The sequence below is a fragment of the Ancylobacter mangrovi genome (assembly GCF_024752355.1).
Lineage (GTDB): Bacteria > Pseudomonadota > Alphaproteobacteria > Rhizobiales > Xanthobacteraceae > Ancylobacter > Ancylobacter mangrovi.
In genome coordinates this window covers 57,343-168,776 of the sequence record NZ_JANTHZ010000012.1, presented here as the reverse complement: position 1 = coordinate 168,776, position 111,434 = coordinate 57,343, and the positions used below count along the sequence as shown (strand labels likewise).

General features: G+C 69.9%; 109 protein-coding genes (2 of these 109 only partly in view). 60 read left to right on the top strand and 49 right to left on the bottom strand.

Features of this window, described 5'->3' with window-relative positions; all coding sequences use genetic code 11:
- The 4 genes from NVS89_RS20435 to NVS89_RS20420 form a co-directional block, all read left to right on the top strand.
- Positions 1-720, top strand: partial view of an ABC transporter substrate-binding protein gene (locus tag NVS89_RS20435; RefSeq protein ID WP_258734610.1) — the 3' portion only. It extends 357 nt beyond the left edge of the window; only the last 720 of its 1,077 coding nucleotides appear in the window; its start codon lies beyond the left edge, outside the window; it ends in the stop codon at positions 718-720.
- A gap of 118 nt (positions 721-838) precedes the next feature.
- Positions 839-1,960, top strand: coding sequence for an ABC transporter ATP-binding protein (locus tag NVS89_RS20430; RefSeq protein WP_258734609.1), 1,122 nt, complete (start codon positions 839-841; stop codon positions 1,958-1,960).
- A 4-nt stretch (positions 1,961-1,964) separates the two neighbouring features.
- Positions 1,965-2,858 carry an ABC transporter permease gene (locus tag NVS89_RS20425; protein ID WP_258734608.1) on the top strand — a complete coding sequence of 298 codons (894 nt, stop codon included), beginning with the start codon at positions 1,965-1,967 and terminating at the stop codon, positions 2,856-2,858.
- A complete protein-coding gene (locus NVS89_RS20420) occupies positions 2,855-3,652 on the top strand; it encodes an ABC transporter permease (protein WP_258734607.1) in 798 nt (265 codons plus the stop codon). Before NVS89_RS20425 ends, NVS89_RS20420 begins: the two co-directional genes overlap by 4 nt.
- Positions 3,653-3,802: 150 nt before the next feature.
- On the opposite strand, the gene NVS89_RS20415 is transcribed toward NVS89_RS20420, so the two are convergent.
- The 9 genes from NVS89_RS20415 to NVS89_RS20375 all read right to left on the bottom strand — a co-directional run bounded on the left by NVS89_RS20415 (position 3,803) and on the right by NVS89_RS20375 (position 14,790).
- Positions 3,803-5,182 (bottom strand): LLM class flavin-dependent oxidoreductase, encoded by a 1,380-nt coding sequence (locus tag NVS89_RS20415; protein ID WP_258734606.1) that lies wholly within the window; start codon positions 5,180-5,182, stop codon positions 3,803-3,805.
- Between the two features lie 50 nt (positions 5,183-5,232).
- Entirely contained in the window at positions 5,233-6,579 is a 1,347-nt protein-coding gene (locus NVS89_RS20410; RefSeq protein WP_258734605.1) for an LLM class flavin-dependent oxidoreductase, read from the bottom strand.
- Positions 6,580-6,854: 275 nt separating this feature from the next.
- Positions 6,855-8,372 carry a glucosylglycerol-phosphate synthase gene (gene ggpS / locus NVS89_RS20405; protein WP_258734604.1) on the bottom strand — a complete coding sequence of 506 codons (1,518 nt, stop codon included), beginning with the start codon at positions 8,370-8,372 and terminating at the stop codon, positions 6,855-6,857.
- Complete coding sequence (locus NVS89_RS20400) at positions 8,369-9,118, bottom strand: HAD family hydrolase (RefSeq protein WP_258734603.1); 750 nt, start codon at positions 9,116-9,118, stop codon at positions 8,369-8,371. The genes ggpS and NVS89_RS20400 overlap by 4 nt, the downstream gene beginning before the upstream one ends.
- On the bottom strand, positions 9,118-10,224 hold the full coding sequence (locus NVS89_RS20395) for an NAD(P)H-dependent glycerol-3-phosphate dehydrogenase (RefSeq protein WP_258734602.1): 1,107 nt from the start codon (positions 10,222-10,224) through the stop codon (positions 9,118-9,120). The genes NVS89_RS20400 and NVS89_RS20395 overlap by 1 nt, the downstream gene beginning before the upstream one ends.
- Positions 10,225-10,625: 401 nt before the next feature.
- Positions 10,626-11,702 (bottom strand): ABC transporter ATP-binding protein, encoded by a 1,077-nt coding sequence (locus NVS89_RS20390; RefSeq protein ID WP_258734601.1) that lies wholly within the window; start codon positions 11,700-11,702, stop codon positions 10,626-10,628.
- A 25-nt stretch (positions 11,703-11,727) separates the two neighbouring features.
- Positions 11,728-12,552, bottom strand: coding sequence for a carbohydrate ABC transporter permease (locus NVS89_RS20385; protein WP_258734600.1), 825 nt, complete (start codon positions 12,550-12,552; stop codon positions 11,728-11,730).
- An 8-nt stretch (positions 12,553-12,560) separates the two neighbouring features.
- Positions 12,561-13,499, bottom strand: a complete 939-nt coding sequence (locus NVS89_RS20380; protein WP_258734599.1) for a carbohydrate ABC transporter permease — start codon at positions 13,497-13,499, stop codon at positions 12,561-12,563.
- A gap of 16 nt (positions 13,500-13,515) precedes the next feature.
- Positions 13,516-14,790: an ABC transporter substrate-binding protein gene (locus NVS89_RS20375; RefSeq protein ID WP_258734598.1), complete on the bottom strand. Its 1,275-nt coding sequence runs from the start codon at positions 14,788-14,790 to the stop codon at positions 13,516-13,518.
- Between the two features lie 535 nt (positions 14,791-15,325).
- On the opposite strand from NVS89_RS20375, the gene NVS89_RS20370 reads away from it, so the two are divergent.
- On the top strand, positions 15,326-16,585 hold the full coding sequence (locus NVS89_RS20370) for a Zn-dependent hydrolase (RefSeq protein WP_258734597.1): 1,260 nt from the start codon (positions 15,326-15,328) through the stop codon (positions 16,583-16,585).
- 24 nt (positions 16,586-16,609) lie between these two features.
- On the top strand, positions 16,610-18,067 hold the full coding sequence (gene hydA / locus NVS89_RS20365) for a dihydropyrimidinase (RefSeq protein ID WP_258734596.1): 1,458 nt from the start codon (positions 16,610-16,612) through the stop codon (positions 18,065-18,067).
- A 12-nt stretch (positions 18,068-18,079) separates the two neighbouring features.
- Here hydA and NVS89_RS20360 read toward each other — a convergent pair whose 3' ends face one another.
- From NVS89_RS20360 to NVS89_RS20320, 9 genes are all read right to left on the bottom strand, one after another.
- Complete coding sequence (locus tag NVS89_RS20360) at positions 18,080-18,937, bottom strand: AprI/Inh family metalloprotease inhibitor (RefSeq protein ID WP_258734595.1); 858 nt, start codon at positions 18,935-18,937, stop codon at positions 18,080-18,082.
- 10 nt (positions 18,938-18,947) lie between these two features.
- A complete protein-coding gene (locus tag NVS89_RS20355) occupies positions 18,948-19,940 on the bottom strand; it encodes a 2-hydroxyacid dehydrogenase (protein WP_258734594.1) in 993 nt (330 codons plus the stop codon).
- Between the two features lie 28 nt (positions 19,941-19,968).
- The gene (locus NVS89_RS20350) at positions 19,969-20,457 is read right to left on the bottom strand and encodes a MarR family winged helix-turn-helix transcriptional regulator (RefSeq protein ID WP_258734641.1); all 489 of its coding nucleotides are present in this window, start codon (positions 20,455-20,457) and stop codon (positions 19,969-19,971) included.
- A gap of 120 nt (positions 20,458-20,577) precedes the next feature.
- Positions 20,578-21,165 (bottom strand): NAD(P)H-dependent oxidoreductase, encoded by a 588-nt coding sequence (locus tag NVS89_RS20345; RefSeq protein WP_258734593.1) that lies wholly within the window; start codon positions 21,163-21,165, stop codon positions 20,578-20,580.
- Positions 21,165-22,571, bottom strand: coding sequence for an FAD-binding oxidoreductase (locus NVS89_RS20340; protein WP_258734592.1), 1,407 nt, complete (start codon positions 22,569-22,571; stop codon positions 21,165-21,167). The genes NVS89_RS20345 and NVS89_RS20340 overlap by 1 nt, the downstream gene beginning before the upstream one ends.
- On the bottom strand, positions 22,561-23,913 hold the full coding sequence (locus NVS89_RS20335; RefSeq protein ID WP_258734591.1) for a cytosine deaminase: 1,353 nt from the start codon (positions 23,911-23,913) through the stop codon (positions 22,561-22,563). Before NVS89_RS20335 ends, NVS89_RS20340 begins: the two co-directional genes overlap by 11 nt.
- Before the next feature lie 5 nt (positions 23,914-23,918).
- A complete protein-coding gene (locus tag NVS89_RS20330; protein WP_258734590.1) occupies positions 23,919-24,698 on the bottom strand; it encodes an ABC transporter permease in 780 nt (259 codons plus the stop codon).
- 13 nt (positions 24,699-24,711) lie between these two features.
- Positions 24,712-25,470, bottom strand: a complete 759-nt coding sequence (locus NVS89_RS20325) for an ABC transporter ATP-binding protein (protein WP_258734589.1) — start codon at positions 25,468-25,470, stop codon at positions 24,712-24,714.
- 64 nt (positions 25,471-25,534) lie between these two features.
- Positions 25,535-26,563, bottom strand: a complete 1,029-nt coding sequence (locus NVS89_RS20320; RefSeq protein WP_258734588.1) for an ABC transporter substrate-binding protein — start codon at positions 26,561-26,563, stop codon at positions 25,535-25,537.
- A gap of 141 nt (positions 26,564-26,704) precedes the next feature.
- Between NVS89_RS20320 and NVS89_RS20315 the strand changes: the two genes are divergently transcribed.
- From NVS89_RS20315 to NVS89_RS20305, 3 genes are all read left to right on the top strand, one after another.
- Complete coding sequence (locus NVS89_RS20315; RefSeq protein ID WP_258734587.1) at positions 26,705-27,094, top strand: RidA family protein; 390 nt, start codon at positions 26,705-26,707, stop codon at positions 27,092-27,094.
- Positions 27,095-27,163: 69 nt separating this feature from the next.
- Positions 27,164-27,982: a creatininase family protein gene (locus tag NVS89_RS20310; protein ID WP_258734586.1), complete on the top strand. Its 819-nt coding sequence runs from the start codon at positions 27,164-27,166 to the stop codon at positions 27,980-27,982.
- Positions 27,982-29,064 (top strand): Ldh family oxidoreductase, encoded by a 1,083-nt coding sequence (locus NVS89_RS20305; RefSeq protein ID WP_258734585.1) that lies wholly within the window; start codon positions 27,982-27,984, stop codon positions 29,062-29,064. Before NVS89_RS20310 ends, NVS89_RS20305 begins: the two co-directional genes overlap by 1 nt.
- Positions 29,065-29,085: 21 nt before the next feature.
- Here the strand turns inward: NVS89_RS20305 and NVS89_RS20300 are convergent, their stop codons facing one another.
- Together NVS89_RS20300 and ppa are read right to left on the bottom strand one after the other, a co-directional pair.
- The gene (locus NVS89_RS20300) at positions 29,086-29,805 is read right to left on the bottom strand and encodes a phosphoribosyltransferase (RefSeq protein ID WP_258734584.1); all 720 of its coding nucleotides are present in this window, start codon (positions 29,803-29,805) and stop codon (positions 29,086-29,088) included.
- A gap of 173 nt (positions 29,806-29,978) precedes the next feature.
- Positions 29,979-30,506, bottom strand: a complete 528-nt coding sequence (gene ppa / locus NVS89_RS20295) for an inorganic diphosphatase (protein WP_258734583.1) — start codon at positions 30,504-30,506, stop codon at positions 29,979-29,981.
- Positions 30,507-30,748: 242 nt separating this feature from the next.
- On the opposite strand from ppa, the gene NVS89_RS20290 reads away from it, so the two are divergent.
- From NVS89_RS20290 to NVS89_RS20255, 8 genes are all read left to right on the top strand, one after another.
- Entirely contained in the window at positions 30,749-31,051 is a 303-nt protein-coding gene (locus tag NVS89_RS20290; RefSeq protein WP_258734582.1) for a hypothetical protein, read from the top strand.
- Entirely contained in the window at positions 31,051-31,794 is a 744-nt protein-coding gene (gene aztA, locus NVS89_RS20285) for a zinc ABC transporter ATP-binding protein AztA (protein ID WP_258734581.1), read from the top strand. The genes NVS89_RS20290 and aztA overlap by 1 nt, the downstream gene beginning before the upstream one ends.
- 2 nt (positions 31,795-31,796) lie before the next feature.
- Entirely contained in the window at positions 31,797-32,666 is an 870-nt protein-coding gene (locus tag NVS89_RS20280; RefSeq protein ID WP_258734640.1) for a metal ABC transporter permease, read from the top strand.
- A gap of 10 nt (positions 32,667-32,676) precedes the next feature.
- Positions 32,677-33,660: a metal ABC transporter substrate-binding protein gene (locus tag NVS89_RS20275; protein ID WP_258734580.1), complete on the top strand. Its 984-nt coding sequence runs from the start codon at positions 32,677-32,679 to the stop codon at positions 33,658-33,660.
- 137 nt (positions 33,661-33,797) lie between these two features.
- Positions 33,798-34,772 (top strand): CobW family GTP-binding protein, encoded by a 975-nt coding sequence (locus tag NVS89_RS20270; RefSeq protein WP_258734579.1) that lies wholly within the window; start codon positions 33,798-33,800, stop codon positions 34,770-34,772.
- 9 nt (positions 34,773-34,781) lie between these two features.
- A complete protein-coding gene (locus NVS89_RS20265) occupies positions 34,782-35,546 on the top strand; it encodes an SDR family oxidoreductase (protein ID WP_258734578.1) in 765 nt (254 codons plus the stop codon).
- Positions 35,547-35,648: 102 nt separating this feature from the next.
- Positions 35,649-36,644, top strand: a complete 996-nt coding sequence (locus tag NVS89_RS20260) for a WD40 repeat domain-containing protein (protein WP_258734577.1) — start codon at positions 35,649-35,651, stop codon at positions 36,642-36,644.
- 80 nt (positions 36,645-36,724) lie between these two features.
- Positions 36,725-37,465, top strand: a complete 741-nt coding sequence (locus NVS89_RS20255) for an acetoacetate decarboxylase (RefSeq protein ID WP_258734576.1) — start codon at positions 36,725-36,727, stop codon at positions 37,463-37,465.
- 28 nt (positions 37,466-37,493) lie between these two features.
- On the opposite strand, the gene NVS89_RS20250 is transcribed toward NVS89_RS20255, so the two are convergent.
- From NVS89_RS20250 to NVS89_RS20240, 3 genes are all read right to left on the bottom strand, one after another.
- A complete protein-coding gene (locus NVS89_RS20250; RefSeq protein ID WP_258734575.1) occupies positions 37,494-38,447 on the bottom strand; it encodes a nickel/cobalt transporter in 954 nt (317 codons plus the stop codon).
- Complete coding sequence (locus NVS89_RS20245) at positions 38,444-39,097, bottom strand: DUF1007 family protein (protein WP_258734574.1); 654 nt, start codon at positions 39,095-39,097, stop codon at positions 38,444-38,446. Before NVS89_RS20245 ends, NVS89_RS20250 begins: the two co-directional genes overlap by 4 nt.
- Positions 39,098-39,263: 166 nt before the next feature.
- Positions 39,264-40,301, bottom strand: coding sequence for an aspartate-semialdehyde dehydrogenase (locus tag NVS89_RS20240; protein WP_258734573.1), 1,038 nt, complete (start codon positions 40,299-40,301; stop codon positions 39,264-39,266).
- A gap of 160 nt (positions 40,302-40,461) precedes the next feature.
- On the opposite strand from NVS89_RS20240, the gene NVS89_RS20235 reads away from it, so the two are divergent.
- Complete coding sequence (locus NVS89_RS20235) at positions 40,462-40,812, top strand: hypothetical protein (RefSeq protein ID WP_258734572.1); 351 nt, start codon at positions 40,462-40,464, stop codon at positions 40,810-40,812.
- A gap of 3 nt (positions 40,813-40,815) precedes the next feature.
- On the opposite strand, the gene ispG is transcribed toward NVS89_RS20235, so the two are convergent.
- Together ispG and NVS89_RS20225 are read right to left on the bottom strand one after the other, a co-directional pair.
- Positions 40,816-42,138: a flavodoxin-dependent (E)-4-hydroxy-3-methylbut-2-enyl-diphosphate synthase gene (gene ispG / locus NVS89_RS20230; RefSeq protein WP_258734571.1), complete on the bottom strand. Its 1,323-nt coding sequence runs from the start codon at positions 42,136-42,138 to the stop codon at positions 40,816-40,818.
- Between the two features lie 67 nt (positions 42,139-42,205).
- Positions 42,206-42,751, bottom strand: a complete 546-nt coding sequence (locus tag NVS89_RS20225) for a transcriptional repressor (protein ID WP_258734570.1) — start codon at positions 42,749-42,751, stop codon at positions 42,206-42,208.
- 192 nt (positions 42,752-42,943) lie between these two features.
- Here NVS89_RS20225 and NVS89_RS20220 point away from each other — a divergent pair, with 192 nt between their 5' ends.
- From NVS89_RS20220 to NVS89_RS20210, 3 genes are all read left to right on the top strand, one after another.
- Entirely contained in the window at positions 42,944-43,723 is a 780-nt protein-coding gene (locus NVS89_RS20220; RefSeq protein ID WP_258734569.1) for a 3-hydroxybutyrate dehydrogenase, read from the top strand.
- A gap of 164 nt (positions 43,724-43,887) precedes the next feature.
- Positions 43,888-45,588, top strand: a complete 1,701-nt coding sequence (locus NVS89_RS22960) for a patatin-like phospholipase family protein (protein WP_309486574.1) — start codon at positions 43,888-43,890, stop codon at positions 45,586-45,588.
- Positions 45,589-46,193: 605 nt separating this feature from the next.
- Entirely contained in the window at positions 46,194-46,967 is a 774-nt protein-coding gene (locus NVS89_RS20210) for an RluA family pseudouridine synthase (protein ID WP_258734568.1), read from the top strand.
- On the opposite strand, the gene NVS89_RS20205 is transcribed toward NVS89_RS20210, so the two are convergent.
- Entirely contained in the window at positions 46,933-47,913 is a 981-nt protein-coding gene (locus NVS89_RS20205) for a glucokinase (RefSeq protein WP_258734567.1), read from the bottom strand. The two genes, NVS89_RS20210 and NVS89_RS20205, sit on opposite strands and share 35 nt — an antisense overlap.
- A gap of 219 nt (positions 47,914-48,132) precedes the next feature.
- Between NVS89_RS20205 and rsmB the strand changes: the two genes are divergently transcribed.
- The 3 genes from rsmB (at position 48,133) to purH (ending at position 53,065) form a co-directional block, all read left to right on the top strand.
- Entirely contained in the window at positions 48,133-49,506 is a 1,374-nt protein-coding gene (rsmB, locus tag NVS89_RS20200) for a 16S rRNA (cytosine(967)-C(5))-methyltransferase RsmB (RefSeq protein ID WP_374114608.1), read from the top strand.
- Positions 49,507-49,618: 112 nt separating this feature from the next.
- Complete coding sequence (locus tag NVS89_RS20195) at positions 49,619-51,337, top strand: heparinase II/III family protein (protein ID WP_258734565.1); 1,719 nt, start codon at positions 49,619-49,621, stop codon at positions 51,335-51,337.
- 138 nt (positions 51,338-51,475) lie between these two features.
- The gene (gene purH / locus NVS89_RS20190; RefSeq protein WP_258734564.1) at positions 51,476-53,065 is read left to right on the top strand and encodes a bifunctional phosphoribosylaminoimidazolecarboxamide formyltransferase/IMP cyclohydrolase; all 1,590 of its coding nucleotides are present in this window, start codon (positions 51,476-51,478) and stop codon (positions 53,063-53,065) included.
- A gap of 67 nt (positions 53,066-53,132) precedes the next feature.
- On the opposite strand, the gene NVS89_RS20185 is transcribed toward purH, so the two are convergent.
- Entirely contained in the window at positions 53,133-53,831 is a 699-nt protein-coding gene (locus NVS89_RS20185) for an OmpW/AlkL family protein (RefSeq protein ID WP_374114609.1), read from the bottom strand.
- A 307-nt stretch (positions 53,832-54,138) separates the two neighbouring features.
- Between NVS89_RS20185 and NVS89_RS20180 the strand changes: the two genes are divergently transcribed.
- Complete coding sequence (locus NVS89_RS20180) at positions 54,139-58,995, top strand: NAD-glutamate dehydrogenase (RefSeq protein ID WP_258734563.1); 4,857 nt, start codon at positions 54,139-54,141, stop codon at positions 58,993-58,995.
- A 270-nt stretch (positions 58,996-59,265) separates the two neighbouring features.
- Here the strand turns inward: NVS89_RS20180 and acs are convergent, their stop codons facing one another.
- The 5 genes from acs to tsaD form a co-directional block, all read right to left on the bottom strand.
- Entirely contained in the window at positions 59,266-61,224 is a 1,959-nt protein-coding gene (gene acs, locus NVS89_RS20175) for an acetate--CoA ligase (RefSeq protein WP_258734562.1), read from the bottom strand.
- Positions 61,225-61,361: 137 nt separating this feature from the next.
- Positions 61,362-62,030 (bottom strand): class I SAM-dependent methyltransferase, encoded by a 669-nt coding sequence (locus NVS89_RS20170; RefSeq protein ID WP_258734561.1) that lies wholly within the window; start codon positions 62,028-62,030, stop codon positions 61,362-61,364.
- Positions 62,027-62,458: an EVE domain-containing protein gene (locus NVS89_RS20165; RefSeq protein WP_258734560.1), complete on the bottom strand. Its 432-nt coding sequence runs from the start codon at positions 62,456-62,458 to the stop codon at positions 62,027-62,029. Before NVS89_RS20165 ends, NVS89_RS20170 begins: the two co-directional genes overlap by 4 nt.
- 2 nt (positions 62,459-62,460) lie before the next feature.
- Positions 62,461-63,450 carry an NAD(P)H-dependent glycerol-3-phosphate dehydrogenase gene (locus NVS89_RS20160; RefSeq protein WP_258734559.1) on the bottom strand — a complete coding sequence of 330 codons (990 nt, stop codon included), beginning with the start codon at positions 63,448-63,450 and terminating at the stop codon, positions 62,461-62,463.
- Positions 63,450-64,511, bottom strand: a complete 1,062-nt coding sequence (tsaD, locus tag NVS89_RS20155) for a tRNA (adenosine(37)-N6)-threonylcarbamoyltransferase complex transferase subunit TsaD (RefSeq protein WP_258734558.1) — start codon at positions 64,509-64,511, stop codon at positions 63,450-63,452. Before tsaD ends, NVS89_RS20160 begins: the two co-directional genes overlap by 1 nt.
- 61 nt (positions 64,512-64,572) lie before the next feature.
- On the opposite strand from tsaD, the gene hemC reads away from it, so the two are divergent.
- The 4 genes from hemC to NVS89_RS20135 all read left to right on the top strand — a co-directional run bounded on the left by hemC (position 64,573) and on the right by NVS89_RS20135 (position 69,382).
- Positions 64,573-65,535 (top strand): hydroxymethylbilane synthase, encoded by a 963-nt coding sequence (gene hemC, locus NVS89_RS20150; RefSeq protein WP_258734557.1) that lies wholly within the window; start codon positions 64,573-64,575, stop codon positions 65,533-65,535.
- Between the two features lie 5 nt (positions 65,536-65,540).
- A complete protein-coding gene (locus tag NVS89_RS20145) occupies positions 65,541-66,257 on the top strand; it encodes a uroporphyrinogen-III synthase (RefSeq protein ID WP_258734556.1) in 717 nt (238 codons plus the stop codon).
- A 93-nt stretch (positions 66,258-66,350) separates the two neighbouring features.
- On the top strand, positions 66,351-67,769 hold the full coding sequence (locus NVS89_RS20140) for a hypothetical protein (protein WP_258734555.1): 1,419 nt from the start codon (positions 66,351-66,353) through the stop codon (positions 67,767-67,769).
- The gene (locus NVS89_RS20135; protein ID WP_258734554.1) at positions 67,766-69,382 is read left to right on the top strand and encodes a heme biosynthesis protein HemY; all 1,617 of its coding nucleotides are present in this window, start codon (positions 67,766-67,768) and stop codon (positions 69,380-69,382) included. Before NVS89_RS20140 ends, NVS89_RS20135 begins: the two co-directional genes overlap by 4 nt.
- Positions 69,383-69,873: 491 nt before the next feature.
- Here NVS89_RS20135 and cobT read toward each other — a convergent pair whose 3' ends face one another.
- The 3 genes from cobT to NVS89_RS20120 form a co-directional block, all read right to left on the bottom strand.
- Positions 69,874-71,862: a cobaltochelatase subunit CobT gene (gene cobT, locus NVS89_RS20130; RefSeq protein WP_258734553.1), complete on the bottom strand. Its 1,989-nt coding sequence runs from the start codon at positions 71,860-71,862 to the stop codon at positions 69,874-69,876.
- 169 nt (positions 71,863-72,031) lie between these two features.
- Positions 72,032-73,015 (bottom strand): cobaltochelatase subunit CobS, encoded by a 984-nt coding sequence (gene cobS / locus NVS89_RS20125; protein WP_258734552.1) that lies wholly within the window; start codon positions 73,013-73,015, stop codon positions 72,032-72,034.
- A 52-nt stretch (positions 73,016-73,067) separates the two neighbouring features.
- On the bottom strand, positions 73,068-73,688 hold the full coding sequence (locus NVS89_RS20120; protein ID WP_258734551.1) for a J domain-containing protein: 621 nt from the start codon (positions 73,686-73,688) through the stop codon (positions 73,068-73,070).
- A 110-nt stretch (positions 73,689-73,798) separates the two neighbouring features.
- Between NVS89_RS20120 and NVS89_RS20115 the strand changes: the two genes are divergently transcribed.
- Positions 73,799-74,095, top strand: coding sequence for a BolA family protein (locus NVS89_RS20115; protein WP_258734550.1), 297 nt, complete (start codon positions 73,799-73,801; stop codon positions 74,093-74,095).
- 110 nt (positions 74,096-74,205) lie between these two features.
- Here the strand turns inward: NVS89_RS20115 and NVS89_RS20110 are convergent, their stop codons facing one another.
- From NVS89_RS20110 to NVS89_RS20100, 3 genes are all read right to left on the bottom strand, one after another.
- Positions 74,206-75,480: an HlyC/CorC family transporter gene (locus tag NVS89_RS20110; RefSeq protein WP_258734549.1), complete on the bottom strand. Its 1,275-nt coding sequence runs from the start codon at positions 75,478-75,480 to the stop codon at positions 74,206-74,208.
- Positions 75,481-75,604: 124 nt separating this feature from the next.
- The gene (gene aroB / locus NVS89_RS20105; protein ID WP_258734548.1) at positions 75,605-76,741 is read right to left on the bottom strand and encodes a 3-dehydroquinate synthase; all 1,137 of its coding nucleotides are present in this window, start codon (positions 76,739-76,741) and stop codon (positions 75,605-75,607) included.
- A complete protein-coding gene (locus tag NVS89_RS20100) occupies positions 76,738-77,328 on the bottom strand; it encodes a shikimate kinase (protein WP_258734547.1) in 591 nt (196 codons plus the stop codon). Before NVS89_RS20100 ends, aroB begins: the two co-directional genes overlap by 4 nt.
- 140 nt (positions 77,329-77,468) lie before the next feature.
- Between NVS89_RS20100 and NVS89_RS20095 the strand changes: the two genes are divergently transcribed.
- From NVS89_RS20095 to NVS89_RS20080, 4 genes are all read left to right on the top strand, one after another.
- On the top strand, positions 77,469-77,612 hold the full coding sequence (locus tag NVS89_RS20095) for a hypothetical protein (protein WP_258734546.1): 144 nt from the start codon (positions 77,469-77,471) through the stop codon (positions 77,610-77,612).
- A 30-nt stretch (positions 77,613-77,642) separates the two neighbouring features.
- On the top strand, positions 77,643-78,641 hold the full coding sequence (locus NVS89_RS20090; protein ID WP_258734545.1) for a site-specific tyrosine recombinase XerD: 999 nt from the start codon (positions 77,643-77,645) through the stop codon (positions 78,639-78,641).
- Positions 78,642-78,757: 116 nt separating this feature from the next.
- The gene (locus NVS89_RS20085) at positions 78,758-79,711 is read left to right on the top strand and encodes an acetyl-CoA carboxylase carboxyltransferase subunit alpha (protein ID WP_258734544.1); all 954 of its coding nucleotides are present in this window, start codon (positions 78,758-78,760) and stop codon (positions 79,709-79,711) included.
- A gap of 106 nt (positions 79,712-79,817) precedes the next feature.
- A complete protein-coding gene (locus NVS89_RS20080) occupies positions 79,818-81,719 on the top strand; it encodes a L,D-transpeptidase family protein (protein WP_258734543.1) in 1,902 nt (633 codons plus the stop codon).
- Between the two features lie 128 nt (positions 81,720-81,847).
- Here NVS89_RS20080 and NVS89_RS20075 read toward each other — a convergent pair whose 3' ends face one another.
- Together NVS89_RS20075 and secA are read right to left on the bottom strand one after the other, a co-directional pair.
- On the bottom strand, positions 81,848-82,249 hold the full coding sequence (locus tag NVS89_RS20075) for a nuclear transport factor 2 family protein (protein WP_258734542.1): 402 nt from the start codon (positions 82,247-82,249) through the stop codon (positions 81,848-81,850).
- Between the two features lie 34 nt (positions 82,250-82,283).
- The gene (secA, locus tag NVS89_RS20070) at positions 82,284-85,076 is read right to left on the bottom strand and encodes a preprotein translocase subunit SecA (RefSeq protein WP_258734541.1); all 2,793 of its coding nucleotides are present in this window, start codon (positions 85,074-85,076) and stop codon (positions 82,284-82,286) included.
- Positions 85,077-85,535: 459 nt separating this feature from the next.
- Between secA and NVS89_RS20065 the strand changes: the two genes are divergently transcribed.
- The 3 genes from NVS89_RS20065 (at position 85,536) to mutT (ending at position 88,419) form a co-directional block, all read left to right on the top strand.
- Positions 85,536-86,573, top strand: a complete 1,038-nt coding sequence (locus NVS89_RS20065) for a peptidylprolyl isomerase (RefSeq protein ID WP_258734540.1) — start codon at positions 85,536-85,538, stop codon at positions 86,571-86,573.
- A 186-nt stretch (positions 86,574-86,759) separates the two neighbouring features.
- A complete protein-coding gene (gene argJ / locus NVS89_RS20060; RefSeq protein WP_258734539.1) occupies positions 86,760-87,998 on the top strand; it encodes a bifunctional glutamate N-acetyltransferase/amino-acid acetyltransferase ArgJ in 1,239 nt (412 codons plus the stop codon).
- Between the two features lie 10 nt (positions 87,999-88,008).
- The gene (gene mutT / locus NVS89_RS20055; RefSeq protein WP_258734637.1) at positions 88,009-88,419 is read left to right on the top strand and encodes an 8-oxo-dGTP diphosphatase MutT; all 411 of its coding nucleotides are present in this window, start codon (positions 88,009-88,011) and stop codon (positions 88,417-88,419) included.
- A gap of 6 nt (positions 88,420-88,425) precedes the next feature.
- On the opposite strand, the gene NVS89_RS20050 is transcribed toward mutT, so the two are convergent.
- On the bottom strand, positions 88,426-89,307 hold the full coding sequence (locus NVS89_RS20050; protein WP_258734538.1) for a methyltransferase domain-containing protein: 882 nt from the start codon (positions 89,305-89,307) through the stop codon (positions 88,426-88,428).
- 209 nt (positions 89,308-89,516) lie between these two features.
- Between NVS89_RS20050 and NVS89_RS20045 the strand changes: the two genes are divergently transcribed.
- The 4 genes from NVS89_RS20045 to NVS89_RS20030 are packed head-to-tail and all read left to right on the top strand — an operon-like array spanning position 89,517 to position 91,997.
- The gene (locus NVS89_RS20045) at positions 89,517-90,287 is read left to right on the top strand and encodes a ComF family protein (RefSeq protein WP_258734636.1); all 771 of its coding nucleotides are present in this window, start codon (positions 89,517-89,519) and stop codon (positions 90,285-90,287) included.
- A gap of 40 nt (positions 90,288-90,327) precedes the next feature.
- Positions 90,328-90,585: a glutaredoxin 3 gene (grxC, locus tag NVS89_RS20040; protein ID WP_258734537.1), complete on the top strand. Its 258-nt coding sequence runs from the start codon at positions 90,328-90,330 to the stop codon at positions 90,583-90,585.
- Between the two features lie 27 nt (positions 90,586-90,612).
- The gene (locus NVS89_RS20035) at positions 90,613-91,524 is read left to right on the top strand and encodes a carbon-nitrogen hydrolase family protein (RefSeq protein WP_258734536.1); all 912 of its coding nucleotides are present in this window, start codon (positions 90,613-90,615) and stop codon (positions 91,522-91,524) included.
- Positions 91,521-91,997 (top strand): DUF1178 family protein, encoded by a 477-nt coding sequence (locus NVS89_RS20030; RefSeq protein ID WP_258734535.1) that lies wholly within the window; start codon positions 91,521-91,523, stop codon positions 91,995-91,997. Before NVS89_RS20035 ends, NVS89_RS20030 begins: the two co-directional genes overlap by 4 nt.
- A 6-nt stretch (positions 91,998-92,003) precedes the next feature.
- Here NVS89_RS20030 and NVS89_RS20025 read toward each other — a convergent pair whose 3' ends face one another.
- Genes NVS89_RS20025 through NVS89_RS20015 form a run of 3 tightly spaced genes read right to left on the bottom strand, consistent with a single transcriptional unit; the run spans position 92,004 to position 93,540 of the window.
- Positions 92,004-92,630, bottom strand: a complete 627-nt coding sequence (locus NVS89_RS20025) for a DsbE family thiol:disulfide interchange protein (protein WP_374114607.1) — start codon at positions 92,628-92,630, stop codon at positions 92,004-92,006.
- Positions 92,627-92,797, bottom strand: a complete 171-nt coding sequence (gene ccmD, locus NVS89_RS20020) for a heme exporter protein CcmD (protein WP_258734534.1) — start codon at positions 92,795-92,797, stop codon at positions 92,627-92,629. The genes NVS89_RS20025 and ccmD overlap by 4 nt, the downstream gene beginning before the upstream one ends.
- Before the next feature lie 8 nt (positions 92,798-92,805).
- Positions 92,806-93,540 carry a heme ABC transporter permease gene (locus NVS89_RS20015; RefSeq protein ID WP_258734533.1) on the bottom strand — a complete coding sequence of 245 codons (735 nt, stop codon included), beginning with the start codon at positions 93,538-93,540 and terminating at the stop codon, positions 92,806-92,808.
- 160 nt (positions 93,541-93,700) lie between these two features.
- On the opposite strand from NVS89_RS20015, the gene NVS89_RS20010 reads away from it, so the two are divergent.
- Positions 93,701-94,084: a DUF930 domain-containing protein gene (locus NVS89_RS20010; RefSeq protein WP_258734532.1), complete on the top strand. Its 384-nt coding sequence runs from the start codon at positions 93,701-93,703 to the stop codon at positions 94,082-94,084.
- 12 nt (positions 94,085-94,096) lie between these two features.
- Here the strand turns inward: NVS89_RS20010 and NVS89_RS20005 are convergent, their stop codons facing one another.
- Both NVS89_RS20005 and NVS89_RS20000 read right to left on the bottom strand, forming a co-directional pair.
- The gene (locus tag NVS89_RS20005; RefSeq protein WP_258734531.1) at positions 94,097-95,614 is read right to left on the bottom strand and encodes a pyruvate kinase; all 1,518 of its coding nucleotides are present in this window, start codon (positions 95,612-95,614) and stop codon (positions 94,097-94,099) included.
- A gap of 101 nt (positions 95,615-95,715) precedes the next feature.
- Positions 95,716-95,931: a hypothetical protein gene (locus NVS89_RS20000; protein ID WP_258734530.1), complete on the bottom strand. Its 216-nt coding sequence runs from the start codon at positions 95,929-95,931 to the stop codon at positions 95,716-95,718.
- Between the two features lie 334 nt (positions 95,932-96,265).
- On the opposite strand from NVS89_RS20000, the gene ffh reads away from it, so the two are divergent.
- The 5 genes from ffh to rplS all read left to right on the top strand — a co-directional run bounded on the left by ffh (position 96,266) and on the right by rplS (position 100,236).
- The gene (gene ffh, locus NVS89_RS19995) at positions 96,266-97,807 is read left to right on the top strand and encodes a signal recognition particle protein (RefSeq protein WP_258734529.1); all 1,542 of its coding nucleotides are present in this window, start codon (positions 96,266-96,268) and stop codon (positions 97,805-97,807) included.
- A gap of 136 nt (positions 97,808-97,943) precedes the next feature.
- The gene (gene rpsP, locus NVS89_RS19990) at positions 97,944-98,309 is read left to right on the top strand and encodes a 30S ribosomal protein S16 (RefSeq protein WP_258734528.1); all 366 of its coding nucleotides are present in this window, start codon (positions 97,944-97,946) and stop codon (positions 98,307-98,309) included.
- Positions 98,310-98,459: 150 nt separating this feature from the next.
- On the top strand, positions 98,460-99,002 hold the full coding sequence (gene rimM, locus NVS89_RS19985) for a ribosome maturation factor RimM (protein WP_258734527.1): 543 nt from the start codon (positions 98,460-98,462) through the stop codon (positions 99,000-99,002).
- 11 nt (positions 99,003-99,013) lie between these two features.
- On the top strand, positions 99,014-99,733 hold the full coding sequence (trmD, locus tag NVS89_RS19980; RefSeq protein WP_258734526.1) for a tRNA (guanosine(37)-N1)-methyltransferase TrmD: 720 nt from the start codon (positions 99,014-99,016) through the stop codon (positions 99,731-99,733).
- A gap of 95 nt (positions 99,734-99,828) precedes the next feature.
- The gene (gene rplS, locus NVS89_RS19975; protein WP_258734525.1) at positions 99,829-100,236 is read left to right on the top strand and encodes a 50S ribosomal protein L19; all 408 of its coding nucleotides are present in this window, start codon (positions 99,829-99,831) and stop codon (positions 100,234-100,236) included.
- Between the two features lie 138 nt (positions 100,237-100,374).
- Here rplS and NVS89_RS19970 read toward each other — a convergent pair whose 3' ends face one another.
- Positions 100,375-100,623: a hypothetical protein gene (locus tag NVS89_RS19970; protein ID WP_258734524.1), complete on the bottom strand. Its 249-nt coding sequence runs from the start codon at positions 100,621-100,623 to the stop codon at positions 100,375-100,377.
- A gap of 253 nt (positions 100,624-100,876) precedes the next feature.
- Between NVS89_RS19970 and NVS89_RS19965 the strand changes: the two genes are divergently transcribed.
- From NVS89_RS19965 to leuB, 9 genes are all read left to right on the top strand, one after another.
- Positions 100,877-101,068 (top strand): hypothetical protein, encoded by a 192-nt coding sequence (locus NVS89_RS19965; protein WP_258734523.1) that lies wholly within the window; start codon positions 100,877-100,879, stop codon positions 101,066-101,068.
- 80 nt (positions 101,069-101,148) lie between these two features.
- Positions 101,149-102,570 carry a 3-isopropylmalate dehydratase large subunit gene (leuC, locus tag NVS89_RS19960; RefSeq protein ID WP_258734522.1) on the top strand — a complete coding sequence of 474 codons (1,422 nt, stop codon included), beginning with the start codon at positions 101,149-101,151 and terminating at the stop codon, positions 102,568-102,570.
- Positions 102,571-102,592: 22 nt separating this feature from the next.
- Positions 102,593-102,727, top strand: coding sequence for a hypothetical protein (locus tag NVS89_RS19955; protein WP_258734521.1), 135 nt, complete (start codon positions 102,593-102,595; stop codon positions 102,725-102,727).
- Between the two features lie 5 nt (positions 102,728-102,732).
- Positions 102,733-103,164: a metallopeptidase family protein gene (locus tag NVS89_RS19950; RefSeq protein ID WP_374114606.1), complete on the top strand. Its 432-nt coding sequence runs from the start codon at positions 102,733-102,735 to the stop codon at positions 103,162-103,164.
- 68 nt (positions 103,165-103,232) lie between these two features.
- Positions 103,233-103,793: a cytochrome b gene (locus NVS89_RS19945; protein ID WP_258734520.1), complete on the top strand. Its 561-nt coding sequence runs from the start codon at positions 103,233-103,235 to the stop codon at positions 103,791-103,793.
- 96 nt (positions 103,794-103,889) lie between these two features.
- On the top strand, positions 103,890-104,495 hold the full coding sequence (gene leuD, locus NVS89_RS19940) for a 3-isopropylmalate dehydratase small subunit (protein WP_258734519.1): 606 nt from the start codon (positions 103,890-103,892) through the stop codon (positions 104,493-104,495).
- 124 nt (positions 104,496-104,619) lie between these two features.
- Complete coding sequence (locus NVS89_RS19935; protein WP_258734518.1) at positions 104,620-105,003, top strand: RidA family protein; 384 nt, start codon at positions 104,620-104,622, stop codon at positions 105,001-105,003.
- Between the two features lie 76 nt (positions 105,004-105,079).
- Positions 105,080-105,418: a ribbon-helix-helix domain-containing protein gene (locus NVS89_RS19930; protein WP_258734517.1), complete on the top strand. Its 339-nt coding sequence runs from the start codon at positions 105,080-105,082 to the stop codon at positions 105,416-105,418.
- Between the two features lie 198 nt (positions 105,419-105,616).
- A complete protein-coding gene (gene leuB / locus NVS89_RS19925) occupies positions 105,617-106,726 on the top strand; it encodes a 3-isopropylmalate dehydrogenase (protein WP_258734516.1) in 1,110 nt (369 codons plus the stop codon).
- A 108-nt stretch (positions 106,727-106,834) separates the two neighbouring features.
- Here the strand turns inward: leuB and NVS89_RS19920 are convergent, their stop codons facing one another.
- A complete protein-coding gene (locus NVS89_RS19920; protein ID WP_258734515.1) occupies positions 106,835-107,107 on the bottom strand; it encodes a hypothetical protein in 273 nt (90 codons plus the stop codon).
- A gap of 106 nt (positions 107,108-107,213) precedes the next feature.
- Entirely contained in the window at positions 107,214-108,146 is a 933-nt protein-coding gene (locus tag NVS89_RS19915; RefSeq protein ID WP_258734514.1) for a polyprenyl synthetase family protein, read from the bottom strand.
- A 251-nt stretch (positions 108,147-108,397) separates the two neighbouring features.
- On the opposite strand from NVS89_RS19915, the gene NVS89_RS19910 reads away from it, so the two are divergent.
- The 4 genes from NVS89_RS19910 to NVS89_RS19895 form a co-directional block, all read left to right on the top strand.
- The gene (locus NVS89_RS19910; RefSeq protein WP_258734513.1) at positions 108,398-109,078 is read left to right on the top strand and encodes a transglycosylase domain-containing protein; all 681 of its coding nucleotides are present in this window, start codon (positions 108,398-108,400) and stop codon (positions 109,076-109,078) included.
- Between the two features lie 155 nt (positions 109,079-109,233).
- Positions 109,234-109,419 carry a 50S ribosomal protein L32 gene (gene rpmF, locus NVS89_RS19905; protein ID WP_018387408.1) on the top strand — a complete coding sequence of 62 codons (186 nt, stop codon included), beginning with the start codon at positions 109,234-109,236 and terminating at the stop codon, positions 109,417-109,419.
- 306 nt (positions 109,420-109,725) lie between these two features.
- On the top strand, positions 109,726-111,021 hold the full coding sequence (locus tag NVS89_RS19900; RefSeq protein ID WP_258734512.1) for an alpha/beta hydrolase: 1,296 nt from the start codon (positions 109,726-109,728) through the stop codon (positions 111,019-111,021).
- Positions 111,022-111,258: 237 nt separating this feature from the next.
- Positions 111,259-111,434 carry the beginning of a GGDEF and EAL domain-containing protein gene (locus NVS89_RS19895; protein WP_258734511.1) on the top strand. Its footprint extends 1,558 nt past the window's final position, so only the first 176 of its 1,734 coding nucleotides appear in the window; it begins with the start codon at positions 111,259-111,261; its stop codon lies beyond the right edge, outside the window.

The window sequence follows — 111,434 nt, the reverse complement described above, 5'->3', positions numbered from 1 at the left end:
AACAACCTGTCGCCCGAGCAGCTCGAATACCCGAACGCCATCGGCGCCTGCTCCGTCGCCACGGTGATGATCTACAGCAAGAAGCGCTGGCCGGGGGACGATCACCCGAAGACCTGGGCCGACTTCTGGGACCAGAAGAAGTATCCGGGCGGGCGCTCGCTGCAGCGTACGCCGGTCAAGACGCTCGAATTCGCGCTGCTCGCCGACGGCGTGCCGAAGGACAAGCTCTACCCGCTGGATCTCGACCGCGCTTTCAAGAAGCTCGAGGAGATCAAGCCGCACATCGTCACCTGGTTCTCGACCGGTTCCGAGCCGCAGCAGCTCATCGCCAGCGGCGAGCTCGAGTTCACCGCCATCTGGTCGACCCGCGCGAACGACTCGATCCTCAACCAGAACCAGCCCTTCGAGATCATCTGGGACGGCGGCGCGAGCGAGGGCAATGCCGAGTGCTGGTTCGTCTGCCGCGGCTGCCCGAACCCGACCGGCGCGATGAAGTTCCTCAACTTCGCCGCCAGCGCCGAGCCGCAGGCAGCCTTCGCCCGCATCATCTTCGCCGCTCCGGTGAACCAGAAGGCCTACAAGCTTCTGGACAAGAAGTTCGCGGAGACGATGCCGTCCTATCCCGCCAACGAGGAGAAGATGTTCCAGATCGACTTCAAGTACTGGGTGGACAACTACGAAGCCGTCACCCAGCGCTTCGAGACCTGGATCCAATCCTGATCCCCTCGTCCGACACATCCCGGGGCCCGGCCGCGCGAGCGGCTGGGCCTTCTGTGCCGATAGCCTGCCGACACGACCAGAGCCGGGCCCTCGCGCCCGCCACCGCCTAGGATAGCCGATGCATAATGTTGACCCGGCCGACCTGAAGACCGCCGCGGGCGCCGGGGTGCGCCTCGTGGGCGTCAGCAAGGCGTTCCGCGGAACGCTGGCCATTGACGACATCTCGCTGAACATCGAGCCGGGTTCGTTCGTCTCGCTGCTCGGGCCCAGCGGCTCGGGCAAGACCACGACGCTGAACATGATCGCGGGCTTCGTCACGCCCGACGCCGGCCAGCTCCTGTTCGACGACAAGCCGATCACCGACATCCCGCCGCACAAGCGCAACATCGGCATGGTGTTCCAGTCCTATGCGCTGTTCCCGCATATGACGGTGTTCGACAACGTCGCCTATCCGCTGCGCATGCGCACCAAGCTGCGCAAGGACGAGCTGGGCGAGCGGGTGCGCGAGGCGCTGCAGCTCGTGCGCCTTTCCGGCTTCGAGGACCGCTATCCGCGCCAGCTCTCCGGCGGCCAGCAGCAGCGCGTCTCCATGGCGCGCGCGCTGGTCGGGCGCCCGCGCCTGCTGCTGATGGACGAGCCGCTGGGCGCGCTCGACAAGAAGCTGCGCGACGAATTGCAGGTCGAGATCAAGGAGATCCACCGCAAGCTCGGCTCCACCTTCATCTATGTGACGCACGACCAAACCGAGGCGCTGACCATGTCGGACGCCGTGGTGGTGATGCGCAACGCGCAGGTCGCCCAGTTCGGCTCCCCGCGCGAGGTCTATGAGGAGCCGGAGAACACCTTCGTCGCCTCCTTCCTCGGCAATGCCAACCTGCTGCCGGCCAAGGTGGTGGCGGCGGACGGGCAGGGGCAGACGGTGCGCCTGTCCAACGGCGCGGCGCTCACCCTGCCGAGCGGCGGCCGGCGGACCTTCATCGCCGGCAGCGACGTCATGCTGCTGCTGCGGCCGGAGGACCTCGCGCTCGCCGCGCCGGGCACGGCCGATTCCGCGACGCTCAACGGCACGCTGCACGAGATGCTGTTCTTCGGCGACAGCTACAAGCTGATCGTCGACATCGGCAGCGACACCCTGATGCTGTGGGCCTCGCCGCGCGAGATCGCCGACCTGTCGGTCGGGGCGCCAGTGCGGGTGGCCTGGGATGCGGGCCGCGCCGGCCTGCTGCCGGCAGGGGAGTAGGCGCATGGCCGGCTCCCAGGATTCCGGACCGAGCCCGACGTCGCCGGCGCCCGTGCTGCCGCTGTTCCAGCGCAGCTGGTTCGCGCCGACCGTGCTGCTGGCGCCGACGCTGCTCTGGCTGATCTTCTTCTACATCGCGCCGATCGCCCTCATGGTCTGGCGCGGTCTGATGGACACGGGCCTTCAGGGCTACATCAAGATCTTCAGCTCCGACATCTACCTGAAGGTGTTCTGGAACACGCTGCAGATCAGCATCATCACCACGATAGGCTGCCTGGTGCTCGGCTATCCGATCGCCTTCGCCCTGACGGTGGTGGGCCGGCGCCTGCAGGCGCTGATCCTGGTGCTGGTCACGCTGCCCTACTGGCTCGACTATGTGGTGCGCAGCTATTCATGGATCGTGCTGCTCGGCCGGCGCGGGCTGATCAACAACATCCTCGTCGGGCTTGGCATCGTCGACCAGCCGCTGCCGCTGCTGTTCAACCTGTTCAGCGTCTGCGTCGGCATGATCCAGGTGCTGCTGCCGATCATGATCCTCGCTCTGTTCGGCGCCATGTCGCGCATCGACCGGCGGCTGATGCTGGCGGCGGAGATCCACGGGGCGAGCCGCTGGCGCGCCTTCCGCACCGTGTTCTTCCCGCTGAGCCTTGCCGGCGTTTATTCGGCCTGCCTGCTGATCTTCATCTCCGCGCTCGGCTTCTTCATCGTGCCGGCGCTGATCGGCAGCCCGCGCCAGACCATGATCACGCAGTCGATCCTGGTGCTCGCCGAGACGCTGCTGAACTGGACCGACGCGGCGGCACTGTCGATCGTGCTGCTGGTGGCGACGATGGTGCTGACCATCATCTACGACCGCTTCTTCAACATCGACCGCCTGTGGGGAGGGGACCAGCGATGAACGCGCGCATCGACGTATGGGTGCTCGGCGCGAGCGTCGTCGCCGTGCTGCTCTACCTGCTGTTCCCGATCGTGGTGGTGATCGGCGCCTCGTTCAATCCGACGACGGCGCTGCAGTTTCCGCCGAGCGGCTTCTCGCTGAAATGGTATCAGGAGATCGCCGGCAACCCGGACTGGATCAACGCCTTCATCGTCACGCTCGAGGTGGGCGCCATCACCACGCTGCTGTCGCTGCTGTTCGGCGTGCCGGCCGGCTTCGCGCTGTCGCGCTACCGGGTGAAGGGCAAGACGCTGGTCACCGCGCTGCTGCTCTCGGCGCTGGTGGCGCCGCACATCGTGCGGGCGGTCTCTACCTATCTGTTCTACGTGCCGCTGGGGCTGAACAACACCATCCTCGGTCTTGCCATCGCCCATTCCATCGGCGGCATCCCGTTCGTGGTGATCAATCTCGGCGCGAGCCTGCGCTCCTTCGACCCGACGCTGGAGCGTGCCGCCGTGATCCATGGCGCGCATCCGGTGCGGGCGGTGCTGACCATCACCTTCCCGGTGGTGGCGCCGGGCATCATCGTCGGCGCGCTGTTCGCCTTCATGCAGTCGGCGCAGGAACTGCTCATCAGCATCTTCGTGCTGGGCACGCTGCAGATGCCGATCGCGGTCAAGCTGTGGGAAGGCGTGCGGGTGGCGGTCGATCCGACGCTGGCGGCAGCCTCCTCGCTGCTGGTGCTCGCCGCGCTCGGCTTCTTCCTGCTGGCCGCGCTGGCGCGGCGGGGCGCGGCCCCGGCGCCCAACGCCTGACGTCGCGCCCCCTTGCCCGTGGCCGAAGGGCCGCGGGCCGCACGGGGCGCGCTTGCCGAAAAAGGCATTCCCAGACGAAAAGACCCGGCAGTCGGTTCGCGACTGCCGGGTCTTTCATGTGCGGGGTAGCGCTGCGGCGGGCGGCGCTTGTCAGGCGGGAACGGCGTCCTTGGCGGGCACCGCGTAGCGGCTCGCCGGGCGCGTCAGGCCGAGATTCTCGCGCACCGTCTTGCCGGTATATTCGGTGCGGAACACGCCGCGTTCCTGCAGCTCCGGGATCACCAGGTCGACGAACTCCTCGAGATGGGTCGGGAACACCGAGGGGTGCACCAGGAAGCCGTCGACCGCCTGCTCGCGGAACCAGTAGGTCATCTCGTCGGCGATCTCGGAGGGCGAGCCGAGAATGGTGCGCTGGCCGCGCGCGCCGGCATAGATCTCGTACATCTCGCGGATGGTGCGCTCCTTGCTCAGGAACGCCTTGAAGCGCGGGTTGTTGGTCGCCATGAGCTGGTCGACCGTCGCCTCGGGCAGGCGGTCCTCCGGCCCGTAGGGGCTGAGGTCGAGGTTGCCGAGCGCGTTCGAGAGCAGCTCCTTGCCCACGTCCGGGTGGATCAGCGAGCGCAGATAGTCGAACTTCTCCTCCGCCTCCCTGCGGGTACGGCCGATCACCGGGTTGAGGCCCGGCACCACCTTCAGGTCCTCCGGCCGGCGGCCGAAGCGCGCGGCGCGGGCCTTCAGGTCCTGGTAGAGCGCCTGGCCCTGGGCAAGGTTGTGCAGCGGGGTGAAGACGATCTCGGCGACGCGCCCGGCCAGCTCCTTGCCGGTCTCGGAGGCGCTCGCCAGCGCGAAGACCGGATAGCCCTGCGGCGGGCGCGACGTGTTCAGCGGGCCGCGTACCGAGAAGTGCTCGCCCTTGTGGCGCAGGAAGTGCAGCTTCTCGGGGTCGAAATAGCGCTGGCTGGCGCGGTCGCGGACCAGCGCATCGTCGTCCCAGCTGTCGAGCAGGCCGGTCACCACGTCGACGAATTCGGCCGCGCGCTCGTAGCGCTCCTCGTGGCCGTAATGCTCCTCGCGCCCGAAATTATAGGCCTCGCTGAGATTGGCCGAGGTGACGATGTTCCAGATGCAGCGCCCCCCGCTCATATGGTCGAGCGAGGCGATGCGGCGGGCGACGTTGTAGGGCTCGTTGTAGCTGGTGGTGATGGTGGCGGCGAGGCCGATATGGCTGGTGCGCGCCGCGATGCCCGCCAGCAGCGTCAGCGGGTCGAAGAACACCATGTATTGCGGCCAGCGGCTCAGCGCCTCGAGATTGCCGTCGCGGGTGGCGACAGCGTCGGCCAGGAACATGAAGTCGAGCTTGCCGCGCTCGGCAATCTGGGCGACCTCGACATAGTGCTCGAAATTGGTCCCGGCATCGATCTGCGCCTGCGGGTGCAGCCAGGAAGCGACATGGTTCCCGGTGGGATGCACCATGACGCCGAGGGCCATGTGGCGGGGGGCGGACGGTTCCGCGTGCGTGGATTCGCTCAAGGTCGGTACTCCGGTCATCCGCCCGTGCGGCGGCAGAAACGACGCGTCGATCAGGCGTCCACCAGCTCGGCGACGTGCCGGTTGGCGGGTCTCTTCAGGCCAAGGAGATCGCGCAGCGTGCGGCCCTCATATTCCGTGCGGAACAGGCCGCGCCGCTGCAGCTCGGGGATCACCCCGTCGATGAATTCGTCGAGGCAGCCGGGCAGGGTGAGCGGGGAGAGCATGAAGCCGTCGCAGGCCTGCGCGCTCACCCATTCCTCCATCATGTCGGCGATCTGCAGCGGCGTGCCGCAGAGCACGGCGCGGCTGCGGTTGTAGCGGCGGCAGATCTCGCGAAGCGTCAGCCCCTCGCGGACCATGGCGATGATCTCGTCGGCATAGGCCTTGTGCATCCGGGCGTTGGTGGGGATGCGATCCTCCGGCACCGGCGCGTCGAGCGGCAAATCCGTCAGGTCGGCCTCGAGGTCCTCGCCGATCCACACCCGGGCGAGGTCGGGGTGGACATAGTCGTGCCAGCTCGCGAGCTTGGCGCGGGCCTCCTCCTCGGTCGCGCCGAGCACGATCGAGATGCCGGAGACGATCTTCAGCGAATCGCGGTCGCGGCCGAAGCGGGCGAGCCGGCCCTTGAGGTCGGCGTAGAAGTCCTGCGCGGCCTTCATGCTGGCGCTGGGGCCGAACACCACCTCGGCGGTCTCGGCGGCGAGCGCCTTGCCGGTCTCGGACGCGCCGGCCTGGATGATGACCGGATGGCCCTGCGGGGTGCGGGAGATGTTCAGCCCGCCATCGACCTTGAAATAGGTGCCGTGATGATGCGTCGGGTGGAACTTCTCGGGCAGGTAGGACAGGCCGGCCTCGTGGTCGTAGACGAAGGCGTCGTCCTCCCAGGTGTCCCACAGGCTCAGCACCACCTCGACGAACTCGCGGGCGCGGGCGTAGCGCTCCTCGTGGGGAGGCAGCTTGTCGAGGCCGAAATTGCGGGCCGAATCGTTGCTGGCGCTGGTGACGACGTTCCAGGCGGCCCGGCCGCCGGAGATGTGGTCGAGCGAGCCGTACTGGCGGGCGACGTTGTAGGGCTCGAAGAAGCTGGTCGAGGTGGTCGCGCCAAGGCCGATATGGCTCGTCACGCCGGCGACGGCGGAGAGCAGGGTCAACGGCTCGAGAATGTTGGTGTAGGTCGGCGCCCGGCTCCACACCTCCATCCGGTCCACACGCACGCTGGGGCGGTCGGCGATGAAGAAGAAGTCGAGCTTGCCGCGCTCGGCGGTCTGCGCGAGGCGGTGGTAGTAGTCGATATTGACCGACGCGCCGTCGAGGGCCCCGGGCAACAGCCAGGCCGCGGAATGCGAGCCGTTGGGCAGTGCGAGAAGGCCAAGGACCATGTTGCGCTTGTCGGCCATTACCGGCTCCCTTTTCGGCCGGCAAGGCGCGCCTTTGCCGGCGATTTTTCGATCCGTAAACAATACCCGCCGGAGGGCGGCGTAAATTAGGATTAACTGGCCTTCTGGTTAGGCTCGCCCGCGCGAAGTGCCTGATAGCAAAGGGTCGCGCGCGCCTGTGTCGCGTCCGTGGCAGGCCTCGGGAGGCGCTTCCGGGGAGGCCGGCCGGCGGCAGAAATGGCGAAGGGCCGGTTGCCCGGCCCCTCGTGTCGCGTGGTTCGGTGAGCGGGCCTGCCTCAGGCGGCGACGCCCTTCATGCCGTAGCGCGGGTCCGCCGGGATGCCCCGGAAGCGCTCCACCGTGTGCTGCGCCCAGTGCACCGAATCGTACAGACGCACCTTCTCCAGCATGGCGGCGAGCCGGTCGGTCTGTTCCTCGGCCGGCATGTCGATCGCCTGGTCGATGGCCGCGTCCATGTTCCGGTTGGAATAGGGGTTGGCCATGATCGCGGTCGGCAGCTCGATCGCCGCGCCGGTGAACTCGGACAGCACCAGCGCGCCCGACTTCAGGTCGCCGCGCGCGGCGATGTATTCCTTGGCGACGAGGTTCAGCCCGTCGCGCAGCGGCGTGATCCAGCAGATGTCGGCGCAGCGGTAATAGGCGACGAGTTCGTCGAACGGGATCGCCTGGGTGAACAGCACCAGCGGCTGCCAGGCGAGGGTCGAGTACTTGCCGTTGATGCGCCCGGCGATCTGCTCGATCTCGCGCTGCACGTTGCGATAGACGGTCATGCCCGAATTGGCGGCCACCGAGGTGACGAGAAGCTGGACCTTCTCCATCAGCTCGGGCCGGCGGCCGAGCAGGCGCTCGAAGGCGAGCAGCATGTCGCGCGTGCCCTTGGTGTAGTCCGAGCGGCCGACCGAGATGATGAACTTGCGGTCGTTGAGCGTTTCCTTGATCGCCTTCTCGCGCTCATGCGTCTTCTCGCTGGCGCACAGCTCGTCGATGAAGCCGACATTGGTGCCCACCGGGAAGGCGTCGACCGCGATCTCGCGCCCCTCATAGCCGATGCGGGTGGCGACCTTGGGCACGGAGAGCGCCATGCCGTGCGGCGACAGGCCGTCCTCGACGTCGATCTCCTCGAGGATCTCGACCTTCTTCAGGCTGCGCGCGGTGGAGACGAAGTTCATCGCGTAGCGCGGGATGTGGAAGCCGACCAGATCGCAATGGAGCAGGCTTTCGATGATCTCGGCGCGCCAGGGCAGGATGTTGAACATGCTCGGCTCGGGGAACGGCGTGTGGTGGAAGAAGGCCACCTTCACGTCCGGCCGGAACTGCTTCACATAGAGCGGCACGAGCCACAGATTGTAGTCGTGCACCCAGATCACGGCGCCTTCCGCCGCCTCCTGCACCGCCGCTTCCGCGAACAGCCAGTTCACCTCGCGGAAGGTCTCCCAGTCCACCGGATCGTAATTGTACTTCTCCGGGAAGGAATGAAGGATCGGCCAGAGCGCCTCCTTCGAGGTGACGTGGTAGAAGCTGCGGACCTGATGGGCGGTCAGCGGCAGGCGCGAGACGTTGTATTCGCCATACGAATCCTTCATCCGCACGACGCGCTCGAAGGTCTTCTTGTCCTTCGGGTCGACCTGCTTCCACGCGACCCAGGCCGCCTGCTCCACCTCCCCGAAGAAGCTCTTGAGGGTCGGGACGATGCCGTTCGGGCTGGAATTCTCCCGATAGACGGTCTTGCCGTCCTCGACGACCTCTTCATAGGGCTGGCGGTGATAGACGATGACTAGGTTTGACTTCTTCACAGTGCACCCTCGGTCATGAACCCGTGACGCTCGATGGCGTCGGCGATCCCCGCCGCTCCCGGCCGCGGGCTCAGATAGACGTTGGGCATGCCGGAGACCTGCGCGACCAGCGCCGGCTCCGAATTGCCCACCGCGACGCCCGCATAGGGCGTCCGGAAAAGGGAGAGATCGTTGAGCGTGTCGCCGGCCACCAGCACCCGCTCGCGCGGAACGGCGAAATGCTCCATCAGGCGGATCAGGGTCGGGCCCTTGGAGACGCCGCGCGGCAGCACGTCGAAATAGATGTCCGCCGAGGTGATGCAGTCGAAGCCGGCCGCCTCCACCTTCTCGCGCGCGCTCGGGCGCAGCGTCGCCGGCTCGTAATAGTAGCTCATGCGGTAGCGGAACGGGGTCGGCTGGAGCGTGAGCCCCGGCTCGTCCCGCAGCAAGTCGCGCACGCGCTCGCTGGCGTTGCCCCAGGCCTGCGCGATGGGCAGCTCCAGCTCAGGCACCGGCTCGATGCCCTCGCCGCCGGCGATGGTGGTGCCGACGTCGCCGATGACGAAGTCCGGCCGCGGCACACCCTGGTCGGCGAGCGCGCGCACGAAGGGCAGGTCGCGCCCGGTCACGAAGACCAGCGAGACCTCGTCGCGCCGGGCCTCGATCCAGTCGTAGAGCGCGGCGCGCTGGGCATCGTCGCCGCCGAGGAAGGTGCCGTCGAGATCGGTCGCCAGGACGAGCCGCTTGTTGCCATTGGCCAGTCCCATCAGCGACGATCCTCCATGCTGGGTAGGGTTGTGTCGGAAGGGCCGGGGAGCATCAGCTCGATGCTGCGCGGCTCGGCCTTGAAGGGACGGCCCAGCAGCGCGGCCATCGCCTCGTGGATCGGCGTGCCGTCGATCACCACGGCGCGCACCGCCTCGCAGATCGGCATGTCGACGCCGAGACGGCGGGCGAGGTTGGTCACCGAGACCGCGTTCTCCACGCCCTCGACCACCACCGGGCGTCCGTCGAAGATGTCGGCGGCCGAGCGGCCCATGGCGAGGCCCATGCCGTAGCGCATGTTGCGCGACTGCTCGCTGGAGCAGGTGAGCGTCAGGTCGCCGATGCCGGACAGGCCCGTCACCGTGTCGCGCCGCCCGCCCAGCGCCTCGGAGAGCCGCTTGATCTCGTCGAGGCCGCGGGTGATGACCGCCGCGCGGGTGTTGGCGCCGAAGGACAGGCCGCTCGCCATGCCGCTGGCGAGCGCCAGCACGTTCTTCACCGCGCCGCCGACTTCGACCCCGGTGACGTCGTCGGCGACGTAGGGCCTGAAGGTCTGGGTGCCGAGCGCGACCGCCATGCGCGCCGCCAGCGAGGTCTCGCCCTCGGTCGGCACGTCGTCGGAGGCGATGGTCACCGCGGTCGGCTGGCCCGCCGCCACCTCGGAGGCGAAGGTCGGGCCGGACAGCACGGCGACCGGATGGTCGGGAAGCTCCTCGGCGAGGACGGCCTGCAGCAGCAGCCCGGTGTCCTGCTCGATGCCCTTGGCGCAGATGACGATCGGCATGCGCGGCGCGAGATGACGCTTCAGCGCCTGGCAGGCCTCGCGCACATGCTGCGAGGGCACGACCAGCAGCACGGCGTCGGCGTCCGTCACGGCCTCGCCGAGATCGGCCGTCGCCTCGATGCCGTCCGGCAGCTCGATGCCCGGAAGGAAGACGGGATTGGTGCGCGACGTGCGGATCGCGTCCACCACCTCGGCTTCGCGTGCCCAGAGGGTCACCTTTCGACCGGCGCGGACGGCGGTCACGGCAAGCGCGGTGCCCCAGGCGCCGCCACCCATGACCGCGATCCGATCAATCGCGGGAACGACCTCCTGCTTTTGCTTCATATCGAGTCGATCTCTCCTATCGTTGCGGGGCGCGAGCCGAACCATGCGCGCCGATCTCTCGCACGGCCGGACTGGCCATGCCGACGGACCGCCATTTACTGAAGAGCGACTAAAACTGACGCAGCGACATCCCACTCGATATCTGCGTCAGACCCCCTCGATCGCAAGTAATTCCGATGTATGGATAGTAACTTGCGTCTCATTAGGATCCGATAAGAAGTCGATCTCCCGCTTGCGCGTCAAACGCGACGAAATCCGTTCCAAAACCATGCGCCGTAGAGACGCAAAGGACGGCTCGAAAAGGCAAGTTGCCTTCAAGTAGATGATCCTACCTACCGCAAATAGCCTGAAAAGTCCAGTCCGTGACCAAATTGCGGCGGGCAACTCCACACGAAGTGGGTTTATTGCGGCCGTATATCAAGGGCCTGGCCGTCCGCGCCGAACAGGTGGAAGGCGTCCACGGGGGCCGCGACCCGCAGCGTCTCACCGCGCCGCGCGGGCACGGTGCGCGCCAGCTTGACCACGAGCGGCACCTCGTGGCCGATCTCCACGTGGACGAGCTGGGACTCGCCCAGCCGCTCCACCAGCGTCACCCGCCCCTCATAGAGCGCGGGCTCGCCTTCCTCCGCGATGTGGAGGTCCTCGGGCCGCACGCCGAGGCCGAGCCCCTCGGCCTTCGCCGGCGCGCGCAGGGGCAGGGCGGCGCCGCCCTTCGGCCGCAGCCCGCCTTCGGCCGTGACCTCCGCCGGCAGGATGTTCATGGCCGGCGTGCCGATGAACTCGGCGACGAAGCGGGTCGCGGGCTTGAGATAGAGCTCCATCGGCGCGCCGACCTGCTCGACCCGCCCGGCGCGCAGAACCACGATGCGGTCGGCCAGCGTCATCGCCTCGATCTGGTCGTGGGTGACGTAGACCATCGTCGTGTCGGGCATGCGCTCGTGCAGCCGCGCGATCTCGACCCGGGTCTGGCCGCGCAGCGCGGCGTCGAGGTTCGAGAGCGGCTCGTCGAACAGGAACACGCGCGGATTGCGCACGATGGCGCGGCCGATGGCGACGCGCTGGCGCTGGCCGCCGGAGAGCTCGCGCGGCTTGCGGTTCAGCAGCGGCTCAAGCTCCAGCAGGCGCGCGGCCTCCTCCACCCGCTCGCGGATGGTGCCGCTGTCGCTCTTCGCCAGCTTCAGCCCGAACGCCATGTTGTCGAACACGCTCATATGCGGGTAGAGCGCGTAGGACTGGAACACCATGGCGATGCCGCGCTCCTTCGGCGGCAGGTCGTTCACCTTTTCGCCGTCGAACAGCAATTCGCCCGAGCTGATCTCCTCCAGCCCCGCGATCAGGCGCAGCAGGGTCGACTTCCCGCACCCGGACGGGCCGACGAAGACCACGAACTCGCCCTTGGCGATGTCGAGGTCGATGCCGTGGATGATTTCCGCCCGCCCGAACGACTTGCAGAGGTTCCTGAGCGTCAGCTGCGCCATGGGAGGTCCTGTCCTTTCCCGGTGTTCATCCCTTCACGCCGCCGGCGGTGAGACCGGCCACGATGCGGCGCTGGAAGATGAGAACGAGGATGATGAGCGGCATGGTCACGATCACCGAGGCGGCCATGATGGCCCCCCACGGTGTCTCCTGCGCCGAGGTTCCCGAGAGCAGGGCGATGGCGACGGGCGCAGTGCGGGTGCTGTTGGAGGAGACGAAGGTCAGCGCGAACAGGAACTCGTTCCACGCCTGGATGAAGGCCAGCAGGCCGGTGGTGACCAGCGCCGGCCACATCAGCGGCAGGAACACCCGGCTGACGATGTGCCACGGCCCGGCGCCGTCGACGATCGCCGCCTCCTCGATCTCCACCGGCAGGTCGCGCATGAAGGTGGTGAGCACCCAGACCGTGAAGGGCAGGGTGAAGATGAGATAGCTCATGATCAGGCTGCCGAGCGAATTGTAGAGCCCGAGCGCGCGCACGATCTCGAACAGCCCCGCCAGCACCGCGATCTGCGGGAACATCGAGACCGACAGCACGGTGAGCAGCAGCAGCTTGCGGCCGCGGAACTGGATGCGCGCCAGCGCGAAGGCGGCGGTGAGGCCGAGGAACAGCGAGATCGCCACCGTCGCCGCCGCGACGATCACCGAATTGAGCACGTTGCGCGGGAAGAAGCCCTGGCTCAGCACCTGCGCGTAATTGGCGAGGTCGATGTTCTGCGGCAGGTAGCTCGGGGTGAAGATCGCCGTCCCCGTCTCGAACGAGGTCAGCACCGCGTAGTAGAACGGGAACAGCGAGAACAGCAGGATCAGCGCCACCAGCAGGTAGAAGGCGAACGTCTTGAGGATCTTCATGGCCCGCCTCAGCCGAGATTCAGCCGCGCCGCCCGGATGTAGCCGAGCGTGATGAACGCGATCACCAGGAACAGCAGCGTCGAGGCCGCAGAGCCGTAGGCGAACTGGTCGAACTGGAACAGGTTCTCCTGCACGAAGACCGACATGGTCCGCGTCTCCGCATTGTTCGGGGTGAGGACGTAGATGATGTCGAAGACGCGCAGCGCGTCGAGCGCGCGGAAGATGACCGCGACCATGATCGCGGGCGCGGCGAGCGGCAGCGTCACCCGCCAGAAGGTGACGAGGGGGTTCACCCCGTCGATCTTCGCCGCCTCGTAGATGTCCTCGGGGATCATCTGCAGCCCGGCGAGGATCAGCAGCGCCATGAAGGGGGTCGACTTCCAGATGTCGACCAGCATCACCGCGACCATCGCCGTGTCCGCGGAGGCGATCCAGGCGACGGGGCTCGAGATCAGCCCGAGCTTCAGCCCGATGTCGTTGATGATGCCGAACTGGTCGTTGAGCATCCACGCCCACATCTTGGCCGAGACCACGGTCGGGATCGCCCAGGGGATGAGCACGGCGGCGCGCACCAGCCCGCGCAGCGGGAAGCGCACGTTCAGCACCATCGCGACCACGAGGCCGAGCGCGGTCTCGACCGAGACGGTGATGAAGGTGAACACCAGCGTGTTCCACACCGCCCGCCACCATTCGCCGTCGACCAGCAGGCCGACCCACTCCCCGTCACCCTCGCCATAGGAGAGCCATTCGAGGTAGTTGGAAAAGCCGATCCAGCGCGCCCCGGCGAGGTCGCCCAGCGAGGCGTCGGTGAAGCCGAACCACAGCGTGCGCAGCAGCGGCCAGCCGGCGACCAGCACCAGCACCAGCAGCATCGGGGCGAGGAAGAGCGCGGCGGCTCGTCGCCGTCGCGCGCTGATGGTCAGGGTGCGGCCTGTGCTCTGCTTCATGCCTCCGGGACCGGCTTCACTTCCAGCCGGAACCCTTCAGGCGCTTCAGCCGCGCCTCCAGCCGGGCGAGGTTGCGCTTGGCGCTGCCCTTGCCGGCGAGCGTGGCGTGGACGGCGTCCCAGAACTCCTTGGAGACCTCGTTGTAGTCGGCCTTGGTCGCGGCCGAGGGGCGCGGGGTCGAATTGTTGAAGATGTCCTTCCACAGGCCGATGCTGGGCTGGGCCTTCAGGATCTCCTGGTCCTCGTAGAGCGCGGGGCGGGTCGGCAGGTTGTTGTTCTCGATGGCGCGCATCTTCTGCGCCTCGGCGCTGGTGAGGAACAGCACCAGTTCCACCGCTTCCTTCGGGTGCTTGGAGTATTTCGACACGGCGAGGTTCCAGCCGCCGAGCGTCGCGGCCGAGCCGGCCCCGCCGGAGGGGAGCGCGGCGACGCCGAACTTGCCCTTCACCGCGCTGTCGTCGCTGTTCGAGAGAGCATAGGCATAGGGCCAGTTGCGCATGAAGGCGGCATTGCCGGTCTGCCAGACGCCGCGCGCCTCCTCCTCCTTGTAGCCCAGCACGCCTTCGGGCGAGATGGTGCCGATCCAGGAGGCGGCCTGCTCGAGCGCGGCGGCAGCCTTGGGGTTGTTGACCGAGATCGTGCCGTCGGCCTCGACGATGTGGCCGGCGCCGTGCGAGACCAGCCATTCGAGCCCGTTGCAGGTCAGCCCTTCATAGGCGGCGGCCTGGAACACGTAGCCCTGGAAATTGCCCGCGCCGGCCTTGCGCTCGCCGTCCTGGATGGTCTTCGCCGCCTTGGCGAGGTCGTCCCAGGTCTTGGGCACGTCGAGCTTGTACTTTTCCAGCAGGTCCTTGCGGTAGAACAGCGCCGGCGCGTCCGTGTAATAGGGCAGCGCCACCAGCTTGCCGTTCACGGTCTGCGACTGGATGATCGAGGGGAAGTGCTCCTTCGCGGCGGCGGCGGCCTTCTCGTATTTCGACAGGTCGAGCAGGTGGGCGGCGATCTGCGGCGCCCAGATGATGTCGGTGCGGTAGACGTCGATGTCCGAATTGCCGGCCGAGAGCCAGAGCCGGTACTGGGCGAACTGGTCGGTCGAGGAGGACGGCATCTCGACGATCGTGACCTTGTTGCCGGTCATCTTCTCGAAGCGGTCGAGATTCTCGCGCAGCACCTGGATGTCGCGGCCCACGGCACCGGAGACGATCTGCAGGTCGGCGGCCGAAGCGGCGGAGGCGAGTGTTGCCAGAGTGGCGCCTGCCGCGAGGCAGGTGAGTGCGCGCGAAATCTTCATGGGCTCCTCCGCAAAATGCTTGTGGCCGGCTGGTCTTCCACCGGGCTTGTGCGCTCCGTAGTACGCGTGATGGCGGCGATTGGGATTCGAGCGACCATAGAGCGGCCGTTCACATTGAGTCAAAATCCGGGCGCCGGCGGCGGTTCCCGCGTCAATGCCAGAACAACCATTCGGTGTGTTCAGTATCACATGGCCTTGCCGGGCCATCGGGATTGTTAGGCGGCTCGACAGATCGATCGAACATCGTTCGAATAGCCTTCGCCGCGCCTTCCGGCGGGCACGGGTCCGGGCCGAATTTCGTTCCTGATCTCAGGCGTTTCGCGGAACAACTCGCCGCGTCACGAGGTCTCCTGTGCCGGCACATCGGCGTGCCATGGGCCGGAGGGTGGGGGGAGCGGTGGACAGGGGCGGGGTCGGCGCCGCTATCATCGGGGCGCGCGACCCCGTCGGCCGCGTGTCCGGCTCTGGCCCGCGGCTTGCCTGCCGCCTATGCGGCCCCTCTTCGCCGGGCCGGCAGCCGGAGCAGTGAACGCGCATGACCGCCCCCACCGACAATATGCGTGCCGACGGCGCGCGGCTCTGGAACAGCCTGATGGAGATGGCGAAGATCGGCCCGGGCCTGCGCGGCGGCAACAACCGGCAGGCGCTGACCGACGCCGATGCCGAAGGGCGGCGCCTGTTCGCGCGCTGGTGCGCCGAGGCCGGACTGGCGGTCAGCGTCGACGCCATGGGCACCATGTTCGCCCGCCGCGAGGGCACCGATGCCGAGGCCGCGCCGGTGCTGATCGGCTCGCATCTCGACACCCAGCCGACCGGCGGGAAGTTCGACGGCGTGCTGGGCGTGCTCGGCGCGCTGGAGGTGGTGCGCACGCTGAACGATCTCGGCATCCGCACCCGCCATCCGGTGGAGGTGGTGAACTGGACCAATGAGGAGGGCACCCGCTTCGCCCCTGCCATGGTCGCCTCAGCCGTCTATGCCGGGGTGATGAGCCTTCAGGACGCCTATGCCGCGACCGACGCCGCCGGCCTGACGCTCGGCGCCGAGCTGGAGCGGATCGGCTTTCGCGGCGAGCGCCCGGCCGAGCTCGCCGCTGGCGGGCCGGTGCCGCATGCCTATTTCGAGCTGCATATCGAGCAGGGACCGATCCTTGAGGCGGAGGGGCTCGACATCGGCGTCGTCACCCATGGCCAGGGCACGCGCTGGCTTCAGGTGACGCTCACCGGACGCGAGGCGCATACCGGCTCGACGCCGATGCCGCGCCGGCTCAATGCCGGGCTCGGCATGGCCCGCGTCACCGAGCTAGTGGACGCGGTGGCGTGGAAGCACGCCCCGCTCGCCGTCGGCGCGGTCGGCCATGTCGAGGTCTATCCCAATTCGCGCAACATCATCGCCGGGCGGGCGGTGTTCACCATCGACATCCGCCATCCCGAGCTCGCGACCCTCGACGCGATGGACCGGGAGATCCGCGCCGGGGCGGCCGAGATCGCGGCCCGGATGGGGCTCGGCATCGCCATCGAGGAGGTGAACGCCTTCGATCCGGTCACCTTCGACCCGGTGCTGGTCGGCCATGTGCGCGCCGCGGCGGAGCGGCTCGGCTATCGCCACCGCGACATCGTCTCCGGCGCCGGCCACGATGCCTGCTGGGTCAACAAGGTGGCGCCCGCCGCCATGATCTTCTGCCCCTGCGTGGAAGGGCTGAGCCACAATGAGGACGAGACCATCACCCCGGAATGGGCGAAGGCGGGCGCCGACGTGCTGCTGCATGCGGTGCTCGCCACCGCCGAAGCGGTCTGAGGACAGAGCGGAGGAGACGTGCCGATGTCGATCGTCATCAAGGGCGGCACCGTGATCGCCGCCGACCGCTCCTACGAGGCGGACGTGCTGATCGAGGGCGAGACGATCGCCGCCATCGGCGCCGGCCTGTCGGCCGACACGGTGCTCGACGCCTCCGGCACCTATGTGATGCCCGGCGGCATCGACCCACACACCCATCTCGAAATGCCCTTCATGGGCACCACGGCGGCCGAGACCTGGGAAAGCGGCACCTTCGCCGCGCTCTCGGGCGGCACCACGCTGGTGGTCGACTTCGTCATCCCGGACGACGAGAACCTGACCGCCGCGCTCGACGCCTGGGAGGCGCGCGCCAGCCGGCAGGCCAGCGCCGACTATTCGTTCCACATGTGCATCACCGGCTGGTCGGAGCCGATCTTCGAGGCGATGGAGGCGGTGGTCGCGCGCGGCGTGAACAGCTTCAAGCACTTCATGGCCTACAAGGGCGCGCTGATGGTCGACGACGACCAGATGTTCGCCTCGTTCCAGCGCTGCGCCGCGCTCGGCGCGCTGCCGCTGGTGCATGCCGAGAACGGCGACATCGTCGCCGCGCTCCAGCAGAAGTTCCTCGCCGAGGGCACGCGCGGACCCGAGGCGCACGCCTTCTCGCGCCCGCCCGAGGTGGAGGGCGAGGCGGCCAACCGCGCGATCATGATCGCGGACGCGGCCGGCGTGCCAGTCTACATCGTGCACGTGTCCTGCGAGCAGGCGCATGAGGCGATCCGCCGGGCGCGGCAGAAGGGCATGCGGGTCTATGGCGAGCCGCTGATCCAGCACCTCACCCTCGACGAGGGCGTCTACGCCAACACCGACTGGGACTATGCCGCCCAGCGCGTGATGTCGCCGCCCTTCCGCGACAGGGTGCATCAGGACAGCTTGTGGGCGGGGCTCGCGGCCGGCTCGCTCCAGGTCGTCGCCACCGACCATTGCGCGTTCAGCACCGCGCAGAAGCGCATGGGCCTCGACGACTTCACCCGCATCCCGAACGGCACCGGCGGGCTGGAGGACCGGCTGCCGATGCTGTGGACGCGGGGCGTGGAGACCGGGAGGCTGACGCCGAACGAGTTCGTCGCCGTGACCTCGACCAACATCGCCCGCATCCTCAACCTCTATCCGAGGAAGGGGGCGCTGATCCCCGGCGCCGATGCCGACATCGTGGTGCTCGACCCGAAGGCGGGCAAGACCATCGCCGCCGCGCGGCAGAAATCCATCATCGACTACAACGTGTTTGAGGGTTTCGAGGTGCGCGGCCTGCCGCGCTACACGCTCTCGCGCGGCGAGGTGGTCTGGTCGGAGGGGCGCAACGATGCGCCCCGCCCGGGGCGCGGCCGTTTCATCCCGCGCCCGGCCTTCAACCCGGTGAACCGGGCGCTTTCGACCTGGAAGGCGCTGGTCGCTCCGCGCGCGGTGGCACGCGATCCCTCGCGCATGCCGATCGGGGTGTAGCGCGGGCCCCTCTCAGGGGACGCGGGTGAGGAAGAGCGGGCGGTTGTTCGCCGGCACCTTGATCCAGTCGTCGTCCTCGTTGGGGCTGAAATGCAGGCGCGCCCCGGTCGCGTTCTCGAGGATGAGCTCGCCCTGCTCCAGCCGCCAGCGGTCGGGCGTGCTGGCCCGGCCGAACAGCAGGCCGCAATTCGGGTCGGGATCGAGGCGGTAGCCGCTCGGGCGCATCGGCGCGTCGGAAAAGCGGATGCGGCAGGCCGGCCGGCCCGGCGCGCGCCCGAGGTCCCATTGGCCGAACAGGTCGGAGGGCTGGAGCCGCGCGGCGTCGGCGATGCGCGGATTGACCAGGAAATAGACGCCGTCGCCCTCGCGCAGCGCCTCCCAGGTGCCGTCTATGCCCTCGGTGAACTCGGCCACGAGGCTGCCGTCGCCGCGCAGGAGCTGGATGGCGTTGCCCGAGGCGGGCGTCCAGGCGGCGATGTCGGGCGAGAACAGGATGGTGGCGGCGCAGGCCTGCCTGTTGAAGCTGAGGTCGAACAGCGGCCCGCCATCGGCCGTCTGCCCGCCGCGCCGCCGCGCCGAGAGCGACATGGCGCAGACCTGATCGCCATCGGCATTGGTGAGCTGGTAGTCGGCGGCCAGCGTGGCGGCGGCCTGCGCCGGGGAGGGGTCGGTGGACGCGGAACCGGCCTGCGAAAGGTCGGTCTGCGAGGGCTCGCTCACGTCGGCGTCCTGCGCGCGCAGCGCCCTGCCGCCGGGAAGGGCGAGCATAGCCGGCGCGAGCAGGAGCGCGCACAGGAACGCGGCGAGACGCCACGAGGGCGGGACGCCGCCCGTTCCGCACCGCCCGGGACGCCGCGCCGGAGCGCTCATGCGGGCCTCCTCAGACCCTCGCCGGCACCGGGGTTTCCGGTACCGGCGTCAGGGGCGGGCGGCCTTCGAACCAGGCGGCGAGATTGTCAACCACGAGCTGGCCCATGGCGTTGCGGGTGACGTGGGTCGCGGAGGCGACGTGCGGCAGCAGGACGACATTGTCCATCGCGATCAGCGCCTCGGGCACGTTCGGCTCGTCGGCGAACACGTCGAGGCCGGCGCTGGCGATGGTGCCCTCTGCGAGCGCCTTGATCAGCGCCGGCTCGTCGACCACCGAGCCGCGTGCCACGTTGATCAGCGTGCCGGCGGGGCCGAGCGCGGCGAGCACCTCGGCATTGATCATGTTGTTCGTCTCCGGCCCGCCCGGCACGATGACGATGAGCGCGTCGGCGTCCCGCGCCATCTCGACCAGCGAGGGATAGTGGCGGTAGGGCACGTCGGCGACCGGCCGCCGGCTGTGATAGACGATCGGCCGGCCGAAACCCTCCAGCCGGCGGGCGATGGCGCGCCCGATCCGGCCCATGCCGACGATGCCGATGGTGCGGTCGCGCAGCGTCGGGGTCAGCGGAAATCCGCCTTTGGGCCACAGCCCGGCGCGCAGGTGCCGCTCGGCTTGCGGCAGCCGGCGGATGGTGGCGAGCAGCAGCGCCACCGACAGGTCCGCCACCTCGTCGTCGAGCACGCCCGGCGTGTTGGTGACGACAATGCCGCGCCCGGCCGCCGCGTCCGTGTCCACCGCGTCGTAGCCGACGCCGAAATTGGCCACGATCTCGACCTTGGGCAGGCGCGCGAGCAGGTCGCCGGTCACGCGGCGCTTGCCGCCGGCGGTCGAGCCGACCCCCGTCGCGACGGCGCGGATGCGCGGGCCGGCCTGCGCCAGCACCGCCTCGGGATCGGCGCCGTCGAGCCGGTGGACCGTGAAACGCTCGGTGAGCTGGGCCTCGATCATGGGCATCATCGGGCCCGTCTGCAGCAGCTCGGGCCGGGAATCGGTAGCGGACATTGGTACTCCTGTACGTCTCGGTAGGGTCTCAGGCCGTCTCGTCCGCATCGACGGGATCGTCGTCCGGCTCGACGCTGATCGCGCCGAGCTGGCCCGAAAGGTTCTTCTCGATGCGGCGCAACAGCTTGCGCAGCCGCTTGCGGTCCTTGCCGTCGAGCCCCGAGACCATGGTGTCCTCGAGCGAGGTCCATATGTCGTCGATGGACTGGGCGCGGGCACGGCCTTCGTCGGTGAGGTAGACCCGCACCAGCCGGGCGTCGCCTTCGGCCGCCCGGCGAGCCAGAAGACCCTGGGCGGAGAGCCGGCCCACGGTCTTGGAGGCGGTGGGCGGGCGCACCTGCAACGCCGAGGCGAGCTCCGTCATGGTTCGCCCGTCCGATTCGGCGAGCAGCTTGAGCACCGTTTCCTGGCCGGGGAAGAGCCCGAACTCGTGGAGCTTGCGGGCTGCAAGAGCGCGCTGCAGGCGCGCTGCGTGATGGAGCCGATGTCCGATATTCTTTTCGAAGCCGTCCTTCATGGTGGCCCCCATTCGATTCGCCGCGACAGCAACTTCGTGTTGCAACAAGAACCGCGCGCCGTAACAGAAAGATGGCGGCAAACCTCTTCGCCGTCAAAATACCTCTCGCGGTGGTAGGATCTATAGCCGGGCGAAGCGCGCCTCGACACGCGAAAGAAAGGCCGAACACTTGGCTTCGGTGGTAGAGTCCATGCTGTGCAGCGCCAGCCAGAGCTTTCGCGCCCGCGGATGGATGATGCCGCCGACCCCGTCGAGCAGGATTCGCCGCCCCGGCTGGCCGACCCATAGCCACCAGAACCAGGGCGAGCCGAGCGTGCTCACGGCGGCGATGAGCCGGATATTGGTGAGCCGGCGTTCGAGCGGGCGGAAGGGCCTGGGCAGGCCGAAAGTCTCGTAGGGCACCAGCACACGGTCCAGCCAGCCCTTCAGCATGGCCGGCGGCCCGTACCACCAGGTGGGAGCGACGAACACCAGCGCCTCGGCCGCCTTCAGCCGTTCGAGGTGTTCCGATACCGTCTGCGCGTTGAGGCCGGGCTGGTGGTAGTCGAGCCGCTCCTGGCGCGTGAGGGCGGGCTGGAAGTCCTCGCCATAGAGGTCGATCAGGTCGGCCTCGTGCCCGCCCGCCTTCAGCCCGCGCAGCACCGCGTCGCGCAGCGCGGCGCTGAAGCTCTCCCCGACCGGGTGGCAGTAGACGACCAGCGCGCGCATCAGGCTACGCCTCCGAGGCCTCGAAAGAGGTAGGTGCGCCCGGCGCCGAAATCGAAATCGGGATGCTCGAAGGCGATCATTTTGCCCGGATTGAGTAGGCCGGCCGGGTCGGCCTCGCGCTTGAACGCGAGCTGGGCCGCGTCGGTCTGCTTCATGCCGCCCTCCTCAAGCGTGTAGCGGTGGGGATTGAACACCGGAATGCCGGTCGCCTCGTGGCGGGCGACGATCTCCTCCAGCCGCTCCTCGGTGGTGAAGCGCACCAGCGGCAGGCCGAAGCAGGTCACCTTCCCGTCGAAGCGCACGAATTCGAGATGGGCGGGCACCTCCTCGCCGAGCTCGGCATGGATGCGCGCCACGAGGTCGAGCTGGTCGGGGAACGGGTAGAGCGTCTGCAGATAGGTGATCGAGGGGTCGACCCGGAGCGCGCGCAGCGTGGTGTGGTTCCACGACAGCTCGTAGAGCGGGGGCAGGCCCTTGCGCGCGTCGGGATCGAGCTGGTCCGAGCGGAACAGCATGCGCCCCCGCCAGCGCGCCGTGAAATCGGCGAAGGCGGCGCCGGCGACCGGGGCGAGCATGGCCAGCACCACGTGCAGGCCGTCCGGCAAATAGGGGCGGTGGCGCAGGAAATAGTCCTGCGGCAGCGGCGCGGCGATCACCGAGACCAGCTTCTTGAGGATGGCGTCCTGTTCGCCGAGCGCGTTGGCATAGGCGGCGGCGGTGGCGAAGTCCTCGAAGCCGACGATCGCCTCGATCCAGTCGCAGGCCGGCGCCAGCGGCATCTCGACCTCGAGGATGACGCCGTTGGTGCCGTAAGCGTGCGAGACCTTCTGCAGTGCCTCGCCCTCGAGCTCGAGGATGCGCGGGCGCGCCTCCATGGTGGCGAGGCGAAGGCGCAGGATGTTGCCGAGGTCGCGCAGCCCGCCCCAGGTGATGGAGCCGACCCCGCCCGAGCCGCCGGCGACGAAGCCGCCGATCGAGGCGGTGCGGTAGGTGGAGGGATGAAGGCGCAGCTCCTGCCCGGAGGCGCGGCAGGCGGCGTCGATATCGGCCATGATGGCGCCGGCCTGCGCCCGCACCCGGCCGGGCGCGATCTCCAGCACCTCGTTAAGGCCGGAGAGGTCCAGCACCAGTCCGCCGGCGAGAGGCATGGCCTGCCCATAATTGCCGGTGCCGGCGCCGCGCGGGGTGACGGGGATGGCGAGCGCGAAGCAGGCTTCGAGGATGCGCAGCACCTCGTCCTCGCTGGCGGGGAAGGCGACGATCTCGCCGGTGACGTCGTCGAGCTGGCGCTTCAGCGTCGGCGAGTACCAGTAGAAGTCGCGGCTCTTCTGGCGCACCAGAGCGGGATTGTCCTCCAGCCGGATGCCGGCGAGCCGGGCCTTGAGCGCGGGGATGTCATGGGCCATGGCGCGGGGCCTTCCGGGTCTGCATCGCGTCGTCGAGTTCAGCGTAGTCGGGCACGGCCGCGTCGAGGAGGCGGCCCTTCCGCAGCACGCCGCGCGCCCCCTGCGGCCGGGCGAGCCATTCGTTGAGGCTGCGGGCGCGGAAGAGGACGAGGTCGGCCGCCGCGCCGGGCGCGAGACGGCCGGCCTCCAGCCCCATCCACTGCGCCGGGGCGCGCGAGACCACGGCCGGCCAGTCGGCGGCGGGATGGTCGAGATGGGCGATGCGGGTCGCCTCGCGATAGACCTCGGCAAGGTCCAGGTCGCCATAGGCATAGAAGGGGTCGCGGGTGTTGTCGCTCGCCACCATCACCGGAATGCCGCGCGCCTTCATCTCGTGGAGCAGGGTGACGCCCCGCCAGCGCGGGGTGCGGCCGGGCGCGCGGTCCTGAAGGTAGAGGTTGCACATGGGCAGCGATACCACACCAATGCCGGCCTGCGCGACGAGGTCCAGCGTGCGGTCGATCTCCTCCGCCGCCTTCACCGAGAGCGCGCAGCAATGGCCGGCGAGGATCGGCCCCTCGAAGCGCCGCTCGCGGGCGAGGGTGGCGATCTCGAACAGGCCGCGCCCGTTGCGGTCGCGCTCATCGACATGGAGGTCGAGGGCGAGGCCCCAGCGCTCCGCCGCCGCGAACAGCCGCTCGAGGCCGGGGACGAGGTTGGGCGTCGCATAGGTATAGCTGCCGAGCAGCCCGCCATGGGCGCGGATGAGCTCGATCAGGGTCGCGAACAGCGCGTCGTCCATCACGCTGTCGATCGGGATCAGGCCGACCGCCTGAAGCTCGATCCGCCCGCGCCAGGCCTCGCGCATCGCGGCGAAGACGCGCCAGGCGGTGGCGGCGCGCGGGCCCTCCGAATCGAGATGGGTGCGGATCGCCACGGTGCCGTGGGCGTGGGCGCAGCGCAGCGCGAAGTCGAAGCGGCGGGCGATGTCCTCCTCCGACCAGTTGGCGGCGCGGTCGGCGGCGACCGCCGCCATGGCGCCGTCGAAGCTGCCGTCCGGGTTCGGCGCGCGCTGCCAGATGAAGCCCTTGTCGAGATGGGTGTGGATGTCGACGAAGCCGGGCAGAACGAGGCGCCCGGCGAGGTCGAGGCGGGCCGGGCCGGGCTGTGCGGCCTCGCCGGCGGGCGTCAGCGCCGCCACCCGCCCGTCGGCGACCGCGACGTCGACCGCGGCCAGCCCCTCGCGGCCCGCGCTCCAGGCGCCGTCCGGCAGTAGGCAGGCCGGTACGTGCGCACCGGCGAGGGTGAAGGCGGCGGGGAGATCGGCGAGGTCGGCAGCAACGTTGGCAGGTTGACGGTCCATGGCATTCAGCCGTTCGCCAGCGCGCTCTCGTGCCAGCGCCGCAGCGCCAGCCACGAGATGAGGCTCAGCACGGCATAGATCAGGATGCCGGCCAGCGAGATGAGCAGCAGCGCGGCGAACATGCGCGGAATGTTCAGCCGGTAGGCGGATTCGACGATGCGGAAGGCGAGGCCCGAGCCCTGTCCGGCCGAGCCGGCGGCGATCTCGCCGACCACGGCACCGATCAGCGCCAGCCCGCCGGCGATGCGCAGCCCGCCGAGGAAATAGGGTAGGGCGGTCGGCAGGCGGAGCTGTACCAGCGTCTGCCAGCGGCTGGCGCCGGCGAGCCGGAACAGGTCTCGCAGGTTCGGGTCGACCGAGTTGAGGCCGAGCGTGGTGTTGGCCAGCACCGGGAAGAAGGCGACGATCCAGGCGCAGACCAGCACCGCGGTATCGGTGCTCAGATAGATCAGCATCAGCGGCGCGATGGCGATCACCGGCGTCACCTGCAGGATGACGGCGATCGGGAACAGCGAGAACTCGACGATCCGCGCGCTGGCGAAGATCAGCGCCAGCGCCACCCCGCCCGCCACCGCGAAGGTCAGCGCCAGCGCCGTGGTGCGCAGCGTCACCAGCATCGACTGCAGCAGCACCGCGTGGTCGGCGATGAGCGTCTCCACCACCTGGGCCGGGCTCGGCAGGATGTAGGGCGGCAGGTCGTTGAGATCGACGATCGCCTCCCAGCCGATGACGAGGGCGGCCATGACAGCCACCGGAAGCAGCCAGCGGAGCGGGGAGGTCTCCATGGCGCGCCCCGTCCTACTGCGCGTCCATCGCGCGGGCGAGCGCGAGCGAGGTCTCCCGGCACAGGCCGACATATTCCGGCGAGGTGCGGTACGCCTCGTCGCGCGGCTGGTCGGGATCGATCGACAGCTCCGCCGAGACGCGGCCGGGGCGGGCGCGGAACACCAGGATGCGGGTCGACAGGAACACGGATTCGAACACCGAATGGGTGACGAAGACGATGGTGCAGCCGAGCCGGCGCCAGACCTCGAGCAGGTCGTTGTTCAACTTGAAGCGGGTGATCTCGTCGAGCGCGGCGAAGGGTTCGTCCATCAGCAGCAGGCGCGGCCGCGTGACCAGCGCGCGGGCGATGGAGACGCGCATCTTCATGCCGCCTGAGAGCTCGCGCGGATAGGCGTCGCGGAAGGAGGACAGTCCGACCATCTCCAGCGCCTCGGCGATCGCCGGCTCGGCCTGCCGGCGCCCGACGCCGGCGAGCTTGAGCGGCAGGTGGACGTTGCCGAACACGCTCGCCCAGGGCATCAGCGTCGGCTCCTGGAACACGAAGCCGATGGAGCGGCGCGCGGCCTGCTCGCCGTTCCATTCGATGGTGCCGGCGCTCGGCTCGGACAGGCCGGCGATGAGGCGCAGCGCCGTCGACTTGCCGCAGCCCGAAGGGCCGAGCAGCGAGAGGAACTCGCCCTGCCGCACCTGCATGTCGAGCCCTTCAAGCGCCGTCACCGTGTTGGCGAAGCGCTTGCCGACGCCGTCGAGCGAGACGAGGGGGGCGGACATGCGGGCGGCGGGCTCTCGGGTGGCGGGCTTTTGGATGGCGGCGTTCATGCGAAACGGCATCGGCCTATTTGGCGAGGTCCTTGCCGACGCCCTTGTTCACGAATTGCAGCGTGTAGGACTTCTTATAGTCGATGCCGCCGTCGACCACCTTGGCGGCGACCATCTTGTCGAAGAAGCTCTTCATCTTCGCGTCGGTCATCGCGCCGATGCCCATCGTCCTGGTGTCCCCGGAATCGACGATGCCGTACTCCTTCATCTTGGCGATGGAGAAGGCGATCATCTCGTCGGTCATTTCCGGATTGTCTTTCTTTATCAGCTCGTTGGCCTTGGTGTTGTCGCCGTAGAGATAGTTGTACCAGCCAATGATCGAGGCATCGACGAAGCGCTGGACGAGGTCCGGGTTCTCCTTCACCAGCTCGGTGCGGGTCTCGATCGTGGTCGAATAGGTGTCGAAGCCCTCGTCGGCCAGCAGGAACAGCTTCGGCTTGAAGCCGCCCTGCTTCTCGACCGCCAGCGGCTCGGAGGTGATGTAGCCCTGCATGGCGCTGTTCTCGTCGGCGAGGAACGGCGCGGCATTGAAGGTGTAGGGCTTCACCTGGCTCTCGCTGAAGCCGTAATCGGCGACCAGCCACTGGTAGTAGCTCGCCAGCCCTTCCTTGGAGATGAACAGGGTCCGCGTCTTCAGGTCCTCGAACGTCTTCACGTCCGGGTGCGCGATCAGCACCTGCGGGTCCTTCTGGAACATGGCCGCGACTACCTCGGTCGGGATCTCCTCGGCCACCGAGGAGAAGGCCTGCAGCATGTTGGCGCCCATGTAGAAGTCGATCTTGCCGACCGGCAGCAGCAGCCGGTTATTGGCCTGCGGCCCGCCCGGCACGATGGTCACGTCGAGCCCGTACTTCGCATAGGTGCCGTCCACTACCGCCTGGTAGAAGCCGCCATGCTCGGCCTGCGCCACCCAGTTGGTGCCGAAGGTCACCTTGTCGGCTGCCCGTGCGGCCGGCGCGGCGAGGGTGAGGAAGACGGCGAAGGCGGCGGCGAGGGGGGCGGCGAAGGGGGCGAGATCACGCAGGCGCGGAAGACGCAGGCGCATCGATGTCTCCATCCGGTGCGAAGGGGCGGCGGGCGGGGTGCAGATGGCGCCATGATAGGCGAGCTTAAGACGGATGCACATATGCCTGTACCGTCCTCTCCCGCAGTTGCGAACCGCGCCGGGTGCTCCTAGCGTGGGGCCATGCTTCGCCATCTCGTTCCCGACGCCGTCCGCCGGCCGTTCGCGCGCTACAGCCACGCGGTCGAAATTCCCGCCGGGGCGCGCCTCCTGCTGGTCTCGGGCCAGCTCGGCATCTCGCCCGAGGACGCCATCCCCGAAAGCGCGGAGGCGCAGGCGACGTTGTGTTTCGCCGCCATCGCCGCCTGCCTCGCCGAGGCGGGCATGGGGCCGGCCGATATCGTGCGTCTCAACGCCTATGTGACCGACCGCGCGCACATGGCCGGCTACATGGCCGCGCGCGACGCCTTCATCGCCGATCCGCCGCCCGCCTCCACCCTGATGATCGTCTCCGGTTTCACCCGGCCGGAGTTCAAGGTCGAGGTCGAGGCGCTGGCGGCGAAGGCGGATTGAGCCTAGAACGCGCCCATCCACCGCCTGTATCGCCGCCGCCCGTATTGCTCGACTTGCCGGATCAGTGCCATGCCGCCCAAACGCTTCTGGACCGAACTCGCCTGGACCGATTTCGCCGAGGGCGACACGGCCGACTGGATCGCCGTGCTGCCGGTGGCCGCGGTCGAGCAGCACGGCCCGCACCTGCCGGTCGGCGTCGATACGATGATCGGCGAGGGCTATATCGAGGAGGTGATGAAGCTTCTCCCGGACGACCTGCCGGCGGTGTTCCTGCCGCTGCAGGCGATCGGCAAGTCCAACGAGCATATCCATTTCCCCGGCACGCTCACGCTGTCGGCGGAGACGGTCATCCGCGCCTGGAGCGAGATCGGCGAGAGCGTGCACCGCGCCGGGGTGCGCAAGCTCGTCATCGCCAATTCGCATGGCGGCAACGTGCCGATGCTCGACGTGGTGGCGCGCGACCTGCGCGCCCGGCTCGGCATGCTGGCGGTGACGGTCTCCTGGCACCGCTTCGGCTATCCCGAAGGGCTGTTCTCGCCGCAGGAGCGCCAGCACGGCATCCATGCCGGCGGCATCGAGACCTCGCTGATGATGGCGTTCCGCCCGGACATGATCCGCATGGACCAGGTGCGCGACTTCCCGCCCGCGACGCTCGCCATGGAGCAGGAATTCGCCTTCCTGCGCGCGGGCACGCCGGCCGGCTTTGGCTGGATGGCGCAGGACATACAGCCCGCCGGCGCCATGGGCGACGCCACCGAGGCCAGCGTCGAAAAGGGCGAGACCTGCGCCTTCTACGGCGCGCGCGCCTTCGTCGAGCTGCTGGCGGACGTGCACCGCTTCGATCTCGCGCGGTTGCCGGCCGGACCGCTCGGCGGGGCCGCGCTCTGATGGACGCCAGGACTTCAGCCGACAAGACCTCCGCTGATAAGGCCTCCGCCGACAAGGCCGCCGCCTCGCCGCTCGCTCCCCGCCGGGTAACGCTCGACGAGGCCCGCCTCTATGCCGCCCGGGTGCTGGAGCGCTTCGGCACGCTGCCGGCCAATGCCGCGCTCACCGCCCGCGCCCTCGTCGCCGCCGAGGCGGACGGGCTGGCGACGCACGGGCTGAGCCGGCTGCCGAGCTACTCCGCGATGGTGGCGAGCGGCAAGATCGACGGCCACGCGGTGCCGGTGGCGCGGCGCGTGGCGCCGGCGGTGCTCGCCGTCGATGCCGGCAACGGGTTCGCTTACCCGGCCATCGAAACCGGGCTGCCCCAGCTCGAGGCGATCACGCGCGAGGCCGGAATCGGCCTGATGATCCTGCGCCGGTCCAGCCATTTCGGCGTCGCCGGCCAGCCGGTTGAGCGGCTGGCGGAGCAGGGGTTGGTCGGGCTCGCCTTCGCCACCGCCCCGGCCTCGATCGCCCCCTGGGGCGGGCGGAGGGCCATGTTCGGCACCAACCCGATCGCCTTCGCCACGCCGCTGAAGGGGCGCGCGCCCGCGGTGGTCGACCTCTCGGTGGCGAAGGTGGCGCGCGGCAATCTCATGGCGGCGGCCCAGCGCGGCGAGCCGATCCCGGAAGGCTGGGCGCTCGACGCCGAGGGCCGGCCGACCACCGACGCGAAGGCGGGGCTCGGCGGCACGATGGTGCCGATGGGCGAGGCCAAGGGCACGGCGCTCGCCTTCATCATCGAGGTGATGGCGGCGGCGCTGACCGCCTCCACCCTCTCGATCGACGCGCCGAGCTTCTTCGACGGCGAGGGCCCGCCGGCGGCGCTCGGCCAGCTCGTCATCGCCATCGACCCGTCGCGGGGGGCGGGCGACGCCTATCTCGACCATCTCGAGCGGCTGGCCCGCACCATCGAGGCCGAGCCCGGCGCGCGGCTGCCGGGCACCCGGCGCCTCGCCAACCGCGACCGCGCGGCCGGGGAGGGCGTGGTGATCGGCGGCGCGCTGCAGCGCGCTCTGGCCGGGATGGGCTTCACCGGCTGAGCGGACGCACGCTTTCCGCGCTCATTCCGGCAGGGTCGACCAGTCCGGGTACCAACCGCCCTCGCCCTTGCGGAACAGCGGGCAGGAGATCGGCGCGCGCACGAGGGCGGGCCAGGACGGGTCGATGGCGCCGAGCGCCTTCTGCCAGACGTTCGTCTCCCGGATCGCGGTGACGACGCCGACCACATCGGCGCCGATGCGCCGCATCAGTTCCAGCTCGGCGGAGACGGTGCCGCCGGTGGAGATCACGTCCTCGACCAGCAGCACGCGCTTGCCCTCCATCCGCTCCAGCAGGCGCGGGTCGATGAACACCGTCTTCGGCTTGAGCGGGCTGGTGATGGAGATGACGGGGATGGACAGCTCGTCCTCGAACCAGAACTTGCGCGAATAGCTCAGCGGCACGTAGTGCGGGTGGCCGAGCTTCTTCGCCACCGAGGCGGCGAGCACCATGCCCAGCGTCGGCATGCCGACCACGATTTCCGGCGCGAGGTCACGCACGGCGTCGGCCATGGCGCTGCTCAGTCGGTCCTCGAGCTCGAACGAGTTCTCGGTGATGCACAGATAGGCAATCGCCGTGTCGAAATCGGGCGGCAGGGCGAGGAAGGGCAGGTCCGCCCAGTCGCCGTCCGGCAGCTTCACGGGGTAGCTGTCGCCATAGGGCGGCGGGCCGACGTCCTTGAGCTCGGAGGCGGGGATGATGCGGTCGCGATAGGAGCCGCGGTTCTGGAAATTGAGGGGCATGGGAACTCCGGCGCGGGATATGAGCCGGAGCCGGAGCGAGCAATCAGGATGCCAAGGCGTATCCGCCCGATGCCCATCCGGCGCGGCGCCCATGAACGAGGGAGGGCCGGCTCCGCGTGGAACCGGCCCTCCGGGTTGTCGTCAGCTCGTCGGTGCCCGGTGCGGCGCCGTGCTCACTTCTTCGCGGCTGCGAGGCCGCGCTTGATGATCTCGTGGGCGCCGGCGGCGTCGCGCCAGTCGGCGACGGAGACCGTCTTGCCCTTCTCCAGATCCTTGTAGTGGGTGAAGAAGTGGGCGATCTGCTCGATGATGAGCGGCGGCAGGTCGGAGTAGTTCTTGACCTTGGCGTGGTAGGGGTAGACCGAGTCCGCGGGCACGGCGAGGATCTTCTCGTCGCCGCCCTTCTCGTCGGTCATCATCAGCACGCCGACCGGACGGGCGGGGATGACGGAGCCGGCGAGCAGCGGGATCGGCGAGATCACGACCACGTCGAGCGGGTCGCCGTCGTCTCCCAGCGTCTGCGGGATGAAGCCGTAATTGCCCGGGTAGAACATCGGCGTGTGCAGGAAGCGGTCGACGAAGAGCGCGCCCGATTCCTTGTCGATCTCGTACTTCACCGGCGCCCCGCCGGCGGGAATCTCGATGATGACGTGAATCTCCTCAGGCGGATTCGGTCCGGCCGAGATGCGGGAAATATCCATGAACGGGCTCCAGTCGGAAGCGCCGGCAGCGCCGGCAGGGCAACGCGCCTTCTCTTAAGTCGGCGCGGCCGCGCCGTCGAGACGCGCCGTGCGGTCAATTTAGCCTATCTCCGCCGGCCGGCATGGTCGTTGACGTGGCTCAGGCGCGGCGAGGGATGTGGGGACCAGGCGATACATTGCATCATTTTCTCTAGGCAAAGCGAATTGATATGTTATATCACTTCCGCTCCCGGAGAGACCCGATGCCCATCGCCAGCGTGCCGCCCCCGTCCCACGACCCCCATCGCACCCCGCCGCAGAGCCATGCCCCGGCGAGTTCGCATGAGGGTGCCCACACCCACACCCCTTCCGGCGCGCACGGGCATGCGCACGCCCATGGGCATCCGCACGGTCATTCCCATGGGCCCGGGCGGCGCCATCCGCCGGCGCGGCCCTCGGCCTCGCTGCTGCGGCTCTCGGTGTGGCAGCGGCTCGCTATGGCGGTGCCGCTGGCGGCGCTGTTGTGGGCGGCGGCGCTGTGGGTTATCGGCGGGGTGGGGGCGTGATGGCACCCGTGCTCGCCTTCCGCGACCTGACGCTCGGCTATGAGCGCCACCCGGCCGTGCACCATCTCGAGGGTGAGGTGCCGGAACGCTCCCTGCTCGCCGTGTGCGGGCCGAACGGCGCCGGCAAGTCGACCCTGCTGAAGGGCATTGCCGGCGTCCTCGCGCCGCTGTCGGGAAGGATCGAGGGCGCCGTGCCGGCGCAGGAGACCGCCTATCTGCCGCAGGCGGCCGAGGTCGACCGTTCCTTTCCCATCGACGTCTACGACCTCGTCGCCATGGGCCTGTGGCGGCGCACCGGGCTGTTCGGCGGCATCGGCCGCGCCGACCGGGCACGGATCGAGGCGGCCATCGCCGCGGTCGGGCTCGAAGGTTTCGAGGACCGGCCCATCGCCACCCTGTCCGGCGGCCAGATGCAGCGCACGCTGTTCGCCCGCCTGCTGCTGCAGGATGCGCGGCTGATCCTGCTCGACGAACCGTTCAACGCGCTCGACGCCGGCACCATCGCCGACCTGACCGCGCTGGTGGAGCGCTGGAACGGCGAGGGGCGCACCGTGGTCGCCGTGCTGCACGATCTCGAGCTGGTGCGCGCGCATTTTCCCCAGACCCTGCTGCTGGCGCGCTCGACGGTGGCCTGGGGCGCGACGCTGGACGTGCTGACCACCTCCAATCTCGCCGTCGCCCGCCGCATGTGCGAGGCCTGGGACGAGAACGCGCCGGCGTGCGCACCCGGAGAGGCCGCGTGATGATGCTGTACGACTACATCGTCGGCCCGTTCGCCGAGTTCGACTTCATGCGCCGCGCGCTGGTCGGCGTGCTGGCGCTCGGCGTCGGCGCGGGGCCCATCGGCGTGCTGATGATGCTGCGCCGCATGAGCCTTGCCGGCGACGCCATGGCGCACGCCATCCTGCCCGGGGCGGCGGTCGGCTTCCTTGCCGCCGGGCTGAACCTCTGGGCGATGACCATCGGCGGCATGGTGGCCGGCTTCACGGTGGCGATCGGCGCCGGCGCCGTCGCCCGCGCCACGCAGATGAAGGAGGACGCGGCGCTGGCCGCCTTCTACCTGGTGTCGCTGGCGCTCGGCGTGCTGCTGGTGTCGCTGCGCGGCTCGAATGTCGACCTGCTGCACGTGCTGTTCGGCACCGTGCTGGCGCTCGACGACCCGACGCTGCTGCTGATCGTCTCGATCGCCAGCATCACCCTGCTGGTGCTGGCGGTGCTGTGGCGCCCGCTGGTGATGGAGAGCGTCGATCCGGGCTTCCTGCGCTCGGTCAGCCGGGCGGGGGCGCCCTCGCACCTCGCCTTCCTGGCTCTGGTGGTGCTCAACCTCGTCGGCGGCTTCCACGCGCTCGGCACGCTGCTGGCGGTGGGCATGATGATGCTGCCGGCCATCGCCGCGCGGTTCTGGAGCCGTGAGCTGACCACGCTGGTCTGGCTGTCGGTGCTGATCGCCTGCGGCTCCGGCGCGCTGGGGCTGCTGGTTTCCTACCATTCGGGCGTGCCCTCGGGGCCCGCCATCATCCTCGTCGCCGGCGGCGCCTATGTGCTGTCGGTCCTGTTCGGGCCGGTCGGCGGACTGCTGCCGCGCCTCGTTCCCCGTCGTCACCTCGAAGCCTGAGGAGATTCGCATGCTGATCAACTGGCGGCCCACCCGTCGTTCCTGGCTCGCCGTGTTCGCCACGGCCGCGCTCGCCGCGCCGGCCCTGTTCACGCCCGCTTCGGCGCAGGACGCGGCGCCGGCCGAGAAGATGCCGGTCGTCGCCACCTTCTCCATCCTCGGCGACCTGGTGAAGCAGGTCGGCGGCGACCGCGTCGCGGTGAGCGTGCTCGTCGGGCCGAACGGCGACGCGCATGTGTTCCAGCCTGCGCCCGCCGACGCCAAGAAGGTGGCGGACGCCAAGGTCGTGTTCGTCAACGGGCTCGGCTTCGAGGGCTGGATGGACCGGCTGCTGAAATCCTCCGGCACCAAGGCGAAGATCGTCGTCGCGTCCGAGGGCGTGACCCCGCGCGAGATGGCGGAGGAAGAGGAGGGTGATGCGCACGAGGCTGATGCCGCGCACGAGCACGAGGGCCACGAGCATGGCGGGCTCGACCCGCACGCCTGGCAGTCGGTCGCCAACGCCAAGCTCTACGTCGCCAATATCCGCGACGGGCTGATCGCCGCCGACCCGGCCGGGCAGGCGGCCTATGCCTCCAACGCCGCCGCCTACACCGCCAAGCTCGACGCGCTGGAGAACGAGGTGAAGGCCGCCATCGCCGCGATCCCGCCGGAGCGCCGGCGCATCATCACCTCGCACGATGCGTTCGGCTATTTCGGCGCCGCCTACGGCATGGAGTTCATCGCGCCACAGGGCGTGTCCACCGACGCCGAGGCCTCGGCGCAGGACGTGGCCAGCATCATCCGCCAGATCAAGGCGGAGAAGATCCCGGCCGTGTTCATGGAGAACATCTCCGACCCGCGCCTCATCCAGCGCATCGCCGCCGAGACCGGCGCCAAGATCGGCGGCGAGGTCTACTCCGACGCCCTGTCCGATGACAAAGGCCCGGCGAGCACCTACATCGACATGATCGAGAACAACATCCACCAGTTCTCGTCGGCACTGTCGAGCTGACCCGCGCTGAGCTGGCATTCCGCAGACGCGTCAAGCGTCGCGGGGGTGCCGGCCGGCGGGAATGAAGAATAGCGGTCCCGGATGTCGCAGGACGACGTCCGGGACAATGCGTCTGACGAGACCATTGGAGTGGCACCATGCCCGAGACCCAGTCCGACAAGATCCCCGTCACCGTCCTCACCGGCTATCTCGGTGCCGGCAAGACCACGCTGCTCAACCGCATCCTCTCCGAGCCGCACGGCAAGAAGTACGCCGTCGTCGTCAACGAGTTCGGCGAGATCGGCATCGACAACGACCTGGTGGTCGGCGCCGATGAGGAAGTGTTCGAGATGAACAACGGGTGCATCTGCTGCACCGTGCGCGGCGACCTGATCCGCATCATCGACGGCCTTTTGCGCCGCAAGGGCGATTTCGACGGCATCATCGTCGAGACCACCGGCCTCGCCGACCCGGCCCCGGTCGCGCAGACCTTCTTCGTCGACGAGATCGTCGGCGCCAAGACCTCGCTCGACGCGGTGGTGACGGTGGCCGACGCCAAATGGCTGAAGGAGCGGCTGAAGGACGCCCCCGAGGCGAAGAACCAGATCGCCTTCGCCGACGTGATCCTGCTCAACAAGACCGACCTCGTCACCGACACCGAGCTCAAGGACGTGGAGATGCGCATCCGCGCCATCAACCCGTTCGCGCGCATCCACCGCACGCAGCGCTCGGACATCGCCATCGACAAGGTGCTGGGGCAGGGCGCGTTCGACCTCGACCGCATCACCGCGATCGATCCCGACTTCCTGGAAGGCGGCCACCGCCACTTCCACGACGAGGACATGAAGTCGGTCTCCTTCGCCTCCGACAAGCCGCTCGACCCGGACAAGTTCTTCCCGTGGATCCAGGAGCTGACCCAGCGCGAGGGGCCGAACATCCTGCGCTCCAAGGGCATCCTCGCCTTCAAGGACGACCCGGACCGCTTCGTGTTCCAGGGCGTGCACATGATCCTCGACGGCGACCACCAGCGCCCCTGGCGCGCGGACGAGGCGAAGACGAGCCGCATCGTCTTCATCGGTCGCCATCTCGACGAGAAGGCGCTGGAGGAAGGCTTCCTCTCCTGCACGGCGTGAGGCGGCGGCGTGAGCGAATTCGCTGACAAGGTCGTCATCGTCACCGGAGCGGCGCGCGGCCTCGGCCGCGTGACCGCGCTCGCCTTCGCCGGCGAGGGCGCGCGGGTCGTGATCTCCGACATCGACCGCGCCGGCGGCGAGGAGACGCTCGAGATGGTGCGTCAGGCGGGCGCGCAGGGCCTGTTCCTGCCGACCGACGTGCGGGTCGAGAGCGAGGTCGAGGAGATGGTCGCGAAGACCGTCGAGAGCTATGGCCGGCTCGACTGCGCGGTGAACAATGCCGGCGTGGTCCGCTTCGCGCCGATCGACGAGGAGACCGGCGAGAGCTTCGACCTTCACGTCGACACCAATCTGCGCGGCGTGTTCCACTGCATGAAGCACGAGATCCGCCAGATGAAGAAGAATGGCGGCGGGGCGATCGTCAACCAGTCCTCCGTCACCGGCAGCCTGACCGGCAACCCGACCGAGAGCCTCTACGCCGCCTCCAAGGGCGGGGTGGACGGGCTCACCAAGTCGGTGGCGCTGGAAGTCGCCAAGCACGGCATCAGCGTCAACGCCATCGCCGCCTGCGGCATCGACGCGCCCGGCGACGTGTTCCACCAGTGGATGGAGCGCGAGGGCATCAGCGCCGAGGAAGCGGGAAAGATGTTCCCGATCGGCCGTCTCGGGCAGGCGGACGAGCTGACCGCGGCGGTGCTGTTCCTGTGCTCGGAGAAGGCACGCTTCATCCTCGGCCACCTGCTGGTCATCGACGGCGGCTGGATCGCCCGCTGAGCGGCGGGCGGACGCGACGGCCGACCAGCGCATGAGAGCGGGGCGTGACGGCGGCGCCCGCATCGGCTAACTCTGCACCTGCCCGCGACCGACAGAAATGCCATGGCTGCCCTTTCCTCCACGCCTTCCTCCATCACCTCGAAGCTCACCCCGATCGATCTCGGCGATCCCGTGGTCGGCGTGCGCTTCCTCGGTTCCGTCGCCGCCTTCGCGCTCGGCGGCGGGAAGATCGTGCTCGCGGGCGAAGAGGAACGGCGCCTCGACGCCCACGGCGGCGCCATTCTGAGCGTCGACGGCGACCGGCGCCGCCTCGTCACCGGCGGCGATGATGGCCGCGTGGTGGAGACGGCGGGCGACGGGTCGAGCCGGGTGCTGTTCGAGCAGAAGGGCCGGTGGATCGACCAGGTGGCCGCCGGGCCGGACGGCTCGGTCGCCTTCTCCGCCGGCCGCACTGCCTATTTCCGGCCCGCCAAGGGCGATCCGAAGACGCTCGACCTGCCCTCGACGGTCGGCGGGCTCGCCTTCGCGCCGAAGGGCACGCGGCTCGCCATCGCCCATTATGGCGGGGCGACGCTGTGGTTCCCGAACGCGCAGGCCAAGCCCGAGTCGCTCGAATGGAAGGGCTCGCATCGCGGCATCCTCTGGCACCCGGACGGGCGCTTCATCGTCACCACCATGCAGGAGGCGGCGCTGCACGGCTGGCGGCTGCCGGACGGGGCGCATATGCGCATGTCGGGCTATCCCTCGCGGGTGAAGTCGATGGCCTTCACCGCCGGCGGGCGCTTCCTCGCCACCTCCGGCTCCAGCGAGGCGGTGCTCTGGCCGTTCGGCTCGAAGGAAGGGCCGATGGGCAAGCAGCCGACCATGCTGGCGCCGCGCGACGTGCGCGTCTCCTGCGTCGGGGCGCATCCCAAGGACGAGGTGATCGCCTGCGGCTATGACGACGGCATGGTGCTGCTGGTGCGCATCTCGGACGGGGCGGAGATCCTCGCCCGCTCGCCGTCGGGCGGGGCGGTCAGCGCGCTCGCCTGGCGCGCGGATGGCGGCGCGCTCGCCATCGGCACCGAGGACGGCGCGGGCGGGCTGATCGTGCTGTGACGGTGCGATGACGCGGTTCGCACTGTCGCGGCCGCGTGCGGTGCATTAGGCTCGCAATCCGTTCCAGCTGAGGGCCCGTCATGAAGATTGAAGACGTCCGTCGCACTGCCTATTCCATGCCGCTGACCAGCCCTTCCTATCCGAAGGGTCCGTACCGTTTCTTCAACCGCGAATATTTCATCATCACCTACCGCACCGACCCGGCGGCGCTGGAGAAGGTGGTTCCCGAGCCGCTGAAGGTGACGGACCCGATCGTCAAATACGAGTTCATCCGCATGCCGGATTCCACCGGCTTCGGCGACTACACCGAGACCGGGCAGGTGATCCCGGTCGAGTTCGAGGGCCGCAAGGGCGGCTTCGTCCACTCCATGTATCTCGACGACGAGGCGCCGATCGCCGGCGGGCGCGAGATCTGGGGCTTTCCCAAGAAGCTGGCCAAGCCGAGCATCGCGGTGGAGAGCGACACGTTGGTCGCCAAGCTGAACTATGGCAGCGTGCTCTGCGCCTGCGGCACCATGGGCTACAAGTACCAGGCGGTCGACAAGGACGCGACGCTGAAGTCGATGCTGGCGCCGAACTGGATGATCAAGATCATTCCCGACGTGGATGGTGGCCCGCGCATCTGCGAGCTGGTCGAGTACTATCTCGAGGACGTCATCATCAAGGAGGCGTGGACCGGGCCGGCGGCGCTCGGGCTGTTCCCGCACGCCATCTGCGACGTCGCCAAGCTGCCGGTGCTGGAGGTGCTCTCCGCCACCCACATCAAGTCCGACCTCACGCTCGGCCTCGGCAAGGTGATCCACGACTATATGAAGGACTGAGGCCTTCGCGCCGGCGCCTCCACCGGCCTCAGCCGAGCGACAGGCGCTCGGTGAGCATGAAGCCGAACATCAGGGCGAGGCCGAAGGCGATCAGCGCGAGCGCGGCGAGGAATTCGACGCCCCGCAGCACGACGGACCCGGCCGAGCCCGGCCGGGTCGCCGCCAGCCGCACCGCGGTGCGCTTGGCGAACACCGCGAGCGCGGCGACGGCGCTCACCGTCATCGCCGTGCCCACGCCCATCAGCAGGGTCGAGGCGGCCCCGACCCAGAAGATGCCCTGCGTCAGGGCGAAGATCAGCACCAGGATCGCGCCCGAGCAGGGCCGCAGCCCGACCGAGAGCACCGCGCCCCACCATTCGCGCCAGCCGCTCCCCTTGGGCAGCGCGTCCGGACCAGGCAGGTGGCCGTGATCGTCGCAGCTCTCGTCGCCATTGTGGACATGGTCCGGCAGGCCGCGCCAGGCGGCGATGAGCGCGCGGCCCTTCGCATAGGCGAGGCGCAGGCCGATCAGCACCACCAGCGCGTAGGCGGCGAGTTCCACGACATAGACCGCCCGGCTCATCGTCACGGCGGTGGCGCCGAGCACGATCGCGAACAGGGCGGCGACCAGGATGGCGGTCATCGACTGGGCGAAGGCGCTGGCGAAGGCGAGGCCGACGCCGCGCTTCAGCGTCGCCTCGTTGGCGAGCAGGTAGGAGGAGATCACCGCCTTGCCGTGCCCCGGGCCGGCGGCGTGGAAGATGCCGTAGGCGAATGAAATGCCCCCGAGCACGGCGAGCGCGCTGCCGTCCTGCTTGGAGGCGCGCACCGCCGAGGTCAGCAGGCGGTAGAACTCGGCCTGCTTGGCGAGGATGAAGGCGGCGATGCCGGCGGGCTCCGGCGGGGCCGGGGCGCCGACGCCGAAGGGCGATTGCGCGAAGGCGGGATGGAGCGCGAGCGCCGCCCCGAGCACGGCCAGAAGGGCAAGCGCGAGCCGCTTCACGGACAGGTCACCGTGGCCCGGTTGGAGAATTGCGAGCCGAAATTGCTGGCCGAGGTGAGCGTGTTGAAGAAGCTCTCGGACAGCGTCATGGTCGAGCTCGAGGTCGCGGCCGGATCGGGCCGGTGCAGGTCGACCGTGCAGCCGGGCGGCCCGCCCGCCAGCTTGACCGGATTGTCATCGGCGAGCTGGAAGGCGACGAAATAGGTCGGGTCGTAGACGTCGATCGCGGTGCTGCCCTTCGCCGGCACGGGCTTGGCCAGCGGCAGGGTGAAGTGCAGCGTCAGCGACGTGCCGTCATAGGTGAGGCTGTAGTCCTTCGGCGGGGCGAACGGGAACTTCTGCTTCCCGCGCTGGGCATAGGTGAAATAGTCGTAGTCCTTGAGGGAATCGATGTTGACCTGGGCGAGCTCCTTCAGCGTCTTCTCGGTCGGCTTGCCGTCCGGCCCGGTCTCCAGCCCCTGCAGCGCGAAGCTCGAGAAGCCCTCGTCGAAGGTCCAGTCGTGGCGCACGTCGACCAGCGAGCCGTCGGGCGCATAATTGAACTGGGATCTCACGACCACCCAGACATGGGGATGGGCGAGGGCCGGGGCGGAGAGCGAGGCCAGCCCGCCCGCGACGATCGCCGCGATGGTGAGAAGACGCGTCAGCACGATTCCATCCGAAGTTGAGGTGCGGCGCACCTTGTACATCGACTTCGGCGGAACGGTGACGCGGTAATGTCAGAACGACAACGGCCGCCCCGGAGGGCGGCCGTTGCATTTCCCGTAATATCGGGCCGCCCGGAAGCGGCCGTCGCGGTCTCGCGGTCGCGGCCGTTCAGGCCGCCTTCTGCGACTTCGGCTGAAGGAGCTTGCGGTTGACCAGAACCTCGGCGATCTGCACCGCGTTCAGCGCCGCGCCCTTGCGCAGATTGTCCGACACGCACCAGAAGGAGAGGCCGTTCTCCACCGTCGCATCCTCGCGGATGCGCGAGATGTAGGTCGCGTCCTCGCCGGCCGCCTCGTAGGGCGTGATGTAGCCGCCGGGCTCGTGCTTGTCGACGACCAGCACCCCGGGGGCGTTGCGCAGCGCCTCCGTGGCCTCCTCGACCGTGATCGGCTTCTCGAACTCGATGTTCACCGCCTCGGCATGGGAGATGAACACCGGGACCCGCACCGCGGTGCAGGTGAGCTTGATCTTCGGGTCGAGGATCTTCTTGGTCTCGGCCATCACCTTCCATTCTTCCTTGGTGTAGCCGTCCTCCATGAAGACGTCGATGTGCGGAATCACGTTGAAGGCGATGCGCTTGGTGAACTTCTTCGGCTCGATCGGGTCGGAGACGAACACGGCGCGGGTCTGCGAGAACAATTCGTCCATCGCGTCCTTGCCGGCGCCGGAGACCGACTGGTAGGTCGCGACCACGACACGCTTGATCGTCGCCAGATCGTGCAGCGGCTTCAGCGCCACGACGAGCTGGGCGGTCGAGCAGTTCGGGTTGGCGATGATGTTCTTGCGGGTGAAGCCCTTCACCGCGTCGGCGTTCACTTCCGGCACGATCAGCGGCACGTCGGAATCGTAGCGCCAGGCTGAGGAGTTATCGATCACCACGCAGCCCTGGGCGCCGATCTTGGGCGACCACTGCTTCGACACGTCGCCGCCCGCCGACATCAGGCAGATGTCGGTGTCGGAGAAGTCGTAGTGCTCGAGGGCTTTGACTTTCAGGGTCTTGTCGCCGAAGGAGACTTCCGTCCCGACCGAACGACGGGAGGCGAGCGCGACCACCTCGTCGGCGGGAAAACCCCGCTCCGAGAGGATGTCGAGCATTTCACGGCCCACATTGCCTGTGGCGCCGACGACGGCGACCTTGTAGCCCATCATATTTCTCCTGAAAGTCCTGCCATTCACAGGCTCGGACGAGCGCGGGCTTTTACGCCTATAGGCGGGGAAGGGCAATGGACGAGTCTTGGATTGGTGAGGCTTGATGTTGATTGTGAGGCGGACTTAGAATCGACGCCTGAAACCACAGGGCGCATTCATGAAGTCGAAAACTGTGCCGAAGGACTCAACCGTTGAAACGATGCTTGCAATCGGAAAGATGAAAAATCCGGCCGGTTGGTTGCAGAGAATCCATCATCGAATGGTTTTGTCTGAAAGGCAGCCGTGCTTTGTCCGCATCGGCGTAGATGGTGATGGGTCCAGACCTTCATTCAAGATTGTTTATGACGAAAATGGTATTGAAATTAGTCAGATAAATAAAGCCTACGACTATTATGGAAACGCATCATTTAGGTATGATAAGAGCGTCAATGGTTCAGGTTGGAGTCTAGTGCGATCTGATATTTCAGAGGTGGAGATACTTCTGGAAAAAATCTCCAGTAAAATCTGATCATCACTCCGCCGCGTCGACGCTGCCCGCTTCCGTCCGTCCCACGCCGAACCGCCGCGCCACATACTCCTCGACGATCTTTTTGAAGTCGTCGCGCAGGCTCGGCCCGCGCAGCGTCATCGCCTTCTTGCCGTCGAGATAGACCGGGGCGGTGGGGAACTCGCCGGTACCGGGCAGCGAGATGCCGATGTCGGCATGCTTGGATTCGCCCGGCCCGTTGACGATGCAGCCCATCACCGCGACGTTCAGCGTCTCGACGCCGGGATAGTGCTTCTTCCATTCCGGCATCGAGGTGCGGATGAAGTCCTGCACCTCGAAGGCGAGCTCCTGGAAGGTGGTGGAGGTGGTGCGCCCGCAGCCGGGGCAGGCGGCGACCAGCGGCACGAAGGTGCGCAGGCCCATGGTCTGCAGCATCTCCTGCGCCACCGTCACCTCGCGGGTGCGGTCGCCGCCCGGCTCGGGGGTGAGCGAGACGCGGATCGTGTCGCCGATGCCCTGCTGGAGCAGCACGCCCATGGCGGTGGAGGAGGCGACGATGCCCTTCGAGCCCATGCCGGCCTCGGTAAGGCCGAGATGCAGCGCGTAGTCGGCGCGGCGCGCGAGCTCGGAATAGACGGTGATGAGGTCCTGCACCGCCGACACCTTGGCGGAGAGGATGATCTTCTCGCGCTTGAGGCCGATCTCCTCGGCGAGCGCGGCCGAGAGCAGGGCCGAGCGCACCAGCGCCTCGCGGGTGACGGCGCGCGCGTCCGCCGGGCGCGGAAGCTTCGCGTTCTGGTCCATCAGCGCGGTGAGCAGGTCGTTGTCGAGCGAGCCCCAGTTGGCGCCGATGCGCACCGGCTTGTCGTATTTGATGGCGAGCTCGATGATGGTGGCGAAGTGACGGTCGCGCTTGTCGCCGAAGCCGACATTGCCCGGGTTGATGCGGTACTTGTCGAGCGCGGCCGCGCAGTCGGGATACTTCGTCAGCAGCAGGTGGCCGTTATAGTGGAAGTCGCCGACGATCGGGGTGGAGAGCCCCATCGCCAGCAGGCGTTCCTTGATCTCCGGCACCGCCTGCGCGGCTTCGTCCCGGTCGACCGTGATGCGCACGATCTCCGAGCCGGCGCGCGCGAGCTGGGCGATCTGCAACGCCGTGCCCGCCGCGTCCGCGGTGTCGGTGTTGGTCATGGACTGCACCACGACCGGCGCGCCGCCGCCAACAGCGACCTCGCCGACCATCACCGGAACGGTCGACCGCCGAGGGGCCGGGCCGGCGGCCTCGAGCTCGGGAGCGACGATGGGTTCGAGAGCGGTCGGTTCGGCGGTGTCGCGGAGCAGGGTCATCGGGGGACGTTCCAGTGGCGCGGCGCGAAGGCAGCGCCTGTTCGGGTAGACGCGGCGTCCGCCGCCGTCAACGATCCTCTCCAGCCTGAACCGCCTGCGTGGCATCGGCGTGACGGCCGGCCTCGGCGCAGCGCGCGCACAGGCCGGGGATCTCGACCACCGAGGCGCGGCGGGTGAAGCCGGCCGCCCGGCTCGCCCAGGCGAGGTCGCGGCCGACGGCGTGGGAGGCGATCTCGGTCGTCAGCCCGCACTCGTCGCAGATTAGGAACACCACCACCTCGTCGGCGGCATGCTCGCGCCCGCAGGCGATGAAGGCGTTGCGGCTCTCCACCCGGTGGGCGAGGCCCTCGCCGACCAAGAAGTCGAGCGCGCGGTAGACCGACATCGGCGGCGGCTTCTCGCCGGTGGCGCCGAGCCGCTCCACGAGGTCGTAGGCGCCGAGCGGGACATGGCTGTCGGCGAGCACTTCCAGCACGCGCCGGCGCAGCGGGGTGAGCCGCGCCCCGCGCTCCTCGCAGCACATCTCCGCCCGCGACAGCGCGTCGGCGACGCAGGTGCTGTGGTCGTGATCGGCGTGGAGCGGTTTGCGCCCGGTTTCGAGGTGCGACGTCATGCGGTGATCGTACTCCAGCGCTAGCAAACCGAAAACCATGCCGGCAGGATCGCGGGAAGGTTGGAAGCCGCTGTGCGATAAGGGTGTTTGCAGTGCGGTATGCCGTGCTAGCGTAGATCATATGGGAATTCGGACGGCAGGATGCGAGCCGCTAGGCCTCGACCCGTCGCCCTCCAGCTCAGGAGCTCTTGAATGCTTAAGGGGAAGAACGCCGTCGTCACCGGCTCAACCAGCGGCATCGGCCTCGCCTATGCGCGCGCGCTTGCGGCCGAGGGCGTGAACGTGACGCTGAACGGCTTCGGCGATCCGGCGGCGATCGAGAAGGAGCGCTCGGGCATCGAAAGCGAGTTCGGCGTCAAGGCGATCTATTCGGGCGCGGACCTCACCAAGGGCTCGGAATGCGCCGGCCTCGTGAAGTTCGCCGAGGGCGAGCTGGGCTCGGTCGACATCCTCATCAACAATGCCGGCGTGCAGCATGTCGAGCCGATCGAGGACTTCCCGGACGACAAGTGGGACCTCATCATCGCGCTGAACCTGTCGGCCGCCTTCCACGCCATCAAGGCGGCGGTGCCGGGCATGAAGGCGCGCAAATGGGGGCGCATCATCAACACCGCCTCCGCCCATGCGCTGGTCGCCTCGCCCTTCAAGTCGGCCTATGTCTCGGCCAAGCACGGCATCGCCGGCCTGACCAAGACGGTGGCCCTGGAAACCGCTACCTTCGGCATTACCTGCAATGCGATCTGCCCGGGTTATGTGTGGACGCCGCTGGTCGAGAAGCAGATTCCCGACACCGCCAAGGCCCGCGGCATCACCGAGCAGCAGGTGAAGGAGTTCCTGCTGGCCGAGCAGCCGACCAAGGAATTCGTGACGGTCGAGCAGGTGGCCGCCCTCGCCGTGTTCCTGTGCGGCGACAACGCCAAGTCGATCACCGGCGCGCTGCAGCAGATCGACGGCGGCTGGGTCGCCGAGTAACGAAGTCGAGGAGGAGCCGCGTGGCCGATACGCCCAGGCGCACCCGCGCCACCCCCGCGAAAGCACAAGCCAAGCGGTCTGCCAACAAGCCGTCTGCGAAGGCGTCGCCTAAGGCGCCCGCTGGCAGCCGCACGGCTGCCGCGACCGGGCCGTCGCGCCGCACGGTGTCGACGCCCACGCCCGAGGCGACGGCACCCGCCAGCCCGGCGCCCGACATCGTCGAGCCGGCGACGTCGGTGGCGGCCGGCGGTGGCGTGACCGGGGCTGCGAAGACGGGAGCGGCGAAGACCGGGGCTGCGAAGTCGGGGGCGAGCCGGAAGGGCGCCGGAGAAGCGGCGGTCGGCAAGCTCGCCGGCGGCGAGGCGGCCGGAAGCGCCGCCGCGTCGACGGCGACGCCGGGTCGCACGAAGCCGGGGACGGCCAAGGCGGATACGGCCAAGCCCGCTGTTGCCAAGTCCGGCGCGGCCAAACCGGGTGCCCGCAAGACGGCGCCGAAGCCTGCTTCGGCCAAGAGCGAGACGGTCACCTCCAAGATGGCCGTCGCAGAGGCACCCGTGGCGACACCCGCAGAGACCAAGCCGGCGGAGACCAAGCCTGCAGAGACGAAGGCGACCGACGCGAAGCCCGCTGCCAAGCCGGTCCGGCGCGGCGCGGCGGCCAAGGCGGCGCCGAAGGCTTCCGCCGCGAGGGCCGAAGCTCCGGCCAAGGACGCCTCCGCCGAGAAGACGGGCGCAAAGGCAGAGAGCGCCAAGGCCGAGGCCGTGGCCGGTGCGCTCGCCACGCCGACCGGCGAGGTCAAGGTCAAGCGCCAGCCCGGCAAGCCCTCGAGCCCGACGCTCAAGCCGATCAACCTCGCGCTGCAGGGCGGCGGCGCGCATGGCGCCTTCACCTGGGGCGTGCTCGACCGGCTGCTGGAGGACGGGCGCATCTCGGTCGAGGGGATTTCCGGCACCAGCGCCGGGGCGATGAACGCCGCCGTGCTGGCGACCGGCCTCGCGCGCGGCGGCAATGAGGGCGGGCGCGAGGCGCTGCGCCGCTACTGGCGCGCGGTCTCCAAGGACGGGCGCACCAGCCCGCTCCAGCGCACGCTGCTCGACCGGCTGATGGGCAACTGGTCGCTCAATTCGAACCCCAGCTACATCGCCTTCGACGTGATGAGCCGGTTCTTCTCGCCCTACGACCTCAATCCGCTCAACATCAACCCGCTGATGGACCTGATCGAGCAGCACGTGGATTTCGAAGCGGTGCAGTCGTGCCGCCACGTGCACGTGTTCGTGTCCGCCACCAACGTGCATACCGGCAAGGTGCGGGTGTTCGCCAAGCACGAACTGACCGCGCAGGCCATCATGGCCTCGGCCTGCCTGCCGTTCATGTTCCAGGCGGTCGAGATCGACGGCGTGCCCTACTGGGACGGCGGCTATATGGGCAATCCGGCGCTGTTCCCGTTCTACAGCGCGGTCAAGACCGACGACATCCTGCTGGTCCAGATCAACCCGATCATCCGCCGCGATACGCCGAAGACGGCGCGCGACATCCAGGACCGGATGAACGAGATCACCTTCAACGCCTCGCTGCTGGCGCAGCTTCGCGCGGCGGAGTTCGTCGGCCGGCTGCTGAAGCACGGCAACCTGAAGAAGAAGGGCGACGGCATCGACGGCTACCGCGACCTGCGCATCCACCGCATCGACGGGGCCGAGAAGCTGGTGGCGCTCGACGCCTCGACCAAGATGAACGCGGAGTGGGAGTTCCTGCTCTATCTCCACGCCATCGGCCGCGAGGCGGCGGAGAGCTTCTTGGAGCAGCATTTCAACGACATCGGCGTGCGCTCCACGCTCGATGTCGGCGAGGAACTGCGCAAGAGCTGAGGACGCCAGCGGCAGGCCGTCCTGGTGCCGGAACTGGAGACGGGCCGGCTGCGGCTCGCCCGCTGACGCCGGGCGACGTCGCCGGCCTGCATCGCGCCTATGGCGATGCCGAGGCCATGCGCTTGAGGGATCTGCCGCCTAGCGTCGACGAGGCGACGGCCTTTCGGCGGATCCGTTCCTCGACGGCAGGCGACCCGAACGGGAACGCCGCTTGGGCCATGCGCGCCGCGGCGGCGCGGATTTGTCGGGCGTGATCGACTCATATACCCGCGGCCCTGGAATCGCAGGCTGGCGAAAGGGGTATCCTGGTTCTCGAGGCGCGCGGGCAGAGGCCGATGGTCGAGGCGATGAGGGCTCTGCTCGCGCATTGTTTCGGCGTCTTGGAGACACATCGCGTCGAGCCGGACAACGACACCCCCGGAACGGCTCGCCGGAGGCCGGGTTGCGGCGGGAGGGCCCGCCGCGCGATCGGCTACAAAGTCTGCGGCACGCCGCGCACCGTCGTCATGTGGTCGCTGCTGCGTGCCGATCGGGAGGCCGGCGCCGACGGCCGGCATCCCACCATGCCTCTCGACGCGCCGCCTGCTCTGTGCTGTGACGGCGCGATGAGCCAGATCGCGCCCGACGCTCCCGCCCCGCTCGACATCGCCTCCCGCCTGCTGCACCGGGACGGGATGATGCTCGTCATCGACAAGCCGGCCGGACTCGCGGTCCACAAGGGGCCGAAGGGCGGCGAGACGCTGGCCGATCATCTCGACGCTTTGCGCTTCGGCCTGCCCGCGGCGCCCGAACTCGCCCACCGGCTCGACAAGGACACCTCCGGCTGCCTGGTGCTGGGCCGCCATCGCAAGGCCTTGGCCGAGCTCGGCCGGGCCTTCGCCGACGGCAGCGTCGGCAAGACCTATGTGGCGGTGGTGCGCGGCGTGCCGGCGCAGGAGGCGGGGCGGATCGAGCTGAAGCTCGCCAAGCGCTCGCCCACGCGCGGCTGGTGGATGCAGGTCGACCCGCGCGGGCAGGAGGCGATCACCGAGTGGCGGCTGCTGGCGGCGGGGGAGGGGCTCGCCGTGCTGGCGCTGTCGCCGCTGACCGGGCGCACGCACCAGCTTCGCGTCCATCTCGACGCCATCGGCCACCCCATCCTCGGCGACAGCATCTATGGCGGCGCCTCGCGCCTGCCGGGCGGGCCGGTGCTGCACCTGCATTCGCGCCGGGTGGTGGTGCCGCAGAAGAAGGGGCGCGCGCCGGTCGACGTCAGCGCGCCGCTGCCCGCCCATATGCGCGCAACGCTGGAGCGGGCCGGGTTCGAGGTCGCGGCGCTGGAGGCGGCGGCCGACGCCGCGTCCTTCACACGAGGTGAAGGTTCGGCTTCGCGTCCTTGAGGCCGCGCGCCAGCCGGGCGCCGAGCTGGCCGCAGCCCACGAGACCGGGCGTCGGGTGATTGATGATGTTCACCGGCGTGGCGACGAGCCTTGCCTCGTGCGGGGGATGCTCCTCGAACGCCTTGCGGAACGGCGAGCCCTCGAAGAAGGGTGCCAGCGCGGTCGACACGCCGCCGGCGAGGAAGACGCCGCCGCGCGCGTTGAAGATGAGCGCGAGGTCGCCGGCGATGCGTCCGAACAGCCGCAGGAAGATGTCGATGCTCGCCCGCGCCGCGTCGTCGCCGCGATGGGCGGCGGCGATCACCTGTTCGGGGGAGAGGTCCTTGCCGGCGAAGATGCGGTGGATGCGCCCGAGCCCCGAGCCGGACACTGCATGCTCCACCACCACGGGGCCGAGCTCGCTGAGCAGATGGGCGAGCAGGCGCGCCTCCTCGGCATTGGCGGCGCCGAGCCGGCAGCGTCCGCCTTCTCCGGTGACGGTGTGATAGGTGCGCCCGATACGCAGCAGGCCCGCCGTGCCGAAGCCGGTGCCGGGGCCGCAGACCACCATCGGCGCGGAGGTGTCGGCATGGGCGTGGCCGACCGGGACGAGGTCCTCCGCCGTGAGGGCGGGCACGCCCTGGGCGAGCGCCTCGAAATCGTTGACGATGGACAGCTTCTGCCAGCCGAAATGCTTGCGCAGCCCGGTCTTGGTGAAGGACCAGTCGCGGTTGGTGAGCTTGATGGTCTCGGTGTCGGCCGGGGCCGCGACCGCCAGCACCGCCCCGCCGATCGCCGAGACGCTCGCCGCGTCGCGCATCGACAGGTCCGCCTCGATCATCGCCTCGAAGCCGGCGAACGAATCGTTGCGGTGGATCTGCACGTCGGTGGGCACGCCGTCGGCGCCGACCTTGGCGAGGCGGGAGGAGGTTCCGCCGATATCGGCGATCAGGACGAGATTCGGCATGAAAGCTAACGCTGATCCTACGCTGGTCGCGACATGCGGCCGGCCCGGCGGCGCCGGGACCGGACGCGGTGGCCCGCTCCGGGACACAGATAGGAGCCAATCTCGCGCGCTTCCACAAGGGCGCGGGGCCAACTCTTTGCGGCGAGTGGCTTCTTCGGCCCTCCACACCACCTCAGGGTATGGTTGCGTTCGCGCCGGCACGGGCCTAGTGCGTTGGCGATGAACGACACCCCTCGCGCTCCGAATCGCCGCCGTCCGGGCCGTCCCGACGGCAAGGCTCCGAGGAAGGCCGGCGGTTCGCGCCCGGCGCAGACGCCCGGACTCGCCGTGCGCCGTGCGGCGGTCGATGCGATCGACGCCGTGCTCGACAAGGGCCGCCCGCTCGAGGAGGCGCTCGACCGCCTGACCCGCGACCTCGACGAGCGCGACCGCTCGCTCGCCCGCATGATCGCCGCCACCAGCCTGCGCCGCCTCGGCAGCCTGCGCGCCCTGTTGCGCGGCATGGTCGAGCGCGGCCTGCCGGAGAAGGCGCGCCGGGTGGAGACGCTTCTCGTCGTCGGCGCCGCGCAGATCCTGCTCACCGAGGTGCCGGACCATGCGGCGGTGGCGACCAGTGTCGCCCTGGCCGGCGAGGACCCGGCGAGCGCCGGCTTCAAGGGCCTCGTCAACGCGGTGTTGCGGCGGGTCGCCCGCGAGGGAAAGGACACGCTCCCCGAGGGTCCCGACCAGCCGGGATGGATGGTCGAGGGCTGGCGCGAGGCCTATGGCCCGCAGGAAGGCGCGGCGATCTCGAAGGCGCTGGCGCACGAGGCGGGGCTCGACCTGACGGCGCGCGCGGATGCCGCCGGCTGGGCACAGACGCTGGGCGGGCGGCTTCTGCCCACCGGCACGATCCGCCTCGTCGATGCCGGCAATGTCACCGCGCTCCCGGGCTTCGCGGAGGGCGCCTGGTGGGTGCAGGACGCGGCCGCCGCGCTGCCCGCGCGCTTGCTCCATCCCGCCCCGGGAATGACGATCGCGGATCTGTGCGCCGCGCCGGGCGGCAAGACCGCCCAGCTCGCGGCGGCGGGCGGCGAGGTCACGGCGGTCGACCGCTCCGGCCAGCGGCTGAAGCGGCTGAAGCAGAATCTCGACCGGCTCGGGCTCTCGGCCGCCATCGTCGAGGCGGATGCGGCGAGCTTCGCCGGCGGGCCGTTCGACGCCGTGCTGATCGACGCGCCGTGCTCGGCCACCGGCACCATACGCCGTCATCCCGACGTCGCCTGGAGCAAGCGCCCGGAGGACGTCGCCGCGCTCGCCGGCCTGCAGGCGCGCATCCTCGCGCGCGGCGCCGAGCTGGTGCGGCCCGGCGGCGTGCTGGTCTATTCCACCTGCTCGCTGGAGCCGGAGGAGGGAGAGCGGCAGGTCGAGGCGCTGCTCGCCGCGCGGCCCGACTTCCGCCGCGAGCCGATCGGGCCGGGCGAATGCGGCATCCCGGCGGAGTGGATCAACGCCGCGGGAGAGCTGCGCACCCTGCCGACCCACCTGCCGGACGCCGACCCGCGCCAGGCCGGCCTCGACGGCTTCTTCGCCGCGCGGCTGCGGCGCGCATGAGCCGGGGACGGCGCCGTTCGAGGCTGTTGGAGGCGGAAGAGGGCTTCGATAAGCTGTCATCCGGGGGAGGGCCCAGGTTTGCCCGCACGCAACGACAAAAGGTAGGCCGCTGATGGCCCGCGATCTCCACGCGGACCGTGCCCGGCTGGCGCTGTTCGTGACGCAGTTCGGCTGGCACCGGCTGCGCACGCGCCTGATGGCGCACCCGCTGTTTCCCTGGCGCAGCACCTCCGTGCCGGTGCCCTCGCGCCTGCTCTTCGCCCCGCACGATCTGCGCACCGGCGACCCCACGCGGGCCAGCGAGTTCTATGCCGGGCGCTTCGCCTTCGCCGGCAAGGTGGTGCTGACCGACGGCGTTTCCCCGTTCGAGGTCGAGCCACCCTCGCGCGAATGGGCCGAGGAGCTGATGTCCTTCGCCTGGCTGCGCCACATGCAGGCGGCCGGCACCCCGATCGCCCGCGCCAATGCCCGCGCGCTGGTGGGCGACTGGATCGGCATGCGCGGCCACCGCATGCCGATCGCCTCCTCGCCGGAGGTGATGGCGCGGCGGGTGATAAGCTGGCTCACCCAGTCGCCGCTGGTGCTGCAGGACGCCGATCCGAGCTTCCACCGCCGCTTCATCCGCAGCCTCACCAGCCAGGTGCGCATGCTGGCCAATATCGGCGCGGATGCGCGCGACGGACGCCCGCGCCTCGCCTGTGCGCTGGCGCTCGCCTTCGCCAGCCTGTGCATGGCCGACCAGACCCGGCTGATGAAGCTGGCGCAGAAGCGCCTGGTGGACGAGCTCGACCGGCAGATCCTCGCCGATGGCGGCCATGCCAGCCGCAATCCCGGCATGCTGGTGGAGGTGCTGCTGGACCTGCTGCCGCTGCGCCAGTGCTTCGGCGCCCGCCACATGCCCCCGCCGCCCGCGCTGCTCAACGCCATCGACCGGATGATGCCGATGCTGCGCTTCTTCCGCCATGTCGACGGCGCCTTCGCCCATTTCAATGGCATGGGCCCGACCCCGGCGGACTGGCTGGCCACCGTGCTGGCCTATGACGACGCGCGCGGGCGCCCGCTCTCCAACGCGCCCTATTCGGGCTATCAGCGCATGGAAGCGGCCGGCACGGTGCTGATCGCCGACACCGGCGCGCCCCCGCCCATGCCGCTCAGCCACGAGGCCCATGCGGGGTGCCTGTCCTTCGAGATGTCGGCGGGGCGCAACCGGATCGTGGTCAATTGCGGCATGCCGGCGACCGCGCGCGAGGAATGGCGCGCGGTGGCGCGCCAGACCGCCGCCCATTCCACGGCGACGGTGGAGGAGACCTCCTCCTGCCGCTTCGTGACCGGCGGCGCGCTGATGCGCCTGTGCGGCACGCCGATCCTCGAGGGACCGGCGGAACTCCATGTCGACCGCTCCGAGCGCGGCGGCGCGGACGTGCTGCGCGCCAGCCACGACGGCTATGCGCGCCGCTTCGGCATCATCCACCAGCGTTCCTGGCGGCTGTCGCCGGACGGGGCGCGGGTCGATGGCGAGGACCTGTTCCGGGTAGCGCAGGGCGAGGAATTCTCCGCCGACCAGCCCAGCGGCTACGCCATCCGCTTCCATCTGCATCCCGCCGTCCAGCCCTCGCGTGCCAGCGACGGGCACAGCGTGATCCTGAAGCTGCCGGACGGCGACCGCTGGGCCTTCGCGGCGCCCGACAGCGCGGTGACGATCGAGGAGAGCATCATGCTCGCCGCCGGCAGCGGGCCGCGCCGTACCGCCCAGCTCGTCATCACCGGCCAGGCCCGGGAGGTGCCGCGGGTGGCGTGGACCTTCGTGCGTGCCAAGTCGGTAAAGGGCTGAGGGCGGTGAAGGGCTGAAGGCGGTGAAGGGCCTGAGCCCTGGGGCCGGCGCGGGGCCGGCATCGCGCGCGCCGGTTTCCGTCGGGGCGCGGACGTGATAGGGCGGCGCCCTGATCCCGCTCACGAAACGGCCCGTCCAATGTCCACCGATGTCCGCCCCATCGCCCGCGCCCTGATCTCCGTCTCCGACAAGAGCGGGCTCGTCGCCTTCGCCGGCAGGCTCGCCGCGCACGGCGTCGAGCTGGTCTCGACCGGCGGCACCCGCAAGGCGCTCGCCGAGGCCGGGCTTAAGGTGCTCGACGTCGCCGACCTCACCGGCTTTCCCGAGATGATGGACGGGCGGGTGAAGACGCTGCACCCGGCGGTGCATGGCGGCATCCTCGCGGTGCGCGACGATGCCGCCCACCAGGCCTCGATGAAGGAGCACGCGATCGCCCCGATCGACCTGGTGGTGGTCAATCTCTACCCGTTCGAGGCGACGGTGGCGCGCGGTGCCTCCTATGACGAGTGCGTCGAGAACATCGACATCGGCGGCCCGGCGATGATCCGCGCGGCGGCGAAGAACCATGCCGATGTCGCGGTGGTGGTCGACGCCTCGAGTTACGAGAGGGTGCTCGCCGAGCTCGAGGAGAAGGGCGGCACCACGCTGGCGACGCGGCGCAAGCTGGCCCAGCTCGCCTATGCCCGCACCGCCACCTACGACGCCGCCATCACCCGCTGGTTCGCGCAGGTCGAGAACGACACCACGCCGAACACCCGCATCTTCGACGGCACGCTGGCCGAGGCGCTGCGCTATGGCGAGAACCCGCACCAGAGCGCGGCCTTCTACACCGGCGGGGCGGCGCGCCCCGGCGTCGCGACCGCGCGCCAGCTCCAGGGCAAGGCGCTGTCCTACAACAACCTCAACGACACCGACGCCGCCTTCGAGGCGGTGGCCGAGTTCGATCCCGCGCGCGGCCCGGCGGTGGTGATCGTCAAGCACGCCAATCCCTGCGGCGTCGCGGAGGGCGCGACGCTGGAGGCGGCCTACCGCAAGGCGCTGGCGTGCGACCCGACCTCGGCCTTCGGCGGCATCGTGGCGCTGAACCGCACGCTCGACGCCGACGCGGCGCGGGCGATCGTCGAGATCTTCACCGAGGTGATCGTCGCCCCCGATGCGAGCGAGGAGGCGATCGCCATCGTCGGCGCGAAGAAGAACCTGCGCCTGCTGGTGACCGGCGCGCTGCCCGATCCGCGCGCCTCCGGCACGCTGGTGAAGTCGCTCGCCGGCGGCCTCCTGGTGCAGTCGCGCGACAATGCGGTGGTCGACGACATGGAATTGCAGGTGGTGACGAAGCGCGCCCCGACCAATGCCGAGCTCGCCGACCTCGCCTTCGCCTTCCGCGTCTGCAAGCACGTCAAGTCCAACGCCATCGTCTATGCGAAGGACCTCGCCACGGTCGGCATCGGCGCGGGGCAGATGAGCCGGGTCGATTCGGCGCGCATCGCCGCCTCCAAGGCTCGCGACGCCGCGCAGGCGGCGGGCCTCGCCGAGCCGCTGACCAAGGGCTGCGTGGTCGCCTCCGACGCCTTCTTCCCCTTCGCCGACGGCCTGCTCACCGCCATCGAGGCGGGCGCGAGCGCGGTGATCCAGCCCGGCGGCTCGATCCGCGACAAGGACGTGATCGCCGCCGCCGACGAGGCCGGCGTCGCCATGGTGTTCACCGGGGTGCGCCACTTCCGCCACTGAGCGGCGGACGCGAAAAGGGGCCGGCTCGCGCCGGCCCCCTTCGGCTTCCGAGTCGATCCCCCGACGCTCAGAAGCGGTAGGTGACGCCCAGACCGACGATCCACGGATCGAGATCGGCCTTGCCGGTCAGCGCGGTGCCGGCGACGGTGACGTCGAAATCGGGCTGCAGGAAGAGCTTCTTGACGTCGACGTTGACGCCCCAGTGCTCGTCCAGCATGTAGTCGAAGCCGGCCTGCAGGGCGAAGCCCCAGGTGTCGTGCACGTCGAGCGAATCGGCGCTGTCGGCCTTCTGGTCGAAGAAGATGGTGTAGTTCACGCCCGCGCCGACATAGGGCTTGAAGGCGCCGAAATCGGTGAAGTGATACTGCAGGGTGAGGGTCGGCGGCAGCAGCCAGACCTCGCCGATCTTGCCGAGCCCGGACAGCGAGCCGGCGCCGTTGATGTCGTGCGGCGTGACGCCGAGGATCAGCTCGGCGGCCCAGTTCTCGGTGAAGAAGTAGGTGATGTCGAGCTCGGGCACGACCGAGGTCGAATATTCGAGATCCGAGCCGGAAATGCCGTCCACCGATCCCTTGTCCTCCGGGATGACCACCAGCGCGCGCACGCGGATCTGCCACGGGCTCGGCTGGGCCACCGGCGCGGGCGCCTTGTAGGCCGGCGCCGGCGCGGCGACGTCCGCGGCCATAGCGCTAGTGACGGCGCCGGTGAGGGCCATCGGCAGCGCGACGAGCGCCGCGCAGGTGGCGGAAAGGGTGAAACGACGGATCGACATTGTGGTCCCCTGAACCTTTTGAGGCGGCCCCCGTCCCCACAGCGGCCATGAACACATTCCTGCGACCGGGCGGGACGGGCGGGGTTGATCGATGTCAAAAGGCGCATGCGCCGCGCGGTTCATGTGACCGCACGGCAACAGACCTGTCGTGTGCGCAGGAATCGTGTCCGTGCAGCGCCGCCGCGACCCTGTCGCACACGCGCGATATGCCGTCATCGCGTGGACAGGATAGGATGCATCCATAAGTCCGGCCGCTGCCATGGGCGGCACGGATGCCGAGAACCGGCAAGGGAGGACAATCATGGGCGTCGAAGGATTCCTCGCCACCGAGGACGAGCGTGCCGCGCGCCAGCTCGTCGAGCAGGCGGACCTGATTCTCCAGGCGACCGATGGCGAGGTGCCGCCGCGCTTCGCCGGCCGGCTGTTCGGCCGCGCCGTTGCGGAAGATGTGCGGCTCTACACGGCGCACGAGCTGGCGAGCCTCGCCGGCCGCGCCTATGCCCATCTGAAGAGCCGCCGGCCCGGCGCGTTCGACATCCGCGTCGAGCCGCCCGCGCCGGTCAAGGACGGGGAGCGGCTCGCCAAGGTCAGCGTGATCGAGATCGTCAACGACGACATGCCGTTCCTGCTCGATTCAGTGATGGCGGCGCTGAACGCGCAGGGCCTGACCGCCTCGCTGGTGGTCCACCCGATCCTCGGCGTCGACCGCGACGCGGCGGGCGAACTGCACGGCGTGGGCGACGCCGGCGCCGGGCGCATGCGGCGCGAGAGCCTGATCCACATCCATGTGCCGCGCATCGAGGACGAGGCCCAGCGCGAGGCGCTGGTGGCCGAGCTTTCCGCCACCCTGACCCAGGTGCGCGCGGCGGTCGACGCTTGGCAGCCGATGATGGCGCAGGTGCGCGCCGCCGTCGCCGATCTCGGCCACGCGCCGGCCGCGGTGCCGCGCGAGGAGGTGGAGGAGGCGATCTCCTTCCTCGAATGGCTGCTCGCCGGCAATTTCACCTTCCTCGGCTGCCGCAGCTACGACACCGCCGGCGCGGCGTCGGCCGGCCAGCCGCCGACCCGCTTCGACCGCCGCATGACCGACGCGCTCGGCCTGCTCGCCGACGAGGAGTTCCGCCTGTTCCGCCGGCCGAGCGACCCGCGCGCGGTCAGCGCCGACCTCTCCGACGTGCTGGCACAGCCGAGCCCGCTCATCGTCACCAAGTCGCGCACCTTCTCCGTGGTGCACCGGCGCACCTGGATCGACGTGGTGGTGATCAAGCGCTACGATGACGCGGGCAACATCACCGGCGGGCTGTGCCTCGCCGGGCTGTTCACCGCGACCGCCTATACGCGCTCGGTCAGCACCATCCCGCTGCTCGGGCGCAAGGTGGCGGCGGTGCTGGCGCGCGCCGGCTTCGCCCCGGAGAGCCATTCCGGCCGGGCACTGGTCAAGGTGCTGGAGAGCTTCCCGCGCGACGACCTGTTCCAGATCGAGCCGGAGCCGCTCTATCACTACGCGCTCGCCATCCTGCAGCTCGACGAGCATCCGCGCGTGCGCGTGCTCGCCTGGCGCGACCGCTTCGACCGCTTCGTCTCGGTGCTCGTTTTCGTGCCCCGCGACCGCTACGGCTCGGAGGTGCGCGAGCGCATCGGTGCGCTGCTGGAGAAGAGCTTCGGCGGGCAGGTGGCGATGTTCCGCCCGCTGTTCATGGACGGGCCGCTGACGCGGGTGCATTTCATCATCGAGCGCACCGGCGGGCGCGAGCCCGAGGTGAGCCGCGCCCAGCTCGAGGAGGGGGTGGCCGCGGTCATCCACACCTGGACCGACGCCTTCAACGAGGCGCTGCGCTTCGTCTTCCCGGCCGAACAGGCGAGCGCGCTCGGCCTGCGCTATGGCGAGGCGTTCCCGCCCGGCTACCAGAGCAGCTACGCCGCCGAGGAGGCGGTCGCGGATCTGCGCCTGATCGAGCGGCTGGGCGAGCAGAACCCGGTGGCGGCCGACTTCCACCGCCCGGATTCGCTGGCCGGGCGCGAGCGCGCGGCGCTGAAGGTGCTGAGCTACGGCGTGCCGCGCCTGCTCTCCGAGCGGGTGCCGATGCTGGAGGCGATGGGCTTCGTCGTCATCGACGAGCGCACCTTCACCGTCGCGGCCCGCGACCGCAGCCCGGTCTATGTCCACGACATGGTGCTGGCGCGCCGTGGCGGCGGCGAGATCGAGCTCGAGGCGCTGGAATCGCGCCTGCACGCCACGCTGATGGCGGTGCTGCGCGGCACGGCGGAGAGCGACGGCTTCAACGCGCTGGCGCTCAATGCCCGGCTCGGCTGGCGCGACATCGCGATGCTGCGCACGCTGGGGCGCTATCTGCGCCAGATCGGCATCCCCTTCAGCCAGGACTATCTGTGGTCGACGCTGAACGCGCACCCGGCCATCGTCGACCGGCTGGTGTCGCTGTTCCACGCCCGCTTCGACCTCGGCGGCGGCGAGGAGCAGCGCGCGGCGCGCGAGGCGGCGATCCGCGAGGAGATCGAGACCGCGCTCGCCGACGTGCAGAGCCTCGACGAGGACCGCATCCTGCGCCGCTTCGCCAACCTCATCGAGGCGGCGGTGCGCACCAATTTCCACCAGACCGGCGAGGATGCCGGGCCCAAGCCCGCGATCGCGATCAAGTTCGTCTCGCACAAGGTGGAGGGCATGCCGCTGCCGCAGCCGCTGTTCGAGATCTTCGTGCATTCGCCGCGGGTGGAGGGCATCCATCTGCGCTTCGGCCGGGTGGCGCGCGGCGGGCTGCGCTGGTCCGACCGGCCGCAGGACTTCCGCACCGAGGTGCTCGGCCTCGTCAAGGCGCAGCAGGTGAAGAACGCGGTCATCGTGCCGGTCGGGGCCAAGGGTGGCTTCGTGCCCCAGCAGCTGCCGGCCGGGCCGCGCGAGGCGATCCAGGCCGAGGGCACCGAGGCCTACAAGCTCTTCATCTCCAGCCTGCTCGACGTGACCGACAATATCGAGGGCGCGGAGATCGTGCATCCGCTCAAGACCGAGCGTCACGACGAGGACGACCCCTATCTCGTCGTCGCCGCCGACAAGGGCACCGCGACCTTCTCCGACACCGCCAACGCCATCGCCCAGCAGCGCGGCTTCTGGCTCGGCGACGCTTTCGCCTCGGGCGGGTCGGTGGGCTACGACCACAAGGCGATGGGCATCACCGCGCGCGGTGCGTGGGAGGCGGTGCGCCGGCACTTCCGCGAGATGGACGTCGACATCCGCGTCGCTCCGTTCACCGTGGTGGGCGTTGGCGACATGTCGGGTGACGTGTTCGGCAACGGTATGATGCTGGAGAACACCATCAAGCTGGTCGCCGCCTTCGACCATCGCGACATCTTCCTCGATCCGAACCCCGATCCGGTGGCCTCGCTGAAGGAGCGCCAGCGCCTGTTCGCGCTGCCGCGCTCCTCCTGGCAGGACTACGACAAGTCGCTGATCTCGGCCGGCGGCGGGGTGTTCCCGCGCTCGGCCAAGAGCATCGCGCTGAGCCCGGCGGTGCGCGAGGCGCTCGGCTTCGACAGGAGCTCGGCCTCGCCCGCCGAGGTGATGAGCGCGATCCTGCGCGCGCCCGCCGACCTGCTGTGGTTCGGCGGCATCGGCACCTATATCCGCGCCTCGTCCGAGACCGACGCGCAGGCCGGCGACCGCGCCAACGACCCGATCCGCATCGCCGGCACCGAGGTGCGCGCCAAGGTGATCGGCGAGGGCGCCAATCTCGGCGTCACCCAGCGCGGGCGCATCGAGGCGGCGCGGCGCGGGGTGCGCCTCAATACCGACGCCATCGACAATTCGGCCGGCGTGAACACCTCCGACGTCGAGGTGAACATAAAGATCGCGCTGGTGCCGGCGGTGCGCGAGGGGCGGCTGGACGCGGAGAGCCGCAAGGCCTTCCTCGCTTCCATGACCGACGAGGTCGCCGCGCTGGTGCTGCGCAACAACTACCTGCAGACGCTGGCCCTTTCGCTGGCGGAGCGGCGCGCGCTCGACGAGCTCGGCTTCCACCAGCGGCTGATGCAGCGGCTGGAGGGGCGCGGCCTGCTCGACCGCGTGGTCGAGGCGCTGCCGAGCGACGCCGAGCTGAACGAGCGGCGCGGGCGCGGGGAGGGGCTGACGCGGCCCGAGCTCGCGGTGCTGCTCGCCTATGCCAAGCTGACCGCCCATTCGGACCTTCTCGACACCGCCGTGCCGGACGATCCCTATCTCGCCCGTGAGCTCACCGCCTATTTCCCACCCGAGCTGGCGAGCCGGTTCCCGCAGGGGATCGAGGGGCATCGGCTGCGGCGCGACATCATCGCCACGCGCCTGTCCAACGCCATGCTCAACCATGGCGGGCCGGCCTTCCTCGCGCGGCTGAACGACGAGACCGGGGCCGATGTCGGCTCCATCGCCAAGGCGTTCGCGGCGACGCGCGAGAGCTTCGACCTCGACGCGCTGAACGCCGCGATCGACGCGCTGGACGGCACGGTGCCCGGCGGCGTGCAGCTCGACCTCTACGCCACGGTGCAGGACGTGCTGCTCGACCGCACCGTGTGGTTCCTGCGCAATGTGGACCTGCGCGAAGGGCTCGACGCGCTGGTGGCGCATTACGCCGCCGGCATCGAGCCGGTGGAGCAGGCGCTCAGCGGCGTGGTGCGCGAGCTGCTGCCGGAGGAGGCCCGGGCCGAGCGCGACGCGCGCGTCGCCCGCTGGACCGATGCCGGCGTGCCCGAGGCGCTGGCGCGCGGCATCGCCCGCCTGCCGGCGGTGGCGAGCGCGACCGACATCGTGATCATCGCCGACCGCACGCGGGCGCCGGTAGCCGAGGTGGCGGCGACCTTCTTCGCGCTGGCGCTGCATTTCCGGCTCGACCGGATCCTCGGCGCGGCGCAGAACCTGTCGGTCAGCGACTATTACGACCGGCTGGCGCTGGAGCGCGCGCTCGCCGCCTTCGAGATCGCGGTGCGCCGGCTGACGGCGGAGGTGATCGCCGAGCACGGCACCGGCGCGGAGAGCGTCGCCGCCTGGGCGGCGGCGCGCGGCGAGGCGGTGGAGCGGGCGCGCAACGGCGTGCACGAGATCGCCGGCTCGGGGCTGTCCGTGTCGAAGCTGTCGGTCGCGGCCAGCCTGCTGGGCGACCTGGTGCGGAGCTGACGGGAAAGGGGCGGGCCCATACTCGCCCCGCCGCCGCGCGCGGCGCGGTTCTCAATCGACATGATGGGCGGCCGGGCATGGCCCGGCTCCCATACCAGCCGATTTGGAGGTGAGGCCGTCTATCGTCCCCAATAGCGGCGATGGAGAGCGAGCCGCTCCATCGCCTTCAAGGTCCCCAAGGGCCGGGGCCACGCGAACGCGGTCCCGGTTCCCAAAGGCCGGACGGTAGGCCGGGCCGGCGCGAAAAAGATCACGCCCGCACGCCCGGGATCACGCCTCGGCGTGCTTCTTGTTCTGGCGCTGCGAGATCAGGTCCTGCACCACCGCCGGGTCCGCCAGCGTCGAGGTGTCGCCGAGATTGCCGTATTCGTCCTCGGCGATCTTGCGCAGGATGCGGCGCATGATCTTGCCCGAGCGGGTCTTGGGCAGGCCGGGGGCGAACTGGATCAGGTCGGGCGAGGCGATGGGGCCGATCTCGCGCCGCACCCAGCCGACCAGCTCCTTGCGCAGCTCCTCGGTCGGCTCCACGCCCGCCATCAGCGTCACATAGGCGTAGATGCCCTGGCCCTTGATGTCGTGCGGGTAGCCGACGACGGCGGCCTCGGACACCTTGGGATGGGCGACGAGGGCGCTCTCCACCTCGGCCGTGCCCATGCGGTGGCCGGAGACGTTGATGACGTCGTCGACGCGGCCGGTGATCCAGTAATAGCCGTCGGCATCGCGCCGGCAGCCGTCGCCGGTGAAGTACTTGCCGGGATAGGTGGAGAAGTAGGTCTGCATGAAGCGCTCATGGTCGCCATAGACCGTGCGCATCTGCCCGGGCCAGGAATCGGCGATCACCAGATTGCCCTCGCAGGCGCCTTCCAGCACGTTGCCTTCCGCGTCCACCACCTGCGGGATCACGCCGAAGAAGGGGCGTGTCGCCGAGCCGGGCTTGAGCCGGGTGGCGCCGGGCAGCGGGGTGATGAGGATGCCGCCGGTCTCGGTCTGCCACCAGGTGTCGACCACCGGGCAGCGCTCCTCGCCGACCACGCGGTAGTACCATTCCCACGCTTCCGGGTTGATCGGCTCGCCGACCGAGCCGAGCAGGCGCAGCGAGGCGCGCGAGGTCTTCAGCACCGGCGCGTCGCCGCCCTGCATCAGCGCGCGGATGGCGGTGGGGGCGGTGTAGAAGATGTTGACCTTGTGCTTGTCGATCACCTCCCAGAAGCGGGAGTTGGACGGGTAGTTCGGCACGCCCTCGAACATCAGCGTGGTGGCGCCGTTGGCGAGCGGGCCGTAGAGGATGTAGCTGTGGCCGGTGACCCAGCCGATGTCGGCGGTGCACCAGTAGACGTCGCCCTCGTGGTAGTCGAACACGTAGTGGTGCGTCATCGCGGCGTAGACGAGATAGCCGCCCGTGGTGTGCAGCACGCCCTTCGGGCTGCCGGTCGAGCCCGAGGTGTAGAGGATGAAAAGCGGGTCTTCCGCGTTCATCGGCGTGGCCGGGCATTCGCTGGTCACGAGGTCGGCGGCTTCGTGGTACCAGACGTCGCGGCCGGGGGTCATGTCGATCGTGCCGCCGGTGCGCTTCACCACGATCACATGGTCGACCTCGGCGTCGGGCGCCTTGGCGATGGCAGCGTCGACATTGGCCTTGAGCGGCACCTTGCGCCCGCCGCGCAGGCCCTCATCCGCGGTGATGATGACGCGCGAGCCGCAGTCGCGGACGCGCCCGGCGAGGCTGTCCGGCGAGAAGCCGCCGAACACCACCGAATGGACGGCGCCGAGCCGCGCGCAGGCGAGCATCGCATAGGCCGCCTCGGGGATCATCGGCATGTAGATGGTGACGCGGTCGCCCTTCTCGACGTTGCGGTTGCGCAGCACGTTGGCGAAGCGGCACACCTGATCGTGCAGCTCGTTATAGGTGATGAGCCTCGATTCCGAGGGGTCGTCGCCCTCCCAGATGATCGCGACCTGGTCGCCGCGCGCGTCGAGATGGCGGTCGATGCAGTTCCAGGCGACGTTGGTCACGCCGTCCTCGAACCATTTGATGGAGACGTGGCCCGGGTCGTAGGAGGTGTTCTTCACCCTGGTGTAGGGTTCGAACCAGTCGATGCGCTTGCCCTCTTCCGCCCAGAACCCCTCGGGATCGCGCACGGAAGCTTCGTACTTCGCCCTGTAGCCGTGGTCGTCGAGATAGGCGCGCTGCGCCCACGCGGCGGGGACGTCATAGATTTTGTCGGACATGGCGTTTCATCCCTCGAGGCTTTTATTGACGTTGCGGAATGCGTGAGGCGTTCGCGCGTGTCGGCGGGATTATGGGCACGCACCTTAGCCCCGACAAGGATCGGGCGCGCGCGACTTTGGTCGGTATGTAGTAGCCCCTAGGGAAGGGCGCGCGGGCGCCAGACGGCGGTGCGCTTGATCTCCGCATCCTCCAGCTCGCGGGTGACCGGCACGCCGTAATCGGCGACCTTCTCCAGCCGCTCGCGCGGGAGATAGGTGCGGGCGGGGTCGCCGATCCACACCTGCGCGCCGCGCGCGGCGAGGCTTTCCAGCCAGGCGAAGACGCGCAGCGCCGTATCGCGCTCATAGGCGATGTCGCCGGCGAGGACGACCTCCCAGCCGGCGTCGGTGCCGACGATGTCCTGCGCCAGCACCTGCGGCGCCTCGACCCCGTTCAGCGCCGCGTTGAGGACGATCGCCGCCTGCGCGAACGGGTCGATGTCGGCGGCCTCGACCGCGCGCGCCCCGGCGAGGCGGGCGGCGATGGCGACGAGGCCGGAGCCGGCGGCGAAGTCCAGCACGCGCCGGCCGCGCACGATGTCGGGATGGTCGAGGACGTGGCGGGCGAGCGCCTGCCCGCCGGCCCAGGCGAAGGCCCAGAAGGGCGGCGGCAGGCCGATCTCGCCCAGCTCCTCCTCGGTGCGCTGCCAGATCGGCAGCGATTCGACCGCGAGCTGGAGGGTGATCTCCGGCACCAGCGGCACGGCAAGCGGGCGCGTCTCGGCGCGGATGAAGGCGGCCGGGTCGGCGGCCGCGCGCCGCGTCATGGAGCGAGGCCGGAGATGCCGCCGGCCATTTCGAGCACGATCGCCCATTCCTCGTCGGTGACCGGCTGCACCGAGAGGCGGGAATATTTCATCAGCGCCATCTCGGAGAGGCGCGGCTCGCCCTTGATGGCGGCGAGCGAGACCGGCTTGACCAGCGGCGCGACCGCCTTGAGGTCGACCATCACGAACTTGCCCGAGGCGTCGGAGGGGTCGGGATAGGCCTGCCTGATCACCTCGACGATGCCGACAATCTCCTTGCCCTCGTTGGAGTGGTAGAAGAAGCCGTGGTCGCCGGTCTTCATCGCCTGAAGCTGCTGCTTGGCGAGGTGGTTGCGCACCCCGTCCCAGTGCGTGCCCCTGGTGCCGGCGGCGATCTGCTGCGCCCAGGACCATTTGAAGGGTTCGGACTTGTAGAGCCAGTGCGCCATTCTCAAAGTTCCGCCTTTTGCGGCCGGGCCAGCAGCGACCCGATCGCCTGATCCACGTTCCAGTGCCCCGCGAGCACCGCCTCGACAGCCGCCGCGATCGGCATTTCCACGCCCTGAGCCTGCGCCATCGCCACCAGCACGCGGGCGGTCAGCGCGCCCTCGGCGAGCTTGCCGGCGGGATGGAGCCCGCCCTCGCGCCCGAGCGAGAGGCCGAGGGCGTAGTTGCGCGACTGCGCGGTCGAGCAGGTGAGGATGAGGTCGCCGAGGCCCGATAGGCCGGCCAGCGTCTCCGGTCGGGCGCCGAAGGCACGGCCGAAGCGGGCGAGCTCGGCGAAGCCGCGGGCGATGAGGGCCGCCGCCGCGCTGGCGCCGAGCGCGCGCCCGCCGACGATGCCGGCGGCGATGGCGAGCACGTTCTTGGCCGCGCCGCCGATCTCGACGCCTCGCACGTCGTCGCTGTGATAGAGCCGGAACGAGGACGAGCCGAGCGCGGCGGCGAGCGCCTCGGCAAGGCCGGGCTCGCGCGCTGCCAGCGTGACCGCGGTCGGCAGGCCGGCGGCGACGTCGACGGCGAAGCTCGGCCCGGAGAGGATGGCGGGGCGCGCCTGCGGGCAGGCCTCGGCCAGAACCTGCGTCATGAACAGCGAGGTGCCGCGCTCGATCCCCTTGGCGCAGGTGACGAGCGGGGTACCGGGCGCGAGGTGCGGGCACAGCTCGGCGGCGGCGGCGCGGCTCGCCTGCGCCGGCACCACCAGTAGCACCGCGTCGCAGGCGGCGAGCGCTTCGGCGTCGGCGGTGGGCTCGACGCCGTCGGCGAGGGCGACGCCGGGCAGGTAGGGCCGGTTCTCGCGCGTGGCGCGCATGGCGGCGATGGCGCGGTCGTCGCGCCCCCACAGAACCACCTCGCGCCCGGCGCGGGCGGCGGCATTGGCGAGCGCGGTGCCCCAGGCGCCGGCCCCGGCCACGCCGATGCGCTGGAGCGGAGGAGGCATCAGTCGAGGCTCGCGGCGCCTTCGACCTCGTCGAGCGGCCAGCGCGCACGCGGAGCGAAGGAGAGCTCGTCGGTCAGGCCGAGGGCGAGGCGCTCGGCGCCCGCCCAGGCGATCATCGCGCCATTGTCGGTGCACAGCTCCGGCGGGGGCACGGCGAGCCGGGTGCCGCCATCGGCCGCCACCTTGTGCAGCGTGCGACGCACCACCTGATTCGCGCCGACGCCGCCGGCGAGGACGAGCGCGTTCGGCTTGATGCCGTGCTCGCGCATCTTGCGCAGCGCGCAGCGCACCCGGTCGGCCAGCACGTCGACCACCGCCGCCTGGAAGGAAGCGCACAAATCGTTGACGTCCTGGTCGTGCAGCGGCGCGATGGCGAGCGCCTCCAGCCGCACCGCGGTCTTCAGCCCGGAGAGCGAGAAGTCCGGCGTCGGCTTGCCCATCAGCGGGCGCGGCAGGTGGAAGCGCGAGGCGTCGCCCCGCAGCGCGGCGCGCTCCACCGCCGGGCCGCCCGGATAGGGCAGGCCGAGCATCTTGGCGGTCTTGTCGAAGGCCTCGCCGATGGCGTCGTCGATGGTGCCGCCGAGCTTGTGGTATTCGCCCACCCCGGTGACGGCGACGAGCTGGGTATGCCCGCCCGAGACCAGCAGCAGCAGGAACGGGAAGGGCACGGCGTCGGTGAGCCGGGCCGTCAGCGCGTGCGCCTCGAGGTGGTTCACCGCGACCAGCGGCTTGCGCGCGGCGAGCGCCATCGCCTTGGCGGTGGTCAGTCCGACGATGACGCCGCCGATGAGGCCCGGGCCGGCGGCGGCGGCGATGGCGTCGAGCTCGACCAGCTTGACGCCGGAGGAGCGCAGCGCGCGCTCGATCACATGGTCGAGAACCTCGACATGGGCGCGCGCGGCGATCTCCGGCACCACGCCGCCATAGGCCGCGTGATCGTCGGTCTGCGACAGCACGATATTGGACAGAATCGTGCCGCTGCCATCGGCGCGGCGGCGCACGATCGCGGCGGCGGTTTCGTCGCAGGTGGTCTCGATGCCGAGAAGAAGAAGATCGCGCATTGACTTCCGGATGCCGGACGGCGTTTTTTTGCCCCGTGAACCGCTAGCATCGCAGGGCCCAATGACGCAATCGTCCCCTTCCTCCGCGCCTTCCGATCCTTCCGCCTCGCCGAAGCTCCGCCTCGGCACGCGCGGCAGCATTCTCGCCCTCTGGCAGGCCGAAGCGGTGCGCGACGCGCTGCTCAAGGCGCATGGCTGGGAGCCTGAGGCGATCGAGATCGTCACCATCCGCACCACGGGCGACGCCCTCACCGACCGCGCCCTCTCCGAGGCGGGCGGCAAGGGGCTGTTCATCAAGGAGATCGAGGAAGCGCTGCTCGACCGGCGCATCGACCTCGCCGTGCACTCGGCCAAGGACATGGAGACGCGGCTGCCGGACGGGCTGCACATCGTCGGCTACCTGCCGCGCGGCGAGGTGCGCGACTGCCTGGTGAGCCGCGACGGCGGCGGGCTCGACGACCTGCCCCAGGGAGCGAAGGTGGGCACCGCCTCGCTGCGCCGCGCGGCCCAGCTCCGCCGGCTGCGGCCGGACCTCGAGATAGGGCTGATGCGCGGCAACGTGCAGACGCGCCTCGGCAAGCTCGAGCGCGGCGAGTTCGACGCGACGCTGCTCGCGCTCACCGGGCTGGAGCGGCTCGGCATCGCCGACAAGGCGAGCGCGATTCTCGGCACAGACGACTTCCTGCCCGCGGTCGGGCAGGGGGCGATCGCCATCGAATCGCGCTTCGGCGACATCGAGGTCGACGCGCTGCTGGTGAAGGCGGTCTGCCCGGTGACGGGGCTGGCGCTGCGCGTCGAGCGCGCCTTCCTCGGCGAGATGGACGGCTCCTGCCGCACGCCGATCGCCGGCCTCGCCGAGGTCGACGGCGAGGAGATCCATTTCCGCGGCGTCGTGCTCTCGCCCGATGGCGAGCAGTATTACGAGATCGTCCGCCACGGGCCGGTGAACCGGGCGCTGGAGCTGGGCATCGCCGCGGGGCGCGAGCTGCGCGCCATGGTGCCGCCCGGTCTGATCGGCGGCTGAGCGCCATGGCGGCCGCGGCCCGCGTGCTGGTCACCCGCCCGGCGCCCGACGCCGAGGCGACGGCCGGCCGGCTGCGGGCGGCCGGGTTCGCGGCCGTGGTCGACCCGATGCTGGTGGTCGAGCCGTTGCCCGGCGCGAGCCTGCCGGAGGGACGTTTCGACGCGGTGGCGCTGACCAGCGTGAACGGGGCGCGCCTGCTGGCCGGCCGGGCCGAGCTCGCCGGGCTGCGCGCGCTGCCGCTCTACGCGGTCGGACGACGCACGGCGGTGGCCGCGCCGGCGGGCTTTGCGGCGACCCGCGTGGCGGGCGGCAGCGGGGCGACGCTGGCCGAGCTGCTGCGGGCGGAGCTGCCGTCCGGCACCCGGCTGCTGCATGTGGCGGGCGAGGACCGGGCGGTCGATCTCGGCGCCGAGCTCGCGGAGGCGGGGATCGATGTCGGTCTGTTCGTGATCTATCGCGCGGTGCCGGCGAGGGTGCTGGCGCCGGCCACCATCGCCGCGATCGAGGGCGGGCAGGTGGGGGCGGCGTTCCACTTTTCCCCACGTACGGCGGCGACGCTGGCGGAGCGCGCGCATGAGGCGGGGGTGGCCGCGCGGCTGGCCGAAGTGGAGCATCTATGCTTCTCGGCAGGGGTCGCCGCACCGCTCCGCACCGCCGGATGGCGTACCCGTATCGCAGCGACACCGAGCGAAGAGGGGTTGTTCGCGCTGCTGAAGCGATGAAGCATGGGGTCCTCCGAGGTTGCGGCCGGCTGCCCCCCGGTCTATCCCGGGAACCACGACCCGGCCCGCGCTTTATGTTCCAGAGGTATGCCCGTGGCGACTGACGATCCGACATTCGAGCCGAAGAACGATGGCGGAAAGAAAGGCGCGGGCAAATCGCGCCGCCGCCCGCCGCCGACGCTCGACCTCGCCGCCACTGAGGTGAAGTCGGCCGGTCCCAAGGCACCGGAGGACGAGGTTCCGCCCGCAGGTGCGCCCATCTCCGGAGAATCCGCGTCGCCGCAGACGGCGTCCGGCGAGACCGCCCCCGAGGGGACGGCGCCGCACGGCGCTTCCGGCAAGGTGCCGGTCCTCGACCTCGACGAGACGCCCGCCAAGGCCGACCCGAAGGACGAGACGGTGGTCGCCGCCACGCCCGAGACGCCGGCACCGGATGCGCCGGACACGGCTTCCGCGCCGGGCGACGGCGGCTCCGGGGACGATGCCGCCGAACCCGCGACGCCTCCCGTCGCCCCGCCGCCGCGCCGCCAGCTCGGCCTCGTCGGCGTGTCGATCGCGGCGCTGGTCGCCGGTCTGATCGGCGGCGCCTTCGCCTTCGCGGTGGCGTCCACCTTCTACGGCGCCAGCCAGAACGTCGACGCCATCACCGAGCTCGAGGCGCGCGCGCTCGACCTGCGCCAGCGGGTCGAGGCGATCGAGGCCAAGGAAAACGCGGCCCCGACCGGCGACGGCGGCGCCGTGCCGGCCGAGTTCGCCTCGCGGCTCGACAAGCTCGAGGCCGGGCTCGACACGCTCGGCAAGAAGGTCGACGCGCCGCCCGCCCCGCCGGCCGGCCTGTCGGAGCTGAGCGACCGGCTGGCCTCGCTCCAGAAGCGCGTCGAGGCGATGCCCGCCCCTGCGCCGGCCGCCTCGCCCGACGACCTCGCCGCGGCCAATGCCCGCGTCGACACGCTGGAGCAGCGTCTTTCCGCCCTTTCCACCGCCCAGGCGGCCGGGGAGCGCGGCCCGGCCCAGCTTCTCGCGCTCGACGCGCTGCAGGACGCGCTCGTCGCCAACCATCCCTTCGCCAGCGAGCTGAGCGTCGCGCAGTCGCTGCTCGGCGAGGAGGCGAGCGCGCTCGACCCGCTCAAGCCCATGGCGGCGAACGGCTTTCCCGGCGGCCGTGCGCTCGCCGCCGAGCTGAAGCAGGCGACCGCCCCCGCACCCGCCGAGGGCACGGCACCGGCGGCCTCGCCCGATGACGGGGTGATCGACCGGCTGATGAAAAGCGCGCAGGGCCTCGTCGCGGTGCGCCACACCGATGCCGCGCCGCCCGCGCTCGCCACCGCCGAGGCGGCTCTGATGCGCGGCGACTACGAGGCGGCGCTGACCGCCCTCCACGCGCTGCCGGAGGACACCCGCGCCGCCGCAGGCAAGGTGATCGCGACGGTTGAGGCACGGCAGGAGGCGCTCGGCAAAATCGCCGCGCTCAACCACCGAATTCTCGGTTCGCTGGCGGGAGGTGCGCAATGATCCGGCTCGTCGTCTATCTGCTGATCCTCGCCGGGATCGCCTTCGGCGTCGCCTGGCTCGCCGACCGTCCGGGCACCATCGCCATGGACTGGCAGGGCTGGCACATCGAGACCAGCGTGCTGGTGGCCGCGAGCGGCCTTCTGGTGCTGGTCGCGGCGGTGATCCTGCTGTGGTCGCTGCTGCGGCTGATCGTGCGCTCGCCCGACATGATCGCCGGCTCCTACCGCCAGCGCCGCCGCAACCGAGGCTGGGCGGCGATCTCGCGCGGGCTGGTCGCGGTCGGCTCGGGCGACACGCTCGGCGCCAAGCGCGCGGCCAACGACGCCCAGCGCCTGCTCGGACAGGAGCCGCTGACGCACCTGCTCACCGCGCAGGCAGCGCAGCTCTCGGGCGACGCGGCTGGCGCCGAGGCGACCTTCCGCGCCATGACCGAGACCACCTCGACCCGGATGCTCGGCCTGCGCGGCCTGCATGTCGAGGCGCGCCGTCGCGGCGACGCCAATGCGGCGCTGATGGCGGCGGAGGAAGCCGCCCGCTACGAGCCCGGTCTCGCCTGGGCGGCGGATGCGGTGATCGAGGCGCGCTGCCATGCCGGCGACTTCGCCGGCGCGCTGGCGGTGCTGGAGCGCGAGGCCGCCCATGGCGGGCTCGACCGCGCCGCGCATCGCCGCCGCCGTGCCGTGCTGCTGGCGGCGCAGGCGCAGGCGCTCGAGCTGGCCGATCCGGCGGTGGCGCGCGAGAAGGCGGTGGAGGCGACCCGCCTCGCGCCGACCCTTGTGCCCGCGGCCGAGGCCGCCGGCCGCCTGCTCGGCGCCAATGGCGACACGCGCAAGGCCGCCAAGGTGCTGGAGACCGCCTATGCGGCGACGCCGCACCCCGATCTCGCCGACGCCTATCTGCATTTGCGGCCCGGCGACTCCTCGCGCGAGCGGCTGAAGCGCATGCGCACCCTGACCGCGCGCATGCCGGCCCATGCCGAGAGCGCGTTGGCGCTCGCCCGCGCCGCGCTCGACGCGCAGGAGTTCGACGTCGCGCGAACCTCGCTCGGCCCGCTGCTGGGCGAGCCGTCGCAGCGCACCTGCCTGCTGATGGCGGAGCTGGAGGCGGCGGAGAATGGTGATGTCGGCAAGGCGCGCGAATGGACCGCGCGTGCGGTGCGCGCGCCGCGCGACCCGGCCTGGGTCGCCGACGGCGTGGTAGCGGAGAACTGGGGCCCGGTGTCGCCGGTGACCGGCAAGCTCGACGCCTTCGAGTGGCGGCTGCCGCCGGGCGTGGCGGCGACGCCGCTGCTGGAGAACGAGGCCGACCGGGTGAAGGCGGCGATCGCCGCCGCGCTGGAGAGCCGTGCGGCCAAGGAGATCAAGAACGAGGTGGAGAGCGCGGCCGCCGATGCCGCCGCCTTCGACCCCGCGCCGCTGAAGACCCCGCCGGCGGCCGATCCGGTGCCCAAGCCGATCGACACCCCCGCGCCGGTGCCGTCCCCGGCCGCCGCGCACCGTTCGGTGCCGCTGGCCCAGCCGGTGGTCGCCGCGCCGCACCTGCCGGACGATCCCGGCCCGGGCCCGTTTCCCGAGGACGAGACCAGCGAGAAGCGCGCGACCTTCGGCGTGTGATCGGGGGCCGCCCGTCCCGGCGGGCGGCGCCTCCCGCTCGCGCGGCAATGGGCCTCGGCTGCTGTGGGACAGGCAAAGAAAAAGGGCGCACCTTTCGGTACGCCCCGGCTCGTTCCAAAGAAAGAGCACCGCCAGATGCCGGCCGCTCGTCAGGCGACCGGAGGGAAAGACCGTGGCCGGAGTACATCCGTCCTGACCCCGGTCCGATCGGCGAGGCGCTGACGAGGCGCCAACATGCCGAAAGCCCTTTCTGGCGGGTTGAAGCCTATATGGGGGTGCATGCCCGCCGTTCAAGGGGGCGACGGGCGATTGCGGCGGGCATGTTTTCGCCGGTCTGAGAAGGCCTAGGCGCCGGCGACCGTCACCCGCGCGGATGTCCATCGAAAAGCGGCGATCCCGAAAAGGCAGGCGAGCGCATCGCCTGCGTTTTCCCGGACGCCACCTCTCGCCCGGAGCTTAAGCCGGCCTCTCTTCAGGCCGGCTCGCCCCGCTCAGTGCACGCGGCGCGTGGGGATCGGCGTCGCGCCGGCACCCGAAGCGCCTGCGCCGGAGCCCGCGAGGCGGATGCCGGGGCTCGGGCGCGAGGGCCGTCCGGCCATCTCCTTGCCGCCCTTGTCGCCGCGGGAGCGCTCGTCGAACAGCTCGGCCAGCTTCTCGGTCATGGCACCGCCCAGCTCCTCGGCGTCGACGATGGTGACCGCGCGCTTGTAGTAGCGCGTCACGTCATGGCCGATGCCGATGGCGATCAGCTCGACCGGGGACTTGTCCTCGATCTGCTGGATCACCCAGCGCAGGTGGCGCTCGAGATAGTTGCCCGGGTTCACCGAGAGGGTGGAATCGTCCACCGGCGCGCCGTCGGAGATCATCATCAGGATGCGGCGCGATTCATTGCGCGCCAGCAGGCGGTTATGCGCCCAGTCGAGCGCCTCGCCGTCGATGTTCTCCTTCAGCAGGCCCTCGCGCATCATCAGGCCGAGATTGCGCCGCGCCCGGCGCCAGGGGGCGTCGGCGGCCTTGTAGATGATGTGGCGCAGGTCGTTCAGGCGGCCGGGCGAGCCCGGCTTGCCGGAGGAGAGCCACGCTTCGCGCGCCTGCCCGCCCTTCCACGCCTTGGTGGTGAAGCCGAGGATCTCGACCTTCACCCCGCAGCGCTCGAGCGTGCGCGCCAGTATGTCCGCGCAGGCGGCGGCGACCGTGATCGGGCGCCCGCGCATCGAGCCGGAATTGTCGAGCAGGAGCGTCACCACCGTGTCGCGGAAGTCGGTGTCGCGCTCGCGCTTGAAGGAGAGCGGCTGCATCGGGTCGAGGATGACGCGGTGCAGGCGCGCCGGGTCGAGCATGCCTTCCTCGAGGTCGAACTCCCAGCCGCGGCTCTGCTGCGCCATCAGCCGGCGCTGCAGCCGGTTGGCGAGGCGTGCCACGATGCCCTGCAGATGGACGAGCTGCTTGTCGAGATAGGCGCGCAGCCGCGCCAGCTCCTCCGGGTCGCACAGCTCGTCCGCGTTCACCGTCTCGTCGAAGCGCGGGGTGAAGGGATGGTATTCGGGTGGGCGCGGCTCGCTGGGCACCGCGTTCTGCGGGCGCCAGGGCTCGGAGGATTCGTCGGATTCGCCGAGCTCGGTGTCGTCCGCCAGCTCGGAGCTGGGCTGCTCCTGCTGCTCCTCGCTCTCCTCCGGCGTCTGGTCGGAGGAAAGGTCGGTGTCGACCTCGGTGGTGCCTTCCGAGCTGTCCTCCTGGTCCGCCTCGCTGCCCTGCCCGGAATCCTCGTCCTGGCGGTCGTCGGCGTCGGTGGAGGGGTCGTTGTTCTCGTCGAACGGGGCGATGTCCTCGCCCATGCCGAGCGAGGAGAGCAGGTCGCGCATCGCCTCGGCGAAGCGGGACTGGTCGTCGGCCGAGCCGGCGAGCTCGTCCAGCGCCGCGCCGCCGCGCTCCTCGACGAAGCCGCGCCAGAGGTTCACCAGCTCGCGCGCGGCCGCAGGCGGGGCCATGCCGGTCATGCGCTCGCGCAGCATGAGCGAGAGCGCGTGCTCGATCGGCGCGTCGGAGCGGTCGGCGAGATTGGCGAAATTGGCCTTCTGGTAGCGGTCCTCCAGCATGGCCGAGAGGTTGAGCGCGACCCCGTCCATGCGCAGCGCGCCGAGCGCCTCGCAGCGGGTCTGCTCGGCGGCCTCGAAGGCGGCGCGGGCGGTCTGGCCCTGCGGCACCAGCCGGCGGTGCACCTTGGGGTCGTGGCAGGCGAGGCGCAGCGCCATCGAATCGGCGTGGCCGCGCATCACCGCCGCGTCCTGCTTGGACATGCGCCGGCCCGGCTCGGGCAGGCGGGCGCGCCCGTCCGCGAAGCCGGGACGCTCGGAGCCGTAGGTGACCTCGATCTCGCGGTCGCCGGCGATGGCGCGCAGGCAGCCGGTGACGGCGCGCTTGAGCGGCTCGGTCGGGGCCTCCTTGGGCGGTGTACGCGTCGGGCGGTTCGAGGTGGTCATGGCAGTCGCCTTGTCTGTGGCGTCACCTCCCCCGGGCGGGGGAGGGCGTCTCGAATTTCCGTTCCGGCGGGGCAGGGCGGCCCGCCGCGCCGGAGGCCGGCACGCGCGCCGCGCCGCCCCGTCCCTCTCCCCGGCCGTTCACGGGCCGGGAGAGGGCGCGGGCGCCGGGTCAGGACAGCACGACGTTGACGGCGGATTCGGCCAGTTCCTTGCCGAAGCAGCGCTGGTAGAACTCCGCCACCAGCGGGCGCTCCAGCTCGTCGCACTTGTTGAGGAAGGTCACGCGGAAGGAGAAAGCGAGGTCCTGGAAGATCTCGGCGTTCTCCGCCCAGGTGATCACGGTGCGCGGGCTCATCACCGTCGACAGGTCGCCATTGACGAAGGCCTGGCGGGTGAGGTCGGCGAGGCGCACCATGCGCGAGACCGTGTCGCGGCCTTCCGGCGTCTGCATCTGCTTGGCCTTGGAGACGACGATGTCGACCTCCTTGTCGTGCGCCAGGTAGTTCAGCGAGGTGACGATGGACCAGCGGTCCATCTGCGCCTGGTTGATCTGCTGCGTGCCGTGATAGAGGCCCGTCGTGTCGCCGAGGCCGATCGTGTTGGCGGTGGCGAACAGGCGGAACGCGCCGTGCGGGCGGATGACGCGGTTCTGGTCGAGCAGCGTCAGCCGGCCCGAGCTCTCCAGCACGCGCTGGATCACGAACATCACGTCCGGGCGGCCCGCGTCGTACTCGTCGAACACCAGCGCGACGTTGTTCTGGTAGGCCCAGGGCAGGATGCCGTCGCGGAACTCGGTGACCTGCAGGCCATCCTTCACCACGATCGCGTCCTTGCCGATCAGGTCGATGCGGCTGATGTGGCTGTCGAGGTTGACGCGCACGCAGGGCCAGTTGAGGCGGGCCGCGACCTGCTCGATATGGCTCGACTTGCCGGTGCCGTGATAGCCGGTGACCATGACGCGCCGGTTGTGGGCGAAGCCTGCCAGGATGGCGAGGGTGGTCGGGCGGTCGAACAGGTAGTCGGGGTCGACCTCCGGCACGTACTCGTCCGGCTCGGCATAGGCCGGCACGTCGAGATCCACGTCGATGCCGAACACCTGCCGGACCGAAACCTTCATGTCCGGCAGCGCGGGTTGCGTGTGCGAGGCAGTCATTCTTCCTCCGTTACCGGGCTTCTGCCGCGGGCTGGTCTGGCGGACGGCGTTGCTAGCAGTAGCCCGCGCTCTTGAGATGATTATAGGCCTGGATGACGTCGCGCAGGCGGTCCTCGGTCGAAATGTCGCCGCCATTGGCGTCCGGATGGTATTTCTTCACCAGAAGCTTGAACCGCGCCTTGATCTCCTGCGGCGTGGCCGAGATCTCGACGCCGAGCGATTCAAAGGCCCGGCGCTCGGCATTGCGGATCATCCGGTTCTCGCGCGGGGCCTCCGGCTCGGGTCGTTCGCTGCCGCCGACCTCGCCGAACATGCCGAACGGGTCGACAAAGCCTTCCGGCTGGTGGTGGCGGGCATAGGCCCGGCGTTCCGAATCGCCGCCGCGCGATCCCATCTTCCAGGTCGGCCGATGGCCGGTCATGGCATCCTTCTGATAGGCCATGACGTCTTCGTCCGGCATGCCGGAGAAGTAGTTGTAGGACTGGTTGTACTCGCGCACGTGATCGAAACAGTAGCGCCAGAACTGGCCCTCGCGGTCGCGGCCCTTCGGCGCGCGATGGGTCGCCGGATTGCAGCACCCCTGCCATTCGCAGACGGGGCCTTCCGCCTTAAGGCGACGATCGCGGTCCGGCTTCACGCGGATGCGGTCGAATATGGGGGAGTCGAACTTCATGACGGATCGATTATGCTTCTGCCGGGCCAGGTATACAAGAAACCGCGGCGCCGTCACCGTCCGTTCGGACGATATTGACGCCGGGCCGTTGGACGGATACCGCAGCGACCATGAGCGCCACCCCTGATCGTACCGATGCCGTTGCCGAAGCGCTGGCCCGCGTGCGGGCGGCGCTGGCCGAACTCTCGCCCCAGGTGCTCGAGCTCGAGGACGAGAGTCATCGGCATGAAGGCCATGGCGGGCACCGTGCGGGACATCTCACTCATCTTCGTGTGCGGATCGTGGCGGAGGCGTTCCGCGGTCAGAACCGTCTCGCCCGGCATCGCATCGTGAACGGCCTGCTGGCGGACGAGATCGCCCGCGGCCTGCACGCCCTCGCGATCGAGGCCTCGGCTCCGGGCGAATAGGCCCGGCGCGGCGCGCCTGCGTTCGATGCCGGGAGACTGGCCCAGCCTATATGGGGCGTGCACGCGCCAATTCCAGCGTATCGCGAGCGATAGGTTCCCCGTCCCGCGCCTCAGGCCGGGCGCGGCAGCGGGCTCACCCGCAGCAGGGTGATGCGGTTGCGCTGCTTGCGCATCACCTGGAAGCGGAAGCCGTGGAAGATGAAGGCCTGGCCCGGCTCGGGAATGATGCGCGCCTCGTGGATGACGAGGCCGGCGATGGTGGTGGCCTCCTCGTCCGGCAGCTCCCAGCCCATGGCGCGGTTGAGGTCGCGGATCGCCATCGAGCCTTCCACGCTCACCGAGCCGTCCGGGTTGCGGCGCGCGCCGGCGAAGGCCTTGTCGTGCTCGTCGGAGATGTCGCCGACGATCTCCTCCAGGATGTCCTCCAGCGTCACGAGCCCCATCACCTCGCCATACTCGTCGACGACGAGGGCGAAGTGCTGCTTGCGGCGGCGGAACGCCTTGAGCTGGTCGGCGAGCGAGGTGACGTCCGGCACGAACCAGGCGGGCAGGGCGATCTTCTCGATGTCCAGCCCGGCGATGTCGTTGCCGATGGTGCGCAGCTCGCGCAGCAGGTCCTTGGCGTGCAGCACGCCGACGATGTTGTCGGGGCGCTCGCGCCACAGCGGCAGGCGGGTGAAGGGGGAGGCCAGCACCTCGTTCACCAGCTTCTCGGGCGGCTCGTCGGCGTTGAGGCTCGCCATCTTGGTGCGGTGGACCATGATGTCGGAGACCTCCAGCTCGCCGAGGTCGAGCAGGCCACCGAGCATGTCGCGCTCGTCCTTCACCACGCTGCCCTCACGGTGCAGCAGGTCGACCGCGCCGCGCAGCTCCTCGGCGGCGGTGAGCACGCTCTTGGTCTTGCCGACCGGCACCCCGACGGCGCCCAGCAGCGCGCGCACCAGCGCCTCGATGGCGAGGGTGAGCGGCCCGAACAGGCTGACGATGGCGCGGATCGGCCGCGCCACCATCAGCGACACGCTGTCGGGATGGTTGAGGGCGATGGTCTTGGGCAGCACCTCGGAGAAGATGACGACGATGATCGTCATGCCGAGCGTCGCATAGGCGATGCCGGCCGAGCCGAACCAGGCCAGCAGCAGGCCGGTGGCGAGCGAGGAGGCGGCGATGTTGACGAGGTTGTTGCCGAGCAGGATGCCGCCGATCAGCCGCTCCCGGCGCTCCATCATGCGGTTGACGAGGGTGGCCCGCTTGTCGCCGTTCTTCTCCAGCGCGTGCATGCGCGCCTTGGAGGAGGCGGTGAGGGCGGTCTCGCTGCCCGAGAAGAAGAAGGACAGCAGCAGACAGACGGCGACAGCACCGAGAGCCAGCCAGTCATAGGTCGTCAATGGGCCCTCCCGGGATTCGGCTTCCCCAGCTCTGGTGCCGCTCCCTGCCCGGACCGGCGGGGCGGCAGCGACGATGTGCGCGCGCGGCCCGAGGGTCCGCCCGCCCGTTTCTAGCCTGCGCGTCTCAGCCGGCGGCGCGCTCACGGTCGAGGAAGGCGCGCACGGCGGCCGGGTCGACGTCGCGGGCGATGAAGCACCGGCCGATGCCGTGGGTGAGGATGAAGGTCAGCGAGCCGCGCGAGACCTTCTTGTCCTGCGCGATCAGGTCCATCAGCCCGTCCGTGTCCGGCAGCGCGCCGGGAATGTCGGCGATGCGGGTCGGCAGGCCGACCGACTTGAGATGGCGCGCCACCCGCTCGGCGTCCTCGGCGCTGCACAGGCCTTGGCTGGCGGAGAAGCGGAACGCCTGCGCGGTGCCGATCGCCACCGCCTCGCCGTGGAGAAGGCGCGAGGAGAAGCCCGCGCCCGCCTCCAGCGCGTGGCCGAAGGTGTGGCCGAGATTGAGCAGGGCGCGGTCGCCGGTCTCCTTCTCGTCGCGGGCGACCACGGCCGCCTTGGCGGCGCAGCTGCTGGCGATCGCCTCGATCCGCGCCGGGCCGCCGCCGAACACGTCCTGCCACCGGCGCTCCAGCCAGGCGAAGAAGGGCGCGTTGTCGATCAACGCGCATTTGGCCACCTCGGCATAGCCGGCGCGGAACTCGCGCAGGGGCAGTGTGCCGAGCACGTCGGTGTCGGCCAGCACCAGGATCGGCTGGTGGAAGGCGCCGACGAGGTTCTTGCCGTGGCGCGAATTGATGCCGGTCTTGCCGCCGACCGAGGAATCCACCTGCGCCAGCAGGCTGGTCGGCACCTGCACGAAATCGACCCCGCGCCGAAGCGAGGCTGCCGCGAAGCCGGCGAGGTCGCCCACGACGCCGCCGCCCAGCGCCAGCACCAGGTCGCGCCGCTCGATGCGGCTTTCCAGCAGCGCGTCGACCACCTGCTCGAACACGCCGTAGCTCTTCGACTTCTCGCCCGGCTCGACCACGACCGCCGAGGGGGTGAGGCCGGCGGAGCGCAGCGAGTCCTCGAGCGTGGCGAGATGGCGTTCGGCGACGTTGCGGTCCGTGACGATGCCCACCCGCGCGCCCGGCCGCAGCGCGGCGATGCGCGCGCCGGCCTCGGCGAGCAGGCGCGGGCCGATGACGATGTCGTAGGAGCGCTCGCCGAGCTGTACCGGCAGCGTAGTGACATCGTTGGAAAGAATGGCGGCTTCACTCACGCGTCTGCTCCCGTCCCGCTGCCGCCGAGATGGCGGTCGAGCGCCTCGATAACCTCGTCCACCATCACTTCCTGCGGCACGTCGCGCGAGGTGACGGTGACGGCCGCCCCGGCATAGACCGGATAGCGCTCATCGATCAGCCGCGCCAGCGTGCCGGCGGGGTCCTCGGTGCGCAGCAGCGGCCGGTCGTCGCGCCGGCGCACCCGGCGCAGCAGCAGGTCGAGGTCGGCCTTCAGCCACACCGAGACGGCGGCGTCGGCGATGGCGGCGCGCGTCTGCGCGTTCATATAGGCACCGCCGCCGGTCGCGAGCACCCCCGGGCCGCCTTCCAGAAGGCGGGCGATCACCTTCTTCTCGCCGTCGCGGAACGCCGTCTCGCCGTGATGGGCGAAGATTTCCGGGATCGACATGCCCGCGGCCTGCTCGATCTCGGTGTCGGCATCGGCGAAGGGCAGGGCGAGCCGGCGGGCGAGGCGCTTGCCCACCGACGACTTGCCCGCCCCCATCATGCCGACCAGCACTATGGAGCGCGTGCCCAGCAGCTCGCGCAGCCTCGCCGCCCTGGCGTCGTCGAAATCGGTCGTCATCGCCCGTGTCCGTTGCTCGCTGGCGACCTATCATTGGCGATCCGGGGACGCAATGTGGCGCTGCTGCTTCCTTATGCCGGCCGAAACGCTCTAGCATGGGCCATTCCGGACTCATCGATTCGAACGGTCGTGCATCGCCCATGCCGAGCCTTATCCGTCTCCTCGTCATTCTCGCCCTGCTCGGGGGCATCGGCTACGGCACGCTGTGGGCCTTCGCCAATCTCGTCCATCCGCAGCCGCGGGAGATGAACCTGACGGTGCCGCAGGACCGCTTCGCCAAATGAGCCCGCGCGCGCCATGAGGGGATCGGCGCCATGACGGGAAGCGCGCGGGCGTTCCTCGACATGCTCGCCGCCGAGCGCGGGGCGGGCGCCAACACGCTCTCCGCCTATGGCCGGGACCTCGATGACTACGAGGCCTTCCTGCTCGACCGGGGGCTGGAGGCGGGCGCGGCGACCACCGAGGACATCCGTGCCTTCCTCGCCGAGCTCGACCGGCGCGGGCTCGCGGGCGCCAGCGTCGCGCGCAAGCTCTCCGCGATCCGCCAGTTCCACCGCTTCCTCTATGTCGAGGGCCATCGCGGCGACGATCCGGCGGCCGTGCTGGAAGGCCCGCGCCGGGTGCGCCCGCTGCCAAAGGTGCTGGCCGAGGCGGAGGTGACACGGCTGATCGAGATCGCGCATGAGCGCGCCCGGGCCGAGGCGCCGACGCCGGGCGAGGCGGCGCGACGCGCGCGCGTCGCCTGCTTCATCGAGCTGCTCTACGCGACCGGGCTGCGCGTGTCCGAGCTCGCGGCGCTGCCCGCTTCCGCCGCCGGGCTGAAGGGCGAGGCGATCATCGTGCGCGGCAAGGGAAACAAGGAGCGGCTGGTGCCGCTCGGGGACGCGGCAAAGGCCGCCATGCGCGCCTATGGCGAGGCGATGGCGAAAGCCGCCGAGGCGAGGACGTCCGGCGAGAAGACCCGCGAGGGCCGGGCGGCGGGCGCCCAGGCCGCGAAGGCGGGCGGGCCGGGGGCGCGCTGGCTGTTTCCTTCCGGCGCGGCGAGCGGGCACGTCACCCGCCAGCAGGTGGCGCTCGACCTCAAGGATCTCGCGCTCGCCGCCGGCATCGACCCGGCGCGTATCTCGCCCCACGTGCTGCGCCACGCCTTCGCCAGCCACCTGCTGGCGCACGGGGCGGAATTGCGCATCGTGCAGACGCTGCTCGGGCACAGCGACATCTCGACCACGCAAATCTATACCCACGTACTAGACGAGCGGCTGAAAAGCCTCGTGCGCGACCTTCATCCGCTCGGCTCGGAGGAAAGCGAGTAACCCAAATGCCGGGCCTGCCTTGACGTCGCCCACCTATCCGGGCAGCTTCCGCCCGTTTCCGCCGGCTGCTCGTCCGGGCGCCCCACTCTCCTTTCCCCCGGTTCCATCGACAATCAATGCGAAGCTACCTCGATTTTGAAAAGCCCGTGGCCGAGCTCGAGGCCAAGCTGGAAGAACTGCGCGCCATGGCGGCGCAGGGCGACGCGGTCGCCATCGGGGACGACATCGTCCGTCTCGAGGGCAAGGCGCAGGACGCGCTGACCCAGCTCTATGCCAGCCTCACGCCGTGGCAGAAGACGCAGGTGGCGCGCCATCCGATGCGCCCGCACTTCTCCGACTATGCGAGCGCGCTGTTCGAGGAGTTCACCCCGCTGGCCGGCGACCGCAAGTTCGGCGACGACGCGGCGATCGTCGGCGGGCTGGCGCGCTTCCGCGGGCAGGCGGTGTGCCTGATCGGCCATGAGAAGGGCTCCACCACCGAGACCCGGATCAAGCACAATTTCGGCATGGCGCGCCCCGAGGGCTACCGCAAGGCGGTGCGCCTGATGGAGCTCGCCGACCGCTTCGAGCTGCCCGTGGTGTCGCTGGTCGACACGGCCGGCGCCTTCCCCGGCCTCGACGCCGAGGAGCGCGGGCAGGCCGAGGCGATCGCCCGCTCGACCGATGCGTGCCTCGCGCTCGGCGTCCCCAATGTCGCCGTGATCATCGGCGAGGGTGGTTCGGGCGGAGCGATCGCGATCGCCACGGCGAACCGGGTCCTGATGCTGGAACACGCGATCTACAGCGTGATCTCGCCCGAGGGGGCGGCCTCGATCCTGTGGCGCGACACCGCGAAGGCGCAGGAAGCGGCGATGAACATGAAGATCACCGCGCAGGATCTGGCGCGCCTTCACATCGTCGACTCGGTCATCGCCGAGCCGGTGGGCGGGGCGCATCGCGATCCCGAGGCGGCGATGGTCGCGACCGGAGACGCCATCGAAGCGGCGTTGCGCGAGCTCGAGGGCCTGGACCCGCGGGGCCTGCGCAAGGCGAGGCGCGAGAAGTTCCTCGCCATAGGGCGCAATCTCTGAGGGGTATCCCGGCCGGGTTGCGGTAGGGTACGACCGAGGGTAACGCTTTCGAATCGGGTTCGTCTTGTTCGAGGACGAGCGGGGAGTGGTGAAGGTGAGCCTTCCGGTGTTGTCTCGGCTCTTCGGCGCAGGAGCGGGTGCGCGCTGGCGCATGGCCCTGCTCGGCGGCTGCGCCGCACTCGCCCTTGCCGCCTGCACCGGCGACGAATCCCCTTCCATCAACGCCAAGGCGATGAAGGCGCTCTCGCCGCAGACGCTGGCGCTGATCAGCGACAAGGGCATGTCCAAGGACAGCCCGATCGTCGTGCGCATCTACAAGGAAGAATCGGAGCTTGAGGTCTGGAAGCAGACCACGAGCGGCGACTACGCGCTGCTCAAGACCTATCCGATCTGCCGCTGGTCCGGCGAACTCGGCCCCAAGGTGAAGGAAGGCGACCGGCAGGCGCCGGAGGGCTTCTACACCATCACCCCCGGCCAGATGAACCCGAACTCCAGCTACTACCTGTCGTTCGATCTCGGCTTTCCCAACGCCTATGACCGTGCCTGGGGCCGCACCGGCTCGAACCTGATGGTGCATGGCGACTGCTCCTCGCGCGGCTGCTACGCGATGACCGACGAGCAGGTTCAGGAGATCTTCGCGCTCGGCCGCGAGAGCTTCCGGGGCGGGCAGCGCGCCTTCCAGGTGCAGGCCTATCCGTTCCGCATGACGGCGGACAATCTGGTCCGCCACCGCAACAACCCGAACCTCGCCTTCTGGAAGATGCTGAAGCGCGGCAGCGACACGTTCGAGCTGACCAAGCAGCCGCCGAAGGTCGACTATTGCAGCAAGCGCTACGTGTTCGACGCGACGCCGGTCGATCCGGGCCGGCGCTTCGACGCTTCCTTGCCCTGCCCGGAATACACCCAGCCCGAGGGTCTCGCCGAGACGCTGGCCGCGCGCGCCCGGCAGGTCGACACCCAGATCGCCAGCGCCGGCCCGCTCGCGCCCGTCGCCCCGGTCACGACCGGCAAGGACGGCGGCATGAACAAGGTGTTCCTCGCCAAGCTGGCCAATCCCGAGCTTTCCGCGCCCGGCTCGCTGCCGGCGGTGGTGAAGCCGCCGGGGAGCGACTATGGCGTCGCCACCAACGAGCCGGCGCCGGAGGACACGATCGCGCTCGCCAAGGCCGATATGGTGCCGGTGAGCGCCGACGTGCCGCTGCCCACGCCCCGCCCGGACGATGCGCCGGGGGCAGGCACGCAGGTGGCGTCCTCCGCCGAGCAGCCCTCCTTCCTCAGCCGGTTGATCCCGAGCTCGACCGCCCGCGAGGCCGCGTCCTCCGCCGTGCCACAGGACGCGCCGGCGGCCGGCAACGCGGCGCCCGCATCGGCGCAGGTCGCCTCGCTCGAATCCGGCGGCGGCTTCCTCGACAGCGTGCGCAGCCTGTTCAGCCGGAGCGGCGAGAACCCGGATGCCTCGGCCACAGCCGCGGCGCCGGTCACCGAGGCGCCTACCGGCGAGACGTCGAGCGGCTTCTCGTTCGGCCGCCTGTTCGGCGGCGGCTCCTCCGAGCCGGCGCCGAGCGCCGCGATGCCCGTCGACGCGCCGGTGCCGCCGGAACGTCCGGCCGTGCCCGCGCAAAGCTCGGCGCGCCCGGCCGCGCCGGCCCGGACCGCCGCGGTCCCGACCCAGGCGCCGCGTCCGGCACCTGCCGCACCGGGCCAGCGCCCGGCGGCCACGACCACGACGTCCTCCGCCGCCCCGGCGACGCCGCAGCAGCCCAGGCGCATGCCGGTGGTGCCGAGCCCCGGCCAGGCGGCGGCACAGGCCTATTACGAGACGCTTTCGGGTTCGCCGGCGACGGCGACCGCTCCCGCGTCCGGCTCCGCCGCTGGGCCGGCGCTGCGGCCCTCGGTCGCCGCGAACGGGCAGGAAGCGCTTTATGGCACCACGCCCGCCCGCACGGAATCGGGCCTGCCCGGCGCCAGTATCCTGTCGCCCGGCGGCTTCTCCTCCTCGGTGCAGTGACGGCGGCCGGCAGGCAGCCTTGCGCGGCCGCGCCGGTTTTCAGATTCAGGTGGATATGAGTTGCCCCGGGACGATCCGTCCGGGGAAGGCGCGCCCCATGCGGCGCGTCGCGGAAGCCTGCCCGCCGCTCAGGCGATGAAGGTCGACTGGGTCGAGACGACGCGCCAGTCGCCGGCGATGCGCCGCCACACGCGCGAGTAGCGCATCGTCGCCGAGAAGGCGACGCCGGCCGCGTGGCCGCGCACATCCACCCGCACCACCGCGAGCCCGGCGTCCTCGCTGATCGCGCGCAGCCGGATGTCCGAGAAGACCAGCCGCGTGAGCTTCAGCGCGCCGGTGCGGTGGAGGTCGATGTCGTCCTGCTTGGAGAGGAACTGCCCGTTCTGGTCGACATAGATCAGGTCGTCGGCGAGGATCCGGTCGAGCGCTGCGACATTGCCGTGCAGCGCGGCGTGGCGCAGGCGCTGCTCGGCCGCCTCGATCTCGGCGAGGATGTCCTCCGATGGCGGGCCGGCTTCCGACGCGCTCATGAGGACATCCCGCTCATCCAGCCGGCCCTGCCGCTTACGCGAACTTGCCGTGGCAGTGCTTGTATTTGAGGCCCGAGCCGCACGGGCAGGGCTCGTTGCGCCCGACCCGGCCCCAGCTCGCAGGATTGTTGGGATCGCGGCGCGGCGCGGCCTCGGCCTCCGGCGCCAGCGTCGCGGCGCTCGCGAACTCGGCATCGGCCAGCGCGAACTCGTCCTCGCCGGTGACGGCGTCGATGTGGTGCGCGGTCATCGCCGGCTCCGGCTCGGTCTGCGGCGCGGCCATCACCTCGACCCGCATGAGCTGGGCGGTCACCGCCTCGCGCAGGTTCGAGAGCATCGCCTCGAAGAGCTGGAAGGCCTCCGACTTGTACTCGTTCAGCGGGTCGCGCTGGGCGTAGCCGCGCAGGCCGATGACCTGGCGCAGATGGTCGAGCGTGACGAGGTGCTCGCGCCAGAGATGGTCGAGCGTCTGCAGCAGGATCGACTTCTCGACATAGCGCATGATCTCGGGGCCATACTGGGCCACCTTGGCCGCCATGGCCTCGTCGGCGCGGGTCTGAATGCGCTCGCGCATCTCCTCGTCGGCGATGCCTTCCTCGGCGGCCCATTCCTTGACCGGCAGCTCGAGGCCGAGCACGTGGCGCAGCGCCTCGCCGAGCCCGTCCGTGTCCCACTGCTCGGGATAGGCGTTGGGCGGCACGAAGCGGGTCACGAGGTCCTCGATCACGCCGTGGCGCATCTCGGCCACGGTCTCGGCGACGTCCTCGTCGTGCATCAGCTCGACGCGCTGCTCGAACACGACCTTGCGCTGGTCGTTCATCACGTCGTCGTATTTGAGCAGGTTCTTGCGGATGTCGTAGTTGCGCGCCTCGACCTTCTGCTGCGCCTTCTCCAACGCCTTGTTGATCCAGGGATGGATGATGGCCTCGCCTTCCTTCAGGCCGAGCTTCTGCAGCATGCCGTCGAGCCGGTCCGACCCGAAGATGCGCATCAGGTCGTCTTCCAGCGACAGGAAGAACCGGGAGTGGCCAGGGTCGCCCTGACGGCCGGAACGGCCGCGCAGCTGGTTGTCGATGCGCCGGCTCTCGTGGCGCTCGGTGCCGATCACGTAAAGACCGCCAGCGGCGAGCGCCTTCTCCTTGAGGACGGCGATGTCCGCGCGCAGGCGGGCCTCGGCTGCGGCGCGCTCCTCGCCTTCGGGCAGATGCGTCAGCTCGTGCGAGATCCGCATCTCGGCATTGCCGCCGAGCTGGATGTCGGTGCCGCGGCCGGCCATGTTGGTGGCGATGGTGATGGCGCCGGGAACGCCGGCCTGCGCGACGATGTAGGATTCCTGCTCGTGGTGGCGGGCGTTCAGCACCGCGAACACCCTGTCGTCGGCCTTGCCCTGGTCGCCGTCATAGAGCGGGCGGAAGGCGTCGGGGTCGGCGAAGTCCTTCTGGCGGAAGCCGCGCTTCTTCAGGAGCTCGGCGAGCAGCTCGGACTTCTCGATCGAGGTGGTGCCGACCAGCACCGGCTGGCCGCGGGTCTTGCAGTCGTCGATCAGGTCGATGATGGCGTTGTATTTCTCGCCCGCCGAACGGTAGACCTCGTCGTCGTCGTCGATGCGCTGCACCGGCAGGTTGGTCGGGATCTCGATCACCTCGAGATTGTAGATGTCCTGGAACTCTTCTGCCTCGGTCGCCGCCGTGCCGGTCATGCCGGCCAGCTTCTCGTACATGCGGAAGTAGTTCTGGAAGGTGATGGAGGCGAAGGTCTGGTTCTCGGGCTGGACCTGGACCCGCTCCTTGGCCTCCAGCGCCTGGTGCAGGCCTTCCGAATAGCGCCGGCCCGGCATCATGCGGCCGGTGAACTCGTCGATGATGACGACCTCGCCGTTGCGCACGATGTAGTCCTTGTCGCGCTGGAACAGCGTGTGGGCGCGCAGCGCCTGGTTCACATGGTGGACGACGGTGACGTTCTCGATGTCGTAGAGCGTCTCGCCCTTGAGCTGCCCGGCGTCGCGCAGCATCTGCTCCATCTTCTCCATGCCGGCCTCGGTCATGGTGACGGTGCGCTGCTTCTCGTCGACCTCGTAGTCCTCCTTCGCCATGCGCGGGATGAAGGTGTCGATGGTGTTGTAGAAGTCGGAGCGGTCGTCGAGCGGGCCGGAGATGATGAGCGGCGTGCGCGCCTCGTCGACCAGGATCGAATCGACCTCGTCCACCACCGCGTAATGGTGTGGGCGCTGCACCATCTGCGACAGCTCGTACTTCATATTGTCGCGCAGATAGTCGAAGCCGAGCTCGTTGTTGGTGGCGTAGGTGACGTCGCAGGCATAGGCCTCGCGGCGCTCGGTGTCGTCCATGCCGTGGACGATGATGCCGGTGGTGAGGCCGAGGAAGCGGTAGACGCGGCCCATCCATTCGGCGTCGCGCTTGGCGAGGTAGTCGTTCACGGTGACGACGTGCACGCCCTTGCCGGTGAGGGCGTTGAGATAGACCGGGGCGGTGGCCACCAGCGTCTTGCCTTCACCGGTGCGCATCTCGGCGATGCCGCGCTCGTGCAGCACCATGCCGCCGATGAGCTGGACGTCGAAGTGGCGCTGGCCGAGCGCGCGCCGCGCCGCCTCGCGCACGGTGGCGAAGGCGGGCACCAGCAGGTCGTCGAGGCTGGCGCCGTTGGCAAGCTGCTCGCGGAACGCCACGGTGCGCGCGCGCAGCTCCTCGTCGGAGAGCTTCAAGAGCTCCGGTTCGAGCGCGTTGATGGCCGCGACTTTCGGCTGGTAGCCGCGCACGCGGCGGTCATTGGCCGATCCGAAAATCTTTCGCGCGATGGCGCCGAGCATGAGGCTTCCAATCCGTTCCCGCCAGAGTAGGTCCGGGGCGCGGCGAGACGGGCCGCCGGGCCCTTGGTTTGCAAGCCCTTGGTTCGCAAGCGGCAGGCGCGCGCGAGGCTCACCTCATCGAGACGCCATTTACGGCCGAAATGGGTCTGTCGGGCCGCGCCGCCGCGAACGGCTTGCGGGTTCTTGCGTCACATAAACGCGAGCGCGACCGAGGCCGCGCACCGCGTGCCACACTTATGAACGGGTTTGGGGGTTGTCAATCGCGGGTCGGACGTCGGCGCGTGGAGTTTTCCCGGACCGCCGTCCGGCCGGACGGGGCTGCCCGATCGTCACGACGGCGCGGCCGCCCCGTGCCGGGCCGATGTTCATTGTCCGTACCGTTACCCTTGCAACAAACGCCCGACTGGGCCAGCTTTCGCCGCCTCAACCGCGGACAACCGCAACCCAAGGACAGATTTCATGACCCCCCATCGCCTGCATGCCGCGCACACGTCGCGCCTCCGCCCTGCCGGGCTGCTGCGCGCCGCCGCCCTGGCCGCGCTGCTCGGCGTTGCCGTGCTGCCGACCCTGCCGGCGCTGGCCCAGTCGTCCACCGCTGCGCCCGCCGCCGCGCCGTCCGACACCGCCGCCCCGGCGGCGACGGATTCCGATCCCGTGCTCGCCACCGTGAACGGCACCGAGATCCGCCGCAGCGACGTCGCCGCAGCCACCGAGGAGCTGGGCCAGAACCTGCCGCCGCAGCTCAAGGGGCCGGCCCGCGACGAATACGTGCTCGGCTTCCTCATCGACCTGACCGCTGTGGCCCAGGCCGCCGAGGCCGAGAAGCTCGACCAGACCGCCGAGTTCAAGCGCCAGATGGACTTCATCCGCCAGCGTCTGCTGATGCAGGCCGCGCTCGACAAGGCGGTCAAGGACGCGATGACCGACGAGGCCATGCAGAAGACCTATCAGGACGCCGTGGCGAACCAGAAGCCGGAGGAGGAGGTGCATGCGCGCCACATCCTGTTCCGGGTCGACGCCAACGATCCCAAGTCCTCCGAGGCCGCCAAGAAGAAGGCCGATGCCGTCGAGGCGCGGCTGAAGAAGGGCGAGGACTTCGCCACCGTCGCCAAGGAGCTGACCGAGGACCCCTCGGGCAAGGAGGATGGCGGCGATCTCGGCTTCTTCACCAAGGAGCAGATGGTGCCGGCCTTCGCCGACGCCGCCTTCAAGCTGAAGCCGGGCCAGATCTCCGAGCCGGTGAAGAGCCCGTTCGGCTGGCACATCATCAAGGTCGAGGAGACCCGCGAGAAGCCGGTGCCGACCTTCGAGGAAGTGAAGCCGCAGATTCAGCAGTTCCTCGCCCAGAAGGCGCAGGCCGAGGCGGTGCAGAAGCTGCGCGAGCAGGCGAAGGTGGTGAAGACCGACGCCGCGCCGAAGCCGGACGCGCCCGCGGCGGACGCGCCCGCCACGGATGCCCCGGCCCAGCCCGCCGACCCGGCGAAGCCGGCGCAGTGATCGCGGCCCTTCGGGTCCCGATCGACTGACGGAACGAAGGCCCCGGATCGCGCATCCGGGGCCTTTTCCTTATTTGGTCCGTCCGCCGCGCCCGTGCATGCCGTCTTGTCCACGCCGTCTTGCGGATGTCTCGCTTCTCGGGCACACCCGTGCGGCCCTTCCCCGCCCATCCAGCCGAGACGTCCCATGTCCCACGCTTCCCCGGTCTCTCCCCTCGCGCCGAAGACGACGCCCGATGTCGGCCCGGTGGCCGGCGTGCGCTTCGCCACCGCCGAGGCCGGCATCCGCTACAAGGGCCGCACCGACGTGCTGCTGGTGGAGATGGACGAGGGGACGAGCGTGGCGGGCGTGTTCACCCGCTCGAAATGCCCGTCGGCCCCGGTCGAGTGGTGCCGCGACAACCTCGCCGGCGGCAGGGCGCGGGCGCTGGTGGTGAATTCCGGCAATGCCAACGCCTTCACCGGCCAGAAGGGCCGCGAGGCGACCGCGCTGACGGCGAAGATCGCGGCCCGGGCGCTGGGCTGCGCGGAGGGCGAGATCTTCCTCGCCTCCACCGGCGTGATCGGCGAGCCGCTCGACGCCACCAAATATGACGGCGTGCTGGAGGAGACGGCGACCCGTCTCGCGCCGCTGCCCTGGATCGACCCGGCGCGGGCGATCATGACCACCGACACCTTTCCCAAGCTCGCCACCGCGAGCGCGACCATCGACGGGGTGAAGGTGCGCATCGCCGGCATCGCCAAGGGCGCGGGCATGATCGCCCCCGACATGGCGACCATGCTCTCCTTCGTCTTCACCGACGCGGCGATCGCCGCCCCCGCGCTTCAGGCGCTGCTCTCGAGGGGCGTGGTCGACAGCTTCAACGCCGTGACGGTGGACGGCGACACCTCGACCTCCGACACGCTGATGATGTTCGCCACCGGCGCCGCCGGCGCGCCGATGGTCGCGGACCCGAAGGATGCCCGGCTGGCGGGCTTTCGCCGCGCGCTGAAGGGCGTCCTCGCCGATCTCGCCGAGCAAGTGGCGCGGGACGGGGAGGGCGCGCGCAAGCTGGTGAAGATCCACGTCACCGGCGCGGTCTCCAAGCGCTCGGCGCGGCGTATCGCCATGTCGATCGCCAATTCGCCGCTGGTGAAGACCGCGGTGGCGGGCGAGGACGCGAACTGGGGCCGCATCGTCATGGCGGTCGGCAAGGCGGGCGAGCCGGCCGAGCGCGACCTGCTGACGATCTCCTTCGGCGACATCCGGGTCGCCCACAAGGGCGCGCGCGATCCCGACTACGACGAGGCCGAGACCTCCGCCTACATGAAGAACGAGGTGATCGACATCACTGTCGACATCGGGCTCGGGCGCGGCTCCGACCGGGTGATGACCTGCGATCTCACCAAGGAATATATCGCCATCAATGGCGACTACCGTTCCTGAGGGCGCGCCGATGAAGCTCGTCCTCGTCGCCGCCTGCGCGCTCGTCGATGCCGACGGGCGCGTGCTGCTCACCGAGCGCCCCGAGGGCAAGCAGCTCGCGGGGCTTTGGGAGTTTCCCGGCGGCAAGGTGGAGCCGGGCGAGCGGCCGGAGGAGTGCCTGATCCGCGAGCTCGCCGAGGAGCTCGGCATCACGGTGGCGGAGCCGTGCCTCGCCCCGCTCACCTTCGCCAGCCACACCTATGAGACGTTCCAGCTGCTGATGCCGCTATGGATCTGCCGGCGCTGGGAAGGCACGCCGCACGGCCGCGAGGGCCAGCGCCTCGCCTGGGTGAAGCCCGGCCGCCTGCGCGACTACCCGATGCCGCCGGCCGACGAGCCGCTGATCCCGGTGCTGCTCGATCTGCTCGGGCCGGGGCGGTAGCGCGTTCTAGTTTTCGCCGGGCAGCCGCCCCTCGGGCACCTTGAGCGCGTCGGCGAGGCGCATCTTCGCCGAGCCGGGGCGCAGGGGCTTCTGCTGGCTCTCATGCGGCGCCCAGCCGGAGATCCACACCACCTCGAAGGTGGCGCGCAGGCGCCCGTCCGGATCGGAGAAGCGCTCCGCATAGACCTCGAACAGCCGAGCCAGCGTGTCGCGGCGCAGCGGCGCGCGGCGCCGGTCGGCGAGCGGGTTGGCCGCGCCCATGCGGCGCAGGTCCTGCATCAGCGCCAGCGGGTGGGCGTAGCGCACGGTGATGCGGTCGACATCGGTGACCGGCAGGGCGAGACCGGCGCGCTGCAGCAGGGCGCCGAGGTCGCGCAGGTCCGCGAACGGCGCAACGCGCGGCGAGATGCCGCCCACGGTCTCGCTCTCGGCGACCGCGAACGCCTCGCGCAGCTCGGAAAGCGTGCCGGCGCCGAACAGGGCGGCGAGCAGCAGCCCGTCCGGCTTCAGCGCGCGGCGGATCTGCGCCAGCACGCCCGGCAGGTCGTTGATGGTCTGGAGCGCCAGCGCGGAGACGACGAGGTCGAGCGTCTGGGCGCCGAAGGGCAGGGCCTCGGGATCGATCACCGCATCGACGTCGACGCGCTCGGCCGGCCCGCAGGCGAAGAGCCGCCCGACCATCTCGGAGCGGGCGAGCGCCGCGCTGACGGCGGATGCGGGCGTGCCGAGGTCGACCGCGCTCTCGAAGCGGCGCTTCACCGCGCCGAGCCGGTCGGCGAGGTCCTCGGCCACCCTGTCGAGCAGGAAGGTCTCGGCGCCCAGCGCCAGCGCGCGCCGCCGCCGCGCCGCAAGCGCCTCGGGGTCGAATATCGCGACGGGTCCGGACATCGGCACTCCTCGGAGGTTGGGTCGCCGGAGCCATAGGACGCTCGCGCGGCCGGGTCAAAGCCCGGTGGCCGGCGGCCGGTGCACGGATCGGTGACGGCTCCTGCGCAGATGGTATGCTGGTCGCCATGGACAATGGGCAGGGGCCGGAAATCGCCGCGGGAAGCGGCTACGAGGCAGCACCCGAGGCGGGGCTGCTGGCCCGCACGGCGATGCGCGTCGGCCGGGGCATGCGCGCGGCTGCCCGCGGCGCGGTCGACCTCGCTTTGCCGCCGAGCTGCATGGCCTGCCGGGCGGCGGTGAGCGAGCCGGGCTGCCTGTGCCCGTCCTGCTGGGCAAGGCTCAGCCTCATCGAGCGGCCCTATTGCGACCGACTCGGCATCCCGCTGCCCTATGATTCCGATCCCGGCGGCGGGGGCCCGCGCCTCTCCGCCGCCGCGCTGGAGGCGCCGCCCGCCTATCAGCGCGCCCGTGCCGCCGCGCTGTTCGGCGAGGTGGCGCGCGACCTCGTGCACGCGCTCAAATATGCCGACCGGCTCGACGTCGCCGCGCCGATGGCGCGCATGATGGCCCGGGCCGGGGCGGACGTGCTGGCGGATGCGGAGGCCCTGGTGCCGGTGCCGCTGCACGCGATGCGGCTGTGGCGGCGGCGCTTCAACCAGTCCGCCGCTCTCGCGCTGGCGCTGCAGCGCATCAGCGGCGTGCCGGCGCGCACCTCCTGGCTGGCGCGCCGCCGCGCCACGCCGCCCCAGGTCGGGCTCGACCGCGCCGCCCGCGCGGCCAATGTCGCCGGCGCCTTCGAGGTGCCCGACGAGGCGCGCGCCGAGCTGAAGGGAAGGCGCGTGGTGCTGGTCGACGACGTGCTCACCACCGGCGCGACGCTCGACGCCTGCGCCAAGGCGCTGAGCCGGGCGGGCGCGGGGAGGGTGGACGTTCTGGTGTTCGCGCGGGTTGTTGACGGGCCCTCATCGCCCATATCATAGGAAGCCGCCGGCTCGTGCCGGGGCTGACGAGGCCGATCCCATGTCCCAGGTCGAGATCTACACCACCTATACCTGCCCCTACTGCATCGCCGCCAAGGAGCTGCTGAAGCGCAAGGGGGTGGAATTCTCCGAGATCAACGTCACCGGCGACCCGGTCGCGCGCTCGACGATGTCGAAACGGGCCAATGGGCGGACCAGCGTGCCGCAGATCTTCATCGACGGCCGCCATGTCGGGGGCTGCGACGACATCTACGCGCTGGACGAGGCGGGCGAGCTCGACACGCTGCTCGCCACCTGACCGACCTTCAGCCGACAGAGACACGCCATGACCGATGCTTCCACAGCCGCGAACGCGCCCGAACGGGGCGCTCCGTTCCGCGCCGCGCTGGTCCAGATGCGCACCGCCAAGAGCGTCGAGGCGAATGTCGCGGCGGCGTCGGAGCTGATCCGCGAGGCGGCGGCCGGCGGAGCGAGCTACATCCAGACGCCGGAGATGACCGGCACCATGGAGGAGAACCGCCAGGCGCTGTTCGCCGTGCTGCACGAGGAGGAGAGCGATCCCGCGCTCAGGGCCTTTCGCGCGCTCGCGGCCGAGCTCGGCGTGCACCTGCACATCGGCTCGCTGGCGGTGAAGGCGAGCGAGCACCGGGCCGCCAACCGCTCCTTCCTGCTCGGCCCGGACGGGGCGATCCTGGCGCGCTACGACAAGATCCACATGTTCGACGTCGACCTGCCCAATGGCGACGTCTACCGCGAATCCGCGGCCTACCGGCCGGGCGAGCTCGCCGTGGTGGCCGAGCTGCCCGGCATCGGGCTCGGCATGACCATCTGCTACGACCTGCGCTTTCCCGCGCTGTACCGCGCGCTCGCCGAGGGCGGGGCCGGCATGCTCGCGGTGCCCGCCGCCTTCACCCAGTCGACCGGCGAGGCGCACTGGCACGTGCTGCTGCGGGCGCGGGCGATCGAGAACGGAGCCTATGTGCTCGCCGCCGCGCAGGGCGGGGTGCATGAGAACGGGCGCAAGACCTTCGGCCACAGCCTGATCATCGACCCGTGGGGCACGATCCTCGCCGAGGGCGGCACCGAGCCCGGCGTCATCAGCGCCGAGATCGACCCGGCGAAGGTCGCCTCGGTGCGCACCCGCATCCCCTCGCTCGAGCACGGCCGGCGCTTCGAGCTGGTCGGGCCGGCGGATACGGGCCGGCTCCACCTCGCCGCCTCCGGTGACGCGGCATGATCCTCTATTCGCTGCGCTGCGCGCACGACCATCGCTTCGAGAGCTGGTTCCGCGACTCGGCCGCCTATGACGAGCAGCGTGCGCGGGGGCTCGTCTCCTGCCCGGCCTGCGGTTCGGCCGAGGTCGATAAGGCCATCATGGCGCCCTCGCTCGGGCGCGGCACCGGCAAGGACGAGGCGGCAAGCGAGCCGGAGCCGGCGCGCGAGGCCCCGCCCGGTGCGCCGCAGCCGGTCGCGCTGATGTCGGAGAAGGAGCAGCAGCTTCGCGCCATGCTGAAGGCGGTGCGCGAGCATGTGCTCACCCATTCCGACTATGTCGGCGAGGAGTTCGCCGAGACCGCCCGGCGCATGCATGAGGGCGCGGAGGAGAAGCGCCTGATCCATGGCGAGGCGAGCCATGAGGAAGTGCGCGCGCTGCTCGAGGACGAGATCGAGGTGATGCCGCTGCCGGCGCTGCCGGACGAGCGGAACTGAGGGCCGTCAGGAGCCGGCGGCCATCGCCTTCTCGATCGCCGGCACCAGCCGCTCGCGCAGCCCCTGCTCGTCGATCGGGCCGACGAACTTGTAGGCGATGCGCCCGTCCTTGCCGATGACGAAGGTCTCCGGCACGCCGTAGACGCCCCAGTCGATGGCGGCGCGCCCGTTGGGGTCGACGCCGACCGCCGCATAGGGGTTGCCGAAGCGGCCGAGGAAGCGGCGCGCATTCTCCCCGTCGTCCTTGTAGTTCAGCCCGACCAGCCGGAAGCCCGGCATCTTCGACAGTTCGACCAGATAGGGGTGCTCGTCGCGGCAGGGCGCGCACCAGGAGGCGAAGACGTTCAGCACCGTCACGCCGCCGCTCATCCCGGCCGAGGAGATGCCCGGCACCGGCGCGCCGTCGCGCGTCAGCCCCTCGAGCGGGTCGAGGGCGAAGTTCGGCACGGGGTGGCCGATCAGCGCCGAGGGCAGGCGCGAGGGATCGCCCGAGAACAGCCTGCCGTAGAACAGCGCGGCCAGCGCCGCGAAGGCGATCAGCGGCAGCAGCACCAGCAGCCGGCGGCCGGTGCGCCCGGCCGGCTTCTCGGGCGCGGCGCGGGAGGCTTCGGGGGGAGGGGGGGCGGCGTTCACGAGGCGTCACCGCCCGCCGAACGACGCCTTATGCCGCGCGCTTCCAGCTCCGCCAGCCGGCGGCGCACGGCGCGCCCGTCGAGCACGGTCCACAGCGTCAGCAGGCCGAGCACGACGACGCTGGCCGCGAAGGCGGCGATGATGAAGACGGCGTGCTCACCCAGCATGGCGCGGCTCACGCATAGGCCGCTTCGGCGGCGGCGCGGGCTTCGAGCACGCGCAGGCGCCGGCGCAGGATCTCGGTGCGCATCGCCGCCATGTGCAGGGCGAACATCACCAGCGTGAAGCCGATGGCGCAGATCATCAGCGGCCAGAGCATGCTCGGGTCGATCGTCGAGCCGCCCATGCGGAACACCGAGGCCGGCTGGTGCAGCGTGTTCCACCAGTCGACCGAAAACTTGACGATCGGCACGTTGATGAAGCCGACCAGCGAGAGCACCGCGGCGGCGCGGCCGGCCTGGTTCGGGTCCTCGATCGCCGAGCGCAGCGCCAGCAGGCCGAGATAGAGCAGCAGCAGCACCAGCATCGAGGTCAGCCGCGCGTCCCACACCCAGTAGGTGCCCCACATCGGCCGGCCCCAGAGCGAGCCGGTGACGAGGCACAGGAAGGCGAAGCACGCGCCGATCGGCGCCATCGTCTTGTGCGCGACGTCGGCCAGCGGATGGCGCCAGACCAGGATGCCGAGCGAGGACAGCGCCAGCAGCGTGTAGCCGAGCATGGCGAGCCAGGCGAACGGCACGTGGATGTACATGATCCGCACCGTCTCGCCCTGCTGGTAATCCGCCGGGGCGCGAAATGCTAAGACAAGCCCGACGGCCACGATCACAATGGCGGTACCGGATAGCCATGGCAGGACGCGCCCGGAAAGGGCGAGAAAGCGGGTTGGGTTTGCGAGATCCATCAACGCCATGGCGCGGTTCTAATCTGCCGCGCGGGTGGCGGCAACACGGTGGACCTGCGGCAGAACGCGGATGTGAAGACACAGGATGGACACATGCGGCCGGTTGAAGGTACCAGCCAATACGAAAGGGATTCGGGTGCTCATGTCTTCTTCGACTACCGCAACCATCATGTGTCTCGCGTTTGGCGGTCTCATCCTGATCGCCGTTGCAACGACGGCCGAGGCCCGCTCGCGCGACGCCGAGATGAAGATGCTCGATCCTTCCGAGCGGATAGAGCAGCGCTGCAACACCAAGGCGATGGGCGAGGTCGGACGTGATCACAAGGGCATGAAGCCGGACGAACTCGTGGCCTATGCCTATTCCGACACGCATCTGAAAGGGCCGAGGATCAAGGCCCCGGGTGCGGCGATCCGCAGCGGCCGGACCTGGTACCACCTCTCCTATGACTGTCTCACCGAGCATGACGGCATGGACGTGAAGACGTTCAGCTACAAGCTGGGCTCGGCGATCCCGGATTCGGAGTGGTCGCACCACTATCTTGTCGCGCCCTAGGGCGCGCCGGGACTACCAGCTGCGGAGCGCGCGCAGCGTCGGGGTCTTCTTGTCGAGATGGCCGGCCATGCGGCCGAGCAGGCGCCCGAGCAGGTCGACCGCCTCGATCACCGCCGGCCCCTTGTTCAGCATGACGCATTCGGCGCGCGCGGCCATGGCGGCGTCCGTCATCTCGCCGCGCGAGGGGATGCCGTCGCGCACCAGGTCCTCCAGCACCTGGGTCGCCCAGATCGCCGGCACGGCGGCGGCCTCGCAGATCCACAGCAGCTCTTCCTGCATCTCGGCGAGGCGCTCGAAGCCGATCTCGGCGGCGAGGTCGCCGCGCGCGATCATGACGCTGAACGGGCCGCGCCCGGCGGCGCGGGCGATCAGGTCTGGCAGGTTCTTCACCGCGTCGGGACGCTCGATCTTCGCCATCAGCCCGAGCGGGCGGCCGGGGTCGCGCCCGTGGCGGGCGATCGCTGCCTCGATCAGGTCGATGTCCTCGGGCCGGCTGACGAAGGAATAGCCGATCATGTCCGCGCACTCGATCACGGTGGCGAGGTCGGCGTCGTCCTTCGCGGTGAGGGGGGAGAGGCCGAGCGCGGTGTCGGGCAGGTTGATGCCCTTCTCCGGCTTGAGCTTGGTGCCCTTCTCGCGGGCATGGCGGATGCGGATCACCGCCTCGCCCTCGGCAAGGCTCTCCACCACGCCCTCGACCTTGCCGTCGTCATAGAGCACGCGGTCGCCGACCGCGAGGCGGGTGACGATCTCCGGCAGCGAGACGGCGGCGGAGAAGGAGACCTCCTCGTCCGGGCGCGGGGCGCCCTGGGCGACGAGGCGCAGCGCGTCGCCCGTCATCAGCCGGCCGGAAGGCTTGCCCTTCTTCATCGGCAGCACCGCCTCGGTGCGGATCTTCGGCCCGGCAATGTCCATCAGCACGGCGATGCGCCGGCCCTGTGCCTCGCCGGCCGCGCGTACGTGGTGGGCCATCGCACGCCACGCCTCGGCATCGTCATGGGCGCAGTTGATGCGCGCGACGTCCATGCCGTGCTCGACGAGGGCGGCGACGAAGGCCGCGTCGGTCGCCGCCTCGCTCGGCAGCGTGACCATGATCCTCGTGTAGCGCCCGGGCGGCTCCGTGCCGAGGCTTGCCGCGCTCGCCGCGTCGAGCCGGGCTTCGCCGGCGAAGAAGGCCGCCGCATCCGGCGCCGGGAACGGGGCGGGGCGGCCGGTGAGCGCGGCGAGCACCGCCAGCACCGCGTCGAGGGTCGGCAGCACCCGGCTCTCCAGCCGGCCGAGCGAGGACAGGCCGCGCCGCATCAGCTCGCGCTGCAGACCGCGCAGGTCGTGATGGCGCAGGGCGAGGTAATGGGCGAGGTTGTCGAGGGCGGGCTCCTCGCGGCCGGCCGCTTGCGCGAAGCGGGCCGCAAGCGGCGCGCCGTCCTGCGCGACCACGCCGCGCAACGCCAGCACGGCCTCGAACAGCGCGCCGTCGTCGAGGTCGTCGGCCGTGGCGGAGAGGGAGGCAGCCTTCTCGCGGACGTTCATCACCAGAGCTCCTGCATGAAACGGGATCAGGCTAGGAGGGCGATATTGCGCGGTTGTGACCGGCCGGCCGTGCGTGGAAACCGTTATGTCGTAGGGGAAGTCTAGCGGGTCTCGACCCTGCGGGTGGCGACCAGCTTGTGGTAGGTCGCCTGGTCGGCGCCGCGGTTCTTGTTGACGAGGCCGTCGCGCGCGAGCTTGTCGAGGATCGACCTGATCTCGCCCTCCATGTCCTTCGCATAGGCGATGGCCACGCTTTCGGCGGTGAGGCCGCCGCGGCTGCGGCTGACGATGGAGAGAATGTGAGCTTCCAGATCCATGGCCCGTCTTCCACGATTCCCGTGCGATGATAGCACGTCATGCCGGGCGTTGCGGCGCGCGGAAGGTTGCGCGAACATGGCGGGCGGCCGGGTCGCGGGGCGATCCGGCCGGCGCGGAAAGCGGGCCGGGAAGGTGCCGGGGAAGCGGGCGACGGGCCGGTTTCCTTGACTTCGCCACCTTCCCAAAGTACAGCCCTGCCGATCCTCGCACATCTCGCGAGCCGAACCACCGCCCGGGCCCGTGAGCCCGGAGGTCAACCTCCGACAGCGCGACGCGCCCTCGGGGGCCATTCGGCTTTGCGGGATACACCGGCGGGAATGGAGCGGCGAACGCATGTTCGATTCACTGAGCGACCGCCTCGGCGGCATACTCGACCGGCTTAAGAAGCGCGGCGCCCTCACCGAGGCCGACGTCAACGAGGCCATGCGCGAGGTGCGCCGGGCCCTGATCGAGGCCGACGTCGCGCTCGACGTGGTGCGCTCCTTCACCGACCGGGTGCGCGCCCGCGCGGTCGGCGCGGAGGTCATCAAGTCGGTCACGCCCGGCCAGATGGTGGTGAAGATCGTCCATGACGAGCTCATCGGCATGCTGGGCTCGGACGCCAAGCCGATCGACCTCGAGGCCGCGCCTCCGGTGCCGGTGCTGATGGTCGGCCTGCAGGGCTCGGGCAAGACCACCTCCACCGCCAAGATCGCCAAACGCCTGACCGAGCGCGGCAGCCGCAAGGTGCTGATGGCCTCGCTCGATACCCGCCGCCCGGCGGCGATGGAGCAACTCGCCACGCTCGGCACGCAGGTGAACGTCGCCACGCTGCCGATCGTCGCCGGCCAGAGTGCGGTGCAGATCGCCCGCCGCGCCATGGAGGCGGGCCGGCTCGGCGGCTACGACGTCGTGATGCTCGACACCGCCGGCCGTGTCACGCTCGACGAGGCGCTGATGGCGGAAGTGGCCGAGGTGAAGGCCGCGACCAGGCCGCACGAGGTGCTGCTGGTCGCTGACAGTCTCACCGGCCAGGACGCGGTGAACACCGCCAAGGCGTTCGACGAGCGCGTCGGCCTCACCGGCATCGTGCTGACCCGCGCCGATGGCGACGGGCGCGGCGGTGCCGCCCTTTCCATGCGGGCGGTCACCGGCAAGCCGATCAAGCTGATCGGCACCGGCGAGAAGATGGACGCGCTGGAGGATTTCGATCCCCGCCGCGTCGCCGGGCGCATCCTCGGCATGGGCGACGTGGTGTCGCTGGTCGAGAAGGCTGTCGAGAACATCGACGCCGAGAAGGCGATGGCCGCCGCCGAGCGCATGCGCAAGGGGCAGTTCGACCTCGAAGACCTGCGCATGCAGCTTGACCAGATGGAGAAGCTGGGCGGGCTCGGCGGGCTGATGGGCATGCTGCCGGGCGTCGGCAAGATGAAGAACCAGCTCGCCGCTTCGGGCATGAATGACGGCGTGATCAAGCGCCAGAAGGCGATCATCGATTCGATGACCCGCAAGGAGCGGCGCAATCCCAAGCTGCTCGACGGCTCGCGCCGCAAGCGCATCGCCGCCGGCTCCGGCACCAAGGTCGAGGAAATCAACCGCCTGATGAAGATGCACCGCCAGATGGCGGACATGATGAAGGCGATGGGCGGCCCCAATGCCAAGCGCGGCCCGATGGCGGGTCTCGCCAACATGTTCGGTCTGGGGGGCGGCATGCCGAGCCCCGAGCAGCTCAAACAGATGGCGGAGAAGATGCCCGGCGGGGGCAAGGGCGCGGCCGGCGGCCTGCCGAACCTGCCGCCGAACTTCCCCGGCAACATGCCCGGCCTCGGCGGCATGCCGGGACTGGGCAAGCCGGGCGGGCTTCCGGGCCTGCCGGGCTTCGGCAAGAAGAAGTGACGATCCGACACACCGTCGCGAGCTTCGCCTTCCGGCTCTCCACCCGCCGCCCGAAAGCGGCCGGCGCGGGGCTCCGGAACCGGCCCGCAAGCGACGCACGACACGACTGACATCGACTAGCTGAAAGGAAAGACCAATGTCCCTGAAGATCCGTCTCGCCCGTGGTGGCGCCAAGAAGCGTCCCTATTACCGCATCGTCGTCGCCGATTCGCGCTCCCCGCGCGATGGCCGCTTCATCGAGAAGATCGGCACCTTCGATCCGCTGAAGGCGAAGGACGCCGAGGATCGCTTCGTGCTCGACGTCGAGAAGGCCAAGGCCTGGCTCGCCAAGGGCGCCCAGCCGACCGACCGGGTCGCCCGCTTCCTCGACGCGCTCGAGCTGCGCAAGCGCGAGGCGCGCAACAACCCGAAGAAGGCCGAGCCGGGCAAGAAAGCGCAGGAGCGTGCCGCTGCCGCCGCTGCCGCCGCCGCTGCTGGCGAGGAAGCTGCTCCGGCCGAGTGAGGCCCGGGCTTCGACGTCTTTCCTTCGCGTCGGCGAGGCGCCCGGCCCGGCCGGGTTCCTCGCCCCGCGTGGGGCGAGGGTCGCGGCCATCGCCTCCGATTCCCGACCCGGTCTCTCCCGAGGGAGAGGCCCAGAGCGTGACAGCCCGCCATGCCGAACGAGCGCATCCTCATCGCCCGCATCGGCGCCCCGCACGGGGTGAGGGGCGAGGTGCGCCTTTTCGTGTTCGCGCAGGATCCGGCCGCGCTGCTCGACTACCGCCCGCTGACCGACGAGGCCGGCCGGCGGCGTTTCGAGTTCGCGGCGCTGCGCCCGGCGAAGGACCATTTCGTCGCCCGCCTCAAGGGCGTCGACAGCCGCGAGGCGGCGCAGGCGCTCACCAATGAGGGCCTGTTCGTGGCGCGCGACCTGCTGCCCGCGACCGAGGAAGAGGACGACTTCTACCAGGCCGACCTGATCGGGCTCGCCGCCGTCACGACGGAGGGCGCGCCCTTCGGCAAGGTGGTGGCCGTGCATGATTTCGGGGCCGGCGACATTCTCGAGATCGCGCCGGAACAGGGCGGCAAGACGCTGATGCTGCCCTTCACCCGCGCCGTCGTGCCGACGGTCGACATCCGCGCCGGCCGCCTCGTCGTCGATCCCGGCGAGTGGGCGCGCGAGGAAGCCCCGCCCGCCGAGGCGGACAGAGGCTAGGAGCGCGGCTCATGTGGCGCGCCTCGGTCGTCACCATCTTCCCCGACATGTTTCCCGGCCCGCTCGGCCTCTCGCTGGCGGGGCGCGCGCTGGCGCAGGGCGCGTGGGCGCTCGACACGGTCGATCCGCGCGACCACGCCACGGACCGCCACCGCTCGGTCGACGACACGCCGGCCGGCGGCGGGCCGGGCATGGTGATGCGGGTCGACGTGCTCGCCCGCGCCATCGACGCGGCCGCGCCGCAAGGCGATGCGCGCCCGCGCCTGCTGATGACGCCGCGCGGGCGGCCGCTGACCCAGCAGCGCGTGCGCGAGCTCGTGGCGGGGGAGGGCGTCGTGGTCGTCTGCGGGCGCTTCGAGGGCGTGGACGAGCGACTCGTGGCAGCGCGCGGGCTCGAGGAGGTCTCGGTCGCCGACGTGGTGCTTTCGGGCGGGGAGATCGGCGCGCTGGTGCTGCTCGACGCCTGCGTGCGGCTGCTCGACGGCGTGATGGGCCATCCCGATTCCGGCACCGAGGAGAGCTTCTCCGCCGGGCTGCTGGAATATCCGCAATTCACCCGGCCGCAGAGCTTCGAGGGGCGCGAGATTCCCGCCGTGCTGACCAGCGGCGACCACGCCAGGGTGGCGCGCTGGCGCCACGAGCAGGCCGAGGCGACGACCCGCGCGCGCCGGCCGGACCTGTGGGCGGCTTACGCGCAGGCGCATGACGGTTCTGCGACGAATAAGGAATGACAAGCGCGGCGACTTCGCGTATAGGGCGCGCCGTCACTATGAACTGACAACAGCAAGATGCGGGCGGCGAAGGCCGGTCCGCCAGAGGTGATGTTATGGTCGATATCATTAAAGAGCTCGAGACCGAGCAGGCCGCCAAGCTCGCCGCCCAGCGCGAGATTCCCGACTTCCAGCCCGGTGACACGGTCATCGTGAACGTGAAGGTGAAGGAAGGCGAGCGCTCCCGCGTGCAGGCCTATGAGGGCGTCGTGATCGCCCGCACCGGCGGCGGCATCAACGAGAGCTTCACCGTCCGCAAGATTTCCTACGGCGAGGGCGTCGAGCGAGTGTTCCCGCTCTACTCGCCGAATATCGACAGCCTCAAGGTTGTGCGCCGCGGCAAGGTGCGCCGCGCCAAGCTCTATTACCTGCGCGATCGCCGCGGCAAGTCGGCGCGTATCGCCGAGCGTCAGGACAAGAACGCCGGGAAGAAGAAGGCCGCGCCGGTCGCCGCCGCCGAGTGATCCGGCCGCCCGCGTGCCGATGGCGCGCGGGACGAATCGCCGACGATTTTGAAAGCCGGGGCTCGCCCCGGCTTTTTTGCGTTCCGAAGGGCGCGGTGCTGGCCGCCGTCCGGCGGGGCGGAGTGAGGCGCACGGGCCTCAGCAATCCTTGATGTGGCGCACCTTGGTCTGCGTCTGCTGCTCGACGATCAGTGTGCCGTCGCCGACGAAGGCGGCCTGCATCACCGTGGCGAAGTCCGGCTTGCGCAGCGGGCAGGTGATGAACTGGCTCTGCCGCGGCAGCTCCTTCTCCACCGCCGGGCCGATGTCGATGCGGTTCTTCGCCTCGACGGCCGCGACGAGTGCGCCAATGGCGGCGATGATGAGTGCGATGTCGGTGACGCGCATCAAGAACTCCAGCCTTCACCGGATGAACCTAACGCAAGGTTTTTTGTTGCGCTATAGATAATGACGCTGCGGAATGACTGGATATATGGAGTCATTCTCCTTCGTAATACTTAATAATACGGATATTCCATTCTTAATACATTATTCCAGTGGGGCGATTGCGGCCCGCGCATGATGGCGTGGACGTCCCGACGTCGTCGGCGTGGAGCTGCGCATTGTTCGCGGCGCCAAGACTTGCTAGAAGGGTTCCACGATGATGACGATTGGCTGCATAGCGGATGTGTGCCGGGGCGCGCGGGATGGCGCGGCCCAGGACTGCGCACGTCCGGAGGCGCGCCGGCGGCTGCCGACCACGATCGGCTTCGCGGCGGTGCCCGACCATGTGCGCATGCCCAATCGCTTCTTCGGCCGTTTCACCGCCTGCGCGGTGGCGGGGCTTAGCTGAGCGCCGCCCGGAGTCCCGTGCTCCCGGCTGCGCTGCTTCAAGCCCGATTTTCCCCCGTTACAGACAAGTGAGACGCCGAGATGAGCACGTCTGCTCCCCGTACCCTGTACGACAAGATCTTTGACGACCATGTGGTCGACCGGCAGGAGGATGGTACCTGCCTGCTCTATATCGACCGCCACCTCGTGCATGAGGTGACGAGCCCGCAGGCCTTCGAGGGGCTGCGCGTCGCCGGCCGCAAGGTGCATGCGCCCTCCAAGACGCTGGCCGTGGTCGACCACAACGTGCCGACCACCGACCGCCGCTTCGGCATCGACGACCCGGAGAGCCGTACCCAGGTTGAGACGCTGGCCGAGAATGCGCGCGACTTCGGCATCGAGTACTTCAACGAGCTCGACAAGCGCCAGGGCATCGTCCACGTCATCGGGCCGGAGCAGGGCTTCACCCTGCCGGGCACGACCATCGTGTGCGGCGACAGCCACACCTCGACGCATGGCGCGTTCGGGGCGCTCGCGCACGGCATCGGCACCTCGGAGGTCGAGCACGTGCTCGCCACCCAGACGCTGATCCAGAAGAAGAGCAAGAACATGCGCGTCACCGTCGACGGGAAGCTCCCCGAAGGCGTGACCGCCAAGGACGTGACGCTCGCCATCATCGGCGCCACCGGCACCGCCGGCGGCACCGGTTTCGTCATCGAATATGCGGGCGAAGTGTTCCGCAACCTGACGATGGAAGGCCGCATGACGGTCTGCAACATGTCCATCGAGGGCGGGGCCCGCGCGGGCATGGTGGCGCCGGACGCGACCACCTTCGCCTATGTGAAGGACCGCCCGCGCGCGCCGAAGGGCGCCGCCTGGGACGCGGCGCTGCGCTACTGGGAGACGCTGCGCTCGGACGAGGGCGCGTTCTTCGACAAGGAGATCCGCCTCGACGGCGCGGCGCTGCCGCCGATCGTCTCCTGGGGCACCAGCCCGGAGGACGTGATCTCGGTCGAAGGCGCGGTGCCCGATCCGGACCTGATCGAGGACGAGGGCAAGCGCGAGGCCAAGCGCCGCGCGCTCGCCTATATGGGCCTCACCGCCGGCACCAGGATCACCGACATCGCCATCGACAAGGTGTTCATCGGCTCCTGCACCAATGCCCGGATCGAGGATCTGCGCGTCGCCGCGAAGATCGTCGCCGGCCACAAGGTGCGCGAGGGCGTGAGCGGCATGATCGTGCCGGGCTCCGGTCTGGTGAAGCTGCAGGCGGAGGCCGAGGGGCTCGACGCGATCTTCAAGGCGGCGGGCTTCGACTGGCGCGAGCCGGGCTGCTCCATGTGCCTCGCCATGAACGCCGACAAGCTCGGCCCGGAGGAGCGCTGCGCCTCCACCTCGAACCGCAATTTCGAGGGCCGGCAGGGCCATAAGGGCCGCACCCATCTCGTCTCCCCCGCCATGGCGGCGGCGGCGGCGATCGCGGGCCGCTTCGTCGACGTGCGCCGCTGGCCGCACGCGGCCTGAGGCGGCGCGGGGAGAGCGTCCGGTGGACCGCCCGCCCTACACCGATCCGCCGGAGGATGACCCCATCGAGGTGTGGGGCCGGCGGATCGGGCGCGGGCTGGCGATCGTGGTGGGACTGGCGCTCGCCTATTATCTCCTCGCCACCTATCTGCGGTGACGGTGATGAGCGACGCCGAGATGAGCGAAGCACTGGCCTGGTCGGCGCGCAGCGCGCCCTCGCTGCCCGACATGGAGGCGATGGCCGCGGACGCCTATGCCCGCCTGCCGGACGGCTTCCGCGCCATGTGCGGGAACCTCGTCATCAATGTCGAGGATTTCCCCACCGACGAGGTGCAGGACGAGATGGAGACGGAGAGCCCGTTCGACCTTCTCGGCCTGTTCCAGGGCATCGGCCTGGCGCAGGGCTACGAGCTGGCCTCCGGGGCGCTGCCCAACATGATCTTCCTCTACCGCCGGCCCATCCTCGACTACTGGGCCGAGAACGAGGAGACGCTGGGCGACATCGTCACCCATGTCCTGGTGCACGAGATCGGCCACCATTTCGGCCTCTCGGACGACGACATGGAGCGGGTGGAGCAGGAGGCGGGTACGTAACCGGCCGTATTGGCGACATAATCCATGTCATTTTAGAAACTCTCTAAACTGTAGAGGGTTTCGCCATCATGGCTCGCGACGTCTCCGCTCCGGCCCCTGTCCAGGCCTACAGCCTGCCGCTCAGGGCACTTCACTGGCTGACGGTGGTCGCCATCATCGTCGTCTACGGGGTGACCTATCTCGAGGCTCTGTTCCCGCGCGGCTCGGCGGGGCGCGAAGTGATCTGGTGGACCCATATCTCCGTGGGCCTCACCGTTCTCGGCCTGGTGGTGGCGCGGCTCGCGCTGCGCGCGATCGGGCCGGTTCCGCCGCCTTCGGCGGCCCTGTCGCGACCGGTCCATCTGGCCGCGACGCTGGCTCACGTGCTGCTCTACGTGCTCCTGCTCGTCACTCCCGCTGTCGGCATCTATCTCGCCTTCCTGCGCGGCAACGAGGTGACGTTCTTCAGCCTGTTCACGATCCCCTCGCCGGTGGCGACGGACCGGACCCTGGCGGGGCAGGTGCAGGAACTGCACGAGGTGCTGGCGAATGCGCTGGTGATCCTGGCGCTGCTCCATGCGCTCGCGGCGGTGGCGCATCACACGATCCTGAAGGACGACGTGATGCGCCGGATGCTGCCGGGCCATTGAGGCGGCCGATCCGCTGGGCATTCGTCGGCCGGGTTGCTAGGAAGGCGGGAAAGCCCGCGTGCCGGCGCGATGCCGGGCGGATCGGAGGAACGAGACGTGGAGAAGTTCACCACCCTGAGCGGCGTCGCGGCGCCGCTGCACATGGTCAATGTCGACACCGACATGATCATCCCCAAGCAGTATCTGAAGACGATCAAGCGCACGGGCCTCGGCAAGGGCCTGTTCTCGGAGCTGCGCTACAAGGATGACGGCTCGGTCAACCCGGACTTCGTGCTGAACAAGCCGGCCTACAAGGGCGCGTCGATCATCGTCGCCGGCGACAATTTCGGCTGCGGCTCCTCGCGCGAGCACGCGCCCTGGGCGCTGCTCGACTTCGGCATTCGCTGCGTGATCTCCACGTCCTTCGCCGACATCTTCTACAATAACTGCTTCAAGAACGGCATCCTGCCGATCAAGGTGACGCCCGAGCAGCTCGAGGCGCTGTTCGACGACGCCGCGCGCGGGGCCAATGCGGTGGTGACGGTCGATCTGGCGAACCAGACCATCACCGGCCCGGACGGGGGCAGCATCACCTTCGAGATCGACCCGTTCCGCAAGCACTGCCTGCTGAACGGGCTGGACGATATCGGCCTCACCCAGGTCAAGGCCGACAAGATCAAGTCCTACGAGGCGACGCTCGCCGAGGAGCGCCCCTGGGCGTGATCCCGGCCGGCCCCGGCACCGCGCCGGGCCGATAGAGCTGCCGAACGGCCGGGCGGGTCCCGGCTGTCCGTCCCGAACGCGAGAGCCTGCCCGTCCGTTCGCGAAGCCTGGAGGCGAGGCGCGCATGACCCGTCGGCTGATCTCTTCCGGCTCGCCCTTCGAGGCGCTGGCCGGCTATTCGCGCGCGGTGGTCGACGGCGACGACATCTTCGTCTCCGGCACCACCGGCTACGACTATGCCCGCATGACCCTGCCCGAGGGGCTCGCCGAGCAGACGCATGCCTGCTTCGCCAACATCGCCGCCGCGCTTGCCGAGGCCGGGGCCAGCCTCGATGACGTGGTGCGGGTGCGCTACATCGTGGCGCAGCGCGACTATGCGGATGAGGTGTTCCCGATCTTCGGCCGCTATTTCGCCACCGCGCGGCCGGCTGCGACCCTCATCGTCGCCGGGCTGCTGCAGCCGGAAATGAAGATCGAGATCGAGGTTACCGCCCGCCGTCGCCGGTAAGAATTTTTGACCTTTACAGCCCGCCTCTCCCGGGATGGAATTCGCGCCAAGCAGAACAGCCTACCGGGAGAACGCCATGTGCCGTATTTTTGCGGGCCAAGCGCCCGATACCTATGAGAGCCAGACCCGCTCGGTCCGGGTCGGCGGACACACCACCTCCATCCGCCTCGAAGCCGCCTTCTGGAACGTGCTGGAGGAGCTCGCCGCCCATCAGGGCATGAGCCTGGGCAAGTTCGTTTCCCACCTGCATGACGAGGTGCTTCAGCTCCATGGCGAGGTGCGCAACTTCGCCTCGCTGCTGCGCTGCTGCTGCCTGATCTATCGCGGCGACATTCCGGGCGCCGCTGTCGGCCCGGTCGCGCCCGGCCGGCTGGCGCAGGCGGGGGCGCAGCCGTCGCTCGCGGCGGCGGAGTAGCGACGCGCGCCGGCGCAGGGGACGGCCGGAGGCGGAACGCGCGATGCCGGGGCGAGGCTCCGGCCGGCGGGCGCGCCGATGGGCGTTCGGTTGCTCTTAGGTGGCCACGCGCCGCTTGCCAGCACACGCGCCAACCATTAGCACTCGCTCGCCCGACTGATCCGACGAGTTTCAAAACAGGCGCAAGCGAGAGAACCCATGGCGACCCACAAGCTCCTCCTCCTTCCCGGCGACGGCATCGGCCCGGAGGTCATGGCCGAGGTGAAGAAGGTCGTCGGCTGGCTCGATTCGCACGGCTTCGCCTCCTTCTCGATCGAGGAAGACCTCGTCGGCGGCGCCGCCTATGACGAGAACGGCGTGCCGATCAGCGACGACGCCATGGCCAAGGCGTTCGACGCCGATGCGATCCTGCTCGGGGCGGTGGGCGGCCCGAAGTGGAACACGGTGGGCTTCGACGTACGTCCCGAGGCCGGCCTGCTGCGGCTGCGCAAGGACCTGCAGCTCTTCGCCAACCTGCGCCCGGCCGTGTGTTACCCGGCGCTCGCCGAGGCTTCCAGCCTCAAGCGCGACCTGGTCGAGGGCCTCGACGTGCTGATCGTGCGCGAGCTGACCGGCGGCGTCTATTTCGGCGAGCCCAAGACCATCACCGACCTGCTGGACGGCCAGAAGCGGGCGGTCGACACCCAGGTCTATGAATCCTACGAGATCGAGCGCATCGCCCGCGTCGCCTTCGAGCTCGCCCGCACCCGCAGCAACCGGGTCGTCTCCACCGAGAAGCACAACGTCATGAAGACCGGCGTGCTGTGGAAGCAGGTGGTGAGCGAGGTGCACGGCTCGGAGTTCTCCGATGTCCAGCTCGAGCACCAGCTCGCTGATTCCTGCGGCATGCAGCTCGTGCGCAATCCCAAGCAGTTCGACGTCATCGTCACCGACAATCTGTTCGGCGACATCCTCTCGGACGTGGCAGCGATGCTGACCGGCTCGCTCGGCATGCTGCCCTCCGCCTCGCTCGGCAGCGTCGAGGAGATTTCCGGCCGCCGCCGCGCGCTCTACGAGCCGGTGCACGGCGCGGCGCCGGACATCGCGGGCAAGGGGCTGGCGAATCCGATCGCCATGATCGGCTCGCTCGGCATGGCGATGCGCTATTCGTTCGGCCTCGGCGAGGCGGCGGACAAGCTCGACGCGGCGATCGCCGGCGTGCTGGCGCAGGGCTACCGCACCGCCGATATCTATTCGGACGGCATGACCCGGGTCGGCACCACCGGCATGGGCGATGCCATCCTCGCCGAGCTCGGCAAGGCGGGCTGAGCCACCGGCCCGGCCCGAAAACACCAGCCACGAACGACAAAGCCCGGCGCGAGCCGGGCTTTTTTATGCCGTGTGAACCGCGCCAGCCCCGAAGGGCCGGCGGGCGGCTCAGTACTGCGGCAGGTAGAACTCGGTCGGCAGCGGATAGCGGCTGCCGGTGATTCCGCCTTCGCCGCCATACTGCGGATAGCGCGGCTGGGTGGCGAAGATGTAGTTCAGGTCGCGCGCCGTGCCGGGCTTCACCACCGGGCCGGGATCGAGATAGGACCGGGGCGGCTGCTTGCGGATGATGATGCGCGTCTCCTGCGCTTCCGCCGGCGCGGTAGCGACGAGGGCGGCGCCGGCGAGCAGGCCGGCGAGGATGAGCGGAGCGGCACGCATTTTCACCTCCTGGCGACGCAAGGCTGCGCGAAGCATCTGCACGACGCACGCTTACGTCACGATAAGAATGGGCGCACCTTATCGTTCCGTCGAGATGAGGAAACCCCTAATTCCGCCGATTTGCCACGAAACGTGCCGCTTCCGCCAAAAGTGTGGCCGCGCTGCCGAAAACCGAAAGCGCCGCCTCGGCTTCTCCGACCAGACGCTCGAGCTCGAGCCGCGCACCGTCGATGCCGAGCGAATCGATCAGCGTCGCCTTTCCGGCCGCCGCGTCCTTGCCCACGCGCTTGCCCACCGTGCCGGCGTCGCCCTCCACGTCGAGCAGGTCGTCGGCGATCTGGAACGCGCGGCCGAGGGCGTGGGAATAGCGGGCGAGGCACTGGCGCCGCTCGGCATCGGCCGAGCCGAGGATCGCGCCGGCCGCGCAGGCGAAATCGAGCAGGGCGCCGGTCTTCATCGCCTGTAGGCGCTCGATTTCCGGCGCCGCGAGGGGAGAGCGGGCGCCGTTCTCGAACCGGCCCTCGGCGGCGAGGTCGAGCATCTGCCCCCCGACCATGCCGGCGCCGCCCGCCGCGCGGGCGAGGCCGGCCACCAAGGCGATGCGGATCGCCGGGTCGGCGGCCGCGTCCTCGCGCGCCAGTATGTCGAAGGCGAGGGTGAGCAGCGCGTCGCCGGCGAGGATGGCGGTGGCATCGTCGAAGGCGCGATGGACGGTGGGCTGGCCGCGGCGCAGGTCGTCGTCGTCCATCGCCGGGAGGTCGTCATGCACCAGCGAATAGCAGTGCACGCATTCCAGCGCCGCGGCGGCGGGCAGGGCGGCCGCGCGCGGGACGCCGAACAGGGCGGCCGATTCGACCAGCAGGAAGGGGCGCAGCCGCTTGCCGCCCGCCAGCGCCGCGTGGCGCATCGCCGCCGCCAGCCGCGCGCTGCGCGGCGAATTGCCGGTGATCGCATCGTCGAGATAGGCGACGACGGCATCGGCGGTCTCGCCGAGCGCAAGAGCCAGGGCGGAGGACGGATCGTCGGCGGAGCTCGTCATTACTATGCTCTACAGGGCGGGAGGTCTGGGTGCCCCAGCTCGAGTGACGGGTCAAGCGACCGGCCGGCGATGGCGGGACCATAATCCAGTGCAGCACGAATTGCGCGCGGGATCGTTGCCCGCCCGGCGATGGCGCGCATGGGGAGCGCGCGTGAGACCGCACATGCGCCGATTCTTCAACGCGTCTTGAACGCGGTCTTGGTCGAACGCGCCCGTGCCGCTAGGTAGAGTAGGGGAACGAAGGGGAGAGCATGGGGCTGATACGGGCATGGGCTTGGAAGGCGGCGCTGATCGTCGTCGCAACGCCGCTCGTGCTCGGGCTGCTCTATAACCTCGTCCAGCCGGTCTCGACGCTGATGCTGGCGCGCTGGGTGAGCGGCCAGCCGGTGGTGCGCGAATGGCGGCCGATCGCCGACATTTCCCCGGCGCTGGTGCGCAGCGTGCTGGCCTCCGAGGATGCGCGCTTCTGCACCCATATCGGCATCGACCTCGTCGAGCTGCAGCAGGTGCTGGACGACAGCGACGGCCTCGACGCCTCGCGCGGGGCCTCCACCATCACCATGCAGCTCGCCAAGAACCTGTTCCTGTGGAACGGGCGCAGCTATGTGCGCAAGGCGCTGGAGATGCCGCTGGCGCTTTATCTCAACGTCGTCATGTCGAAGCGCCGGCAGCTCGAGATCTATCTCAACATCGCCGAATGGGGGCCTGACGGCGAGTTCGGGGCCGAGGCGGCGGCGCAGGCCGCCTTCGGGCGCGGGGCGGACAGGCTGAGCGCCCGCCAGGCGGCGCTTCTCGCCGTCACCCTGCCCAATCCGCACCATCGCCGCCCGGGAAAACCGGGTCCGGGGCTGAGCCGGCTCGCGGGCAATCTGCAGGCCCGGCTGCCGCGCGAGGGGCCGGAGCTGACCGCCTGTCTCGGGCTCGACCGGTAGCGCCCGCGAACGAAGCGTTTGCGGAACGCAGCCATGTGCCGCGGCCCCCTTTAATTCGCGCGCGCGAGTCTGTATAAGCCGCCACTCGAATTACGCAGGATCCGGCGCCGGCCCGCCCCATGGGAGCGCGCGTCTTGCCGGCAGAGGAGTAGACCATGGCCGTTCCGAAGAAGAAGACCAGCCCGTCGCGTCGCGGCATGCGCCGTTCCGCCGACGCGCTCGCCAAGCCGACCTATATCGAGGACAAGGATTCCGGCGAGCTGCGCCGTCCCCACCACCTCGACCTGAAGACCGGCATGTACAAGGGCCGCCAGGTCCTCAAGGTCAAGGCCGAGGCCTGACCGCCGGCGCGGCCGCGTCGCCGCGCGAGCATTTTCAGCGCGACATGAGCAAGGCTGGTTCCACATCGGAGCCGGCCTTTTCGTGTATGGGGGACGGCTCGTCCGGGCGGCAAAGCCTTGTTAGCCATGGAATACCGTCAGCCACGCGCGGAGCTTACCAGCCCCCTCGCGAGGTGGTACAACTCCCGTCTCTAACGTCGGGGCACGTCCAGGTCGGGGGAACGCTGCGTGTTGCGTATCGGGAGTAGGTCGGGCCCTGCCGGGGCCGATGTCAGGGGTCGCCGGCGGGTTTTCGCCGGCGCGGTCGTGGTGCGCGCATTAGTGGTGCGCGTGGGCGTGATCGTGGTGGCCGGCGGCGTGCTCGCCGGCTGTGCGGGGCGCCCGGGACCGGATGCGCTGACGGCGACCGAGGACAACGTGCCCGGCACCACGGAACACGTGATCCTCGTCGCGTCGGCGCGCGAGCCCGATCCGAGGCCCGGCGTGTTCTACAGCGGCGAGCGCGCCGACAAGCTGAGCTTCGCGCGCATCGACATGACCGTGCCGCCGACCCACAAGCCGGGCATGGTGGAGTTTCCCAAGCAGGGCGCGCTGCCCAATCCCGCCACCGACATGGTGGTGCGCGACGCGCTCTATCGCCAGAGCGGGCAGCAGTTCGTCGACGACCTGAAGGGCGAGCTCGCCAAGCGGCCCAAGGGCGACAAGGACATCTTCATCTTCGTCCACGGCTACAACACGCTGTTCTCCGAGGCGCTGTACCGCTTCGCCCAGCTCGCCGAGGATTCGAAGTCGCCCGCCGTGCCGGTGCTGTTCACCTGGGCCTCGCGCGGCTCGACCGCCGATTATGTCTATGACAGCAACAGCGCCACGGCCGCGCGCGACGAGCTCGAGAAGACCATTCGCCTCGCCTTCGACAGCGGTGCCGAGCAGGTGAGCATCCTCGCCCATTCGATGGGGAACTGGGTGACGGTGGAGGCGCTGCGGCAGATCGCGATTTCCGGCAAGGCGCTGCCGGAGGGCAAGATCGGCAACATCATCCTGGCCTCGCCCGACATCGACGTCGACGTGTTCAAGACCCAGCTGGCGCGCTTCCGCGCGCCCCACAAGCCGTTCATCGTCGTGGTCTCGCGCGACGACAAGGCGCTCGGCCTGTCCGACTTCATCGCCGGCGGCAAGCCGCGGCTCGGCGCCTATACCAATGACGAGGACCTTGTGAAGATGGGCGCCGTCGTGGTCGACATGACCGACGTCAAGGCGCAGGACGGGTTCAACCACGGCAAGTTCACCCAGCTCGCCGAGATGGCGCCGGAGCTGCGCGGCATGGTCGCGGGGGCGGCGGCGCGCAAGAAGGACGAGGTGAACGTGGCGGGAATCCAGTTCCACGGCCTCGACCGCTTTACCCTTTCGCTGCCGAAGTTCATCACGCCGGCCGCGGCCGCCACGGCGCCGCCCGTGCCCGCGACGGGCGCACCGGACGCGGCGCAGGAAGCCGCCCAGGCTGCGGCGGCCGCGGCGCCGGAGGGGGAGGCGGCCGCAAGCGCGGCGGAAGATCCCGATACCGCCATGGTCGCACAGGCGCAGCGGGCAGCGCCGGGCCAGTAACCCGAAAAACGGACTTGCCGGGCGGCGCGGACGACCTGACCATTGGTTCGCGCCGACCCGAGCCCCGCCGTTCCAGTTGATGTAGAGTCCCGCTCATGACGCTTCCGCCCGATCCCGGCCCATGGGTGCGCCATGTAGAGGTGCGCCAAGCCGGGGTGCGCCAAGCCGGGGTGCGCCAAGCCGGGGTGCGCCAAGCCGGGGTGCGCCAAGCCGGGGTGCGCCAAGCCGGGGTGCGCCATGTCTGAGAATGGTTCGCCGAACCCGTCCGCTGGGCAGAAGACACGATCGCCCGAAATCGGGCCAACCGAAGAGCTGCCGCCGGAGACGGTCGCCGACATCTTGCGCGGGCTGGAAGGCGTCGCCTATCGCTGGACGCTGGAGGACGACCGCGTCACCTGGAGTTCCTGCGCCGC

Bases quoted from the DNA above. Each gene is read 5' to 3' on its own strand.
- secA (WP_258734541.1), bottom strand. From the start codon at position 85,076: ATGCTCGGCGCCATCGCGCGAAAGATTTTCGGATCGGCCAATGACCGC.
- leuB (WP_258734516.1), top strand. From the start codon at position 105,617: ATGGCGACCCACAAGCTCCTCCTCCTTCCCGGCGACGGCATCGGCCCG.
- NVS89_RS20330 (WP_258734590.1), bottom strand. From the start codon at position 24,698: ATGGAGACCTCCCCGCTCCGCTGGCTGCTTCCGGTGGCTGTCATGGCC.
- NVS89_RS20425 (WP_258734608.1), top strand. From the start codon at position 1,965: ATGGCCGGCTCCCAGGATTCCGGACCGAGCCCGACGTCGCCGGCGCCC.
- NVS89_RS19930 (WP_258734517.1), top strand. From the start codon at position 105,080: ATGTGCCGTATTTTTGCGGGCCAAGCGCCCGATACCTATGAGAGCCAG.
- NVS89_RS20315 (WP_258734587.1), top strand. From the start codon at position 26,705: ATGCTTCGCCATCTCGTTCCCGACGCCGTCCGCCGGCCGTTCGCGCGC.
- NVS89_RS20035 (WP_258734536.1), top strand. From the start codon at position 90,613: ATGACCGATGCTTCCACAGCCGCGAACGCGCCCGAACGGGGCGCTCCG.
- rpsP (WP_258734528.1), top strand. From the start codon at position 97,944: ATGTCCCTGAAGATCCGTCTCGCCCGTGGTGGCGCCAAGAAGCGTCCC.
- mutT (WP_258734637.1), top strand. From the start codon at position 88,009: ATGAAGCTCGTCCTCGTCGCCGCCTGCGCGCTCGTCGATGCCGACGGG.
- argJ (WP_258734539.1), top strand. From the start codon at position 86,760: ATGTCCCACGCTTCCCCGGTCTCTCCCCTCGCGCCGAAGACGACGCCC.
- NVS89_RS20380 (WP_258734599.1), bottom strand. From the start codon at position 13,499: ATGAAGCAGAGCACAGGCCGCACCCTGACCATCAGCGCGCGACGGCGA.
- cobT (WP_258734553.1), bottom strand. From the start codon at position 71,862: ATGACCACCTCGAACCGCCCGACGCGTACACCGCCCAAGGAGGCCCCG.
- NVS89_RS20275 (WP_258734580.1), top strand. From the start codon at position 32,677: ATGCTGATCAACTGGCGGCCCACCCGTCGTTCCTGGCTCGCCGTGTTC.
- NVS89_RS19910 (WP_258734513.1), top strand. From the start codon at position 108,398: ATGGGGCTGATACGGGCATGGGCTTGGAAGGCGGCGCTGATCGTCGTC.
- NVS89_RS20340 (WP_258734592.1), bottom strand. From the start codon at position 22,571: ATGGCCCATGACATCCCCGCGCTCAAGGCCCGGCTCGCCGGCATCCGG.
- NVS89_RS20345 (WP_258734593.1), bottom strand. From the start codon at position 21,165: ATGCGCGCGCTGGTCGTCTACTGCCACCCGGTCGGGGAGAGCTTCAGC.
- NVS89_RS20015 (WP_258734533.1), bottom strand. From the start codon at position 93,540: ATGGCGTTGATGGATCTCGCAAACCCAACCCGCTTTCTCGCCCTTTCC.
- NVS89_RS20100 (WP_258734547.1), bottom strand. From the start codon at position 77,328: ATGACGACCGATTTCGACGACGCCAGGGCGGCGAGGCTGCGCGAGCTG.
- purH (WP_258734564.1), top strand. From the start codon at position 51,476: ATGTCCACCGATGTCCGCCCCATCGCCCGCGCCCTGATCTCCGTCTCC.
- NVS89_RS19950 (WP_374114606.1), top strand. From the start codon at position 102,733: ATGAGCGACGCCGAGATGAGCGAAGCACTGGCCTGGTCGGCGCGCAGC.
- hemC (WP_258734557.1), top strand. From the start codon at position 64,573: ATGACGCAATCGTCCCCTTCCTCCGCGCCTTCCGATCCTTCCGCCTCG.
- NVS89_RS19920 (WP_258734515.1), bottom strand. From the start codon at position 107,107: ATGCGTGCCGCTCCGCTCATCCTCGCCGGCCTGCTCGCCGGCGCCGCC.
- ispG (WP_258734571.1), bottom strand. From the start codon at position 42,138: ATGACCCTGCTCCGCGACACCGCCGAACCGACCGCTCTCGAACCCATC.
- NVS89_RS20115 (WP_258734550.1), top strand. From the start codon at position 73,799: ATGAGCGCCACCCCTGATCGTACCGATGCCGTTGCCGAAGCGCTGGCC.
- NVS89_RS20005 (WP_258734531.1), bottom strand. From the start codon at position 95,614: ATGAACGTCCGCGAGAAGGCTGCCTCCCTCTCCGCCACGGCCGACGAC.
- NVS89_RS20280 (WP_258734640.1), top strand. From the start codon at position 31,797: ATGCTGTACGACTACATCGTCGGCCCGTTCGCCGAGTTCGACTTCATG.
- NVS89_RS20065 (WP_258734540.1), top strand. From the start codon at position 85,536: ATGACCCCCCATCGCCTGCATGCCGCGCACACGTCGCGCCTCCGCCCT.
- NVS89_RS20010 (WP_258734532.1), top strand. From the start codon at position 93,701: ATGTGTCTCGCGTTTGGCGGTCTCATCCTGATCGCCGTTGCAACGACG.
- cobS (WP_258734552.1), bottom strand. From the start codon at position 73,015: ATGACTGCCTCGCACACGCAACCCGCGCTGCCGGACATGAAGGTTTCG.
- grxC (WP_258734537.1), top strand. From the start codon at position 90,328: ATGTCCCAGGTCGAGATCTACACCACCTATACCTGCCCCTACTGCATC.
- leuC (WP_258734522.1), top strand. From the start codon at position 101,149: ATGAGCACGTCTGCTCCCCGTACCCTGTACGACAAGATCTTTGACGAC.
- NVS89_RS20375 (WP_258734598.1), bottom strand. From the start codon at position 14,790: ATGAAGATTTCGCGCGCACTCACCTGCCTCGCGGCAGGCGCCACTCTG.
- NVS89_RS20350 (WP_258734641.1), bottom strand. From the start codon at position 20,457: ATGAAGGACGGCTTCGAAAAGAATATCGGACATCGGCTCCATCACGCA.
- NVS89_RS20325 (WP_258734589.1), bottom strand. From the start codon at position 25,470: ATGTCCGCCCCCCTCGTCTCGCTCGACGGCGTCGGCAAGCGCTTCGCC.
- NVS89_RS20270 (WP_258734579.1), top strand. From the start codon at position 33,798: ATGCCCGAGACCCAGTCCGACAAGATCCCCGTCACCGTCCTCACCGGC.
- NVS89_RS20400 (WP_258734603.1), bottom strand. From the start codon at position 9,118: ATGGGACTGGCCAATGGCAACAAGCGGCTCGTCCTGGCGACCGATCTC.
- ffh (WP_258734529.1), top strand. From the start codon at position 96,266: ATGTTCGATTCACTGAGCGACCGCCTCGGCGGCATACTCGACCGGCTT.
- NVS89_RS19915 (WP_258734514.1), bottom strand. From the start codon at position 108,146: ATGACGAGCTCCGCCGACGATCCGTCCTCCGCCCTGGCTCTTGCGCTC.
- NVS89_RS20255 (WP_258734576.1), top strand. From the start codon at position 36,725: ATGAAGATTGAAGACGTCCGTCGCACTGCCTATTCCATGCCGCTGACC.
- NVS89_RS20240 (WP_258734573.1), bottom strand. From the start codon at position 40,301: ATGGGCTACAAGGTCGCCGTCGTCGGCGCCACAGGCAATGTGGGCCGT.
- NVS89_RS19935 (WP_258734518.1), top strand. From the start codon at position 104,620: ATGACCCGTCGGCTGATCTCTTCCGGCTCGCCCTTCGAGGCGCTGGCC.
- rplS (WP_258734525.1), top strand. From the start codon at position 99,829: ATGGTCGATATCATTAAAGAGCTCGAGACCGAGCAGGCCGCCAAGCTC.
- NVS89_RS20220 (WP_258734569.1), top strand. From the start codon at position 42,944: ATGCTTAAGGGGAAGAACGCCGTCGTCACCGGCTCAACCAGCGGCATC.
- NVS89_RS20165 (WP_258734560.1), bottom strand. From the start codon at position 62,458: ATGGCGCACTGGCTCTACAAGTCCGAACCCTTCAAATGGTCCTGGGCG.
- NVS89_RS20385 (WP_258734600.1), bottom strand. From the start codon at position 12,552: ATGAAGATCCTCAAGACGTTCGCCTTCTACCTGCTGGTGGCGCTGATC.
- NVS89_RS20160 (WP_258734559.1), bottom strand. From the start codon at position 63,450: ATGCCTCCTCCGCTCCAGCGCATCGGCGTGGCCGGGGCCGGCGCCTGG.
- NVS89_RS19965 (WP_258734523.1), top strand. From the start codon at position 100,877: ATGATGACGATTGGCTGCATAGCGGATGTGTGCCGGGGCGCGCGGGAT.
- NVS89_RS20395 (WP_258734602.1), bottom strand. From the start codon at position 10,224: ATGAAGCAAAAGCAGGAGGTCGTTCCCGCGATTGATCGGATCGCGGTC.
- NVS89_RS20095 (WP_258734546.1), top strand. From the start codon at position 77,469: ATGCCGAGCCTTATCCGTCTCCTCGTCATTCTCGCCCTGCTCGGGGGC.
- tsaD (WP_258734558.1), bottom strand. From the start codon at position 64,511: ATGCGCGATCTTCTTCTTCTCGGCATCGAGACCACCTGCGACGAAACC.
- NVS89_RS20235 (WP_258734572.1), top strand. From the start codon at position 40,462: ATGAAGTCGAAAACTGTGCCGAAGGACTCAACCGTTGAAACGATGCTT.
- NVS89_RS20335 (WP_258734591.1), bottom strand. From the start codon at position 23,913: ATGGACCGTCAACCTGCCAACGTTGCTGCCGACCTCGCCGATCTCCCC.
- NVS89_RS20420 (WP_258734607.1), top strand. From the start codon at position 2,855: ATGAACGCGCGCATCGACGTATGGGTGCTCGGCGCGAGCGTCGTCGCC.
- aztA (WP_258734581.1), top strand. From the start codon at position 31,051: ATGGCACCCGTGCTCGCCTTCCGCGACCTGACGCTCGGCTATGAGCGC.
- hydA (WP_258734596.1), top strand. From the start codon at position 16,610: ATGTCGATCGTCATCAAGGGCGGCACCGTGATCGCCGCCGACCGCTCC.
- acs (WP_258734562.1), bottom strand. From the start codon at position 61,224: ATGTCCGACAAAATCTATGACGTCCCCGCCGCGTGGGCGCAGCGCGCC.
- NVS89_RS20195 (WP_258734565.1), top strand. From the start codon at position 49,619: ATGGCCCGCGATCTCCACGCGGACCGTGCCCGGCTGGCGCTGTTCGTG.
- NVS89_RS20390 (WP_258734601.1), bottom strand. From the start codon at position 11,702: ATGGCGCAGCTGACGCTCAGGAACCTCTGCAAGTCGTTCGGGCGGGCG.
- NVS89_RS20030 (WP_258734535.1), top strand. From the start codon at position 91,521: ATGATCCTCTATTCGCTGCGCTGCGCGCACGACCATCGCTTCGAGAGC.
- NVS89_RS20050 (WP_258734538.1), bottom strand. From the start codon at position 89,307: ATGTCCGGACCCGTCGCGATATTCGACCCCGAGGCGCTTGCGGCGCGG.
- NVS89_RS20225 (WP_258734570.1), bottom strand. From the start codon at position 42,751: ATGACGTCGCACCTCGAAACCGGGCGCAAACCGCTCCACGCCGATCAC.
- NVS89_RS20370 (WP_258734597.1), top strand. From the start codon at position 15,326: ATGACCGCCCCCACCGACAATATGCGTGCCGACGGCGCGCGGCTCTGG.
- NVS89_RS20360 (WP_258734595.1), bottom strand. From the start codon at position 18,937: ATGAGCGCTCCGGCGCGGCGTCCCGGGCGGTGCGGAACGGGCGGCGTC.
- NVS89_RS20180 (WP_258734563.1), top strand. From the start codon at position 54,139: ATGGGCGTCGAAGGATTCCTCGCCACCGAGGACGAGCGTGCCGCGCGC.
- NVS89_RS20305 (WP_258734585.1), top strand. From the start codon at position 27,982: ATGGACGCCAGGACTTCAGCCGACAAGACCTCCGCTGATAAGGCCTCC.
- trmD (WP_258734526.1), top strand. From the start codon at position 99,014: ATGTGGCGCGCCTCGGTCGTCACCATCTTCCCCGACATGTTTCCCGGC.
- NVS89_RS20075 (WP_258734542.1), bottom strand. From the start codon at position 82,249: ATGAGCGCGTCGGAAGCCGGCCCGCCATCGGAGGACATCCTCGCCGAG.
- NVS89_RS20355 (WP_258734594.1), bottom strand. From the start codon at position 19,940: ATGTCCGCTACCGATTCCCGGCCCGAGCTGCTGCAGACGGGCCCGATG.
- rimM (WP_258734527.1), top strand. From the start codon at position 98,460: ATGCCGAACGAGCGCATCCTCATCGCCCGCATCGGCGCCCCGCACGGG.
- NVS89_RS20135 (WP_258734554.1), top strand. From the start codon at position 67,766: ATGATCCGGCTCGTCGTCTATCTGCTGATCCTCGCCGGGATCGCCTTC.
- NVS89_RS20205 (WP_258734567.1), bottom strand. From the start codon at position 47,913: ATGCCGAATCTCGTCCTGATCGCCGATATCGGCGGAACCTCCTCCCGC.
- ppa (WP_258734583.1), bottom strand. From the start codon at position 30,506: ATGGATATTTCCCGCATCTCGGCCGGACCGAATCCGCCTGAGGAGATT.
- NVS89_RS20145 (WP_258734556.1), top strand. From the start codon at position 65,541: ATGGCGGCCGCGGCCCGCGTGCTGGTCACCCGCCCGGCGCCCGACGCC.
- NVS89_RS20320 (WP_258734588.1), bottom strand. From the start codon at position 26,563: ATGCGCCTGCGTCTTCCGCGCCTGCGTGATCTCGCCCCCTTCGCCGCC.
- NVS89_RS20300 (WP_258734584.1), bottom strand. From the start codon at position 29,805: ATGCCCCTCAATTTCCAGAACCGCGGCTCCTATCGCGACCGCATCATC.
- NVS89_RS20045 (WP_258734636.1), top strand. From the start codon at position 89,517: ATGCGCGTCGGCCGGGGCATGCGCGCGGCTGCCCGCGGCGCGGTCGAC.
- NVS89_RS20310 (WP_258734586.1), top strand. From the start codon at position 27,164: ATGCCGCCCAAACGCTTCTGGACCGAACTCGCCTGGACCGATTTCGCC.
- NVS89_RS20085 (WP_258734544.1), top strand. From the start codon at position 78,758: ATGCGAAGCTACCTCGATTTTGAAAAGCCCGTGGCCGAGCTCGAGGCC.
- NVS89_RS20260 (WP_258734577.1), top strand. From the start codon at position 35,649: ATGGCTGCCCTTTCCTCCACGCCTTCCTCCATCACCTCGAAGCTCACC.
- NVS89_RS20090 (WP_258734545.1), top strand. From the start codon at position 77,643: ATGACGGGAAGCGCGCGGGCGTTCCTCGACATGCTCGCCGCCGAGCGC.
- rpmF (WP_018387408.1), top strand. From the start codon at position 109,234: ATGGCCGTTCCGAAGAAGAAGACCAGCCCGTCGCGTCGCGGCATGCGC.
- NVS89_RS20410 (WP_258734605.1), bottom strand. From the start codon at position 6,579: ATGGCCGACAAGCGCAACATGGTCCTTGGCCTTCTCGCACTGCCCAAC.
- NVS89_RS20000 (WP_258734530.1), bottom strand. From the start codon at position 95,931: ATGGATCTGGAAGCTCACATTCTCTCCATCGTCAGCCGCAGCCGCGGC.
- rsmB (WP_374114608.1), top strand. From the start codon at position 48,133: ATGAACGACACCCCTCGCGCTCCGAATCGCCGCCGTCCGGGCCGTCCC.
- NVS89_RS20290 (WP_258734582.1), top strand. From the start codon at position 30,749: ATGCCCATCGCCAGCGTGCCGCCCCCGTCCCACGACCCCCATCGCACC.
- ccmD (WP_258734534.1), bottom strand. From the start codon at position 92,797: ATGCTGGGTGAGCACGCCGTCTTCATCATCGCCGCCTTCGCGGCCAGC.
- NVS89_RS20120 (WP_258734551.1), bottom strand. From the start codon at position 73,688: ATGAAGTTCGACTCCCCCATATTCGACCGCATCCGCGTGAAGCCGGAC.
- NVS89_RS20170 (WP_258734561.1), bottom strand. From the start codon at position 62,030: ATGACGCGGCGCGCGGCCGCCGACCCGGCCGCCTTCATCCGCGCCGAG.
- NVS89_RS19945 (WP_258734520.1), top strand. From the start codon at position 103,233: ATGGCTCGCGACGTCTCCGCTCCGGCCCCTGTCCAGGCCTACAGCCTG.
- NVS89_RS19970 (WP_258734524.1), bottom strand. From the start codon at position 100,623: ATGCGCGTCACCGACATCGCACTCATCATCGCCGCCATTGGCGCACTC.
- NVS89_RS20430 (WP_258734609.1), top strand. From the start codon at position 839: ATGCATAATGTTGACCCGGCCGACCTGAAGACCGCCGCGGGCGCCGGG.
- NVS89_RS20210 (WP_258734568.1), top strand. From the start codon at position 46,194: ATGAGCCAGATCGCGCCCGACGCTCCCGCCCCGCTCGACATCGCCTCC.